We start from the raw sequence: 83,354 nt of genomic DNA, 5'->3' as shown, positions 1-83,354 counted from the left end.
CCTGGCGCGCGAGCAGGATGTGCTCGCGGGTCTGGGGCATCGGCCCTTCGGAGGCGGCGACCACCAGGATCGCCCCGTCCATCTGGGCGGTGCCGGTAATCATGTTCTTGATGTAGTCGGCGTGGCCGGGGCAGTCGACGTGTGCGTAGTGGCGCTTCTGGGTCTCGTACTCGACGTGGGCGATGTTGATGGTGATCCCCCGCTCCTTCTCCTCCGGCGCCTTATCGATCTGGTCGAACGGGATGAAGTCGACCTTCGGGTTTGCCGCGTGCAGGACCTTGGTGATCGCCGCGGTGAGCGTGGTCTTGCCGTGGTCGATGTGCCCGATGGTCCCGATGTTCATGTGCTCTTTCGTCCGCTCGAATTTTGCCTTGGCCATAGCATCTCCCGCCCGGAAGAGCGACGCATTGCTCTCCTCCGGCACTCATCCGCTGAAGGCGGATATCATCACCCCTGTCAGTCTCGCATCGAGAACACTATCTGGAGCCCACGACCAGGATTGAACTGGTGACCTCATCCTTACCAAGGATGTGCTCTGCCAACTGAGCTACGTGGGCCGGACTACGACCATCCCCATCCGCACGAACGACGATCTGGAGCGGGAAACGGGATTCGAACCCGCGACCCTCAGCTTGGAAGGCTGACGCTCTAGCCAACTGAGCTATTCCCGCCCAAGCGTATATCCGCTGCCTCAGGCGTTGCAGCGCCTTTCTCACAAAAGCAAAACAGGGCGAGCGACGATACCCTCGCCTCCGGACCGCCGTCTGCCCTGCGAGTCCGTTCCGATGGTGGGGAGAGGAGGATTCGAACCCCCGAAGGCAACGCCAGCAGATTTACAGTCTGCCCCCTTTGGCCGCTTGGGTATCTCCCCGTATCCCCCCATTCGGCGTCTTCCGAACGCCGGCTCGCCATGGAGCTGGCGAAGGGATTTGAACCCCTGACCGGCTGATTACAAATCAGCTGCTCTGCCAACTGAGCTACGCCAGCATGTAAACCCTTAGACTATTAGCAATTCGAGAGCGGTGCAAGCGGAATATAGCGAGATTCTCGGCAAAAAGCAAGCGGTAATTTTCTAATTTTCCGATTCTTGCGAGACAATCATAGCTTCTCGTCTGTTCGCTGAAACCTGCTCCATCACACGCTGTTGCCGACGGATTTCAAAGAGCAATACGGCGGTGGCGGCGGCGGCGTTCAGCGACGCGACGCGGCCGCGCGTCGGAATTCGGACAAGCAGATCGCACCGCCGGCGCACCAATGCGCCGAGTCCCCGATGCTCCCCTCCGATGACCACACCCAGCGGAGCGCGCGCATCGATCTCGTACAGCGACCGGACGGCGCCGACATCGGCGCCGACAATCCAGATACCCTGATCCTTCAGCCATGCAAGAAACGCCGGCAGACCTGCGACCCTCGCGACCGGCAGGTGCTCCGCAGCCCCGGCGGAGGCCTTGGCGACCGCGGGGGTCATCCCGACAGCGCGATGTTTCGAGATGAAGAGTCCGTCTACACCGGCAGCCTCCGCCGTACGCATCATCGCCCCAAGGTTTTGAGGATCCTGAACCCCGTCAAGCAGCAACAGTAACGGGAGCTGAGTCGCGGTCTTGATTCGCGCTACCAGCTCACACGGGTCATGATAGCCGACGGCGCCGACAATGGCCAGAACCCCCTGATGTGTCGTCCCCCTGGCCAACTCGCCAAGCCGCTGCCGCGTCTCCTGCTTGAACGGTATGCCCAATTCTTTGGCGCGTCTCACAATCTCAGTGATCGTAGAATCATATCGCTCCCTCGCCAGATAAATTCGATCGATTCGACGTCGCCCCGCCAGAAGCGCCTCCAGGACGGCATGAGGACCAACGAGGATCCCCTCGGTCATGATCGCGGTGCCTTAACGTGGGTCGCCTTGACGTACCAACGGACCCCATCGCCGGTATCGTCTACTACGATCCCCCGTTCGGCCAGCCAGGTTCGGATCGCGTCGGCGGTCGCCCAGTCCCTCTGATGACGGCAGTGAACTCGGTACGCCACGATAGCCTCAATCGTCTCCGCCGGCGGAGACTGGCCCGATTCAATTGCCATACGGACCCGTTCCTGCGCTGTGGCGAAGTCTTGGGCTGTGACCCGGAGGTCAGGTTTGGCTCGGGCAACCTCCACCGCGACCGTATCGGACATTCCAACACAACCGCTTACAGTGATCTCCCGCACCCTGCTGGTGTCCGCTTCGTCCTCAACCCCTTCGAACAAGCCGCCCAACACCGACCCCAATGTTCGTAATGTCTCTCCCCCCAGGCCCAACGCATACACAAGCGATTGCCTCGGTGTCTCATCGGCATCGGTCAGGGCGACATTGATATCCCTGGTCAGACCAAACAACGCGGCGAGCGCGCGAGGCGTATTGAAATCATCATCCATCGCACCCGTAAACTCCTGCTCGGCCGCGTGTATCCGGTCGACAAGGGGCAGAGAATCCATGCGTGCAGGGTCGGCTTTTGGACTCGGGATATTTCGGATACGTCGAACCTGATGAAGGACAATACGGAATCGTTCCTCTGCCGCCCTGGCGTTATTCAGCGCATCCTCCGAAAAATCTACGGGGGCCCGGTAGTGCGTTCCGAGTAAAAACAGCTTCAGCGCACACGGACTGATCTGTTCAAGGAGTTCGCCGACCGCCAGGACATTGCCGAGCGACTTGGACATCTTCTCGGCGCGGATGTTGACGAATCCGTTATGGACCCAGTACCGGGCAAACGGTTTGCCGGTTGCGCACTCCGACTGCGCAATCTCGTTCTCGTGGTGAGGAAAGATCAGATCGGCTCCGCCGCCATGAATGTCGAAACTTTCGCCCAGGTATTTCATCGACATGGCCGAGCACTCGATATGCCAGCCAGGCCGGCCGGGACCCCACGGACTGTCCCACGCCGGCTCTCCGGGACGCGATGCCTTCCATAACGCGAAATCGAGGGGATCACGTTTCCGCTGATCCACCTCAACCCGCGCCCCTGCCCGCAATTCGTCGAGACCCCGATGGGAAAGCTTCCCGTAATCGGGCGAGCGTCTGACCTCGAAATAGACGTCGCCATCGACCGTATAGGCGATCCCCTTCGCCATCAAGGCCTGTATGAGCGCGATCATTTCCGCGATATGGCGCGTCGCCCTCGGCTCTTCTGTGGGCGTTCGGAGACCAAGCGCCCTCATATCCCGGCGGTAGGCCTCGATCTGCTCCTCCACTAACGATTCGCGCGACCGTCCCAACTCCGCAGCCCGCCGGATGATCTTATCATCCACATCCGTATAGTTGCGTACGTACACCACACGATAGCCCCGGTACTCCAGGTAGCGCCAGACCACATCGAAGGTCAGCGCCGCGCGCGCGTGGCCGATATGGGCGCGGTCGTAGACGGTCGGACCACAGGCGTACATCCGTACGGTGCCGGGCATACACGGATCAAAGACCTCTTTTTTCTGCCGTAAGGTATTGTAGATCGTCAACGCCATGCGACTGTTTCGCGATCCTCCAAGCTATTCGAGGCGCTGCAGCGATGCCACGGCAAGCGCGGCAATACCCTCGCCTGCCCCGAGCGTCCCCACCCGATTGGCGGTCGTCGCCTTGACACTGACGCGCTCAACAGGGGCATCTACGCTGACCGCAAGGTTCACCCGCATCTGTGTGATGAATGAGGCAAGCCTTGGCGCCTCTGCGATGATGGTGGCATCGATGTGATTGACCAGATAGCCGAGCGCCTTCACCCGTTGGAAGGCCTCCCTGAGGAGCAACAGGCTGGATACATCCTTATATCGAGGGTCGTTCGTCCCGAAGCATGAACCGATATCGCCGGCGCACGCCGCGCCCAGCAGGGCGTCGATCACCGCATGGGCCAGCGCATCCGCGTCCGAATGGCCCTCGAGCCCTTTGTCGAAGGGGATCTCCACCCCGCCGAGGATCAGGCGCCGACCGGCTACCAGCGGGTGCGTATCAAACCCGAGGCCGACCGTCATTGGATCATCCGTCGTCTGAGAATCAGATCGGCCAGCGGCATATCCTCTTCACCGGTAATCTTGAGGTTCTCGTAACTTCCCCTGACAACTCTGACTCGCCCCCCGACCCGCTCCACCAGCGCGGCATCGTCGGTGGCTGCGGCACCCTGTTCTCGACCGGCTCGATGAGCCCGCATCAGGAGCTCGTATCGGAAGACCTGTGGGGTCTGGATCGACCAGAGCTGCCCCCTCGGCAGCGTCTCGATCACCACCCCGTCGAGATCGACCCGTTTGATCGTATCGACAACCGGCACAGCCGCTACCGCCGCACCCGTTTCCTTCGCAGCCTCGACGGCGGACAGCACGACCTCGCGCGAAACGAAAGGGCGAACGCCGTCGTGGACCAGTACCAGATCCGTCGTCGCCTTCGCCCGCTGTAGACCGTTATAGACCGAATCCTGCCGCGTCTGTCCTCCCTGCACGACCTCCGTCTCCAGGTCGATCCCGGCCAGCGCCAGCGCCTCCCGACCCCTCGACTCTTCTCCGGCCGGAACGACAACGATCATAGCCGCAAGCACATCGGATGCTGCCAGCGACCGCAATGTGTGGCTGAGTATGGGCAGGCCGTTCAGCGCAATGAACTGTTTCCTGACCGCCCCCCCGAATCGAAGTCCCGCCCCCCCGGCGGGCACAATGGCAGTGACATGCATAGAGGTTGGGGGTTGGGGGTTGGGGGTTGGGGGCAGATCCTAAGGTTGTTCCCTCTACCCTAACCCCTATCCCCTATACCCTGTCTTTACGCGGCTTCGGCCTCTTCCTTCAGACGTGAGAAGATCATGCGTCCGGCCGTCGTCGGCAGCACCGTGGTGACGCGCACATCGACCGTCTGGCCGATATATCGACGACCGCTGTCGACCACGACCATTGTGCCGTCATCAAGGTAGGCAATTCCCTGATTGTACTCCTTCCCCTCTTTCAGGACGTGGACCTGCATCTCTTCACCAGGCAGGACGACGGGTCGCAGCGCATTCGTGAGCTCATTGATGTTCAACACACCGATCCCGTGCAGACCGGCGACCTTATTCAGATTAAAATCGTTGGTGACCACCTTGGCGTTGAGCGCCTTGGCCAGTGCGACCAACTTCGCGTCCACCTCGCGGATATCCGGAAAATCCATATCACTGATCTCGACATGGACGTCCACCTTTTTCTGGATTTTCTGCAGAATATCCAATCCTCGACGACCGCGGTTACGTTTCAGCGGGTCGGATGAATCGGCGACCTGCTGCAACTCCCGCAAGACAAATTGGGGCACGACGAGCGTTCCCTCCACAAAACCGGTCTCACAGATATCGGCAATCCGGCCGTCGATGATGACCGAGGTGTCGAGGATCTTCGTGGCCTTACCGCGCGGCTTTTCTCTGAACGCCCGAACCACGCCCGATACGCTGAACCCCGGGCTTTTCTCGATGGCGATGACCGCCCCCAGGTACGCCGCCCCGATAGTAATGATAGTGTGCATCGTCTCAGCGATATACGGGGGAAGAAAGTGCAGAAATCCGGAAATAGCATTGAAGAAGAGTTCAGCCAGACCAAGACCCAGGGCAAATCCGATAATACCGCTGACGATGACCTGTAAAGACATTTGACGAAACTTGCGCTGCAGGACCATCACAATGATGCCGCAGGAGGCCCCTAATAGGAGGCCGGCTATACTGAGCAACCACTGATACGGCTCTACGGCAGCCCGCGAGGCGAGATAGAAGCCGATTGCCGCCCCTCCGACGATCATTGGAAGACCAACGCGATAGTTGTAATCGTTCAAATCGATCACCCCCTCTCATACGTGTCGATGACCATTTCTATGGTCGTTAGCTGTGGTTGGTTACCGCCTGTTCGACAAGCGCTCGTGCCGTCTCCTGATCGATCCCGGAGGCGTGCGAGATCTCGCTGACGATCAGCCTTCGGACATTCTCGAGCATCGTCTTCTCGCCGAACGACAGACTCCGGTCCCTCTGGAGCAGGATTAGCTTCCGCAAAACCAACGCAACCTCAAAGACCGATCCGGTCCTGATTCGTTCCAGATTATCCTTGAACCTTCGATTCCAGTTAGAGCTGATTTCCAGATCGTTCTTCTGCAAGATAGCCAGCACCTTCGGAATCTCCGACGGTTCGATGACCTCTCGAAGGCCGACACGTTTTGCGTTCTTTGTAGGAACCAGTATGGTCATACCGTTCCCAATGATCCGAACGATGTAGAAACGCTGCAGTCCGCCCCCGACCTCTTTCTTTTCGATGGCCTCGATCCATCCGACACCGTGGGTCGGATAGACCACTTTTGTCCCGGTACGGTACATTCTTAACACTGAATTTTAGCAGGGATATCCGGTCCAGTCAAAATATTCCCGCGAAAACAGTAATAGGTTCTTATAACTCGCTATCGTCTATCACGATCGACGATGGTAAACATATGTGTGACGTTGTGATACAACAGGCAGACTGATAGTGACAATGGCAATTTACCCGTTCTGTAGTTGATTGTGCTTCTATCCTGTGTGTCGTGTCGCCAAATGCTCGGTCAACTCCTCCAGCGTGCCCAGCCCGCTCACCCGTAACGTGGCGCAGTCGGGCATGGTCCGGCTCAGGTTGTGCCGGGGCATCAGGCAATACGACAATCCGAGCCGGGCGGCCTCATCGAGCCGTCGCTCGGCCATTGGTACAGCCCGAATCTCACCGGCCAGCCCGATCTCACCGAACACGCAGAGTCCCGGATCGAGCGGCAGGTTCCTCGCGCTTGAGAGGACGGCCGCGGCGATCCCGAGATCGGCGGCGGTCTCGCCGACCCTGACACCCCCCACTACGTTGACATAGACATCGCACGCGCTGAGTGCAAGACCCAGCCGCTTTTCCAGGACCGCCAGCAGCAGAATGCCCCGGTTGCCGTCGACGCCATTGAATACCCGTCTGGCGATCGGCGCGCCTGGAGCGGCCACCAGCGCCTGCAGTTCCACAAGCAACGGTCGGCTCCCCTCCAGGGTCGGAATCACAACCGAGCCGGGCGCCCCCGACGGGCGCTGCGCAAGAAAGAGCTCCGACGGATTGGCGAGTTCCCGTAGACCGGACGCCGTCATTTCGAGTACGCCGATCTCCGGCGTTGGGCCAAATCGGTTCTTGACCGTCCGCAACAGTCGGTGAATCTGGTGTCCCTCCCCTTCGATGAACACGACGGCATCGACCAGGTGCTCCATCGCCTTCGGGCCCGCAATGGCCCCCTCCTTCGTGATATGGCCGATGATCACGGTACTGATCCCCTTCTCCTTTGCCAGCGTCATCAGCCGAACGGCCGCTTCGCGAACCTGACTGAGACTGCCGGCAGGGGATTCCAGGTCATCAGAGACGATAGTCTGAATAGAATCGATAACCAGGATGGTCGGCCGAATACGGTCGGCCTGGTCGACAATCGTGTGGAGGGAGGTCTCAGCAAGAAGCAACAGCCGATCGGAAAGCGGACCCAATCGGCTCGCCCTGGACCGGGTTTGCTGAGGCGATTCCTCGCCGGAGACGTAGAGGACCACCCCATCCCGCTGAGCGATCTGCATCGACGCCTGAAGGAGCAGGGTCGACTTGCCGATCCCGGGATCGCCGCTCACGAGTACAAACGAGCCGGGAACGATTCCGCCCCCCAGCACACGATCCAGCTCGGTCAGGCCGGTGCTCATCCGGTCACGCGCCATGCCGTCTACGGCGGTAATCGGCGTCGCCCGATGCGGCGCCGATGAGGCCCCGTCACGAGAACCGCCGCGCCGCTCGACCGTGGTACGCTCCTCTAACAGGCTTGACCACTCCCCGCAATCGGGGCAACGGCCCATCCAGCGGGCCGTCTGGTACCCGCAGCTCTGACAGAGGTAATGGCTCTGGGTCTTGGCCATTGCGCCTCGCTACCCGCAGCCGCACGTCGAACACCGTTCACCGTTCAACATTGCATGTTGAACGCCGAACCATACGCGCGTCACATCTCCTCGGTCTCATCAGGCTCGTGGTGGATAAGGTCAAGCGAGCCGAACTTCACATATTCCCGCAGGAAGGCCAACTCAACCGTTCCGGTCGGGCCGTTGCGTTGCTTGGCGATGATGATCTCGGTCTTGGTATCCCGTTCCGGATCCGGGGCCCCGGCCTTCCTGGCCTGATAGTAGCCCGGCCGGTACAGGAAGACCACGACATCCGAATCCTGCTCGATGGCACCCGATTCTCGCAGGTCCGAAAGCTGGGGGCGCTCCCGCTCTTCGGTCCGCCGTGCGAGCTGCGACAGCGCCACCACCGGGACCTTCAGCTCCTTCGCCATCGCCTTCAGGGCCCGGCAGATCTCCGACACCTCCTGCTGACGATTCTCGGACCGTGAGCGACCCGAGATAAGCTGGAGATAGTCGATCACCACCATCCCGATATTCTGTTCGGCCTTCAGTCGCCGCGCCTTGGCGCGCAGCTCGATGACCGACAGGGCCGCCGAGTCGTCAATATAGATGGGCGCCTCTGACAGGTGGCCGGCCGCATTGGTCAGCTTCGGCCAGTCGCTCTCCCGCAGCCACCCTGTTCTGATCCGATTGGAATCGACCTCAGCCTCGGCGGAGAGCAGTCGCTGGACGACCTGCTCTTTCGACATCTCTAGACTGAAGATGCCGACCGGAATCTGTTCGTCGATGGCGGCGTTTCGCGCGATGTTGAGGGCGAAACTGGTCTTGCCCATCGAGGGGCGGCCGGCGATGATGATCAGTTCCGACGGCTGCAGGCCGGCGGTTTTCTGGTCAAGATCCTCAAACCCCGTAGGCACCCCGGTGACCTGCGTCCGGCGATCGAACAGCTTCTCCACCTGTTCAAAGGTGTCCTTCAAGATCGATTTGAGGGGCAGGAAGGCGCGCCGCACCCGATCCTCCGACAGCTCGAAGATCTGCTGCTCGGCCCGCTCGAGCACCTGATCCGCCTCCTCCTGATCGGCAAAACCGAGTCCCACAATGTCGGTGGCAACCGCGATCAACTGGCGCATGAGCGCCTTGTCGCGGACGATCCTCGCGTGGTAGGCCACGTTCGCGCCTGTGGGCACGGCATCCACTAATGAGGCGAGGAACGCCGACGAGCCCACCTCGTCGAGTTCGCCTCGACGACGCAACTCGTTCGTGATCGTGATCAGATCGACCGGTTCACCCCGCCCGAACAGTCCGGTGGCGGCGGCAAAGATCTTCCGATGCGCGTCCCGGTAGAACTGCTCCGGCCGCAGCAGCTCGAGGCACTTCAGAAAGGCCTCGTTGCTCTGCAGGACCGCCCCGAGGACCGACAATTCGGCCTCCAGATTCTGCGGCGGAACCCGCTCTGCGGCCGCCTCTCGCCGGTCCAGGGTCGACTCCCGCATCACGCGTTGAGCCACCGACTCAGCCCTCTTCGCGCTCGACTGTCAGCCGAAGCTCGCCGACAACCTCTGGGTGCAGGCGGATGGGAACGGTGTAGCTGCCAAGCGCCTTGATCGGCTCCTGCAGGACGATCTTTCTTCGATCCATCTCCAGTCCCTGCGCGGCCAGGGCGGCACAGATATCCTGGTTGGTGACGGCGCCGAACAGCCGGTCGTGCTCGCCGGCCCGGCGCGCGATGACGCAGTGCAATTCGGCGATTCGACCGGCCGTCGCCTCCGCCGCGCGGCGAAGCCGCGTCTCGCGCTCGGTATTCTGTCGCAGCAGGTGATGCAGCGACTTCAGATTGGCGGATGTGGCCTCCACGGCCTTACGCGTCGGGATAAGAAAATTCCGGGCATACCCGTTCGCCACCTCAACCTGATCACCGGCGGCGCCCACCTTTTCCACCTGTTCCAAGAGAACGATCTTCATCAGTCTCTGACCTCCTCGTCCTGTTTCACCCGCCGCGCGCTATGCGTCAGGGGATGTCGGAAGCGAATGCCGACGAAAGACAACCCAAATGTCAAACAGACCGACCAATGCCACGAGCAGCAACAGCAGGGGCTGAAGCAAGAGCAGCGCAACACCCAGAAGTCCAATAAACGGCGACAGCCTCAGCCGGCGTATCCAGAACACGGCAATCGCCAATCCCTGCAGAAAATAGACCGTCATCATGACCAGCAGCCCGTTGAACCCGATCTCCTTCGCGATCGGCAAACCGCTCAGCAGCAGGGCCGCCGACCCGATAAACGCCCACACCAGCCAATCGGGAACCCTCCAGGTAAAGCTTGGGATCGGACGTCCGGCGATCGCAACCTCGGCTGCACCCCTGCGCGCCAGAAAGAAATTGGCCGATGTGCTGAGCAACGCCGCCGCAATAAAAAGACCGGGCGCACTGGTCAGCAGAAACGTCCGCACCTCCTCGACCGATCCAAATAACGGCCCCACCTCGTCCGGCGCGATGCCCATCTTGCCGTACACCTCCATCGCGTCTCGTACGGCGATATCGAGACGATGGGTCAGGAAATCCAGCATCGATCCCCCTGTGCTCCATGCCGCGAGGAGCAGGCCGACCAGACCGCCCATCAGGACGGTCAGGCTGCCCAAGGCGACCGATGCCTCCGGCGCCCATCGACGGCGGATCGCCTCCGCCAGCACCAACGCCGGAAGACCGAACTGAACGTAGAAGAACCAAGCGTATCCCGGACCCACGAGCGCGGCAACACCGATCCCGACGGACACCATCCCGACGAGCGCGATAACCCGGCCGATTTTCAAGGAGAGGAGAATAAGCGGGAGGGGGGTCAGCAGGCTAAAGAAACTCCCGGCGACCGGGATCACCCCGCCGGCCAGCGCGAGGATCAGAGACGCGAGGCACAGGGCGACGCCCTGCACGAACGTCCCGATCGATCCCTCGTTCATCGAACGTTTATCGTCTCTCCCATCGCGGCGTTCCGTCAGCCCTTCCGGTTCAAAGCAGATCGGCCGCAAATGGGAGCAATGCGATGCTGCGGGCCCTCTTGATGGCCCCGCCCAACTGGCGCTGGTGACCCGCGCAGTTTCCGGAAATCCGTCGGGGGATAATCTTTCCCCGGTCCGTAATGAAGTTCCTCAGCCGCTTGGCGTCCTTAAAATCGACGACCTCGATCTTGTCGACACACCACTTGCAGACCTTTTGTCGTCGAAAGTTCCGTCGCTTTTTCAGCATCCGTCGTCACCTCCTTCAGTCTGATCGTGTGTCAGAACGGCACCTCGTCATCGCCGGATCGCGGCGGCTCCTCCTCGGCGACTGCCGCATCCTTCCGCCCGCCGACAAATTGGACCCGCTCCGCCACCACCTCATATTTGCTCCGTTTCTGACCGTCCGGCGTTTCCCATGATCGTTGCTGGAGTCGACCCTCAACCAGCGCTTGACGTCCCTTGCTCAGAAACTCCGCGCAGGTCTGCGCCTGCTTGTCCCAGACGACGACAGTGATGAAGCAGGTCTCCTCCCGCCGTTCCCCGCCCTTGGTCGTGAACGATCGGTTGACCGCCAGATCGAAATTGCAGACGGTCATCCCGCCCGGCGTATGCCGCAGTTCCGGATCCCGCGTCAGGTTCCCCAGCAAAATCACCTTATTGAAGCTCACCATTCTCCGCCTCCTGGGCAGCGGTTACGGGACTACCCTCGAGCGTCGCATGCGACTTCACCTTAAAGCGTCCTCTTCGAGGCTCCTCCGCCCTGACGACCGCCCCCTTCAGGATGGCCTCAGTGATTCGAAAGTGCCGCTCAAGGTCGGCTACTACGTCGCCGGGACCCTCCACCTTCATCAGGACGTACTGCCCCTCCCGCCGTTTCTTGACCTCGTAGGCGAGTCGCTTTTTCCCCCACTTCTGGATCTCCGGCACCTGTCCGCCCTTCTTGGCGACGACCTCTCGAACGGCTCCGATCTCCGTCTCGACGCCTTCCTCCGTAAGGGCCGGATCCACAATAACGATGACCTCATACCGGCTCACTCTCTTCACCTCCTTCAGATTTCGCCATGCGAGCCTGACGGATACCTCGAACATTGTATCGGTTCATCGCGGTCTCAAGCCCCTCGTGAACCAGCACCTCAACGGCATCAGCCGCCCGCTCTACCGCCCCCTGTATCCTCTCGCCTTCGTGCTTGTCAAAAGGCCCGAGGACATGGCTTACCGCATCCCGGCTCCCGTGAGGCCGTCCGATTCCCACCCGGACCCGAAGAAAGTCCGGGCTGCCCATCGCCTCGATCACGGAACGGACGCCACGATGTCCCCCATAACCGCCGCCGATCTTGACCCGAAGCAGGGACAACGGCAGATCCAGATCGTCATGGACGACGACAATCCGGCCGGGTTCGAGGCGTAAGCTCTGTTGCCATCGGGCAACACTGTCGCCGCTCTCGTTCATAAAGGTCAGCGGCTTCACCAGCAACACCTGACCTCCGTGCAGCAAACCCCTCCCATACAGCGAACGGTATCGACACCGTGTGAGGGGGACACCGATCCGATCGGCCAACGTATCTACAACCCAAAAGCCCGCATTGTGACGACTGAATTCATACTCCTGACCGGGATTGCCCAGGCCCACCACGATCCACAACACCGTCCCCCGCTAGGCCGTCGTACCGCCCTGCTACTTCCCTTCCTTGACCTCTTTGGCCTCCTTCTTACCGACCACCTCCGGCTCGGCCTGACCCTCCTCGGTAGCCGCCGCCCCTTCTGCCGCAACACGCTGAATCAATACCGACACCACGGGCCTGGCCGGGTCGTCAAGCACCCGGAGGTCTCCGGCTACGGTCAATTCGCGGACATGGATGGCGTGGCCCAGATCAAGCTGACTGATGTCTACCTGGATGTGACTCGGGATCGCCACGGGCAGACACTCGACGGTGACCTCACGCAGATGCTGCTCCAGGAGACCTCCCTTGATCTTGACCCCGACAGCCTCCCCCGACAGCCTGACGGGGACCTGCACCTTGATCTTCCGTTCCATGGAGACCTCGAGGAAGTCGGCGTGCAGCGGCCCGCCTCGTACTGGATCCCGCTGCAATTCCTTCAGCAGCACCGTCCTCGATGACTCGCCATTGCCGTCCAGCGCGAGGGTAATCAGGACGTTCTCGCCCGCCCCGGTCCCCAGCAACTTCATCATCTCCAGGGGATTGACGGCGACCGCCGTAGGCCCGGACAGACCTCCGTAGACGATAGCCGGAATCAGCCGTTGTCGTCGAAGCCTTTTCACGGCCCCCTTACCGACCTGCATTCGAACCTGCCCCTTCAGCACCGCGTGCTCCATCATACGCTCCTTCTTGTAACGCGCAGGCGGGACAATGTCTTGCGCCTGCGCCCCCATCGCTTCTCCCCCGTCAGACGAACAGGCTGCTGACCGATTCCTCCTTGTGAATGCGGCGGATGGCCTCGCCCAACAGGGGCGCCACCGAGAGGACCGTCAGCTTCTTGCATGTGCCGCTCTTCGGGAGGGGAATAGTATTCGTGACCACCACCTCTTCCAGCACCGATCCGTCGATCCGCTCTACCGCCGGGCCGGACAGCACCGGATGTGTGCACCCCGCGAAGATTCGCTTCGCCCCTTTTTCGAGAAGCGCCGGGACCGCCTGCGTCAGGGTGCCTGCGGTATCGATCATGTCGTCCACAATGATCACATCCCGCCCCTCGACATCGCCGACGATATGCATCACCTTTGCCTCGTTCGGACCGGTCCGCCGCTTGTCGATGAAGGCCAGCGGGCTGCCCAGACGCTTGGCGAACGCCCTCGCCCGCTCTACGCCCCCCGCATCCGGGGAGACGACCACCGCATCTTTTAGCCTCCGCTCCTCAAAAAACCGCAACAACACCGGGGTGGCGTACAGATGATCGACAGGGGTCGTAAAGAACCCCTGGATCTGTCCGGCATGAAGATCCATCGTCAAGACCCGATGGGCGCCGGCCGCCGTCAGCAGATCGGCCACCAGTTTCGCGGTGATCGGGACACGAGGCTGCACCTTTCGATCTTGCCGCCCATAGCCGTAGTACGGCATGACGGCGGTAATCCGCCAAGCCGACGCGCGCTTCAAGGCGTCGATGATCACCAACAGTTCCATGAGATTTTCGTTGACGGGTCGGCACGTCGGCTGAATGACGAAGACGTCGGCGCCCCTGACGTTTTCATAAATCTGGACCAGAATCTCGTCGTCGGCGAAGCGTGTGACCTCGGCATCGCCGAGCGGGATATCGAGGTAATCCGCGATCTCTTGCGACAAGGCCGGATTGGCGTTCCCGGAAAAAAGGATTAACCGATCAGACATCGGACACTCTCCGCATACCACATAGTTTCTCCTGCCCCTCTGCGCCCGACAGCCGCCTGCCGCCTACTGGCTGGGGGGCGAGGACTCGAACCTCGATGTGCAGATCCAAAGTCTGCCGGATTACCCTTATCCGACCCCCCATATGGACGCAATACATTGCGCCCCTACGTGGGCGCATCCTAGGGCGCAATCAATTGCGCCCCTACGTCATGAACAACGGATTCTTTTCCAAGGTGCGGCAGGCAACCGCGGCAATTCCGCTCTCGATCAAACTTGACGCGACCTGCCTGGCCGTCTCGGCCTCCCGCATGATGCCGAAGACCGTGGGTCCGCTGCCGCTGACCAGGACCGGGCTCGCACCCCGCAGCAACAGCCGCTGTTTAAGATCGGCGACCGGCGGGTAGGCCTCAAGCACGACATCTTCCAGGCGGTTGAAACAGTACGACAGCGCCGCCTCCTCCTGTCCGGACTCAACCAAACCACGCATTGTAAACCCGGCCTTCTCGGATGTCAACGGCAATCTCAGACGGCGGTAGACCGACGCCGTCGAGATTTCCATCCCCGGGTTGGCGATGACCAACCACCGGGGCGCCAGCGCGGCCAACTCTTCGACACGCTCCCCTCGACCCCGTACAAATGCCGCTCCACGACAAAAGAACAGAGGGACGTCGGAACCCAACTCGGCGCCGAGACACGTCAGCTCCTCATGAGGCCACCCCAAGTCGTAGAGAAGGTTCAGGCCCCATAGGGTCGCCGCCGCGTTGCTCGACCCCCCTCCCATCCCCCCGGCGACAGGGATGTGCTTCTCGATCCGGATGTCGACCCCGCCATGGACCCCGCTGTGGCGCAACAGCAGATCGGCCGCCCGATGGCACAGGTTCTCAGGCCCGACCGGGACCTTGGGATCCTTCACCCGAATGGTTATCCCGCTCGTACGACGCTCCAGGATGATGGTATCGCACAGCTCGGTCAACGCGACGATCGAGCAGATCTCATGATACCCATCGTCGCGCCGTCCAAGGACCTCGAGAAAGAGATTGATCTTGGAGGGAGAGGTCAGCGTAATCTGCTTCATCGCCTACGGCAACCCGAACAACGGCGCCATGCCCGCATCGAGATTCACCACCTGCGCGCCCTGAGCCGGCTCGGGGAGTTGAAACAGCTCGCGCGGCAACTCGGGATTCAGGGTATAGGATCGGTACGACACCTCCACTGCCGCTTGTTTCATGGGGTCCTCGAGTAGAAGCGCACGTAATCCGTGGGTCGCGGGAGCAAACTGAAATCGCAGGCGGAGTGTTGTCCCCTCATACAACTCCCCTCTCAGGAGGCTCAGGTCGTCGTCGGATACCCACAGACGCTGGGTAAAAGACAACTCCTGTCCTCGCAGCAGGTACGCGCCATTGTCATCCGGGCCGTACAGTTCCGTTGTCTCCATCTGAATCGCAAGGGGCGGCAGGCCGAGCAACAACCGGACCAACTGGGCCGGCGCCACGCGGAATCCTGTCACCCTGGCGACGTTGGCGGGGGTCGCACTCCCCTCGACAAAGACATTCTGCAACAGCGCGTGCGCGATCAGTCGACGGCCGTCGCTCACGATCACCAGCGACGTCAACCCGCCCCAGCCGATGCTCTCCAGTCGAATCCGACCGGACCGCTCGGCGACCACCGCCTCCTGCCGATACTCGCGCACCCCTGCGCGACGAACCGTCAGATCGAGGACGGCTTGCAGACTTGTGACCGTCGCCTCGCGCTCCCGCAAGGGTCGAAGGATCTCGCGGACAACCGGCGGCGAAGGGCGCAGCAGGTCCCCCTGTTCCGGAACCAGATTGACCGTATAGGCGGCGCATCCGCCCAGCGCGACCGCCGCGACGAGCACAACGAGGCGCCGGAACAGGCAACCCGTCACCGGCTCTCCCGAGACAGCACCTCCCTGGCCTTGCCCAGCTTCTGCCGCACCGCCTCGTTGGTGCCGTCGATGGCCAGCGATCGCTCCCACTCTCTGATCGCCTCGGAGACCATCTGCTTTCTGAAATAGACGTCGCCGAGGTGTTCGAAGATTGTGGGATCCTCCGTCTTGGTGAGATCCGCGGCGCGCTTGAGCTCCACAAGGGCCTCGTCAATCATCCCCTGCTTATAGTAAGCCCAGCCCAGGCTATCCACGAACGCCCCGTTGTCGGGTTGAAGCTCCAACGCCTTCCTGACCAGCGCCACCGACTCATCCAGCCTAATCCCCTCATCGGCAAACATGTATCCCAGGTAGTTGTACGCATCGGCATTCTTCGGATCGACAGCCAACAGCCTGCGAAAGGTTGTCTCGGCCTTATCGATCTGGCGACTTCGCTCAAAGGCCGAGCCGAGTTGATACAGATAGGCGGCATTGCCGGGATCCAGACCGAGCGCACGCTCAAGCTGCGCGATAGCCTGCGCATAATGTTTTTGCTGGAAATAGATCAGGCCCAACAGGTACGGAATGCTGCCCTCATTCGGCCTGAGGGCGCCCGCCATCGAGAGCAGGTCGCCGGCCTCGGCATACCGTTCCTTCCGACTCAGGATATAGCCGCGGTGGAACAGTGCATCCGGATACCGGGGATGATCCTTGGGGATCCGCGCCAGCTCTTCGAGGGCCTCATCGGGTCGCTTGCCGTCCTCGAGGGCCAGCCCCAGATAGTAGCGAACCTCGTGGTTGCCCGGTTCCTGCCGAAGAATGTCCTGGAAGGCGGTAATGGCCTCGTCATACGCCCGCTTTTCATAGTAGATAAATCCGATCCGTAGGCGAAGCGCGGTGTTGCTCGGTTCTTGTTCGAGCAGCCGTCGATACTCGATCAACGCGGCGTCGAGGTCCTTCTGTCGCAACAACAGGTGGGCCACACGCTCCCGAAGCGCGGTGTTGCTCGGGTCTTCACCCAGCGCGCGTTGGTATATCTCCCTGGCCTCGTCCAATCGCCCCTGGGCCTCAAGACTCATCCCGAGCGCCGCCAACGCCGCATCGAACTCCGAATCACGTTCCAGGACCTCCCGAAAGATCTGGGCGGCCTGCTCCGGCTGCCCCTCTTCCAGGTAGAGACGACCAAGGTTGTACCGCAGTACCAGCGAGTTTGGATCCATGTTCAGGGCTCTCCGGTAGACGGCAACCGCCTCCTCCGCTCTCTTGGCCTCTCTGTACAGGACCGCGAGCTGCATGTAGGTCTCGATGCGGTTGGGGTCCAGGTCGACCGCCTCGCGGAGGTATCGTTCGGCGACCGACAGGTTGTGCAGGCTCTGATAGACGGCGGCCAGCAGCAGGCGCGCGTGGAGGTTCTTCGCATCAAGGGCGAGCGCATCCTCGCCCGTATTGATCGCGCTTCGGACATCGCCCCGTTTTATATACAGGGCCGCCAAATGATTGTGCATGGCGACAGATCGAGGATCGACCTGGAGTGCCGCCTTCTGCCATGCGATAGCGGTCTGATAATCGCCGGTCTGCGCCGCGAGAAGGCTTCTCATGAACCGGTAGTACGCCTCGGGCTTGCCCTCTTCTTTCTCTGCTGCCGTGGACACAGACGTGGCGGCGACCCCAGATCTCGAACGTTTTGTCGCCGGTTCGGGCCCAGCCGTTTGTACGGCCGCGCACCCCTGGCCGAACAGCGCCAGGACCAGCCACACGGCGAGCCGGTGTCGGATTCGCCCTTCCTCTCTCATACTCATCCACACTCCTCATACATACCGCTGCGGACCGTCGAACGTCCCCGCCCCGCAGCGGCCGTTTCGAGCCTAGCAGGTCCGGCGGGCGGAGTCAACGCCGAATCCCTCACGCCGAATCCCTCAGACGACCGGCTGTGCGTCCGCCCGTCAAGGACCGCCAGCAATGCGTCCCGGCCCTCCTCGGACCGCGCAGAAAACGGGATGATGCGGGCGTCGACCACGCCCAAGGCCTGGGCCGCGGCAGCGATCTGCGCACCACGGGCGCTGCGCCGCAGCTTATCGATCTTGGTCAGCACGGGGATCCACTCCAGCGACAGCTCGTCCAACAGACGCCTCATCTGCAGATCCCGCTCCGTCACTCCCTGGCGCGCGTCGAGCAGCACCACCACGGCCCTGAGGCTGCGACGCGCGGCGAGATAGCCCTCGATCAGGGGTCCCCACGTCCGTCGAATGGCGTCGGGCGCCTTCGCGTAACCGTAGCCGGGCAGATCGACCAGGTAGAAGTCCCGGTTGATCAGAAAGAAATTGAGCAACTGTGTCCTTCCCGGCACGGCGCTGACGCGGGCTAATCCACGGCGCCGCAGCAGACAGTTGATCAGCGACGACTTCCCGACATTGGAACGGCCCACCACCGCGATCTCCGCTCGCGGTTCACGCGGGAGCTGAATAAGCGACGATACGCTTCTGACGAACTCGGCGGTCCTGATAATCACGATGCCAGTATAGCACAGCCTGTCCCCGCCGGTCCTTTGTTCTTGACCTCATCGGCCCGGCGTGCTAGTCATGGAGGCGCCTGGCAAACGGATGGCGGGTGAGGGGTATCCCAACAGGGAGGGTGCATGGCTCGAATTGCGGTACTGGCCGGCGACGGCGTAGGCCCGGAGATTATCCGGGAGGGGGTAAAGGTATTACGACACGTCGGCGCGCTGTTCGATCTCCCCCTGACGCTTGAAGAGGGAACAGTCGGGGGTGCGGCCATCAACCGGTGCGGGGTTCCACTTCCGCCGGATACCTTGAGTCTCTGTCGCGCCTCCGATGCGATTCTGTTCGGGGCGGTCGGCGGACCGCAGTGGGACGATCTGCCGGTCGATCATCGGCCGGAGCGCGGCCTGCTCGCATTACGGAAAGAGTTGGGGCTGTATGCCAATCTCCGGCCGGTCAAGCTGTTCGCCCCGCTCGTCGACGCCTCGCCGCTCAAGCGCGAGGTCATCGAGGGGGTTGATCTGCTGGTCCTCAGGGAGCTGACCGGTGGCCTGTACTTTGGCGAACCGAAGGGGATCGGTCCCGCCCACGACGGGAACGGCGAACGAGCCGTCGATACCCTCAGTTACACGACCTGCGAAATTGAGCGGATCGCCAGAATCGGGTTTCAGATTGCTGCGCGGCGTCGCAAGCGGCTGACCTCCGTCGATAAGGTGAATGTGCTGGCCAGCTCCCAGCTCTGGCGTCGCGTGGTCGTCGATACCGCCAAGGCGTTTCCGGACATCGAGCTGGACCACATGCTGGTGGATAACTGCTCCATGCAACTGATCCGTGACCCTCGGCGCTTTGACGTGGTGCTGACCGAGAACACCTTCGGCGACATCCTGAGCGATGAGGCCGCCATGCTTGCCGGCTCCATCGGGATGCTCCCCTCCGCCAGCCTGGGGGACGGACCGGGTCTGTATGAACCGATCCATGGCTCCGCCCCGGATATTGCCGGGCAGGATACGGTCAACCCCCTGGCCACGATCCTGTCGACCGCCATGCTCCTGCGGTATTCGCTCCACTGCGAGGCGGCGGCAACGGCTGTCGAAACGGCTGTCGGTCGGGTCCTCGATGACGGCTACCGAACCCTCGATATCCGGGAACCCAGTCCGACACGTCTTGTCGGTACGGCGCAGATGGGCGATCTCGTCGTCGAGCGTCTTGTCATTTGACCTGGCTCAGCCGCTCCTTCGCCCGTCTCGCCTCCTGCGACTTGGGGTACTGCTTCAGCAGGTTGTCGAGGACCGTCCGCGCCTTGGATTTGTCCCCGATCTCCAGATAGGCCAGCCCCTGCTTCAGCATGGCGCTCGCAACCTTCGGATTATCCGGATGTTGCTTGACGAGCAGCGCAAACTCCCTGATCGCCTGATCGTAGGCCTTCTGACTGTAATACGACTCGCCAAGCCAGTAGCGGGCATTCGGGGCGAGACTGGAGTTGGGGTAGATCTCGAGATGATTTCGAAAGCCGCTGATCGCCAGATCGTACTCGCCCTTCGCGTAATCGTTCAGGGCATTCCGATACAGCTCATCCGCGCTCCCAACCCTTGGCGCCGGTTTCGTCGTCTGGGCCGGAGGTAGAGCCGGTTCGGTCGTCCGTCCGGCAGACACAGCCGGTGCGGTCTCCGGAACCGGCGCCTGGGTCGCGGGCGTCGGCGAAATCGGGGGGGGCGTCGTGATCGAGGCCACCGCGGGGGCCACCGGCCGGGGCGCCGCGCGGGACGAACCAGGACCGGTGATCGGTTTGCCCTTTCCTGTTTTTCTGGCCTCGGTCAGGGCGAGCTGTGCGGTCGCATTGATCTGTTCGATCGCGGCGTTGGTCTGCTGGGCCATCTGCTGAAGCGCCGCCGTCACCTGTTGAGCGGTCTGCTGGGACGCGGCCGACGCCTGGCGGGCTACGGCCGCCGCCTCCTGCGCAGCCGCGACCGCCTGACCGGTCTGCTTATCCGATCCGGCCAGCCGTTGTCCGATCTGATCAAGACGACGCCCCAGCTCATCGACCCGTCGGTTGGCCTCCGTGATGCCATGACCGGTCCCTTCCGTCTGCCCCTGGGACAGGCGGACACTGGTAGCCAATTCATCCAACTTGACCGTGAGCGCGGCCTGAGACTGAAGGAACGCCTGTCGTTCCTGGACCGTCTTCGCTGATTGGCTCTTGAGCTCCGCCTCCGCCCTCCCCAGCTTTTCCTCCAGGACCGCCCTGGTCCGTTCGCTCTTCTCCAGACGGTCCTCGATCCTCCGCAGGCGGTCCTCCATGTGCTGCCGGGTTCCCGCGACAGCCGCCACCTCGCCCCGCATGGCGTCCACATCCTGCTGCACCATCCGCAGCGGCAGGTCGCCCTCACATCCTACCGTTAACATCCCGAGGGCTGCCGCCGCCGATAAGTAATACCGTCTCATGCGCGAGGCCCCGCAATCAGTCTATCGGATGATTCGTCATTTTACGCCGACGGTAAAGTGCGCCCGCCGATTCCACCTCCAGGCGGATTCGTCGTGCCCGAGCACAAAGGGTCGCTCCTTGCCATAGCTGATCGTATTGATCCGATTTGTCGCGATCCCGGCGGCAACCAGGTAGTCTCGCGTAGCCCTGGCGCGTCGTTCGCCCAGCGCAAGGTTATACTCGCTGGAGCCACGCTCGTCGCAGTGACCTTCGATGGTCAACTTGGCCGCAGGGTTGTTCCTGAGCCATTCGACATTCTCATTCATCAGCTTCCGCGAATCGTCTCGAATGGCGGACTGATCGTAGTCGAAATAGATGTCTTTCAGCGCCGTCGCCGCCGCCTCGGCGGCCGCATCCGGTCTGATCTCCGCCTCGGCGATTCTCGCCTCTGGCGCCGCACCGGTCTCGGAGGGCAGCTTGGCCTCCGGCGTCTGGACCGCAACCTCAGTGGGGGACTTCTCCTCTGGGGTAGCCACTTTTGGCGCCGGCGTACTCATCTCAGCCGGCGCTGCCGGCCTCGGAACCGTTTCGACCACTTCCGGCCGTTTCGGACAACCGGCCAGCAACGTTGCCATCAGCGCCAATGTTATGGTGGAACCGACCCCTATCCGCTGCGTCCATCTCATCTCCATATCCCTCCTCTTATTCTCGCCAACGATCAGTTCTGCACTGTTCTCCAAATTTCTTCGCCACATCGTTACGATATCTTCTGGAAGGGGCTCCCTCGGATATCGTCTGAGTTACACCCCCTACCCTCCAAGTGGGGGCGAGGGAGTCTTTAGCCTGGAACCACCCGGTAGGACGCTGTCCTCGCCTATGGCGACCAGTCGGCGAGGTAGTTTTCGCCTCCGCTCCTGGTCACCTGTCGCTGATTCGATCCGTCGGCCCGCATCATGTACAGGTGCCGAGACCCGTTCCGCGTCGAGGTGAAGAGAATGTGCCGACCGTCAGCCGACCACGACGGCTCCTCGTTGTGACGCGAGCTTGCAGTCAACTGTATGAGTCCAGTCCCATCGGGACTGATCAGAAAGATATCGAAGCTGCCGCGCGCCTTGCCTACAAAGGCGATCTTATCTCCGCGCGGAGACCATCGAGGCGACACGCTATAGTCTCCGGCCCCGAAGGTCAGACGCCGAATATTCGTCCCCTCAATATCCATGACATAGATCTGAGGCGTCCCACCCCGATCCGAGCTGAACACAATCTGCCGCCCGTTCGGCGCGAACGATGGAGAGATATCGATATGCGGCCCATGCGTCAGTTGACGAAGTCCGGTCCCGTCCGGCCTGATCATAACGAGATTGGTGCCGGTCCTGCTGCTCATGGAAAAGACCAGCCATTTACCGTCCGGAGACCACGCCGGGGCTACATTGAGTCCCGGATTCGATGAGATCTTCTGACGCCGTCCGGTCTCCAGGTCAATGACAAACAGGTCGGGATTCCGGTCACGATAAGAAGTGTAGGCGATCTTCTTGCCGTCCGGAGACCATCGCGGGGAGAGGTTGATGGAGTGATTACCGGTGATCAGGAGCGGGTTATACGCATCGTAGTCCATGACATAGATCTCTTTGGCGCCATTGACAGAGGAAACATAGGCAATTCGAGAGGAGGCGATCCCCTTTTCCCCCGTCAACCGAAAGACGATCTCGTCGGCCAGACGATGCACCATCGTCCGCAAGGTCCGCGTATCACCCGCATACCGCTTGCCGGACAGCATCTCACCCTTCGCGACCTCGAAAAGCTGACCTTCCAACACCAACCCGCCGTCTCGGGACGACAGCCTGCCCACCACCAGCGCCTGGACCTTCAAGGTGGACAATGCCGGCAGCAACCCCTTTTCCTGTCCCAACTCGACGCGGGCGGCCTCGACCGGAAGAAAGGACGGATCGACGACATCAAACATTCCCGTACTCTTCAGATCATCGGTCAAGATCGAGCCCGCCCGGGTGCCAGGATCCTCGTTCGTCAAACCGGACTTCAGCGGCGGAAAGCCGGCGATCGCAATGGTGATCTTCTGCGCCTCTTTCCGGACGATGTCTACGGTATATCTCTCCTCTGCGGAGACGACCGAAAGCGGAAGTGTCGTGACAGTTGCGAGGCCCAAGAGGCAGAGCGCGCGACGGATACGCAGGTAAGCGGACGATCGCATCAACTTTTCTCCCCCACAAACGTAAAGCGCAAATCGAGTGAAAGCGCCTCGGCCTTATACAGCGGCGGCAGCGGCGGCAGCGGGTTCGACAGGCCCACGGCACGGAGGGCGGAATCGTCAAGCAGCCGGTCTCCCGACGACAATCCGACCGCCAACCCACGAACCTGCCCGGAACGGAGAATCCTGAGCGACAGGCTCACACTGGCCGTCGCACCGGGGCTCATCTTGGGCGGCGTCCAGTTGCTGGTGATCTTGTCCTGTATCAGGACGAAGTAATAGGCCAACGCCGGATCGCCATTGCCCACCATCACCCCGGTTTCTGTACCCCCGACCGGACTCTGACCCGCTCCTGCCTGCTCCGTGTTCGTCGTCGGCACAGTGATCGCCGCCTGGGCAATGGTCGGCACAGCGGCGACCTGGGGGGCAACGATCCGTGGAGGCGCCTGCGGCATCGGGGCAGGTGCAACGGGCGAGCGTTCGGAGGTTCGGCGCCTGCTCGACAAGACCAGGTCTTCGCTCCGCAGACCAGCCTTCGGCGGTGAGGGCAGCGCCAGCAGATCCCGCGGCGGTGCGGCAGCCTTCGCGGTCGCGGTTGTAGCGGCCGCTCTCGGTCCCGCCCGCAACGACGCATCCGATCGCCGCGCGTTATCGGTCTGCCTGGGAGACACCAGCGTGACTTCATAGTTCAGCGGCACCTTGAACGGCTTGCCGTAAAACCATTGCGGGCCGTACACCACCGCAAGCGCCAGCAATGCGTGAAGCGCACACGACAGCCCGCACGAGGACGACATCACCGACAACGACAGGCGTCGCTCGGTCGTCCCCGCCGTCACGCTACTGCCCCTTCGCCGGAGGCTGAATCGGTTCGGTCACCATCCCCAACCGTTCAATCCCGGCCTTCTTCACCGTATCCATCACCTTGACGACCACGCCGTAAGGAACCCCCTCATCGGCCCGGAGGAAGACCGCCGCCTTCGTGTCACGCTGTCGAAGTCCGACAAGGACCTTCTCCAATCTGCCGAGGGTAATCGGCTGGCTATCCAGATAGATCGCCTTCTCCTTCGTCACCGTCAGCATCAGCCGCTCTTCGGGTCCGACGTTCTTGGTCTCGGTCTTCGGCACCTTGACGTCGATGCCTCTGAGCATCATCGGCGCCGTAATCAGGAAAATGACCAGGAGTACCAGGACCACATCGACAAACGGCGTGATATTGATCTCGGATAGCGCACCGCCGCCGGGCCGCTCAGTTGAACCCGGACCCGGTGAGACCATCGCCATCAGCGGCTCCTGGCCAGAATTCGTTCGGCCAAGGTGAGAAACTCCAGACCGAACAGTTCCATTTCCGTTGCCTGCCTTCTGACCCGATTCACGAAGTAATTGTACGCGATGACCGCCGGGATGGCCGCCCCAAGCCCGGCCGCCGTGGTGATCAGGGCCTCGGCGACCCCGGGCGCCACGGCGCCCAGATTCGCGGAGCCCGCCTGGCCGATGCTCGCAAAGGCGTCCATGATCCCCCAGACGGTGCCAAAGAGACCGACGAAGGGGGTCACGTTGCCCGTCGTCGCCAGGACGATCAGGTTTCGTTCCTGTTGCGCCACCTCCTTCATACTTGCATGTCGGAGGGTCCGGCTGATGAGTTCGATCGGTTCTTTGTGCAGTGGGAGGTCGACAGCCGTGGTCCTCGGCTCATTGGCGGCCGGCCATGGTGCAGCCGCGCTGCCCCCTTTCACTAACTGGCTGAGTTCGCGATACCCCTCTTGAAATACGTTGACGACAGGACTTCCGGTAAATCGCTTTGATTCCTCAAAGACAGTCGTCAGGTTTTTGGCAGAACGAAAGATCTGGATAAACTGCGCCGATTCTCGTTGGCTGCGTCGGAACATCCCGAGCTTCATGAAGATCAGCGTCCAGCTCAGCAAGGAAAACCCTACCAGAATGAGCAGTACCGCCTTGGCAACCAGTCCTGCCTGCGCAACGAGACTGACGACACTCATCTTATCATTGTCCCCAAATCGTGCTTATACCACCACCCTGTATCATGGTCAAGCCTATTTGCCCGATCGCGCTTTTCCGGCTGCGGCGCCCTGCTCCAGCGTCTCACCGGGTGTCTCGCTGAACCTCCTCCGGCAGGTTGGATGTATAGGAGTACGACTTCACGATCCCTCGCGCGCCGAATGTCACGTGCAGTTCCTTGGAGAGATTTTTGCCGAAACCGCCCGCCCTCACATACAGCCACGTCCAGGTCTGATTTCCATCCTCGATTCCGACCTGGGTCGGAGATCCGAACAGTTGAAGCAGTTCCGACCGCGTCGTCACCCCGTTCTTGATCATCTCAGCCGTCGGCGTCCGAAACTCCTCACCCAACGACACGCATCCGGCAAGCAGGAGCAGCAGACTGCCCAGACTCATCATGCGGCGATACAGATTGTGCATGGGTTTCTCTCCCGGCCCGATTACGGCGAACAGCGGACCACGGACGCGTTCGCACCGCGCGGTCTGTTGCTTAGACACGTCGGCTTTCGAAAGGTTCGATTATTCTTCACGGAAATTTCGGCTCGCCCGGCGAAGGCCGCGCCGGCCGTCTGCCGGACCCGTGGCGTTCCAAAAAGGATGAACGCTCGAAGAAAAGGCGCCGGCTGCGGAGGCGCATGGAATCGGTCAGAACACCTCCGCCCATTGATCGGCCGTCAGCCAATCTCGGACCTGCCTCGGGTGATGGTTGCTCCGGCAGGCGCTACGCACCGGACATCACGGCTGAGGACGGTTGAAGATGATGCAATAGACGCCGGAGTTGCCGCCCGACGCTTGACAGGGAAATACCTTGGTCCGCGCGATGAGATCGTCGCCGCCCAGCTTGGCGAACTCTTTGCGTATCTTTTCGTGGAGGTACGTATCATCATCGAAGCGTTCGGAGACTGCGGCCTTCGAGATCATGTTGACGGCAATGCGGTAGCCCTTGGATCGTTGCAGCGCCGTGATCTGTTCCAGTAATCCCCACGAATCGTTCAGATGGTGCCGGGTCAGAATCAACACCCCCTGTACCTGCGGTGTTCCGGTTGCCTCCGTCGACTCGTCCGAGGTGTCACCGCCCTGTTGATCTTCCTGCGTGTCTCCCATCTGTTGCTTGCTGAATATCTTTTTCAGAAACTTCATCGCTGCTTCTCCTTTAACAGTACCGGTTGTAAATATCCGACCCGCCGGAATCGCCGGGAGCGGGCTTATGTTCGTAAAGATCCGCCGTGCACCGGGATCGTCCTTGCTGTCTCGAATACATTCGAATGACCGCCCGGACTCCTCGAACCTCTCTCGGCCGATATGCGCCAGGTGCGATGCGGAACCGGGACACGGAAGATCCCATGTTGTCCGACCTATGCTAAGTTGACCGCGATGAGGATGTCAAGGGAAATGACGACGGCCTCGCGCACCTTGATCTACCGTTCATCCCGGGGTAAGATGAACAATGGCGCGAAGAAATCTACGCGAGACATTCGGGGGTCCGAGAGATCGTGAACCGCCTTTGCATGATGACCATGATCCTGGCCGGCGACATCGGGGGCACCAAGACCGTCATCGGCCTGTTTGAACAGGTCGGGAAGCGGCTACGCCTCGTCCGCGAAGAGACGTTCCCCAGTCGACAATACCGCACCTTCGACGAGATCCTCGGTCGATTCCTGGAACCCGGGTCCTGTCCGTCCATTCACGCCGCCTGTTTCGGCGTCGCCGGACCGGTGATCGACGGCACAAGTCACCCGACAAATCTCCCCTGGGAACTGGACGAACGCAGACTGGCCAGGGCCCTTCATATTCCGCGGGTGAAGCTGCTGAACGATCTGGAGACCATGGGCTATGGGATGCTCCATCTCGAGCCGACCGATCTCTCTCTGCTTCAGCCGGGCCTGCCGCGCAAAGGGAACCTTGCCGTCATCGCGGCCGGAACAGGTCTGGGAGAGGCGATCCTCTATTGGGATGGGACGCGTCATCACCCAATGGCCACCGAGGGAGGCCACGCCGACTTCGCCCCGCGCAACGATCTCGAAATGGGCCTGCTGCGCTATCTCCAGCAAGACTACGGCCACGTCAGTTACGAGCGTCTGCTGTCCGGACCAGGGCTCTTCAATATCTATCGGTTCCTGCGAGATAGCGGCGTCTCGTCGGAGCCCGAGTGGCTGCGTGAGCGGCTTACAACCGGCGATCCCAGCGCGGCGATCTCTGAGATCGGACTGGCAGGGAGCGACCCGCTCTGCACGAACGCGCTCGAACTGTTCGTCTCAATCTATGGCGCAGAGGCGGGCAATCTGGCCCTGAAGGCGTTCGCCGTCGGCGGGGTCTACATCGGAGGGGGAATCGCACCGAAGATCCTGGTAGGGGCGCGTGGCCACGCGCCCCTCCGCAACACGTTCGCACGCACGTTCACCGACAAGGGACGCTTCACCGATCTGCTTCGATCCATCGAAATCACGGTCGCGCTCAACCCCCGCGCGCCCGTGATCGGCGCCGCCCACTACGCCCTCCGGCTATTAGGAACGTGATAATTAGCACCCGGATAGGCTGGGCAACGCTCTCCAGCAGCGAACTCACCACTCTCCGCTTCCCCACTCGACGTCATGTTCCCACTTCATGCATTCACTCTCTTTCCGACTTGCCTACCTCCACCAATTGGCCGTTTGCCTTTACGGCAAAATAGACGATGGTATCTGTTATCCAGTTAAGTTGTCTGGTCGAGTTATATGCTCAGATATGCTATAGTGTACTGAACTACATGACGTATGGTTAGCATCTTAATTCTGATCTCGGTGTCGTAAGAATCGATATGGAACCGGATGTCTTCCTTGGCAAATGCCTTCTTCTGGACATTGAAACCAACGAACGCGGAGAAGTGTATGCGATCGGCGGCATCATTAGCGAAAGGTTGTTCAGACGTACCGAGCGGTTCGACATACAGCAGGCGCTTTTGGAACTGGACGCGCATGCCTATGAAGCCGACTACCTGCTGGGTCATAATCTCCTTGGCCATGACCTGCCGATCCTCAGGGCGCTGGCGCCATCCTTGCGGCTCTTCGAGAAACCGGTCGTCGATACCCTCTATCTTTCCCCCATCGCCTTTCCACAGAACCCCTACCATCGTCTGGTCAAAGACTACAAGCTCGTAAGGGATGCGCTGAACGATCCGGTTGCCGATGCGCGACTCGCCGCAGTCCTATTTCGCGATCAATGGGCCAGTCTCACCTCGATGCATCGGCGCGAACCGGGCATTCTGTCTCTTTGCAGCTATTGCTTTCAAGGCGATGGCTCTTTCGCCGGCTTGCAAGCCGCGCTGGCGTCGATGGGCGCCGACCAGATCACGCCTGCTCAAGCGTCCGAACGGTTCAGGGCCTTGATGTACGGAAGGGCCTGCAGCAGTGCGGTAGACTGGGTTGCTGATGAGTACCTGCCGGACCCTGAGATGGGCCCGACGCTCGCCTACTGTATCGCCTGGCTGCGCGTGGCGGGCGGTAACTCCGTTCTGCCGCCATGGGTGCGCGGCCGGTTCCCTAACGTCGCCGCACTCTTACATCGAATGAGGGATACCCCGTGCAGCCTCTCAATATGCGGCTATTGTCCGGAGGTCCACGACCCGACCGCACAACTACGGAGGTTTTTCGGATATCCGACTTTCCGTTCCACACCGGCGGCATCCGACGGGAGCAGCCTCCAGCGCGCTATTGTGCGACATGCGATGGCGGACAGGCCGATCCTCGCGATCTTACCCACGGGGGGTGGTAAGTCGCTCTGCTATCAGCTTCCTGCCCTCGCACGGTATGCCAGGCGCGGCGTCCTCACGGTGGTCATCTCTCCCCTACAAGCCCTGATGAAGGATCAAGTAGAGAATCTCCGCAACCGGACGGGAGTACCGAATGCGGCAACCCTGTGCGGCCTATTGACGGCGCCCGAACGCGGCGAGGTGCTGAACGGGATCCGTCTGGGGGACGTGGCCCTGTTGTACGTCTCGCCCGAGCAGTTGCGCAACCGCTCCTTTCGGGAGGCGATCAGCTACCGGGAGATCGGCGCTTGGGTCTTTGACGAAGCCCATTGTCTTTCGAAGTGGGGGCACGATTTCCGCCCTGATTATCTGTATGCGGCCCGTTTCATCAAGGAGTTCGCCTCAAAGCAGGGCACAGAAATCCCGCCGGTACAGTGTTTCACTGCTACCGCAAAACCGGACGTCAAGGCGGAGATCCTGAACCATTTTCGCAGAGAGCTGGGTCAGGAACTCACCGTTTTCGAGGGAGGGGTGGAGCGAAACAACCTGAGCTTCGAGGTGCAATTGGTCGGTCCCCATGAAAAGTTTCAGAGACTGCACGATATCCTTGCAGAGCATCTGCCTTCAGACGGTGCCGGTTGCGCCGTCATCTACTGCGCAACGCGGGCTCGCACTGAGATCGTCGCCGAATATCTGACCAGGCAGGGCCGCCAGGCCGAGGCGTTTCATGCCGGGCTGGAGCCGCCCCGCAAGAGGCACGTACAAGACAATTTCATTGCAGGGACAACGCAGGTGATCTGTGCCACTACCGCCTTCGGCATGGGGATCGACAAGGAAGATGTTCGCCTGGTGATCCACGCCGATATCCCGGGATCACTCGAAAATTACCTGCAGGAGGCGGGAAGGGCGGGGCGCGACTGCCCATACGCTTTTTGGTTTTGCAGATTAGAAATTAACTTCTATAATACACACTATGATTCGGCGATTGGTCAGAGACCAGCTACGAGAGAGACTGGCGCGCTATCCGGCCGTGGCGCTGATCGGACCGCGTCAGAGCGGGAAGACGACCTTGGCACGGTCGCTGGGCGGTGTCCATTTCGATCTGGAACAGGAACCCGAGCGTCTGCGTCTGGACCTCGAGTGGGACCGACTCGCGACCGGCAGGACGCTGATCGTCCTCGACGAGGCCCAATCGTGGCCCGACGTCTTTGCGCGCGTACGCGGGGCCATCGACCGGAATCGCGCGCGCATGGGCCGGTTTTTACTTCTGGGCTCCGTGTCCCCCGCGCTGATGATCCAGGTGTCGGAGTCGCTGGCGGGGCGCCTGTCGTTGGTCGAACTGACGCCGTTCCTCCTGTCCGAACTTCCGACAAAGGCATCGCGGGAGCGGCGGTGGTTGTACGGCGGTTACCCCGACGGCGGCGTGTTGGAACCCGAGCGATATCCGCAATGGCAGATGGACTACCTCTCGCTCCTGAGTCAGCGTGATCTGCCGACCTGGGGCCTGCCCGCCAAGCCGCAGACAACCGATCGGCTGCTGCGTATGCTGGCCGCGCTGCATGGCCAGACATGGAACGCCTCACAGGTCGGACAAAGTCTGGGCCTTTCGTATCATACCGTCGACGGGTACCTCGAGTATCTCACCGGCGCGTTCCTCATCCGGCAGTTACCGCCCTATCACACCAACATCCGTAAGCGATTGATCAAGCGCTCTAAGGTCTACTGGCGCGATTGCGGTCTGCTCCACGCGCTGCTGAACGTACCGGACCAGCGCGCATTGCTGGCCCAACCGTGGGTAGGCGCAAGCTGGGAAGGGTTCGTAATCGAACAGGTGCTGGGCGAACTGTCGTCACGGGGACGACACGTTAACGCCTACCACTTCCGCACGGCCGATCGATATGAACTGGACCTGGTACTGGACTTCGGAAACGAATTATGGGCTGTCGAGATCAAGCTGACCTCTGGACCCACGGTTGAGGATATGGCGCGGTTGGACAGCGCCGCCGACATGATCGCGGCGTCGCGCCGCTTTTTGATCTCACAGACGCGCCGGCCGACCGGCGATAAGCGCCGCGTCTCCTGCGATCTACCGAGCTTTCTCACCTATGTGCGAGGCGATGAATCGTGAGACGGAGAGGGGAACGACTGTAGACCGATCACCGGTTTTGCAATGTAGCAATGAACTTCTTTTTCGCAAATCGCCGGGTGCGGGGTACGGCATTCGGTTGACAAGCGGGCGGAGGTTCGGTAGGCTTCGCGCATGCGACGATACGCCATCGCAGTGATGGGCAGGGCGCCGGAACCCGGCCGGGTCAAGACACGCCTCGTCCCGCCGTTAAGCTATGAGCAGGCGGCAGCCCTATACCGATGCCTCCTCGCGGATAAGCTGCAGCAGGTGGCCGGGCTTCCCGATATCGATCCGTACCTGGCCTACACACCGCTTCAGGCGCGGCCGTCGATGATGACACTGGTACCCGCGGGCTTTACGCTGATCCCGCAGGCCGGTTCGACCCTCGGAGACCGGCTTCACCGGCTGTCGGCGATCCTGCTGGAACGGGGCCACCCGGCGGTCATCCTGATCGACAGCGACAGCCCAACGCTCCCCACCTCCTTCCTGTCGGATGCTGTTGCACGACTGCAGGATGGGAGTACGGACCTCGTACTCGGTCCGACCGACGACGGCGGCTACTACCTCATCGGTCTTAAGCGCCCCTACCGCACGCTCTTCGATGATATCCCGTGGAGCAGCCCGACCGTTCTTGCCGAGACGCTCCAGCGTGCGGCGGCGCATCGGCTCCAGGCGACCGTACTGCCGTCCTGGTTCGACGTGGACAGACCGAACGATTTGACCAGACTTCGGCGCGATCTGGCGACCACAGCGACCGACACCGCGCCCCATACGCGGCGCTTCCTGTTCGGGTAGGGACAGACTGATCCTGCCCTTGGGCGAAGCACCCCTGCCCTTCGGCGGGGTACACCCCGTCCCTACAGCGTCAAGATCAGGTCGGCGGCCTCCAGCAGGTCGCGCGCCCTGGGACAGTCGACGTGGCCCCACAGACCGGCGGGATCGAGCAGGATCGCGTGCATGCCGGCCGCCCTCGACCCAACGACATCGATGGAGTAGAGGTCGCCGATATACAGCGCTTCGCGCGGATCGATTCCGACCCGGTCCAGCGCAATCTGAAAGATCCGAGGATCGGGTTTCTCTATCCCAATCAACCGGGAATCCAGCACAAAGTCAAAATATGGGCGCAGCCCGCTTTCCGTCACCAGCCGTTCGACCCACCCATTCGAGTTTGAGATCATACCCACGATGAGCCCGCGTGTTCGCAGCAACTGCAGCACCGGACCGGCCTGCGGATGAGGCCGATTCCAGAGGTTCTGCTCCCGATGATAGGCGGCGAGTCGACCCAGCGCCCGCTCGGCGACCGACCCCCACGGCACCTCAATCCCCTCGCAGATCAGGCGCAGGTAGGTCTGAAAGATCTCCGGCGCCTCGGTGGAATGGCGCCGCGCCAGGATCCGATCGAGATCGACCCTGGCGCGATACTCCGCCTCCCGTAGGGCCGCCTCGCTCACCTTATACCCTTCAGCCGCCAACACCTCAACGACCACACCATAGTTGAGAAGCATCACTGTGTTGCCGGCGTCGAAGATCACCGCCCTCAGCGTCATCGTCTCTCTCTATTCATCGTTCGCCTTATCTGATGCGGCCCGATCCAGGTCGATCTCCCGCAGTCCCGGAATGACCTCGCGGGGCGTATATCGCGCCACCGATCGCATCTGCCGGATGATCCCGGTGATCGACCGGACGGCCGCCTCGATGTTGGCGACGGCCGTAGCCTTCACCTCGGCCGTGACCCCTTCGCGGGTCAGCCGCTCCACGCTCAGACTGATGACGTTCAGCGGATTCAGGATCCGGTCGCTGGCGGTCACCGCCAACTCCCGGATGGCGGCGACCTGATCCGCCTCGCGGGCCTTGACGCGCAGCGTCCTCACCTCCACGGCCCGCGCGACGGCGACCTCCAGCAGGCTCAGGTCCTCGAGCGGCTTGACCAGATAGTCAAAGAGGATCCCCTTGCGCATCGCCGCGATGGCGTTCTCGAACGATCCGTGCCCGGTCAGCACGATCACCGGGAGATCGTGCGCGAGATCCCGAAGCCGTTCGATCAGCTCCAGTCCGCCGAGCCGAGGCATCGCCATATCGGTGATGACGACGTCCGGACCCTCGCGCGGCACCAGCGCAAGCGCCTCTTCGCCATCCGCGGCCTCCCCCACAGTGTACCCCAGACGCCGCAGGTGGCGCGATAACAATCGGCGAATATCCGGCTCGTCATCGACCAGCAGGACGCGCGCGGCGCTCATACCTGATCCTCCACGCGATCAGCCTGGCCGGCGGACGGCAGGCGCATCGTAAAGCGGGCGCCCCGGCCGTCGGCGACCGGACTCTCCATAGTCAGCTCCCCGCCGTGCGCGTCGACGATCCCATAACAGATGCTCAGGCCGAGACCCGTCCCTTTCCCGACCTCTTTTGTGGTAAAAAATGGATCGAAGATCCTGGGTTGAATCTCGGCCGGGATACCCGGACCGGTATCGGTCACGCTCAGGGCGATCCGGCCGTCTGACGCGCGTTGGGTCCGGATGGCGATGGCCCCCGTCCCGGTCGCCTCGATGGCATCCCGGGCGTTGGTGATCAGGTTGAGCAGCACCTGCTCGATCTGCAGCGAATCGACCGACACCGGCGGCAGCGCGGGATCCACATCCTGCGTCACGACGATATTTCTGGTCTTGAGCTGCTGATGAAGGAAGGCCAGCGCGTCCGCGACGATCCGGTTCAGGTCGGTCGCCTCTCGCCTCCCCGTGGACTGGCGCGAGAAGTCGCGCAGGTGGGTGATGATGGCGGCCATCCGGGTCGTCTGCGCCTCGATCCGCCGCAGGTCGTCGCGGGTCTCTGCATCGGCGATCCGTCCGTCGCCGAGCAGTTCCTGGGCGTAGCCCCTGATGATCATCAGCGGCTGGTTCAGCTCGTGGGCCACCCCAGCAGCCAGCGTTCCCACGGCAGCCAGCTTTCCCGACTGGATGAGTTGCGCCTGGGTCTGTTTGAGTGTCCGGGTCCGCTCCTCCACCTTCTGCTCCATCTCGCGATGCAGTCTCGCGTTTTCGATGGCGATAGCCAACTGTTCCCCAAGCGGGACGAGCAGATCAAGATCGTGCTCGGTATAGCGGCCGGATGCGACATCATCCAAAAACAGGACGCCGATGACCTGCCCCCCGGCAATCAACGGCAGGCGAACGGTCGAGCGAATCCCCTCTTTCGTCAGCATCCCGTCTTCGACAAATCGGCCCGCCGTCGCGAGGTCCGACTCACAATGGGGGCGTCGATGGGACATGACCCACGCGACACCGGTCCCCTGCCCGTTCGGCCAGATCATCCCGAGCGGCACCTCGGCGAGCGGTGTACCGACAAGCTGGAAGAGCTTCAGTCGCGCGCCGGACTCTTCAGACAGCACAATCCCCATCCGCGTATAGGGGATAAACCGCTTCAATTCCGCGGCAAAGGTCTCATAGACGGCGCCGATATCGAGGGAGGCGCTGATGATCTTGGTCAGTCGGTTGACGGCCGCGATCCGATCGGCGCGCTCGCGCGCGGCGCCGTAGAGCGCGGCGTTCTCGACGGCCGACCGTTCCAACCGCTCGGCCATGGTGTTGAACGCCTGAGCCGCCTCCTCAAGCTCGCCGCCGCCCCCGATCTCGACCCGATGCGAGAGATCGCCTTCGGCCACCCGGCGACTGCCGTGCGCGATGGCCCGGATCGGCCCGCTCAGCCAGTCGGCCAACGGGACGCCGATACTCAACGCCCCCAACCCGCTCACGATCAGGGTCACAAACATGACCACGATGACCTGGCGGCCCACATCGGAGACCCGCCGTTTCGCGTCATCGATCTCGCGCACGTGGACCGTCATGAGCCGATGCAGTGTCGCATCGATGCGATTGTGCAATCGCGCCAGCGCGGCGGCCTTGTCGGCCCTCTCATGGTTGGCCGGGAATGGCGTCGGTGCGACGACCTCTCGTCCGAGCGCCTCCAGCCGGGAGACCGGCTCTCGCAGCGCATCGACGAACGCCCGCTCCTCGTCGCCCTTTAGCGGGGTGGTGTGCAGCATTCGGAATGCCTCACGGAGACGGGTCAGGTAGCCGCTCACCTGCTGCTGCGCTTGCTGATCGTCACTGGCCACATACGCCTCGACGGACAGCATCAGACCATCGGCGGCCGCCATGACATCAGACGTCCGCATGAGATCGACGCTTGCCTCCTCCTGGGTCCGGAGGTGGGTATGCATGAGGGTCCCGAAATGAAGGGCGGCGATGCCGGCGAACCCCACAAAGGGGGCCAGGATGGCGAGAAAGGCCAAGAGTACCCGCGCCCGGATGCTCCATTTCTTTATGTGTAACATCGCGTACAGGCCGATCTCCATAGTGTGGGGGCATTGCTCGAGGTGTGATGACATCGAATATGATATCAGAACAGGCGGAGGAGACGACAGCAGATCTTCGAGGCAATCATGAAACACAACCGGGCGTGATCAGGGCGCACGATCCTCCGATCCCCACGGGTTACTGTTGCTGTGCTCGACCATCTCAATGAACGGGCGCACGACATCCGGGTCGCGCCAGCCGCGCGCCGTCTCATCCCGGAGGATATCGCACGCGGCCTGTACCGACAGGGCCGGTTTATAGGGCCGGGCAATCCTCAGCGCGTCATAAATATCGACAACCTGCATGATACGCGCTGTGACCGGGATCGCCTGACCCGTCAGACGGTCCGGGTAGCCGCTCCCATCCCACCGCTCGTGATGATGGCGGATGATCGGCCGGACCCGGTCCAGCGACTTGAGCGACAGACAGATCCGTTCGCCAATCAGCGGATGCTCGCGCATGACCGTCCACTCCGAGTCGCTGAGCCCCCCAGGCTTCAGGAGGATCGCATCGGGGATGCCGATCTTTCCCAGATCGTGGAGCGACCCCCCTCGATCCAGCGCGGTCAGATCCTCCGACGGCAGGCCGAGCCATTTGCCCAGGGCAACCGAGCAGGCCGACAGCCGTTCGCAGTGGCCCCGGGTGTACGGATCCTTGGCCTCAACGGTCCGGCCCAACATCAGCAGCATCGCTTCGGCGTGCTCCAACTCGTCGGTAAAGGTCTTGAGCTGCAGCAACGACCGGACCCGGGCCTTCAGTTCGGTCCGGCTGAACGGCTTCGTGATAAAGTCGTCCGCCCCCGCCTCAATCCCTCGAATCCTCGCCTCCTCCGCCCCTAGCGCCGTCACCAGCACGATCGGCACCAGGCGGGTGGCCGCTTCCTTCTTCAGTCGTTGGCAGACGGCGTAGCCGTCCACCTTCGGCAGCATGACATCCAGCAGGATCAGGTCCGGAGGAGCGGTCACCACCTGACTCAAGGCCTCCTGCCCATCGGTGGCGACCTCAACCGTATACCCCTCGGCCTCCATGAGGGCCGTCAGCAGTTCGGCGTTCTGGGCGTTGTCGTCGACGACAAGCAGTCGCGACGATTTCGAGGATACCGAATCGAGTTGCTTATCCATGGCTCACTCGCGTATGAGAGGGTAACAGGGCTGAGTGTCAAGTATCAAGTGTTAAATATGGCATTTAGTATGTTATAGTAACTATAACAAAGTAGTTTCGATATCACAATACTTCTTATGATATATTGTGATCAGTGTTCATCCGGTGGCGGTCAGCGGAAGCTGGATCGTGAAGGTGCTCCCCTGTCCTTCGCCCTCTGAGCCAGCAGCGATGGTGCCGCCGTGCAATTCAACCAGTTTCTTGGTCAAGGCGAGGCCCAGTCCGGTCCCCGGGATGCGCCGGGTCGTCGCCGCGTCGAGACGGGTAAACTCCTGGAACAGGCGCGGCAGGTCGTCCCCCCTGATCCCGATCCCCGTGTCGATGACGGCGATTTCTACGAAATCGCCAGGGTGTAGGGTGTGGGGGGTAGGGGGTAGGGGCGCTGCATCCTGAAGCCTGCCTCCTGCCTCCTCCCCCTTTACGCCTTCCCCCTCACGCCTCCCGCCGCTCCGGGCGGTGACGGTGATCCGCCCCCCGTCGGGCGTAAACTTGACGGCGTTCGAGAGCAGGTTCAACATGATCTGCTTGAAGCGGAGAGGATCGGTCGTCAGGGTTGGCGGCGCCTCATCGATTTGAAGCCGCAGGTCAAGTCGTTTTCGGTCGGCCTGGGGCCGGATGTCCGCCACAGCGGCCTGCAACGCCTCCGGCAGCCCGAACGGCTCGATCTGCAGGTCGATCCGTCCCGCTTCGACCCGCGAAAGATCCAGCAGGTCGTTGACCAGCACCAAGAGATGCTCCCCCGCCGTCAGGATATTCCGGGCAAATCGGGCCTGCTTGTCGGTCAATGGGCCGAAGGCGGGATCCCGGATGATCTCGGAAAAGCCGATGATCGAGTTGAGCGGCGTCCGGAACTCATGCGACATGTTGGCCAGAAACTCCGACTTGTGGCGGGAGACCACCTCGAGCCGTCGGTTGGTCGCCATCAGCTCCTCCGTACGTTCCAGAACCATCTGTTCCAGCCCGACAGCATACCGCTTGACCTCCGCGAGCAGTTGCGCATTCTCGATCCCCACGGCGGCATGAGCAGCCAGGGCCGTCAGCAGCTTCTCCTCTACGTGGGTATAGGCGCGCGGCCCGGTGGCGGCGACCGTCAGTACGCCAAGGAGCCTGCCGCGGGCCAGCATCGGGGCGCCGAGCACACCCCCGATCCCATTGAGGACCGCCAGCTTCCGGCAGATAGTCACTTCTTGTCTGATGTCCCGGACGCTGACGGCCCGTTGCCATGCCGCGGCCTGACCGGGGGCGTCCTGACCTAACCTGAACCGCAGGCACGAGGCTACCTCAGTCGGAATGCCATGCCAGGCAGCGGGGAGCAGCTCTGCGCTGTCATCGCTCAAGCGGGAAACCAGCGAATGATCCACCCGGAGCAAGGTGGTTGCAGCAGTGGCCACTTGGGACAACAGTTCATTGAGATCCAGGGTTGACGCAACCTTCACCGCGAGGCCGTTCAGGGTAAGGAGGGCCGCTTTCTCGTCAGCGAGCGCCTGCTGGGCGATAGCGCTCTCGATGGTCGAGGGAAGCTGCCTCAGATACCCCTCCCGCTTGACGAGATAGTCCACCGCCCCCAGCTTGAGCGCCTGGGCGGCGGTCTCTTCGTCGCCGTGGCCGGTGACCATCACCACGGGGACGCGGATCCCCTGCTCGCGCATCTCCTGGAGAATCTCTACGCCATTCAGACCGGGCATCCGGTAGTCCAGGAGCAGGAGATCATATTTACCGGTCTGAAGTCGCTGCATGGCGGAGACGCCCGTTCCGACCGTTTCGACCTGCAAATGAAGCGCATGAGCTGCCAGATGGCGTAGGGTCAGATCTACATCCACGGGATCATGTTCGGCGTATAGGACGCGAAGGCCGGCCGCGCGACGACTCCGCTCATACCGAAACCGGCTCAGCGCCTCCCGAATCGCGCTCGGCAGGCGGTCCAGGTGGCCGGGCTTCTTGATAACGTAATCCATGGCCCCGGTTTTCAGCGCCGCGACCGCGACCTCATGGTCTCCGCTCCCTGTCACCATCAAGACCGGGACGTTCGGAGCGGCGGACAAGACATCTCGCAGAAGCTGCAGGCCATCGACGTCCGGCAGACGGTAGTCCAGGAGGACGACATCGAAGGCCTCGTCTCTCAAGGCCTCCAGCGTCTCTTGACCGGTGCCCGCCACCCGCACCTGTATGTCCGGAGCGGACCGACGCAGATGGTGCAGTGTCAATTCGCGATCCGCCGGATCGTCCTCGGCGTACAGTACCCGGATGTTGTCCATCAGGCATCCTCCTGTGACAATGGCTCCTGCAGCGCGTCGGACCCGGCCGTGGTCGAATCGAGCTCGCCCGGCGCGGACAGGTCTCGCAGGCGCGCAGCCGCTACCGGAGGTAGGTTCGTCAGCAGCCAGTAGAGGTCGATCTGTCGAACGACCTCCAGAAACTTGTCGAAGTCCACCGGCTTGACGATATATGAATTGGCGCCCAGCTCGTAACTGGTCCGGACGTCCGCCTCCTCCTGCGAAGTGGTCAGCATGACGACGGGAACCGTACGATAGACGGGGTGTCCCTTGATCTCCCGGAGGACCTCGATCCCGTCCCGCTTGGGAAGCCGTATGTCCAGCAGGATGAGCGATGGGATCGGGGCGTGGGCGGCGAACCGCCCCCGCCGATGGACGTAGTCGAGCGCCTCCTCGCCGTCCCGGGCCACCGTCATCGGGTTGGAGACCTTGTGCTTCCGCAGCGCCCGCAGCGTCAGCTCCACATCCATCGGGTTGTCTTCCACCATCAGGATCGCCAGCGACCGTCTGTTCATGCGTCAGAATCCTCCTTGCGAATCGGGATCGCCAGGTAAAACGTCGCTCCCTGTCCCGGGGCGCTGTCCGCCCAGGTGTGTCCGCCGTGGCGTTCCGCCACCTTGCGGACAATGGCCAGGCCGATCCCGGTCCCTTCATACTCGTCCTGGGGGTGCAACCGCTCAAAGATGGTGAATGCTTTTTCCCGGTACTGTGGGTCAAACCCCACGCCGTTATCGGCGACGGCGATTTCCACGAAATCGCCCCCTCCTGCCTCCTGCGTCCCGGCGCCTGTCTCCCGGTGCCTCTCGTCAGGCGTAAGGGGTAAGGCGTGAGGAGAGGTGTCCTGTCCCCTGACGCCTAACGCCTCACGTTTCACGCCGGCGGTGATCGTGATCACAGGCTGCGCCGTCTTCCGCGTAAACTTCAAGGCATTGTCCAGCAGATTGGTCAACGCCTCCTGAAGGCCCTCCCGCTCACCGGCGATCCGATAAACCGTCGGCTTGACCTCGATCCGAACGCCGCGGCTCTCGATCTCGGCCCGCCGGTCCCTCAGCAGCTCGTGCAGCAGCCGCTCCAGATCAACCGGCTCCCACCGCATCGCCCGCCGCTCGACACGGGAGTAGCGGAGCAGATCGTCGATCAGGGCGCCCATGCGCCGGGCCGACCCTTGGACCATGTCAAGATAGTGGCGGCCCGTCTCGTCCAGCCGGTCGGCGTAGTCTTCGTACAGGGCTTTGGCAAACCCCTCCATCCCCCGCAGCGGCGCCTTCAGGTCGTGGGAGACCGTGTAGGCGAAGGTCTCCAACTCGCGCGCCTTGGCCTCCAGGTCTCGCTCGCGCGCCTGCAGCAGCGCATTGACCCGCGCCAGATCCTCCAGGGTAAAGAGGAGCAGTTCCACGATCTGTGCCTTGCGCGCCGACACGACGAATCGGTGGCCGCCGATCTGTAGGGCCACCTCGGGCTCCGGCCCTTCGCACGCCTGTCGGTCCATCTGCTCGAAAATCCGCCGCACGCGCTCCAGCAGCGCATCGTCGTCGAATGGCTTGGGGATGAAATTATCGGCGCCGGCCTCGAATCCCTGGATGACATCCGGGGGCGCGCTCCGCTGGGTCAGCAGGACGAAGGGGATCCGACGCGTGGCCTCGGCCGACTTCACCGCCCGGCAGAGCGCAAAGCCGTCCATCTCCGGCATGACGACATCGGAAATGATGATATCCGGTGGCGACGCCTGAATCCGCCGGAGCCCCTCCCGACCATTCGCAGCCGTTTCAACGCGGTAGCCCTCGCACTCCAGTAGGAGGCGGACTCGTTCCGCCTGCGTCGGGCTATCCTCGACGACAAGAATCCTGCGTTGCGCCATGTCCACCTCCTCCAACCGGTCCCTTCAACGGGTCGCCAGGGAGCGGATCGTCGCTGCGATTTGTTCCGGGGAGAGCACGTACTCGGCCGCTCCAAGGCGGATGGCCTCCCCCGGCATCCCGAACACCGCACTGCTCGCCTCATCCTGGGCGATGGTCATCCCGCCCGCGTCCCGAAGCCGCTTGAGGCCGTCCGCGCCGTCCCGACCCATCCCGGTCAGGAGGATCCCGACAGCCGATCGCCCATAGCTGTCCGCCACCGACTGAAACAGGTACGAAACCGAGGGGCAAAAACTCCCCCCTTCCGACCCTTTCGTCAGCCGGATTCGGCCGTTCGGCGTCACCCCCATCTGCAAGCCGTCGGGGGCGAGATAGACGGTTCCGGACCGAATCGCCTCGCCCGTCTCGGCCGGCTTCACCGTCAGGCGAGTCTCCATGCCGAGCCAGTCGCATAATCCCCCGATGAATCCCGGTACGATATGTTGGACGACCAGAACGGCAACCATTAGGTCGCGCGGCAGTCCACGCAGAATCTCTGCCATCACCGGCGGACCGCCGGTGGACGCGCCGATTGCAATAAGCCGACACGGCCGGGCGGTTGCCCATTCGATCATCCCTCGTACCGCCGATAGCCGTTCCGCGCGTCGCCAACGCCGGACCACCTTCACCTCCGCCATCAGTTTGACCGCCTCGACCAGCCTCCGGGCACTCTCCACGTGGTTCGGATGATCGGGTCCGCCGGGCTTGTCCACCACCATGAGCGCTCCCGCCTTGAGGGCCTCAAATGTCATGGCCATCTCGTCGCGGCTGAAGCTGGCGCTTACCATTACGATGGGCGTAGGCACCCGCTCCATGATCCGTCGTGTCGCCTCGAAGCCGTTCAGTCGCGGCATGTTGACGTCCATGAGGATGATGTCCGGCTTCAGCCGCTCGGCCTGTTCCACAACCTCAAGACCCTCCTTGGCAGCGCCCACCACCTCAAGTGTGGGGTCCTGTCTGAGCAGGTAGACCAGATACTCCCGCACCGTCGCCGAATCGTCCGCCACAACTATCCGAATCACGAAGCCGCCTCCCGCCTCACCCCTTACCCCTCACGCCTGCCTTATATCAGTCGCCCAATGATCTCGAGGAGGTTCGACTGGTCAAAGCTCGACTTGATGATGTAGGCGTTGGCGCCCACTTCAACCCCCCGTTCCTTGTCTTGCCGCGACTCGAGCGCCGTCACCAGCACCACCGGCAGGTCGGCCAGCTTCCGGTCGGCCCGGATCCGGGCCGTCAGCTCAAAGCCGTCCAACCGGGGCATGTCCAGGTCTGACACCACCAGATCGACCTCCTCGCTCTTGAGCAGCGTCCAGGCCTCCATTCCGTCCACCGCCGTGCACACCCGGTAGCCTGCCGCCTCCAGGAGGTTCTTCTCCATCGTCCGCGTTGTAATGGAGTCGTCGACCACGAGAATGACCGCCTGGCCACGCTGCTCCCCCTTCTCTGCAGGGGGCGCAGGGGCGCGATAGAGTCGCCGGGCTGACTTCAAAAGATCGGCCGTGCGGAGGATCAACACGACCTCGCCGCCCCCCAGGAGACCCGTCCCTGCCACGTTCTTCACCCGGACAAGCGGTGGTCCGAACTCCTTAACCAGTACCTCCCGCTCCCCCAGGATCTCATCAACCAGGAGTCCCGCCCGTTCGTCGCCGGACTGCACGACGACGCCGAATGACGGGGGGTGGAGGTTAGGGGATGGGGGATGGGGAGGGTCTGAGTTCTGCTGCTGCGGGAGCCCCAACAGGTCGCAGAGCCGGGCGACAGGAAGGGGATGACCGCTCCAACGAATCGCTTCGCGGCCCTCCACACGCTCGATCGCATCCGCGCCCACCCGGATCGCCTGCTCGATCCCCTCCATCGGAAGGAGGAACGGCTGCTCGCCGACCCGAACCAGAAGGCCGCGGAAGGTCGCGATGCTGGCTGGGACGATAATCCGCACCGTTGTCCCCACCCCCGCCCGCGTCTCGACCCCGATCTCGCCGCCCAGCCGCTCGACCCGCTCCTTCACGATGGCCAGCCCCAAGCCGTGCCCGGAGAGATCGGTAATAATCGGGCTCGTACTGAGGCCGGAGCGATAGATCAGTTCCATTGCCTCGGCATCGGTCAGGGTCTCCGCCGCCTCGGCCGTCAGGACACGGATCCGGACGGCCGCTGCCCTGACCCCCGCGAAATCGATCCCGCGCCCGTCGTCCTCCACGCGGATCTCGACCCGCCCGCCCTCCAGTGAGGCGATGGTCACCGCGACGCGACCATGGCCGGTCTTGCCTGTCTGCGCCCGGGTCTCGGACGACTCGATACCGTGATCAACGGCGTTTCGCACCAGATGGATGAGCGGCTCTTTCATCGCCTCCAGGATCTTCCGATCCACCTCCAGATCGGCGCCTTGAGTCGCCCACTCTATCTCTTTACCGCGCTCGCTTGCCAGGTCGCGAATCATCCGCGGAAAGAGATCCAGGATCGTCGAAGCGGGCATCAGCCGTATCTGCCGCAACTCTTCCTGCAGACCATCCACCGCCCTGCCGATCGTTCGTTGGTCCACGGCGAGATGCCGGCACAGCGCCTCGGCCTGAGCCTCCAACGCCCGAAGAGCGGGGGATGGGGCATAAAGACCAGGGGATAGGGGATGGGGGTTGGGGGATGGTTTCCTAACCCCCAACCCCCATCCCCTATCCCCTGCTCTCAGCCGCTTCACCGCCTCGAGCAACCCTTGTGCTTCTCGCGCTCGCTCCCCGGCAGCGAGCTTTGGGACCAGGAGGTCCTCGGCCTGCAGCAGCAGCGCATCCAGCTTGGCCGTGGATAGCCGGACGGTGTCCCCGTAGGGGACAGGTGTTGGGGGTTGGAGATTGGGGGTTGGGGATTGGGGACCAACCCCTAACCCCCGACCCCTATCCCCCGTCTCTTCGAGGCGCCGGATCAGATCGGACGCCGTCGTCGAATCGGCGTGTCCGGACAGCAGGCGGGCCACGCCATCGACCGCCTCCTGCACGCCATCCACAAGCGAACGATTGAGTACTAGGCGACCCTGAACAACCTGACTCAGGACCGATTCACACGCCTGGCAGAGCGCCTCCACATCCATCAGGCTCACAGAGCGGGCGGCGCCTTTCAGGGTGTGCATCTCGCGGAACGTCGCCTCCACCAGCTCACGGGTCTGAGCAGGCGGCGGACCCCCTTCCAAGGCCAGGAGGTTCGTCGTGATCGCCTGCAAGTGCTCTTCGGCCTCCACCCGAAACGTGGCCAGCAGCCGCGCCTTGATTTCTTGGTTCCGACTCGCCGTCATGTGGTTATCACGAACTCAGTCCTCGGCATGGAGCCGACGGCTGACCGGCAGCCGCCCACCGGCGCCGTTCCCCGAAATCAGCGTGCTCAGCCGCTGGGCCAGCTCATTCAGGTTCTGGGCCGCCTGTTCTACTTGTCGGGTGGAAGCCATGTTCTGCGTGGAGGCCTGCCGGATGTTCTGCATCGCGATCGCCACCTGATCCATCCCCGCCGCCTGCTGTTGGGCGGAGGCCAGGATCTGTTGCGCCGCCTGCGCCGATTCGGTCAAGCCCTCGCTCAGCAACCGGATCGCCTCGCCGCTTCGACCGGCCATCCCGACCCCGGCATCCGAGGTCTTGACCCCCTGCTCCGCCGCCATGACCGCTGCCTGCGTCGCCCGCTGGATCTCGTTCAGGATGCCGCGCACCTGTGCGGTGGCCTGCTTGGACTGCTCGGCCAACGCCTTCACCTCGGCCGCCACCACCGCAAACCCCTTCCCCGCTTCGCCGGCCTTGGCCGCCTCAATCGCCGCGTTCACCGCCAGCAGGTTCGACTGCTCAGCCAGATCGTTGACGACGGCGATGATCTCACCGATGGCCTGACCCTGCTCGCTCAAGGCCAGAATCCGCTCCGCGATCGCCTCCATCCGCGCCTTCAGCTCCTGCATCCCCTTGATGCCTGCTTCCACCGCCCCCCGCCCCTCTTGAGAGGCCTGGGCCGTTTTCTGCACGGCGTCCGTCACCGCTCGCGCTTTCTGAGCCGACACCTGCGCGGTCTGCTTGACCTCGTCCACGGTCGTCGCGGTCTCCTGGACCGCAGTGGCCTCTTCGGCCGTGCCCGACGCCTGCTGGGTCGTCGAGGCAACAATCTCTGAGGATGCAGAACCCAACATCGCAATGGCGTCGCGCAAGGGACCGATGATGGAACGAGCGGACGCCCAGGCGATCACGACCCCGGCGGCCAGCGCGAACGCCGACACGAAGACGATGACCCAGAAGGCGCGAGAGGCCGCCGCGGCCGCCGACTGTGCGGCCTCTTTGGCACGAGCCCGGTCGGAAGCGACAAGGCGGTCAATCAAGGATGACAGCCGTTCACGTATCGGGTACACCCGTTCTGCACCGATACGGAGCGCCTCGGCCTCTCGACGGGCCGCCTTGGCTGCAATCGCCGCATTCTGCCCTTGGTCAAGCAACGTCACGAGACCCAGCACCTCCTCCCACTCGCTTTTCAATGCTGAAGTGGTGCTTGCGTCGCGGAGCGCTGTGAGGCTCCGGCGGCCGCTCGAAAGTCTGTCCTCCATCACCTTTAGGAACTTCTGGTCCCCGGTGAGGAGATAGCGGAGGAAGTTCGCATTCGCTGAGGTGAGCCGTTCGTCGGCACGCAGGGCCTCGAGGCTCTGCTCCTGCTGGCGCACCGCGCTGAAGAACGTATCAGCCGTACGCGGAAGCGCATAGATGCCGGCGCCCGCGATCACCGCCAGGAGCAGTAGAATCACCGCATATCCGACCGCAATCCGCTGACCGACTGTCCATCTCATCTTCCATCTCCTCCTGAAGAGGCCCCGTCATGTGACCTCTTCGTTGACTGTGATCCGCGGGTCTCGAGCCAGCGCCTCGAGATCCAGCACCGCCACCATCTCCTTCGTCACGCCTCTGACGATCTTGTGACGCTCGCCTGTGAGGGTGACCGGAGGCAGTGACACGTCTTGCAGCGCAACTTGGACCGTGCCCACCATGCTGTCGGCAGAGATTCCTAGTGTCATCCCCACGGCCTGGACCGCCACGATTTGGCCCGCCTCGGTGTCCTTTTGTCCCGGCAGCTCGAGCAACCTTCGGAGGTCTAAGACTGGAAGGATCCGGCCGCGGTGGTTGACTACACCGAGCAGAAACGGCGGTGCGCAGGGCACCGGTGTCAGCTCCCGGAAGGGGATCACCTCCAGGACGAACGCCATTTCAATTCCGTACTGCTCTCGCGCAATAGCGCAGACCAGCATGTCGAGGAGCTCTCGCGGGCTCTGGACCTCCGGCAACGGCTGCGCCAACACGAAAGCCCGATCCCTCAAAATCCGCTCGACCTCGTCAAGAGAACGACGTTCGCTGGTTTCGAGATGCCTCCGTGTCTGCGCCAGCCTGGAGTAGATCTCCTGCCAGTCGATCGCCTGTCGTGTCTCACTCATGCGGACAACTCCAGATACGCCCGGGCGGTCTCCAGAAGCCGACCCGCCGTCAGGCCGGCACTGCCCGCCACTGTCTCATGGCCGGGAACGGTCTGTAAGAGGCTCACCACCGTCTCCATGGATCGCCGTCCCTGGCCGCGCTTCCCCTGTCGCAGCAGCAGGCTCCCCATGAGGAAGTAGGCCGACGCCGAATCCGGCGTCAGGTAAATAACCCGACGGAGCGTTTCAAGCGCTTCGGAGATCTCCCCTCGTTCCTGACAGATCGCAGCCAAAAGAAGGTGGGCTTCGGGGTCAAGCTGATCCTTCGCCAGCGCGGTCTTACACAAATGGTAGGCTTCCTCCAGGTTGCCTTGATCGGCCAACGCTCGCGCGCGCTCGAGCAGGGGCTGGGGGTTGGGGGATAGGGGTTGGGGAGCAGAAGACGGGGGTTGGGAGTTGGGGGATAGGGGTTGGGGAAAAGCAAATGGGGGCGAGGGGACGAAAGCTGATGGCTGATGGCTGCTAGCCGATGGCTGCTCCTTCCGATACAAGATGGCGTTGGGGAAGGTCACGGGGGCCAGCGGGCTGAGCAGATCGGTAGAGGCTTCAGCCGGACCGACGACTAGCCATCCTCCGGGTACAAGCGCCCGTTGCAAACGCGTGACGCACGCCCGTTGGGCCTCGTCGGTAAAGTACATCAGGACGTTGCGACAAAGGATCAGATCCATAGCGGTGGTATTGGTGACGACGGCCGGATACCCATCCTCGGCCAGGTTAAGCGGGGCAAGACTGACCATTCGTTGAATCCTTGGGTCTACCTCATACGCCTCTGTTTCGTGGCGGTAGAAGTATCGATCCCGAACCCATGAAGGGGTTTCGCGGAGCGGCCACTGCCGATATACCCCTCGCCGGGCCACCTCCAGAGCCTCCGAATTGATGTCTGTCGCCAGAATCGTCAGCGACCAATCCGCGAGGTCTGGGAGCAAGCGATCCAGCAGGATGGCGAGAGAGTACGGCTCTTCGCCGGTGGCGCATCCGGCGCTCCAGAACCGGAGCCTGAGGTTACCCGCCGACCGGCGTTCGGCAATAAGGGAGGGAAGGACCTGCTGCTCCAGCGCCTCAAAGCAGCCCGGGTCGCGGAAGAAGTAGGTTTCGCCCACCGTAAGGTGGTCGGCCAGCCGCCTCCACTCCGGACTCTCATCCGGCAAGGTAGCCAGCCATGCCAGATACGCGTCCGGCGACCGAATCGATGCGCCTCGGAGCGCCCGCGCGAGCCCCCGCTCGAGGTCAGCCTGACGATTCTCAGGAAAGTCCAGCCCCAACCGCCTGGCGATCAATTCCTGCATCTCCCGGCATGCCTCGTCAGATAGCCTCATCCTGCTCGTTCCTCCAGGGCTTCGGCCAACGATTGCTCTTCGTCGAGGGACAGGAAGGTGCCCAGGTCATGGATGAAGATGAGGCCGTCTGCGAGCGCGACGATTCCCGCTACGTACCCGATCCCGGGAAGGACAGTGCCCGGAGGCATGACAGTATCTCCGGCCACCTCCGTCACCCCAACGACCTCATCCACCGGCAAGGCCAGGATTCGCCGATGCGTCCGAGCGACCAGGAGGCGTCCGGTAATGCCATAGTCGCAGGACGGCAAGCTGAAGCGGCTTCGGATGTCAAGAACCGGCACAACCTGCCCGTGCAGGTTGATCACGCCGAGCGCCACAGAGGGCGCCTTCGGCAGCGGCGAGACAGCCGCCATCGGCAGCACCCGCTCCACCGTATCGAGACGCAGGGCGTAACGCTGACCCTCGATACCGAACACAACTAACCGGAGCGGAGAACCTTGTACGGTCACCTTGTGACCTCCGTTGACGCAGAACGAATCGCTCCTCACTGCCTTCATGACTGGAATAGGTAGTTTCCCATAGCTATTTACGATAAGTCAAAATATTTCTCAATAGGGTATATTCCGGATATATGAACGTGATTTTCCCTGAGAACAGTAGTATGAGCTAACGCAGCAACAGACACACGACTGGTGAAACGGATCAACCATGAATCCTTAGAACCGGTCATCGGCACCCAGGATCAGGACGCGATAGCGGAACGACGCCGGCCGCTCGGCGGTTGGCGAGGCAACTACGGGGATGCGGCTGGAATGATTGTGAAGGCTTTCCCGCGCGGAAGTCGATAAATGTGGAAATCGTGGTCCAACGTAAAAATCACCGACAGGCCCCGGTCTTCAGCCAGCGCAACCAGCGAGGCGTCGGCCAGATCCATCGGGACGTTCTGATACTTCGCCATCAGGGTTGCAATATGCGGCACGTGCCGTGGCGTATCGATGACCAGGTCGCCCCGGTTGAGCAGACGCCAGAGCGCTTCCTGGGCTGTCCACCCCGCCGCTTCCCCAAGCAGATACATGGCTTCGGTAAATGCCGGCCAGGTGGTCAGTAGAGGACCCTGTAATTCGGTGAGCGCCTTGCGACACCGCACGTGATCAGACTCCCCGCGGTCGATGAGCGCTACCAGGGGACCGGCGTCGGTCAGGATCACCGGCGGCGGCGCAGACTCTTGCGAAAGGCCTCGCCGGTCCGGCGAGCCTGCCCGCCTGCCGAGTGTGCCGCGCCGATCACATCGGCAAGCCTCACATCCAAAGACGCGGCGGCGGCCTCGTCACAGTACCGCGCTGCCGCCCGCCGCAGCAGCGCCGATAGGGGAACCCCTTCGCGCTCAGCCAGCTTCCTCAGCCGTGTTTCCAGCGCCGAATTCAGACGTACGCTTGTGGGCATGGACCCTCCTTTGTATGACGATATATAATATAGTGTCCTACACACACGCTCACCTGTCAAGCGCCCGCTGTCCGCATGACTCAGAAGCGGTCGTCAGAACCCAGGATCAGGACGCGATAGCCGAACGACGCCAGCCGCTCGGCGGCGGTCCTCGCCTCGGCGTGCGAGGCAAACCGGCCGACACGGACCCGGAAATAGACGTCCCCGTTGACCTGGGCCTTCACCAGGTACACACCGGTCATCTTCTGCTCCAACTCCGCCTTCAGGGTACGCGCGTTCGACTCCGAGACAAATGAGGCCACCTGTACCGAATATCGGGTGGGTTCCGGCGCCTGCCGCTGCGGCGGCGCCTGGGTGAGTCGAACCCTGACCGGCGCCGTTCCGGGTCCCACGACGCCGAGCAACTGGGCCGAGGCATACGACAGGTCGATGATCCGACCGTCAATGAACGGCCCGCGGTCGTTGATCCGAACCGTCAGCGAACGACCGTTGCCGAGGTTGACCACCTCCACCCAGCTTCCGAGGGGAATCTCGCGGTGCGCGGCCGTGAGCTGATACATGTCGTAGACCTCGCCGCTGCTCGTGCGGCGCCCATGGTAGGGGTGGCCGTACCAGGACGCCAGCCCCTGCTCGCCCGACGGGTCTTCCCACGCGCGCGGCCCCTGACTGATCGACGCGCACGAGGTCAGAAACAACAGCAACAGCAGGGAAAGTGCAGGGATCGCGGATCTGTATGATTTGCGCACTGATTCACCTCCTGATCGGTCGCACAAATAGATCGTCGAGAGATGATGCCAGGATGCGGTGCAGCGACGGACTGCGCCATAGGGGATTTCCCCTGATATCCGATAGGTGAGGGATTTCACCGAATATTGGGATCGGTAAGAGGCGGCGGAGGGCCGATACGTTGGTCGTTCGAGCAAGCGACCGCTCGGCAGTCACGCGATTGACGATGGCCCCGACCACCGGGACACCGGCAGCACACGCCGCCTCGACCGTCAGCCTGGCGTGGTTCAGCGCCCCAAGCCTGGACCCGATGACGATAAGCAGGGGCAGTTGCAGCCGGACCGCGAGATCGAGGAACGACACCTTTTCTGTGACGGGTACCAACAGGCCGCCCGCGCCCTCCACCAGCATGACCGTATGTCGATCGGCCAGCCGGTCGAAGCGCTCCAGCAACCGGTCGACGTCAATAGTCCGTCGTAACCGCTCAGCCGCCACCATCGGCGCCAACGGCTCACGGAAGCGATAGGGGTTGATCAGGTCAAGGGCATCCCGCGTGCCGGCCGCCTCACGCAGCGCCAAGGCATCCGGCGGTCGCAATCGTCCGTCTCGAGTCGAACAGCCGGTCTCGACCGGCTTCATCACCCCGACATCGACCCCGCAGGCCCGCAACGCATACGCCAGCCCCGCCGTGACCAGCGTCTTCCCGACGCCGGTATCGGTCCCGATCACAAACAGACCGGAATGTTTCACGAGGTTCATTGCGTCACAAGTCCGCCCCTCACGCCTCCCGCCTCACGCCTTCCGTGGCCGCCCTGATCGACTCGCCGACGATGCGCACCATTCGAATGAGGTCCTTGGGCGAGATCGAGAGCGGCGGCATCAGGACGATGACATTACCCAGCGGCCGGATAATTAATCCTCGTCGTCTAGCCTCCAGGATCGTCCGGATCCCCATCTTCGCCTCATACGGGTACGGGGTCCCTTTGTCCCGATCCTGCATCAATTCGATGCCGACCATGAACCCCACCTGCCGGATATCGGCCACATGCAGAAGCGTTCGCGGCGTCTCAAGCTCGCGACGCAACAGGGCGATCTTCGGTTGCAGCCGCGTGAGCGTCTGCTCCCGCCGAAAGCACTCGAGGTTTGCAAGCGCCGCGGCGCAGGCCAGCGGGTTGGCGGTGTAGCTGTGGCCGTGAAAGAAGCTCTTCTTCTTCTCATACGGGGCGCAAAAACCGTCGAAGATCGCCTGTGTCGTCAGCGTCGCGGCGAGCGGCAGATACCCTCCCGTCAGCCCCTTTGCCAGACAGAGCAGGTCGGGCGTGACCCCCTCCCGCTCACAGGCAAACATCGTCCCGGTCCGCCCGAATCCGGTGGCCACCTCGTCCAGGATCAGGAGGACGTTGTACTGTGAGCAGAGCTTGCGGACGGCCTTCAAAAAACCGGGCGGCGATGGGAGCATCCCCGCCGCCCCCTGCATCAACGGCTCCAGCACGACCCCCGCCACCCGGTCGTGACGGCGCGCCAGGATCGACTCGAGCCGCGCGAGCGCATCCGCCCGGCGGCGGCGGTCCCATGGCGGCCGATACGGCGAGGGGATTCGCCAGATCGGGAACAGGAGCGGCCGGTACAACTGGTGGAACAGGTCGATCCCGCCGACGCTGACCGCGCCCAGGGTATCGCCGTGATACGCCTCTTTCAGCGCAATGAACCGGGTCTTGCGGGCACAGGCCCCGCCCCTCTGCTGCCAGTACTGAAACGCCATCTTCAGCGCGATCTCGACGGCGGTCGAGCCGTTATCGGAGTAAAAGACCTTTGCGAGTCCTTTTGGGGCAATCCGGACAAGCGCCCCGGCCAGCTCAATGGCCGGCGGATGCGACAGTCCCAGGAAGGTGGTGTGCGCGATCTTATCGAGTTGGGCGCGGACGGCCCGGTCGATCGTTTGCTTGCGGTGGCCGTGGACCGTCACCCAGAGGGAGGAGACGCCGTCCAGGTAGCGACGTCCGTCGACGTCGATCAGGTAGCTCCCCTCGCCCCGTTCGATGATCGGATAGCGCTCCAGCAGCCAGTCCTGCATCTGGGTGAAGGGATGCCAGACGTACCGTTTGTCGTCCTGCCGGAGCCGCCGACTGCGTGAGGCCATTGATTCGAAAGTCCCCTCACCCGCACCCTCTCCGCACCCAGAGGGTACCCGGGGCGAGGGGCAACAAGAAAACCTCCTCTCCCCTCACCTGGGGGAGAGGATGAAGGTGAAGGGGGTCAGATGAATTCCATGCAATCGCATAGGCATTAAAGGCGTCAACGCGAGGCGGCGGCGTGACGCTCGTGGGCGGACAACGGTTCGCCGAACTCGAACCCCAGGTCACGAAGCATCTTCAGGTCGTCGGCCACGCTCCGGTTTTTGGTGGTCAGGAAGTCGCCCACCATCACGCCGCTGGCGCCGGCAAAAAAGATCATCGGGTGCAACTCGCCCAGATGCTGCCGCCCGGCGCAGACAAAGATATTCTTGGTCGGGAGGATCCAGCGAAAGAGGGCGATGATCTTCAGTATCTCAATGGGTGAAATTGGGGTAACGTTCGCCAGTCTGGTTCCCTCAACCGGGATCAGAAAGTTCAGGGGGACCTCGTCCACATCCAGCGCTTTCAGGGCAAAGGCCAACTCGGCGCGATGTCTGGGCTCCTCCCCCATTCCGAACACTCCCCCACTGCACGCCCTGAGGCCCGCGGCCTTGGCTGCCCTGATAGTCGCAACCCGCTCGTCATAGCTGTGGGTCGTGCAGACGTTGGGAAAGTATGACCGGCCGGTTTCCAGGTTGTGATTGAAGGTCGTCAGGCCGGCCGCCTTAAGCTGACGACACTCCTCGTCGCCCATGATCCCAAGCGAGGCGTGCGCCTCAGCCGCGCCGTCCCGCGCAACAGCTCGGATCCCCTCGACCAGCCGACGGAAATCCTCGGATGCGGCGTCGTAGCCGCGTCCCGCGGTTACAACCCCAAGCGCCCAGGCGCCATACGTCCGCGCCTGCCTGGCAGCCAGCACCACGTCGCCTGCAGCGATCACACTGTATCGCGCAATATCGGTGGCCTGGCGGGACGACTGGCTGCAAAACCCACAATCTTCCGGACAACCGCCGCTCTTGGCGTTGACGATGCCGCACAAATGGATCCGATTGCCGAACCGATCCAGCCGGAGGCGATTGGCCGTCTGGAACAGCTCATGGACGTCGTAGTCGGATCGCTCGAAGAGCAGCGCGGCATCCTCGAACGTCGGCGCCCCCCCGGCCAGCACCCGTTCGCCGATCCGCCGCACCCGCGCCGTCATCCCATCTATCACATCACCCCCCGTAGGGGCGCGATTCATCGCGCCCATTGGGTTGTCGCCCGTCGTCGGGGCGCGATTCATCGCGCCCGTGCCGTGTGGTGGGCGCAATAAATTGCGCCCCTACAGCGATGATACCGTGGTAATCGGCCAGCACGCGGTTGATCTCTATGTTCGTCACGTGTCCCGCTTCAGGGTTTTCTTTGTCATATGTCCAAAGCGCCGGATTGGCCTGGATGTAACTGCGGATGCCGTTGAGCGATCGCTCATCTCGAATGATATGTTCGTAGTAGTTGCGTTGCCAGGCAAACGCTGGAGCCCATTGCTTCCGAATCTCATGGGTCGAAAGGGCCTTAAACGTGCGAACAATATCACCCACCGTAGGGGCGTGATTCATCGCGCCCGCCTGTTCGGTCACCGTCGTAGGGGCGCGATTCATCGCGCCCGTGCCGCGTGGTGGGCGCAATAAATTGCGCCCCTACAACGACAATAGGCATGTTCAGACAAATGGAGCCTAACGAAGCGATCCGGTGATGTCAAGCCGAAAGGGCTTTCCACGCCCGATTGGCCGTATCCCCGCGTGGCCGTCGTCGGGGCGCGATTCATCGCGCCCGTTGGGTTGTCGCCCGTCGTCGGGGCGTGATTCATCACGCCCTGTGGATGGGGCGGATGTTCGACGTATGCGATTGCGCCCGCGCCGGGTCGTGGGCGCAATAAATTGCGCCCCTACAATGACAATAGGCATGTTCAGACAAATGGAGCCTAACGAAGCGATCCGGTGATGTCAAGCCGAAAGGGCTTTCCACGCCCGATTGGCCGTATCCCCGCGTGGCCGTCGTCGGGGCGCGATTCATCGCGCCCGTTGGGTTGTCGCCCGTCGTCGGGGCGTGATTCATCACGCCCTGTGGATGGGGCGGATGTTCGACGTATGCGATTGCGCCCGCGCCGGGTCGTGGGCGCAATAAATTGCGCCCCTACGGAATTACCGAGGCGTGGGTTATTTGACTTGACAGGGTATCGTCGACTGATTATAGTCGCGTCATTCTTTCCAACGTTACGCGGATACGCTGCATGGAGAGTTCCTATGATGCGCAACGTCTTCTGGGCACGCCTGTTTCACCCCGTTTTGCCGGCTCTTCTGATACTGATAACGGCCGCCTCTCCGTCGTGGTCAAAGGAATACATCATCGGCGCCGGCGACATCCTCTTCATCTCCGTCGTGGACAATAAGGACCTGGACACCATCGTCACGGTCCGGCCCGACACCAAGATCACCTTCCCCCTGATCGGCGACCTTCAGGCCGCCGGACTGACCGCCCAGGAGTTAGCGGCGAATCTGACCAAGGAACTGGCAGCCAAGGTGAAGAACCCGTCGGTCACGGTCTCGTTGAGGGAGGTCGGCAGTTACCGTGTCTATGTCCTGGGTCAGGCGACCAAATCGGGCGTCTACTACAGCAGAAGTGAACTCACGCTGCTGCAGGCGCTGGCGATGGCGGGCGGTATCGCCGAGGGGACCGATCTCTCGTCCGCCTACATTGTGCGGGGAACCCAGCGGATCCCCGTCAATCTCATCAAGCTGTTGCGTGAGGTCGATACGGCCCATAACCCGCCGCTGATGCCAGAGGACATCATTGTCCTCCCCGATACGCCGAAACTGAAGAATCTTATCGTGGTGATGGGCGAGGTCAACAAGCCCGGCGTCTACCCCCTCAATAAGGACGAGGAGATGAGTACGGTCCAGGCGATCGCCCTGGCGGGGGGGTTCACGCCCTTCGCCTCCCAAAGCCGGGTCACGGTCATCCGGGATGAGGGCGCCAAGAAATCGACGATCCGGGTCGATGTGAAGGAGTTGCTGAAGTATCCGGAGTCGGCAAAGGGGGTCGTCCTCAAGCCGGGGGACACCGTCGTGGTCCCATAGAGAGTGAAAGACTCGTTATGAGTGTTGAGTGTGTAGTGCAGAGAATACCATAACGCTTCAGCGGTGCGTAAAGGCGCTCATAAGACATGACACCCGATGGTCCGCCGCTGCCTTGGCGGTTGTCGTCCTCATTGTTGGCGCACTCCTGCCCTCGACGGGGTGGGCGCAGCAGGAGGTGGGATGGACGGTTACCCCCTCGATGGCGGTCGCCGAGGTGTTCGATGACAATATCTTCTCTCGCGGAGAAGGCCGTGGGCGCAAATCCGACTTCATTACCCGCGTGACCCCCGGGCTCCAGGCCGGCTATTATTCCATCCCGTTTACGCTATTCGCAAAGTACGACTTCGACGCCGAGGTCTACGCCAGGCATACCGAGTTGAACGACGCCCAACTCAGGCGGCGTGCCACCGCGCAGGCCCGTTACCTCCCGATCCGGCCCTTGACCCTCTCTCTGAGCGGCGCCTACACAAGAACCGAAACCCCCCAGGACCTCAACCTGACTACCGGCATCGAGTCGGCCAGAAGGCGTGCCAGGAGCTACAACGCCAGCCCGTCATTCAGCTATGAGGTCGATCCGTTGACGTCGGTTAATGGGCTGTACAGCTTTACGAACGACAAACGGGCCGGCGGGACCCAGACCGACACGCACAACGCCTCCATCGACCTGAAGCGGCAGTTCGGACGGCAGGACACATGGGGTGTCGGCTACACCTATCGCCATTATAAGTTTAACGACCAAGAGCCCTCACCCGTATCCGATGAGGGCTCGACGACCACCAGCCATGTGGGCAGCCTTATCTGGAGCCATGAGTTTACCCCGCTGACCAGCGTCACACTCCACGGCGGCGCCCGTTTCAGCGAAGGGAGCACCAATCCCGAGGTGTCGGCTACCATTCAACACCGGCTCCAGAAAGGCCGACTCTCGTTCACCTATGCGCGCAGCCAGACCACCGCCATCGGGCAGGGCGGAACCATCGATACGGAGAGCTTCAGCGCCAGCGCTTCGTATCAGCCGATCCGGTTTCTCTCGTTCAGCGTAACACCGAGTTACTACCGGAACGACCGACAGAACGACCAGTCAGACGTCTACAGTTTTGGGCTCAACGCCACCTACCAGATGACCAGGTGGTTAAATCTGGTCGGTTCGTACCGATTCAGTTTCCAGGATGGGACACTCGACGATACAACAGGCGGAAGCACCAGCCGAGATATCCTCCGAAACGTCGGTTTCCTGCAGCTTGTCGTCAGCTACCCCTACCGCGTCGACTGAGAAGGCAGTGTTAAGTGTTGAGTGTGAAGTGTGAAGTGGTGAGTGGAACCTCGCTTTATTCTCCCCCCACGCCTGCTCCTTTTCCCAGACATCGGACTCCCCTCTCACCAACGGACGTCGTCACGTTCACCGGACATGGAAGACCACACCTCCTCAAGGAGTGGGTCAGGGATTAACTTGAGGACGAAGGTGAGTAGATCTTGATTTTGGGATGTCCATCGCCTATATTAAGAATGACAATCCTACTGTCTGATATTCAGATATTCTCGTCAACAAAGGGGTGAGGAATTATGATGGTCGAGGTCAGCAAAATAGGAAAGCGCGGAACGGTCGTGATTCCCTCCGCTCTTCGACACCGTTTTGGGATCGAAGAGGGATCGCTGGTGATCGCAGAGGAGCGAGAGGATGGGGTGTTAATTCGTCCAGCCGTCGTCATGCCCGTCGAAATCTACACGCCAGAGCGTCGAGCGGAATTCCTCCTCTCGAACGCAGTTGATGTAGACGATTACACCCGCGCACTCGAAGAGGTCCGCAAAATGGGCCTCGATCCGGCCGCCATTCGTCATCATAAGCCGGCCGGGGATTGAGGGTGGACCGTGTCTTCCTCGATGCCAATATTCTCTATTCCGCCGCGTGTCGACCGAACGCCGGTCTTCGTCGGCTCTGGAACCTACCCGACCTACAATTACTAACCTCGGCCTACGCCATCGAAGAGGCGCGGCGAAACCTCCACGGCTCCGAGCAACGTAAAGATCTCGAACAGCTACTCCAGGCCGTTCGTGTGATCGTGATCGCTCCACCGGATCGACCGATTGTCGGGTGTGGTCAGCTCCCTGAAAAAGATCGCCCGATCCTGTTGGCCGCGATAGCCTCGCGGGCAACCCATCTGTTGACCGGCGACTTTTCCCATTTTGGCAGTTTCTATGGACAGACCATAGAGGGCGTCCTGATCCTCTCGCCTGCGCAGTACCTCCGGCCACATCGCTCGGCATGACAGATCCGACTCACACAGGCTGGATAGGTCGGTTTAAGTCGATGCCCGCCACGACGGGTATCGACAGCCCTAAGCGCAGACGCATCGCGATCCAGTCGCTGAGCGCCTCTCGGAGTTCACGCCGGCAACCCTCCAGCGTGCGGTGCCGCGCCCACACACCTTGGGAATTTCCCCCCAGTACGTTCCTTCATCTTCAATGATGTCGTACACGGCTTGTTCCATAGCCTTGTCGATGAACTCTGCAAGCACAAGATAGCTCCTTCAGTCGTTTATATCAGAAAGGGGGAAAGGAAACAAGCGAAGTGACGCCACATGACCGGTTCCAGGGTACGGAAAAGTCGAAGGGCGGCACGACGTGTCGTCGCGCGCCATCGTCCGTCCGGACTCGTAGGGGCGTGATTCATCGCGCCCGCCGGTCGGGAACGGGTCCTCAGCCTGCAAGGATACGCAAACGGTGGGAGCCCTGAAGGATAAACGATAAGGGCCGGAGAGGAACTTCCTCTCCGGCCCTCTGACTTTGTCTAACGGAGCAGCTTTTAGTTTTTAGTGTCTTTCGCCTAACGCCTCACGCTCGGGGCGGTTTCTAGTTTTGAGTTCTTAGTCTCTTCCGCCTAACGCCTCACGCGCAGGGCAGTGTTTTAGTGTTTAGTGTTAAGTGTCAAGTACCCCACACTCAACACTTATCACTTAATACTGATCGGTCCCCACTCGTCCCTCCCCACTCAACACTTGACACTTCGCTTAACGCTCAACTCTGTTTTTCTTCCCCTCACGCCTTCCGCCTCACGCCTCACGATCGTCATCTTTGCCCTTCATCCGCTTCCGTCCGAACCAGCCCATCCCCATCAGGCCGGAACCAAGCAGCAGCAACGTCGCCGGCTCCGGAACCGGCGTAGGTCCAATCCATCCACTGCCAGCACCGCTGGTTCCGATGCCCTGGACGTGCGCCGCAGTTCTGAAGGCACCGGCACCACCGCCAGGGGCACTGTCAAAGTCGAACGCTGCAACACTAATCGCCGAGGTATAAACGAGATCATAAACTACTGTCTCCCCTGCCGTGAACTCCCCGGCAAAGCTGCCCGGCGGTGGGGGGAAATCGAAGAGAATATCGAAGTTGCCGTCTCCATCGGCTTGAAAAGCATTAACACCTGTGGAAATAGAATTCGGCACAGAAGCAGCATTGTTAACAGCAGTAAATGTCAGCAAGGTCGGGTTGAGACTCGGGTCAAAATTGAAAGACCACTCACTGATAAATTCAACATTCGTTAGATTAAGCGCAGTCATGGTTAGCCTGACGCCATTTGCCCCAGCACCGTCTAGGGTATCGTCAAATGTCGCCCTTAACCAAGGCGGCGTGCCTGCCGGTGGTGTTGCTCCGCTAAATTCGAAATTTAGATCAAAAGTTAAAGACGTCGCCCGCGCTGGACTCCCCCACAGCACCAGTCCCATCGCCATCATCGTAAAAAGTACCATCCTCAAAAACCGTCCCAAGTTCACATGACGTTCTAAGACGTTCATCGCTAGACGTTTCACCTTTTCTCTCCTTTCTCTCCTTTGCACCCGCGAAAGAAGCGAACTTACACTATATTTCATCTTCCTCTTTTATCTTTTCTTTGCTGAGCCTTCACTTAGAGAATCAAGCAAAATTCGCGCCACCATGCTGAGCGCAACTTAAGGATGTTAACATACCGAAAACAAGGCAGTTCAGGGCATCCAGTTTGCGAGGCTACCTGCCGTGACGCCATCATCTGTTCGGATTGCCGACACTTACCAAGCGCATTCAATCCGATGATCGATCGGTGTGATGCTGCTAACGCAATAAGTCTCGCTAGTTATACTGCTGATCACGCACCGGGTGTGATTGTAAGGCGTTCCGACGGTCGTCGATCAACTTTTTACGTTTTTCCAAAAACGGCCTGTCGTTGTCCGCCGCGTGAGAACGATTTTTTTAGAGAAATTTCGCGCCTCCATCTGGTTTACGGCTCTGCTGAAAGCACTATGCGCGATGTGCCGTCACCGTGGCGGTGATGACCGGCAGGCCGACCCCCACGATCTACCTCATCTTGTCGCCGCCCACCTCGCCGGCTCGGGGACAGCCGCTGGGATTGCCGTTGCCCGAACATCGTCGAGCGCGGCTCTCTCACTAAGGGAAAAGGTTCAGGAGTTCCCGCGCTCCCCTGCGAGTTTCAATACGGCGTCGCGCGTATGTGAAGCCAATCGGAATCCGAGGGTTCAACTGGTGGAGATACTGAATCGGGGAGATGTTGCAGATAATTTCAGGCAAGGCGAGTCTCGCGTGCAAGTTGCTCTTCGATCAGGCGAAACGTCTCCACCCCGTAGTCGGCAAGCTTGGCGAGGAACACCACTCGCGGCACATCAGCAAGCTTCGCTGCCACGCCGGAAGACAGGCGGCCCAACTCGTACAACTTGATCGCCGCCGCCAGTCGCAGTTCCGCGCCCAATTGCTCGGGACTCACCTTGAGCGCTGCCAACGCCTCATCCGGTATCGACAGTGTAATCCCGCACATTCGTCTCCCCTCCGCGAATTGTCACGCACGGTCATTGTGCCAGAATTCTCAGTGATTGTCATGCGGTCTGAGCGACACGCTCTTGCTGAGAGACTTGAAAGGGGATGGGAACCGGGGGACCGTTGAACCAAGTAAAGGGCCAAGGAGGAGGTCCCTCAACAGGTTTAAGGGCGATGCGCCGATATGGCGACTGTGATCCTTTTCACCTTGATCTGTCCGGCCTGTTTGACCGCCTGAGCAAGATCGTACTCCATCTGTATCCCAAGCCACACCTCTGGGCTGCTGCCGAAGGCCTTGGAAAGTCGAATGGCCATTTCTGGGGAAATTCCGGCCTTCCCATTGACCAGGTTATTCAGGGCCTGACGCGTGATGCCGAGCCGCGCCGCAGCGTCAGTAACTGTCAAGCCAAGCGGCTCAATGCACTCCTGGCGAACAATCCTGCCGGGATGCGGGGGGTTCTTCATACCCATAACGAGTTCCCCTTTCATCGTGCTGACTAATGATAGTCGATCAAATCGACATCATGGACGTCGCTTTCCTCGAAGCGAAAAATAATCCGCCAGTTTGCCCGAACGGTCACACCCCAAAAGGGTTTTAGGTTGCCTGTAAGACGGTGCGGCTTGAAGCCTGCAATCATAAGCATTCATAGCATGTCTAGTGACAAGCGTCAATTGTCTTGTCGGACGATGCGGCATGGCGAGGGTTACGCGATTGTGTGCCGATTGGGGCGCGACCGTAGGGGCGTGATTGATCACGCCCACCGTAGTGTCCCGCGTCGGGACGGGATTCCTCGCGCCCGTTTGCCGGGCAGGACGCCATGAATGGCGGCCCGACAATGCCGATGGCCCGCGGCCGACCCGGCAGGGCGCAATGAATTGCGCCCCTACACCCGGTGTGGCGATCGATTCGCCATGGGCTGGCGGCGTCGCCAGTCGTATTGTACTGCGTCGGGACGGGATTCCTCGCGCCCGTTTGCCGGGCAGGGCGCCATGAATGGCGCCCCTACAGGATCCGCGAGCGGCGGGAGGCCAGAAGGGTAAATAACAAGGGCCAAGGAGGAAGTCCCTCCCTGGCCCTGTGACTTTGTCTAACGGAGCAGTTTTCAGTTTCTAGTTTTGAGTGGTTAGTCTCTGCCGCCCAACGCCTTACCCCTCACGCCTCACGCGCAGGGCAGTGTTTTAGTGTTTAGTGTTAAGTGTCAAGTACCCCACACTCAACACTTATCACTTAATACTGATCGGTCCCCACTCGTCCCTCCCCACTCAACACTTGACACTTCGCTTAACGCTCAACTCTGTTTTTCTTCCCCTCACGCCTTCCGCCTTACTCCTCCCGATCATTTTTCTGGAGCCGCTTCCGCCCGAACCAGCCCATCCCAACCAAGCCTGAGCCAAGCAGCAGGAGCGTCGCCGGTTCTGGAACTGGAGCGGATGTTGCACCTTGGGCACGGTACTCGTCCCAGATCTGGAGATCGGAGAACATGACGCCGTACGGGGAGCTGGTGATCGAGGCGCGCTGATGGATCCCACCGAGGGCAAAGTTGTAGGCGCTGCCCAGCCCAAGATAGCTCGCTCCCCAAGGCAGCGACACGCCGGCGGGCAGGTTGTGCGACGCCATCAGCACGCCGTCCACCCAGACCTCGAACTGGTTGACAGGACCGCCCCATGCGAATCCGAGATGATGCCACTCGTCGAAGCCAACACGCACCGGCGTCACCTGGGCATGTGGATACCAGACATTGTTATGCCAGGTCGACCAGTTGATTGCCACCCGGTCATCGGCGGTCATAGCCGTCCCGTCCGCCCCCGCAAATCGGCTCAGCCCCGTACCGAATGCACCCTGGCCGGAAGCGAACTGGTTGAAGCCGAAGTTTTCGCCGAACGGCTCTCCACCGACAAAGGCCTGGAGATCCGCCCTGAAGAGCACCGATGCCGTCCCATGCGAGCGGAACGAGGTCTGTGTCGCGCTTCCATAATCCCGTCCGATGGAGTAGTTGATGACGGCGTTACTGGAGGTATAGTTTACACCACTGGGCGAGTTGGAAATACCGATATTACTGAGGTTACCGTCGCCACAACTCGACCCATCAGGGTCACTGCAGGATCCGAAGGTATCGACAATGAAACCGTCGCCGTATGAACCGTTTTTCAGGGATGCGCTATATAACAACGTAGCGTACGCGTCGTGCCCTTTGCCAAGCATACACACAACTCCGAGGATAATTGCGACCCGAACCACCAACGTATGGCGGGACTGCCAAGGCTCTCCCCCCTTACCCATTTCCCACCTCCAGTGACTCAGCGTGATGTCTCTCATCAGCAGGAAGAGGCTCACGACCCCCCCCCACTTTGGACTCGTAACCCTCTCCCCATGCGATCATCGGCGGGCGGAGCACCCGCCGTGCGCCCGCCCGTGGATATGACAGTCGGCGCCTTGCACCCCCTCCCTGTTAAGCAACCTGATGTTGTTCATCCTGCAGTCTCCCCCGATTGTAGGGGCGTGATTCATCACGCCCTCTTGACCGGCGCCGTTGTCATGATCGCCCCTGCAGGGCGCAATGAATTGCGCCCCTACATCCTGTCCGGCGCCTCTTTCCATGGTCGATGTGTAACGTAGCCGCATGGCCGCCGCTACCGCGCTTCAAAGAAACAGAGAAAGCCAAGGAGGAGGTCCCTCCCTGGCCCTCTGGCTTTTGTCTAACGGAGCAGCTTTTAGTTTTTAGTGTCTTCCGCCTAACGCCTAACGCCTCACGCCTCACGATCATTTTTCTTGAGCCGCTTCCGCCCGAACCAGCCCATACCAACCAGACCGGATCCGAGCAGCAACAGGGTAGCAGGCTCCGGTACGCTGGTCAGCTCATCATCAAAGCTGGTAGAGCCGCCACCTGCTCCATGCGATATGCTCGCTACTAGCGTCAGCGAGAAAGGACTGCCTGTAGCAGCCGAGCCGGTTGTGGTACCAGAGAACGCTCCAGGCCCAAATGGACCCAGCGCTCCAAGCAGACTGGTCGTCGTAAAAAGGGCGTTGCCGGGATCAAGGTAAGCGGCGAATGAAGCCGTGCCCACCGTCGTACCACCTACGTTGTGCGTAAAAGACGCCGAGCCACCTGAGATGGGACCAGTATAGCCGGTTTCACTAGCCATAATTGTAAGGCTTGCAGCCCCGGCACCAGAACTAGTAGCATTGACGCTATTCAGATCCAAGATCGCAAGGCCAGGAGTGCCGAGAGCGGGATAAGTTAGCGCTGTCGTGACATTAACAGTCCAGAACGTACCGGCTATAGAGCCCGCATAGGTTACGACCCCGGCAGCCGGGCTGACGTCACCAACGGCACCATCAGCAAGTATTACGTCCACGCCACCTGTTGCGGGATCATCCAAACTGATCGTGACGGCATGAGAAGGAGATTCAGACCCGACCAAGAGGGCCGCAGCAAACGCCGGTATGACGGCAACCAGCAATAGCCCTTTCGTTCTCCAACTACTCTTCGTCCTCATAGCGCTTCTCCCTTCCATAAACAGACTGCCAAAACTACCAATGTGTGATATGCATTCGAACCATAATTCGACTAATCTGTCGTAGCTTGAAGCAGAATCCGTGCCAAAGCGGAGTGGCGACAGTTTAGCGGCGTTAACGTATTGAAATTACGCGCTTGACAGGTACCAGTCGGGATGACTGGAATTGGCCGGAACAGGGTCACCTGTTCGGATTGCCGACACCTATCGACCAGAGCTTGGACGACTGAGAACTAGCGACGTTTCGTTAATCCCTTTAAACATCACTAGTTCTAATGGGACAGGTCAAAAAAGACACGGTTGTAAAGGATTCCGACGGTCGTCGATCAGATTTTACACTTTGGATCCAAGTCCCCCGTACCCTCCCTCACAGGCGGAAAACGCGAGCTATTTTATACGTGACGTAATACCATGGTCGCTATGGTTAGTGCGTCGTCCAGTCTTGATTGCACGTAGATTACGTGCTATACTGATTCGCGTGGAGAGGGTGAAATGCCAGGAAGGAGATTGCGATGGGACACAATATCACCTTACGTCTGGACAAAGAACTGATCCGCAAGGCCAAGGTTCTGGCCGCGCAGCAAGGGACCTCAGTGAGCGGCCTTTTAGCACGGCGCCTCGAACAGCTCATCAACGAAGAGGAGGCATACGAAACCGCCAGGCGGCATGCGCTTGACGTACTGGAGCGCGGGTTCCATCTCGGCGGGAAGATCCCCTGTCCCCGCGAGCAGTGGCATGACCGGTAAGGTCTTTGTCGATACCAATGTGCTGATCTATGCGCATGACCTCGATGCCGGCCCAAAACGCGCGGTCGCGGCAGCGATCCTCGAGGAGTTGTGGTCAACCCGCCTTGGGCTGCTCAGCGCCCAGGTGTTGCAAGAGTTCTATGTGAACGTGACCCGCAAGATTCCCTCGCCCCTCTCCCCGGTCGTCGCCAGGGAGATCGTTCGCAGCTATTGTGCGTGGCCGGTCCAGGTCCTGAAACCCGAGATGATCCTTCGCGCTTCGGAGATCGAGGAACGGCATCAGCTCTCCTTCTGGGATGCCCTCATCGTCACCGCGGCCCTGGCAGGCCATGCCGCAAAGATCCTATCCGAAGATCTCCAGTCCGGCAGAATGATTGAAGGCATCACGATCGAAGACCCGTTCGCCTCGATGGGCTCACGATCGGCGTGACAGGACTGCCACGGAGGGAATGGTCAGGGTTCTGGACAAGGTCATTGATTCCCGTGTGTTACACCTTGCGCTCGACGTCCTCCTTCGCGATCCCCAATCGCTCCATTAGTTCGTAGAGCGTCGGGCGGCTAATGCCCAAGGCGGCTGCGGTCTGCGTCATATTCCCCTGAGATCGCGTCAAGGCCTCGCGTACCAGTCGCCGATCGAGCACCTCTCTGGCCTCTTTCAGATTAAGGGTGTTGCCGGCAACCGATTCGGAGGTCTGGACCAACTCGAGGTCCTCCGCCGTCAACCTCGGCCCGTCCGTCATGACCACCGCCCGCTTGATGCGGTTCTCCAGCTCCCGAACATTGCCGGGCCACGGGTGGGCCTCGACGGCGTGAAGCGCCTGCGGGGTAAACCCGGAGACCGGCTTTCTGTACTCGGCCGCGTATCGGGCGAGTAGCGACGCGGCCAGTATCAGCAGATCCTCGCCGCGCTCGCGCAACGGTGGAAGCGACACGACGACGACGCCCAACCGATAGTAGAGATCCTCCCGAAAGTGGCCGCTCTCCATCGCCTGCTTCAGATCGCTATTGGTGGCCGCCAGTATTCGCGTATCGACGACAATCTCGTCTCGTCCCCCGACGCGGGCGAACCGCCGCTCCTGCAGGAAGCGGAGCAGCTTGACCTGCAGCGGCAGACTCAGCTCGCCGACCTCATCAAGAAAGAGTGTCCCGCCCTGCGCCTGCTCGATCTGCCCTTTACGCTGGATGTGGGCGCCGGTGAATGCGCCCTTCTCATGACCGAACAGCTCGGATTCAAGCAGCGTTTCCGGAATTGCGCCGCAGTTGATCGGCACGAACGGCCCGTGTTGTCTGACGCTTAATCGGTGAATGGCGCGGGCAACCAGCTCCTTCCCGGTTCCGCTCTCCCCGATAATCAATACCGGGAGGTCCGTATCGGCCACCTTTCGAACGACGGCAAATATCCGCTCCATCTGGGGGCATCGCCCCAGCATCTCGCTGAACGGCTCGCCATGAAGCTGTTGCTGAAGTCCCCTGATCTCCCGCTCGATCCCGGCCAGGTGAAACGCGCGCCGAAGCACCACCTTCAGTTCGTCGATCTGTACCGGCTTATAAAAGAAATCGTAGGCCCCCTGATCGATCGCCCGAATGGCATGGACCCGCGCCGCCTGGCCGGTGGCGATCACCACCTTGACCATCCGATCGATCTCGAGCAGTGCGCCGAGGGTGCGAAACCCCTCCTCCACGCCGTTCGGCGCCGGCGGAAGGCCCAGGTCCAACATGACCACCACAGGTCTGCCGCGCCGGCACTGCTCGATCGCCGCCGCCCCGTCGCCGGCCTCCAGGACGTCGTACTCCTGGGCCAAGGCCCAACGGAGCTGTCCGCGCAGCTCGGCGTCGTCGTCTACGATGAGAAGCGAAGGGCGAGTCATCAACCAGGGGGAAGTGTTAAGTGTTGAGTGGTAAGTGGTAACGAGGAAAGTGGGCGTTTTTTGCGCCGAATCGAAGCCATCAGGCTATTCAGCATCTTGCTGATCTCGATGAAGAGCGACTCCAGCTCCAGCAACTCAGCCTGCTGTATGAGCTGACGCCTGAACGCGAAACCTACAAGATACTGTGTTTCACTCAGCGACCTTCTAGCGATATTAAGAAACTGCAGGAATTCACTGGAATGAACACTTGCGCACCCCTCGGCAATGTTTGTCGGTATCGACAATGCCGCTCTTCGTAACTGACTCACTAAATCATAGAGATAGACTTTTGGAAATGCCTCAGTCATGTCGAAGATCTTATGAGCGAGTTGATCGGCTCGCTCCCACACCTTGAGATATTTAAAGCTCGTAATCATCTTCCTCTGAGTGTGAAAGGGTGTTGAGTGTGAAGTGGTTAAGTGGTGAGTGAGTGTTAAGTGTGAAGTGTTGAGTTGTCTCGACACTGCCTTGTCTTAACACTGCCTTGTCTCCACACTGCTCCTTTACTGCCCTACTGGCAGGATGATGCGGAAGGTGGTGCCTTTGCCCTCTTCGCTGTCCACCTCGATCCAGCCGTGATGCGCCTCAACAATCTGCTTGCTGTGGAACAGCCCGATCCCCAACCCGCGCCGTTTGGTGGTCCGGAACGGCTGAAAGAGCGACTGCGCCATAAATGTCGGCGATATGCCGCACCCGTTATCGCTCACCGACAGTACGACCGAGCCGTTTTGCATCCCCGTTTCAATCCTGATTTCCCCCCTCACGCCTCCCGCCTCACGCCTCTCGCCTCCCCTCTCGCCTTCCGCCTCACGCCTTCCGCCTACCGCCTCTTCGGCATTCAGCAGCAGGTTCACGAGCACCTTCTGAAACTGCCTTGCATCGAGGAGCAGCTTGTGGACGGGGCGCATATCGCAGACCAGCGTACTCTTCACCGATCCGTTCAGTTCGGCCAGCGTGGACCGCACAAGGTCATTCAGATCGGTCTCGGCCGTCTGCAGCGCCAGCGACTGGGAGATCTGCGACAGATTGCCCAGCATCCGGTCGATCCGCTCTACACCCTGAGACATCGCCCGGAGCGCCCCGGTGCGAAAGTCCGGATCGTCATAGTGATTCGGCAGGTTGTAGGCGAGCAGCGAGAGGGTCGACAGCAGATTCTTCAGATCGTGGACAAAGAAGGCCGAGACGGTCTGGAACGCCTCCAACTCCTTGGCCCGCACCAACCGCGCCGAAAGTTGAAGGTTCAGCAGCGTGCCGGCGACCTGATCGGCGAGTGTCTTCAGCAGATCGAAGTCCTCGACCGTCAACCGCTCGCCGGTTGACTTCGGACCGAGCAGCATGAGCCCCAACAACTCGTCGCGTCCGGCCACTAACGGCGCCGCATAGCGGCTATCGCCCCAGAATAGCGGACCCAGGCCCGCCGCGCGGAAGCGCTCGGGCCAGTCCACGTCTGCCTGCCCTGGGTGACCGATCTCGACAGGAGTAGGCCGGTCGAGGACCGAGCGAATCGGTTCCGCGTGGGACGCCGGGCTGAGGCGCCAACTGCCGGCCTGTGACAATGCGGTCGAGCCGCCGAGGGTCACGCAATCCTGAGCCTCATTCATCAACCAGATCGTCACCGACGGGGTCGCAAACGTCTCTGAGACCATCCGTGTCACGGCGCCACAGAGCCCAGGGATATCGAGGAGTGAGGTCGTGCATTCGGTAAAGCGCCGCCACTGCCGCCGATAGTCATGGGTGGGAGGATGCAGGTAACGGGCAATCTGACGTCGAGCATACTGGCGGAATCGGCCCGACAGCAGGACGACCAGCCCACCCATCATAGCAAGAAATACCAGAAGCGGGATCAGGGGCAGCAGTTGATCCCCTCCCCGCCGACTGAGGGCCAGGGCCACCACTCCGACAACTAACAGATAGAGCCCCACGATCGAGACCGCCAGGGAGTTGTACAGCAAGAACGGCGACACGTGCAAATAGAGATCGATGTCGAACAGGCGCATCCGACCCAGGGACAGCAGGACGAGGAGGCTCGCCAGCACGACGCTCCCAGCGGTGACGGGGTCAGGGGCGGCCTCGACAAAGCCGAACAGCAAGGCTTGGCTGTCGGTATAGATCCGCACCGCAAATACACCCGCTATACCGAGCACCACGAACTTGACCTGCCACCGTTTGGTTCCAACCGCCGCCCGAAGAATCTGTTCGAGGTTGATCAAGACGACGAGCGAGCCGAGCAAGGAGGCGAGACGGAAGAGATACCCGGGCCAGCCGAGCGGGATAAAAGCCCACGTAGATGGATCCGGATCCAACGGGACGGCGAAGAAATGAGTTGGGGAGGCGAGAGGCTGCGCGACGATCGCCAACGCGACGAGGGTGAGAAAGGTGAGTACGATCGCCCACCGCCAACGCCCGATCAGCACCCGGTAGTCAGCGCGGCCAAAACTTAGACTGAAGAGCAGCCAGATGCCGGGCAGGAGTGCCTCGACCAGGAGGGCCGAGCCGCTCCACCACAGAAGCTCATGGGTCGAGGCGGCGCTGGAAGCGATGGCGATCAGCGTCTCCCGCGCACCCAAGGCTGCCATGCCGGCCGCGAATGCCCAATGGACCGGGGAGCGCCTGTCACGATACAGGACAACCGTGCCCGCCACGATACTCAGAAGTGCGCCGGCATACGTCAGGAGGATGATACCGGTTGTCATCACGTTACGCCCCGCATCGGCTGCTCCGGTTTCCTGTGCGGCAACCGCGATACAAAAGCCGGTTGAGCTTCACGTCACTCAAACCGGCCATTCGCATCCTTCTCCGACAGGAGCGCGTTATCGATACTCCCGCCGATCAGTCGTGTCGCCCTTGCATTCGCCGCTTATCACCGATGACGTCCGCACCGATCAGAACCACAAAAACCGCACCTCGCTCTTTGTGAATTATTGTTGACAATCCCCAGCGGGACCTGACAATATGACGCTACCTGAACCTGTCGAGCCGCAGGCCTGGCGGCCGCGTGACCAGGTCATCTACACCCCATAAAGGAGATGCCAAATGGCAACCGTGCACCCGGCGCCCAAACAACCCTACGTCAAACCGACCCTAAGCAAGCATAAACCGCTTCGCGACATCACCGCCGGAGCAGGTGGTTCGCCACAAGGGCCTCAATAGAACCCACTACTCTTCCGTCTGACCCTTTGATCTTGACGGATTACTCACGCGATTCCGCGCCATAATCGCGAGTCCTGCCAGTCCGGATCCGAGCAGCAAGAGGGTACCGGGCTCGGGGGCTGGTGTGATCTCGGTCTGGAGTGTGGCGATCAGCGACTCCGGCGTATTGAACCACTTCTTGCGCTCGGTCGTTTTGCTGCCGAACTGGAGCTCGACGAAGAACGGATCCCCAGTAATCAGCGACGTAATATCCGGAAAATCGATCGTCTGGGTGCTGCTATCGCCTGATACGGTAAACGGCACGGGTGAGCCACCTGACTGTCCGATCACGGTGATTAACGGGGTCATCGGGCTCCAGCCGACATCGAAGAACCTGATCGATTCGGTGAAAGCGGGTGGATCATTACCGCTGTTAAGGTCCAAATCGCTAAACCCGAATGTCAGATGCGCGCTGTCCAGAGACAGCGATGCGATTGGTGAGAACCGGAGGTACATCGTCAGGACTGAGGAATTGTCAAATGTTCCGGCCTTAAAATCCGAGAACATACCCGACTTGAAGCCGCTTGGAGTAACGGTGACCCCATAGATCCCGGCATTGGCCGAACTTAAAGGGATGAAGTAGGTAATCTGACCGGTCGCGGGATTGTAACACGCCCCGGTCCCGCAGGTTGGAACCGCCTGCGTGTTTGATCCAGGTCCTGATAGCGCCGTCACCGGCTGGCCAAAGGCCGTCATGGGTACGGCGTCGGCTCTTCCTGCGGCGGCTGTCGCAACGACGCACGCAACACCTACAGTCAAGCCTCTCCACCACCCCCCCCTCATGATCGTACCCATGGTGTTCTCCTCTTATCCCTCACCGGTCATGCACCCCACTATACATGGATAGGTATTCCTGCATCATTGATAGGTAAAGTAAGGCGTTTTCACCTGATAGTCAATACGCCACATGGCCGATTCCTCAGAAAAAACGGCCTACACCCATGTCGAAATCATCGTAGCTGGGACAGGGTGCTTCGGGCCTCTTCAGCCCACGGAGCGTTACCCCCCTGCGTCAGCGCTTTGTCCAACGCCGTCTTGGCAGCCGCTTTGTTGCCGAGTTTGAGCTGGGTCATACCGAGGTGATACTGGATCTCGGGATGCTCCGGAAGCTTCGTCGCGCTGTCTTGCAGCAGGCCGAGCGCCCGTTGATGTACGCCACGTTTGTACAGGATCCAGCCGAGCGTGTCGGAGACACGCGGATCATCGGGCAGGCCCTCTTTTGCCAGTTGGGCCAGTTCCAGCGCCTTGTCCTTGTCGCCCCCATGCTCTGAGTACAGGTAGGCCAGATTGTTGGCGGCAGGCGCAAACCGCGAATTGACCGCGAGGACCTTCTGGTAGGTCTCTTTGGCCTTGGCGATATCCGGCTTCTGCTCATAGATGGCGCCCATCAGCATCATGGCGACCACATTCTTGGGATTGACCTTGAGCGCCTCATTCAGCTTCGCCAGGGCTTGATCGTACCGCTTCGAGCCCACATAGACCCTGGCCAGTTGTACATAGGCCGCCGTCAGGTTCGGCTCACGCTCTAATGCCTTCGTAAAGGCCGCCTCCGCCTGTTGCGGCTCGCCTCGAGCCAGTTGTACCTCCCCCAGCACATACTGCAGCCCTCCCGATTTCGGAGCAACCGCCAGTTGCCGCGTCACCCGATCGAGCGCCGCCTGGGGCTTGCGCTCGGCAAAGGCCATCGCCACAAGCTGCGCGATCGGATCGATGGCGGCAGGCGCCAGGGTGAGCGATGCCTCGAACTGTTTCTTTGCCTCTTCAGCCTTCCCCTGGCTTCGCAACGCCACCCCGAGCAGATACGGCGGGCGCGGATCCTTCGGCGCGAGCGTCACCAATTGTCGATAGGTCTGCACCGCCTTGCCGGGATCCTTGGCCGCGAGGTAGGCCGAACCGAGCAGGACATAGGCCTGGCCGATTGTTTTGTGCTTGGCCACCACCTGTTCAAGGGCCTCGATCGCCGGCTTGACGGCGCCGCCCTGGATATCCAACTCGGCCAGCAGCAGGATCGCATCGACATAGCTCGGATCGGCCTTGATCGCCTCGTTGAGTTCCGATCTTGCCTGCTGGGTGTTGCCGGCCTGGATCTGCGCCAGCGCCAATTGGTGTCGCGCCAGCACGAGGCGCGGCTCAAGCTTCAGTACCTGCTGAAACTCCTGGATCGCCTCGGTCGTCTCACGCTTGGCCAGGTGGATCCGACCGCGCAGCAGACGCCCCTCCAGATCCGACGGATTCTTCTTGAAGACAGGATCCAGCGCCTTCAGGCTCTCGTCGTACTTCCGCTCCAGAAAGGCGATCTCGGCCAGCCGACGCCAGGCCGGAAACGCCTCTGGCGCCTTCTCGGTCATCTGGCGGAGCACCTGCTTGGCCTCTTCCGGTCGTCTCAGCATCAGATACAGATCGGCCAGCTTCATCCTGGCGATCGAGTCGGCCGGCGCCAGTTCAGCCGCAATCTTGTACTCCTGCTCGGCGGCGGCGACGTCACGCCGCATCATGTGCAGATTGCCCAGGGCCGAGTGCGCCTCGACCGACTTCGGCTCCTTCGCCACCGCCTCGCGGAACGCCGCCTCCCCTTTGGCCGCATCCTGCCGCCGCAGATGGAGGGCGCCGATGGCGATATGGAATCGCGCACGGCCGCCGTATGTGGCGCGGGTCGCCTCAAGCCGATTGAGCGCCGCCGCGACCTCCGATTCCGACTCGGCCGCGCCCGCCAGCAACAACAGCGCCTCGAAATCATCCGGCTGCTTGCCAAGGACGAACTCCGCCTCCGCCCTCGCCTCCTCAGGCTTGCGCCGCAGGATATCGATGGCGCCCAGCTTGGCGCGGATAGTCACATTGTCGGGATCCAACTCCTTGGCCTTGACCAACAGCGGGAAGGCCTGACCCAGCTCGCCAAGCTCAAAATGCGCCAGCGCAAGCTGTTCGATCGCCTTGGCGTTCTTCGGGTCGACGCGTAACACATTCCGATACTCGATGATCGCCTCACGATATTGCTGCCCCTCGAAGTAACGCGCGCCCCGTTCCAGCGCCCGCGCCTTCTTGGCCTCCGGAGACCGGCTGCACCCGACTGCGACGATCCCGACGACAACCAGCATCGACACGCATCGATACAGATTCCGCATGACGATTATCCCCCTGTTTGAGCCGTCCTCACTTCACTAGTACTTACTTGCGAAAGTCAGCGCACATAAGCCGTCATACCCGCGAAAGCGGGTATCCAGTACAATCAATGGATTCCCGCTTAAGGACTGCGGGAATGACGTACGGGTATTAATGTAATTAAGGACTAGTCCGGAAGAAATTGACCCAGAATCGGATACATCGATTGCACGTACTGCGTCAACATATCGGATGTGGCCTCGACGCTGTCGTACACCGGACTCGACACCCGAATCAGCGCGCCGTCGGTCCGATTATGCAGCATGGCGTTGCGCACCATCTCGATCCTGGCCTCGATCTCGCCGGCGACCGGCTTGCCCTGCGCAACATACCAGTAGAACACCAGTTGTTGCGTCTGATCCTTCTGAATCAGATATCGATTCACCGTCACCGAGGCATGAGTCGTGGCAAGCGGGATCGTCACCTTTTTCGCCTCCAGCGGCTCCCACCCCCCGCCCGGCAGGCAGTTGCGCGGCGAATGCGGTGACGCGCCCTTCCGCTGCGTATCCCAGTACCCGATGTACAGCCACAGGCTTCGGTCGGCCGGATCGACAAACCGCCGCATCAGGTAGTCCTTCACCTTCAGGACGTTCAGGATCTCGACCTCAAAGATCGTGGCCTCACGCCCCTGCCAGGTCCCGATCGACAGCGGAAATTCATCCAGCGACCGGCGGATCGGTACCGCCTCTCCCGTCGAGCGAAGCTGCTGGAAGACGAAGGCGGCAGTCAGGAGCGCCACCGAGAGGACGACGCGCGAGGACGGCTTCATGCCGTTCTCCAAGGGCGCACAAGGCCGACCAGGCGGATCAGGCCATGGACCGCCAGCAGGGCGACGAAGGCTACCAGGAAGATCAGCCATCCGGAAAAGGAGTGAAAAAAGCCCTGGGCATAGCTTGCCCCGAACCACTGGCCGATCAGCCCGGTGCTGACGATGCGCGCCGCATTGGCCGCAATCGTGATCGGCAGGGCCGACGCGACCAGTACTGCCATCGCCCAGCGGCTGTCGAGAGTGATATAGGCCCAGGCCATCGCCAGGGCCAGGAGCGAGATCAGCGAACGAACGCCGCTGCACGCCTCGGTCACACCCAGGGTAATGCGGCTGAGATGCAGAACATTCCCATCCAGCAACACCGGAATCCCGAACAGATCAAGCGTCCACGCGGCATTGTGCGCCGCCAGATTCTGCAGCGGAAATGTTACGGCATAAAACAGGATGGCGGGCAGTGGAACCATGAAAAGGAGGAACACCAGCGGGAAGGAAAGTTGACGAAGAACCGAGGACCCCAGGTGGAACAGGACCAAGCCGGCCAGGATGACAATCAGCGAACTGCGCATCAGCCAGTTTTCGGCGCCGACATCGCCTAGGATCAGCATCCCAAGCCCGGCCAGCAGCACCAGCAGCCCCGCCCCACTTCCTCTATGTTCCCCTCGCCCCTTTGGGGGAAAGGGCGAGGGTGAGGGGGACCGGCTCAGCAATACCCGTAACCGGTCGCGCCCGGCCCAGACCAGATAGCCGCTGAAAAATGGGACCAGGAATCCGTGCGAGTAGTTGGGATCGTCCCACCACTGTCGGACCATATCAGGGACGATCCGCCAGTACAGCGCGGTCAGCAGCGCGCCGAACAGGAACAGGAGCACCGTCGTTCGGGCCGAAGCCCGGCTCGTGGCGCCTTCATACCCTTGACCGTTAACCATATCTATAGGAATGGTTGAACCCTTTCACGCGGTGTATGCCGCCACGAACCCCGAAGTTGTGCTCAGGTTATAATGAACCCCTTTCTCTGTCAATCAGCCATTAGGCGTATTTCCAAAACAGTTTTTAGTGTTAAGCTGGTAGTTTTTAGTGTCTAGTTGTCGGCTTTTCGACTCAACACTTCACACTCGTCCCTCCCCACCCCCTCCACCCTTCGCTCCCTCCCGCCTCACGCCCCCTACGCCTCACGCCTTATGCTCGCGCCTCGCGCGCAGTTCCTTCAACCGGCCGCACCCGGACTTTGACCTCCACACGCGAGCCGAGCCGATTGATGATCGACATAAGACGGTCCACGGTAAACCGTTCGAGATTCGCGTTGCGGATGCGCGAGAAATCAGCAGCCGCAATACCGGTGCGGTCATGGGCAGCGCGTACGCTTAGGTGTTCCCGCTCAAGCATCTTAATGATTTCGGCGGCCAGGATTGCCTTGAACTGCTCCACATCCGCGTTTTCGTGCCCCAGATCGCGAAATACGTTCCCGCTTCCCCGCGCCACTTCCAATTTGTCACTTTTCATTGCAACATCTCCCTCAGCCTCTTCACCCGGTCCTTGATCACGTCGAGCTCGCGCTTCGGCGTCTTGATCGCCCGCGTCGACTTCTTCTGGAACGCATGGACCACCCAGATCTCGTCTGCGAACTGCACCGCATAGACCACGCGGAAGGCATCACCCTTGAACGGCAGCACAATCTCAAAGACGCCGGATCCCATGCCATGCATCGGCTTCGCAATATCAGCCTTGCCGCCCTCGGCCGCGATCGTCAGTGCTGCGAGACAAATGGACCTGGCCCTTTTCGGGAAGGTCTCGAATTCCCTCAGCGCCGCCTTGATCCATGAAACAGGTCGTGTTTTCCGGGTCTCGGCCATCTGCTATTCCACACTACTCACATAGCGATGTTGTCATATGTGCTAACACCTGTCAAGCCATGCCGATGCACTGCTCCCTGCTCCCTCCCCACACCCCACACCCTCCACCCTTCGCTCCCCCACACTCGCCACTCAACACTTCCCTTCTTCTCCTCGGTCAAGGAAAGGGCATTGCAGTCGAGAGCCGCAGCGAGTAGACTAAATATCGCGGGTCTGGCCGGGTGTTGCGCCTGTCTGGGTCGCGATCGCAACAGGCAGGCGCAGACAGCGAGGCCAAACCATGTACGACTTTCAACTCGGCAAAAAGGCCGCGCAGGTCGCAGGGGTCAGTGTGTGAAGATTATCTGGACAGCACACGCATCAGATCGTCAGAGGGAATGGCAAAAGAAGCTGGGCATCACGCGGCCGGATGTTGAAGCACTTCTATGGAGTCCAGAGCAGGTTGTTCCGGGAGATCGAGGAATCCGGGTCGCGCAAGGCAGAAGGGATAACGGCTTGCTCCGAGTAGCGTTTATCGATGTGGAAGGGAATCGTAAGATTGTGACCGTGTACTGGACCACCAAGGTAGCGAAATATTGGCAGGAGGGATAACATGAAGATTCGATACGATCCTGAAGCCGATGTGCTTCTGCTCATACTTCGCGATGACCCCCCCGTGGATGCGCTTGAGGAGCCGGGAGGTGTGATCGTAAGCTATGGGGAGGACAAGGAGCCGGTGAGCGTAGAATTTCTTAACGCCTCCGCTCGCGCGCTCATCCGGCCTGGACAGGTGAGTGTGACGCTTCAGACCGGCAGCAGTCAAGATTAAGCAGCAGGCCTCCAGAGCTCTTCACGATCGCAACTCAGGGCGGTTATGAGTTTTGGGTCCTTAGTCTTCTCCCGCCTTCCGCCTCCCGCCTCCTCCCCCTACACCCTCCACCCTTCGTTCCCCTTCGCTCCCTCTCATTTCGTGTCAGAGGGCATATACGCGAGGTGATCCGGACTTGTGTCAGGGGAAGACGTACGGTATGCTATGTACAATCAATGTACATAAAGGAGAGACATCGATGCGAGAAGTCATGTTAAAACACAAACATCTACGGTTAGATCAAAGGAAGATCGACTTTGCAAAGCGGTTTTTCGGCGCCGCATCGGAACAAGAGGCCATTGACAGAGCATTGGCACTGCTTATGGAGGAACACCATATCGTCAAAGCGATGAAGCCATTGAAAGGAATCCTGAAGGCCGATCGGAAGCCATGGCCGTACCTGTAAACGGAAAAGTGCTGCTCGATACGAACATCTTTATCGGGTACCTGCGTGACGAACGCTACGCCGATTGGGTGTGTGGCCGGGTGGGCGGTATCGTCCGTTTTCTTTCCTCGATCGTCTTGATGGAACTCCGTCTCGGCGCGAACACACCTCGCCGTAAACGGGCTGTGGACCGGATCAAGTCGGCCTTCCCTGCCGGCCGGCTTATCGCGCCGACTCCGCCCCTATTTGATGATGCCGGACGATTATTTCGAGTGTTGTATGGGGACGGTTCCGGCCTAAGCGATCGACTGGCAGCCATCGATGATCTGTTGATCGCATTGACTGCGAGGCAGATCGGTGCCACCGTCGTGACCAATAATGTCGGCGAGTTCCAACGAATTTCCGGTTATCTGCCCGGAGTGACCATTACCCCTCCCGACTCCCCCACCCCTCACGCCTAACGCCCAGGGCAGTTTTTAGTTTTTAGTCTCTTCTCCTCCCGCCTTCCGCCTAACGCCTCACGCCTTATACCCGCGCCTCGCGCACAGCTCCTTCAACCGGCCGCACCCGGACTTTGACCTCCACACGCGAGCCGAGCCGATTGATAATCGACATAAGACGGTCCACGGTGAACCGCCCGAGATTTGCGTTGCGCAATCCCGCCTGCTCGGCTTTCATAAGTTCTCTGTGCACTGCTGCAGAAATAAGGATTTTCGGGAAGAGGCGCTGGAGGAGGTCCACTCTGCCGACCTTACCGAAGGAGCTGAGGATATCGGTATCGGCGATGGCAATCTTCATGGTAGGAGACTGTGTAATTTCTCATCCATGACTTTCGTGCTTTTGCCCTCGGTCTCACGAACGATTCCTCTGGCTGCCAGGACATCTTTGAACTCTGGTACGGTGAGTCCTACGACCTCTGCGGCCTTTGCCAGAGAGAGCCGCCCTTTTCGCCACAGCGCGATGGCCCCATCGAGCTTGAGTGTCGGATTCGTATTCAGATAAAGCAGCAACGCTTCTTCTACCACACCCTTTGATTTGATGCGCCGCTCGGCCGTGAGAGCGCCTACAAGTTCGTCCAGCAAATGTGCCTTCATGTCATGGCTCCCCCTTTTTACCCAGTGTAGTACAGAGCCCTTAACAAGGCAAGAGATCACGCGGCCTTCGCCCAGCGTAGTGTTTTAGTGTTTAGTGTCTAGTGTCAAGTATTGGTTCCTGCCTCACTCCACACTCAACACTTATCACTTAACACTCGTCCCTCCTCACTCAACACTCAACACTGCTTCTCTCCCCCTTCAGTCTTCAGCCTTCAGCCTTACCCCTCTCCAACTGGTCGAGCCAGGCCATAACAGTCTCGTATACCCTCCGCTGCGTGATAGCGCGCTCCTCCGGATCTTGCACGTCAAGAAAGTCTGCCACCCATTGCGGACCCGCATGGTCTACCGATAAGAACTGGTCCCGGATTTTCTCTAAGCCTTCGCGTACCAGCTTGTTACCAAGGTGAGGACGGAACGCGGTAGCCAAGCCAGGGGGACCACCCGGGTAGAAGCGGACACAGTAATAGATGTCGTAGGCATCCTTTTCCTTGAACCGATCTGATAGCGCCATCCCCTTCATCACGAGCCATGGAACAATTCCCGCAACCAGAAACCGTACGCGGTCTCGGCCTCCGCCGGGAAGTTCGCCTTCCAGCGACGCCGAGACCGGTTCGGTAAACACCAGGTCACACCCTCTGGCCTTCCGAGCCCGTACATCCTGGACCGGCTGTGTTCGGTGATCGGGGCCGGTTCCTCCGTATTCACCGGCAAGGAGGTCTACCTCGACGACGACAGGGTCCCGTCCGGACACCGTGACCTCACGAAAGAAGCGGAACGGCTGTGTTCGGTCCTGCCGATATCCGCGGGCGGCAAGGGCCTGGAGAATGGTTCGGTAGGAATCATCTGGGATCCGAGTAAAATCGAGTGCCAGGTCAATATCGAGGGTACCGGAGTGCGGTTCCGGAGCCTCAGGAAGCAGCAGAGCCGGCACCCACCCGCCGACCACCACCATATGATCCCGGAACTCGCCCATCAGATGGATCAGTTCGATTAAGACGGCCTTGCAGGCCTCCGCCGCCTCGGCGGTGTAGTCCCGGTGGGTTACCATCGCGGGCGAAGCCGCTGGTCCAGGATAAAGGCGGCGGCTTCCTCTCCTCGTCCCGCATACGATACTAAGTCGAGATAGAGCTGGATATCACTCACGACAATATCCCCATTGACCTGTCTGGCGCCGTACAAGAGCCCTTCGTCATAGGGTGCCAGAATCGTGAAGTTAGCTCCCGAGGGGACCGGCTTCCACACGAGTTCCTGAGCCAGGCTCGCCGCGTCACAGACCGCATACGCGAAACCTCGCGAATAGCGGGCAAAGGGGGCAACTCTGGCCGCGCCAGAGAAAAGCGCCAAGGCATACGTGATCCCCTGTTGACGACAATAGGCCGTCAGTGCCTGTTCCAGCGCAGGAGGGTCGCCGATGGCAAAGCAGTCGAGCGCATCGCTCTTCAGGTAGGAGTAGTTGGTTGCCCATTGCCGTAGGAGCTCTTCCGGCCTCGTGAGCCGGAGCCCTTTGTCCTCTTCCTGGGCGTACTCGAGGTCAAGGAGGCGCTGCTTGACTTTGAATGCCAGGCCGAGACTGACCCGCGCCTGTTTCGCCATCGCCTGCACCTGCCAGGTCTGCTTAGTGTCTTCCAGCAGGACACGGAGCACTCGACTCGCTTTAGGTGTAAAAAGATTCCGCAGAGGGCGCCGCTCTAGCTTTGGGTTTGGAAATCCTCGGCGTTCGATGAATATCGGTCCGAACACTAGTCGGCAATTACCTGCCAGGTCTACGAACCCATATCCGGCCTCTTTACAGATTTCGCGTGAGCGAGGGCCGATGTAGGGGGCTCCCACGATGCCATATGATTTCGGACGATCCGCAAGATAGGACTGAAGTTGTTGAATCACCCCTCGGATCAGCCGAGGCTCAGCGATCGTTGTGGTTTCCACGAGCAGTCGCCATCGCTCCCGTGCGACGGCCACATCCAGGACGAGGTCGAGTCTGGCGTCTCGAACCTCGACATCCTCCCGCGATTCCTTCAGGCGAACCGACGGCACCTCTTTCAGGACCACTTCCAGTCGCGACTGAATCTGCGATATCAACGCCGACTCACGCATCATGTGTTTCACCATGTATAGATATTTCACCGTTTGGTAAAAACTTACTATATAGTGAAATCACAGTCAAGAATATTGCATTCTCCCGCCTCCCGCCTTCCGCCTCACGCCTTCCTCCTCCCGCCTCACGTTTCACGCGTGCCGCGTTCGGCCTTGTCTTGCTCATACCTGTTCTGATATAATCACCGTGTGATCGATCAAGAAAAACCGCTCCTCACTCTACACCGTCCGGTTCGCCGAGGCGGTGTTCGTCCTGCACTGCTTCCAGAAGAAGAGCAAGAGCGGAATCGCCACGCCGAAGGAGGACATGGAGATCATTCGCACCCGGCTGAAGGTGGCCGAGGCGATCGCAAGGGAGATGAGAGATGACACGACGCATCGTTGAAGGCATTGACGTTGAACCCAGTTCCGGCAACGTCTTTGCCGATTTGGGCCTGCCCGATGCCGACAAGCTCAAGATCAAGTCCGGCCTGGTGATCGAAATCACCCGCGCCATTCGCAAGCTCGGCCTGACGCAAGAAGAGGCCGGCCGACGCATGGGCCTTCCGCAACCAAAGGTCTCGGCGCTCCTGCGCGGCGACTTCGCCAACCTGTCCGAGCGCAAGCTGATGGACTGCCTGAATCGACTCGGGTACGACATCGAGATCACGGTCAAGCCGGCAGCCAAGCCGGTCGGACACCTGACGCTCGCTATCGCTTGACGAGCGCGAACACCCGATCATGGGCACAGACAAGAATATCGGTGTCGCGTACCTTGACAATGCCTTTAGTCGGCGTAAAATGACATTACATCCCACCTATTTGTGGGAGCCCCATTGCGACCAAGAAAGGAGGAAGGAGCGTGGGTAGGACGATCCGTGCCCGGTTTGTGAAAGGTCGGCTTGAACCGGCCACTCGATTGAATCTGACAGAGGGAGAAGAGGTCACGGTCACCATCCTAGAGATTCCGAGGCGGAAGGGTAGAGACATCTCGCGCCGCGCTGCGGGCGCCTGGAAGGGGACCATCGCAGCGGACACTCTCATTCGCAATATCTATACCGATCGTCTTGTCAGTACCCGGTCGGTACCGAAACTATGAGGCCGACCTATTTGCTGGACACTGACTGGGTGATCCACTACCTCAACGGCCGGACCGACATTGTAGAGGAGATCGATAGGGCTCGTAATCTCGGTCTCGCGTTAAGCGTGGTTTCCCTGGCTGAGCTGTACGAAGGGGTTCACTATTCCCGTGACCCAGAAGGCAACGAGCAGTCGCTTCAGGACTTCCTGGCCGATGTGGAGGTCATCGGCGTAGATGAGGCCATCTGTAGAATCTTCGGATGGGAGCGAGGTAAGCTTCGCCAGCGGGGCAAGGCCATAGGCGACTTCGACTTACTCATTGCTGCGACCTGTTTGCACAACGGATTCACTCTGTTAACCAATAATCGCCGTCACTTTGACCAGGTTGAGAATCTCGCGATAGTTTCAATTTAGCTTGTACCGCGTCACGTCCCCCGCCCAGGGCAGTGTTTAGTTTTCAGTGTCCGCCCCTTCCGCCTCCCGCCTTCCGCCTTCTGCCTTCTGTCTCCGTCCCTTCAGCCTTCAGCCTACAGCCTTCAGTCTTCAGCCGGCCGCACCCGGACTTTGACCTCCACACGCGAGCCGAGCCGATTGATGATCGACATAAGACGGTGGACAGTGAACCGGCCGAGTTTCGCGTTGCGGATGCGCGAGAAATCAGCAGCCGCAACACCGGTGCGGTCATGTGCGGCGCGTTTATGGTCTGGACCGCAACGTACGTTCAGTCGCGGAGAATTTGATTCTTCGCTTTTATGCGGGTATGATCTCGATCCTCGATCTGTACGATCAGTTGTTCGAGGGCCTGCGAGGTCATGATTTCTTTAACCTTGAGGGCGCGCAGAATCTCTTCGAGGTCAAGAAACTGAAGGCCTAACGCGTGACAGACGCGTTTGGCTTGACGGTCGTTCGTTAAACAAAGCGCCCGATAGGCCTTCGCGAGCACAAAGGTTTCTACTTCGCCGATCCCGAGCTGCGGATACGCGATCACAAGATGACCAACTTCCTTGGTTTGTGCTTTCGTAAGGGCGAGGGACTCAACGGCGGCTTGTACCGATGCAATCCACCTCAATCCCGCCTGCTCGGCCTTCATAAGTTCTCTGTGCACTGCTGGAGAGATATGGATTTTCGGGAAGAGGCGCTGGAGGAGGCCCACTCTGCCGACCTTACCGAAGGAGCTGAGGATATCGGTATCGGCGATGGCAATCTTCATGGTAGGAGACTGTGTAATTTCTCATCCATGACTTTCGTGCTTTTGCCCTCGGTCTCACGAACGATTCCTCTGGCTGCCAGGACATCTTTGAACTCTGGTACGGTGAGTCCTACGACCTCTGCGGCCTTCGCCAGAGAGAGCCGCCCTTTTCGCCACAGCGCGATGGTCCCATCGAGCTTGAGTGTCGGATTCGTATTCAGATAAAGCAGCAACGCTTCTTCTACCACACCCTTTGATTTGATGCGCCGCTCGGCCGTGAGAGCGCCTACGAGTTCGTCCAGCAAATGCGCCTTCATGTCATGGCTCCCCCTTTTTACCCAGTGTAGTACAGAGCCCTTAACAAGGCAAGAGATCACGCGGCCTTCCGCCTTCCGCCTCCCGCCTCACGCCTTCCGCCTCCCGCCTTCCGCCTCCTCCCCCCACACCCTCCACCCTTCGCTCCCCCACGCCTCCGGCCCAGGGCAGTTTGAGTGTTTAGTGTCTGGTGTTAAGTGTTGGTTCCGGAGTCACTGAACACTTCACACTTCTCGCTTAACACTGAACACTTCACACTTATCACTCCCGCTCCCCGCTTAACACTTATCGCTTAACACTCAACACTGTCTCTCTTCCGCCTTCCGCCTTCCCCCTCCCGCCTTACGCCTCACGCCTCACGCCCCCATTGCCATTTTTCGTCACCCCTACTGACCTATTGTGTAAGAACTTCATGTCAATCACCCGTCATTGGCCGCTTCGCAACACATCCGCGACACCGCATGTACCGCCTAACTAACTGATTACACAGCACTCTTCACAAACTCCACAACGGCGCACTCATCTGGCACATCTTGTGCTAACGCACAGGTGTAACGGATAACGCGAAGGCCCCTTCCCGATAAGGGCAAACCCGTCGTGAGGCGGGGACGCAAAGCCGCGGATCAGGTAAACTCCTGATGGCCGGGTTACCGAAGGAAGGGAGGGACAGACCAACTCCCCGGGAACATGGTGGTCTTCGCAGAAAGGAGATCCACCATGTTTCGCCGTTCGTTTGCCACCCTGACAAGCCTGGCCCTGACAGGTCTCTTGCTCGTAACCTCGTATCCATCCGCTGACGCTGCCGTCCGACAGCGAACGACAAGAACCAGGACCACAAGGATTTCCCGCACCACCACAACATCGCCGATCATGCTTTCCGTCCCCTCACCCGCCTCCGGGACCGTCGCGATCACGACGACCGCGTCCGTCAGCAGACTTAAAAGCGTCACAATCAGCCGTGACGGGGTCCAACTCGGGAGTTGCGCAAGCAGTTCATGCACGGTAAACTGGCCCACCCGACAGGAAATCAATGGGTCCCACACGGTCTCGGCCCAGGCGCTCGATAGCCGCAAGCGAGTGCTGGCCTCGACCTCAACGACCGTACAGGTCAACAATGACTTGACCCCACCGTTTGTCTCGCTGAGCGCCCCCTCGACGGCCACCGGGTCCGTCACCCTCTCCGCATCCGCGAGTGATGCCGGCGGCGTGGCGTCGCTCACGATTGCGGTCGATGGCGTCGTCCAGAACGCTTCCGCAGTAAGTGCGACTTCTATAGCTGCCACAGCTTCTACCAGCGCCTCCACCAGCGTCACCTGGGATACCTCAACCGCAAGTTCCGGCACCCACACCGTCCAGGCCTTCGCCACCGACGCCAGCGGCAACGCCGGGTCATCACCGGTTGCATCAGTCACAGTTCAGAATGGTCCTTCCGATCCGGGAGTCGTCTCCCTCGACCTCTACGGCGGCTACACCGACCTCCTCGTACCTGGAGGGGGCACAGGCTTCTTCCGACTTGA

General features: G+C 61.0%; 89 protein-coding genes, 5 tRNA genes, 3 pseudogenes and 1 riboswitch. Of the genes and pseudogenes, 19 read left to right on the top strand and 78 right to left on the bottom strand.

What is annotated here, in order from left to right; translation table 11 throughout:
- The 26 genes from tuf to C3F12_06705 all read right to left on the bottom strand — a co-directional run.
- On the bottom strand, positions 1 to 379 hold a 379-nt coding region (gene tuf / locus C3F12_06830; GenBank protein PWB46637.1), incomplete at its 3' end, for an elongation factor Tu.
- Between the two features lie 102 nt (positions 380 to 481).
- Positions 482 to 557 (bottom strand) — tRNA-Thr (locus tag C3F12_06825).
- A gap of 37 nt (positions 558 to 594) precedes the next feature.
- Positions 595 to 671, bottom strand: a tRNA-Gly gene (locus tag C3F12_06820).
- Between the two features lie 115 nt (positions 672 to 786).
- Positions 787 to 871, bottom strand: a tRNA-Tyr gene (locus C3F12_06815).
- Positions 872 to 911: 40 nt separating this feature from the next.
- A tRNA-Thr gene (locus C3F12_06810) sits at positions 912 to 987 on the bottom strand.
- Positions 988 to 1,072: 85 nt separating this feature from the next.
- Positions 1,073 to 1,873 carry a 23S rRNA (guanosine(2251)-2'-O)-methyltransferase RlmB gene (locus C3F12_06805; GenBank protein ID PWB46636.1) on the bottom strand — a complete coding sequence of 267 codons (801 nt, stop codon included), beginning with the start codon at positions 1,871 to 1,873 and terminating at the stop codon, positions 1,073 to 1,075.
- Entirely contained in the window at positions 1,870 to 3,492 is a 1,623-nt protein-coding gene (locus tag C3F12_06800) for a cysteine--tRNA ligase (protein PWB46635.1), read from the bottom strand. Before C3F12_06800 ends, C3F12_06805 begins: the two co-directional genes overlap by 4 nt.
- A 24-nt stretch (positions 3,493 to 3,516) precedes the next feature.
- Entirely contained in the window at positions 3,517 to 3,993 is a 477-nt protein-coding gene (locus C3F12_06795; protein ID PWB46634.1) for a 2-C-methyl-D-erythritol 2,4-cyclodiphosphate synthase, read from the bottom strand.
- The gene (gene ispD, locus C3F12_06790) at positions 3,990 to 4,682 is read right to left on the bottom strand and encodes a 2-C-methyl-D-erythritol 4-phosphate cytidylyltransferase (GenBank protein ID PWB46633.1); all 693 of its coding nucleotides are present in this window, start codon (positions 4,680 to 4,682) and stop codon (positions 3,990 to 3,992) included. The genes C3F12_06795 and ispD overlap by 4 nt, the downstream gene beginning before the upstream one ends.
- 86 nt (positions 4,683 to 4,768) lie before the next feature.
- Positions 4,769 to 5,797 carry a PIN domain nuclease gene (locus C3F12_06785; GenBank protein PWB46643.1) on the bottom strand — a complete coding sequence of 343 codons (1,029 nt, stop codon included), beginning with the start codon at positions 5,795 to 5,797 and terminating at the stop codon, positions 4,769 to 4,771.
- Between the two features lie 46 nt (positions 5,798 to 5,843).
- A complete protein-coding gene (locus C3F12_06780) occupies positions 5,844 to 6,329 on the bottom strand; it encodes a CarD family transcriptional regulator (GenBank protein ID PWB46632.1) in 486 nt (161 codons plus the stop codon).
- A 189-nt stretch (positions 6,330 to 6,518) separates the two neighbouring features.
- Positions 6,519 to 7,901 carry a DNA repair protein RadA gene (locus tag C3F12_06775; GenBank protein ID PWB46631.1) on the bottom strand — a complete coding sequence of 461 codons (1,383 nt, stop codon included), beginning with the start codon at positions 7,899 to 7,901 and terminating at the stop codon, positions 6,519 to 6,521.
- Positions 7,902 to 7,981: 80 nt separating this feature from the next.
- A complete protein-coding gene (locus C3F12_06770) occupies positions 7,982 to 9,376 on the bottom strand; it encodes a replicative DNA helicase (GenBank protein ID PWB46630.1) in 1,395 nt (464 codons plus the stop codon).
- A gap of 19 nt (positions 9,377 to 9,395) precedes the next feature.
- Positions 9,396 to 9,845, bottom strand: coding sequence for a 50S ribosomal protein L9 (locus C3F12_06765; GenBank protein PWB46629.1), 450 nt, complete (start codon positions 9,843 to 9,845; stop codon positions 9,396 to 9,398).
- 39 nt (positions 9,846 to 9,884) lie between these two features.
- Entirely contained in the window at positions 9,885 to 10,835 is a 951-nt protein-coding gene (locus C3F12_06760) for a hypothetical protein (GenBank protein ID PWB46628.1), read from the bottom strand.
- A 49-nt stretch (positions 10,836 to 10,884) separates the two neighbouring features.
- A complete protein-coding gene (rpsR, locus tag C3F12_06755; GenBank protein PWB46627.1) occupies positions 10,885 to 11,121 on the bottom strand; it encodes a 30S ribosomal protein S18 in 237 nt (78 codons plus the stop codon).
- 31 nt (positions 11,122 to 11,152) lie between these two features.
- A complete protein-coding gene (locus tag C3F12_06750; GenBank protein PWB46642.1) occupies positions 11,153 to 11,527 on the bottom strand; it encodes a single-stranded DNA-binding protein in 375 nt (124 codons plus the stop codon).
- A 1-nt stretch (position 11,528) separates the two neighbouring features.
- Complete coding sequence (rpsF, locus tag C3F12_06745; protein PWB46626.1) at positions 11,529 to 11,963, bottom strand: 30S ribosomal protein S6; 435 nt, start codon at positions 11,961 to 11,963, stop codon at positions 11,529 to 11,531.
- Positions 11,896 to 12,504 carry an aminoacyl-tRNA hydrolase gene (locus tag C3F12_06740; protein PWB46641.1) on the bottom strand — a complete coding sequence of 203 codons (609 nt, stop codon included), beginning with the start codon at positions 12,502 to 12,504 and terminating at the stop codon, positions 11,896 to 11,898. Before C3F12_06740 ends, rpsF begins: the two co-directional genes overlap by 68 nt.
- Positions 12,505 to 12,549: 45 nt before the next feature.
- Entirely contained in the window at positions 12,550 to 13,266 is a 717-nt protein-coding gene (locus tag C3F12_06735) for a 50S ribosomal protein L25 (GenBank protein ID PWB46625.1), read from the bottom strand.
- A gap of 13 nt (positions 13,267 to 13,279) precedes the next feature.
- Positions 13,280 to 14,218 (bottom strand): phosphoribosylpyrophosphate synthetase, encoded by a 939-nt coding sequence (locus C3F12_06730; protein PWB46624.1) that lies wholly within the window; start codon positions 14,216 to 14,218, stop codon positions 13,280 to 13,282.
- A gap of 67 nt (positions 14,219 to 14,285) precedes the next feature.
- Positions 14,286 to 14,359, bottom strand: a tRNA-Gln gene (locus tag C3F12_06725).
- A gap of 61 nt (positions 14,360 to 14,420) precedes the next feature.
- Entirely contained in the window at positions 14,421 to 15,293 is an 873-nt protein-coding gene (ispE, locus tag C3F12_06720; protein PWB46623.1) for a 4-(cytidine 5'-diphospho)-2-C-methyl-D-erythritol kinase, read from the bottom strand.
- A gap of 3 nt (positions 15,294 to 15,296) precedes the next feature.
- Positions 15,297 to 16,124 (bottom strand): hypothetical protein, encoded by an 828-nt coding sequence (locus tag C3F12_06715; GenBank protein ID PWB46622.1) that lies wholly within the window; start codon positions 16,122 to 16,124, stop codon positions 15,297 to 15,299.
- On the bottom strand, positions 16,121 to 17,902 hold the full coding sequence (locus C3F12_06710; GenBank protein ID PWB46621.1) for a hypothetical protein: 1,782 nt from the start codon (positions 17,900 to 17,902) through the stop codon (positions 16,121 to 16,123). The genes C3F12_06715 and C3F12_06710 overlap by 4 nt, the downstream gene beginning before the upstream one ends.
- Positions 17,899 to 18,612, bottom strand: coding sequence for a YihA family ribosome biogenesis GTP-binding protein (locus tag C3F12_06705; protein ID PWB46620.1), 714 nt, complete (start codon positions 18,610 to 18,612; stop codon positions 17,899 to 17,901). The genes C3F12_06710 and C3F12_06705 overlap by 4 nt, the downstream gene beginning before the upstream one ends.
- Before the next feature lie 126 nt (positions 18,613 to 18,738).
- Between C3F12_06705 and leuB the strand changes: the two genes are divergently transcribed.
- The gene (gene leuB, locus C3F12_06700) at positions 18,739 to 19,818 is read left to right on the top strand and encodes a 3-isopropylmalate dehydrogenase (protein ID PWB46619.1); all 1,080 of its coding nucleotides are present in this window, start codon (positions 18,739 to 18,741) and stop codon (positions 19,816 to 19,818) included.
- Here leuB and ygbF read toward each other — a convergent pair.
- From ygbF to C3F12_06660, 8 genes are all read right to left on the bottom strand, one after another.
- A complete protein-coding gene (gene ygbF / locus C3F12_06695; GenBank protein ID PWB46618.1) occupies positions 19,811 to 21,043 on the bottom strand; it encodes a tol-pal system protein YbgF in 1,233 nt (410 codons plus the stop codon). The genes leuB and ygbF overlap by 8 nt on opposite strands.
- 36 nt (positions 21,044 to 21,079) lie before the next feature.
- Complete coding sequence (pal, locus tag C3F12_06690) at positions 21,080 to 21,715, bottom strand: peptidoglycan-associated lipoprotein Pal (GenBank protein PWB46617.1); 636 nt, start codon at positions 21,713 to 21,715, stop codon at positions 21,080 to 21,082.
- 182 nt (positions 21,716 to 21,897) lie between these two features.
- Positions 21,898 to 23,232: a Tol-Pal system beta propeller repeat protein TolB gene (gene tolB / locus C3F12_06685; protein ID PWB46616.1), complete on the bottom strand. Its 1,335-nt coding sequence runs from the start codon at positions 23,230 to 23,232 to the stop codon at positions 21,898 to 21,900.
- Entirely contained in the window at positions 23,232 to 24,065 is an 834-nt protein-coding gene (locus C3F12_06680) for a hypothetical protein (GenBank protein ID PWB46615.1), read from the bottom strand. The genes tolB and C3F12_06680 overlap by 1 nt, the downstream gene beginning before the upstream one ends.
- 1 nt (position 24,066) lies before the next feature.
- Positions 24,067 to 24,504: a protein TolR gene (locus tag C3F12_06675; GenBank protein ID PWB46640.1), complete on the bottom strand. Its 438-nt coding sequence runs from the start codon at positions 24,502 to 24,504 to the stop codon at positions 24,067 to 24,069.
- A gap of 5 nt (positions 24,505 to 24,509) precedes the next feature.
- Positions 24,510 to 25,226 carry a protein TolQ gene (locus C3F12_06670; protein ID PWB46614.1) on the bottom strand — a complete coding sequence of 239 codons (717 nt, stop codon included), beginning with the start codon at positions 25,224 to 25,226 and terminating at the stop codon, positions 24,510 to 24,512.
- Between the two features lie 103 nt (positions 25,227 to 25,329).
- Positions 25,330 to 25,665: a hypothetical protein gene (locus tag C3F12_06665; GenBank protein ID PWB46613.1), complete on the bottom strand. Its 336-nt coding sequence runs from the start codon at positions 25,663 to 25,665 to the stop codon at positions 25,330 to 25,332.
- 315 nt (positions 25,666 to 25,980) lie between these two features.
- Positions 25,981 to 26,385 carry a hypothetical protein gene (locus tag C3F12_06660; GenBank protein ID PWB46612.1) on the bottom strand — a complete coding sequence of 135 codons (405 nt, stop codon included), beginning with the start codon at positions 26,383 to 26,385 and terminating at the stop codon, positions 25,981 to 25,983.
- Between the two features lie 377 nt (positions 26,386 to 26,762).
- Here C3F12_06660 and glk point away from each other — a divergent pair, with 377 nt between their 5' ends.
- The 4 genes and pseudogenes from glk to C3F12_06640 all read left to right on the top strand — a co-directional run bounded on the left by glk (position 26,763) and on the right by C3F12_06640 (position 31,895).
- The gene (gene glk, locus C3F12_06655) at positions 26,763 to 27,761 is read left to right on the top strand and encodes a glucokinase (protein ID PWB46611.1); all 999 of its coding nucleotides are present in this window, start codon (positions 26,763 to 26,765) and stop codon (positions 27,759 to 27,761) included.
- A 281-nt stretch (positions 27,762 to 28,042) separates the two neighbouring features.
- Positions 28,043 to 29,890, top strand: a pseudogene (locus C3F12_06650) (RecQ family ATP-dependent DNA helicase).
- A 55-nt stretch (positions 29,891 to 29,945) separates the two neighbouring features.
- Positions 29,946 to 31,100, top strand: coding sequence for an ATPase (locus C3F12_06645; protein PWB46610.1), 1,155 nt, complete (start codon positions 29,946 to 29,948; stop codon positions 31,098 to 31,100).
- Between the two features lie 132 nt (positions 31,101 to 31,232).
- Positions 31,233 to 31,895 carry a glycosyltransferase gene (locus C3F12_06640; protein PWB46609.1) on the top strand — a complete coding sequence of 221 codons (663 nt, stop codon included), beginning with the start codon at positions 31,233 to 31,235 and terminating at the stop codon, positions 31,893 to 31,895.
- 62 nt (positions 31,896 to 31,957) lie between these two features.
- Here C3F12_06640 and C3F12_06635 read toward each other — a convergent pair whose 3' ends face one another.
- The 20 genes and pseudogenes from C3F12_06635 to C3F12_06540 form a co-directional block, all read right to left on the bottom strand.
- Positions 31,958 to 32,647 (bottom strand): hypothetical protein, encoded by a 690-nt coding sequence (locus tag C3F12_06635; protein PWB46608.1) that lies wholly within the window; start codon positions 32,645 to 32,647, stop codon positions 31,958 to 31,960.
- 9 nt (positions 32,648 to 32,656) lie between these two features.
- Positions 32,657 to 33,337, bottom strand: a complete 681-nt coding sequence (locus C3F12_06630; protein PWB46607.1) for a hypothetical protein — start codon at positions 33,335 to 33,337, stop codon at positions 32,657 to 32,659.
- The gene (locus C3F12_06625) at positions 33,334 to 35,544 is read right to left on the bottom strand and encodes a hypothetical protein (protein PWB46606.1); all 2,211 of its coding nucleotides are present in this window, start codon (positions 35,542 to 35,544) and stop codon (positions 33,334 to 33,336) included. The genes C3F12_06630 and C3F12_06625 overlap by 4 nt, the downstream gene beginning before the upstream one ends.
- 12 nt (positions 35,545 to 35,556) lie before the next feature.
- Positions 35,557 to 36,570, bottom strand: coding sequence for a metal-dependent phosphohydrolase (locus C3F12_06620; GenBank protein PWB46605.1), 1,014 nt, complete (start codon positions 36,568 to 36,570; stop codon positions 35,557 to 35,559).
- A gap of 138 nt (positions 36,571 to 36,708) precedes the next feature.
- Positions 36,709 to 38,865, bottom strand: a complete 2,157-nt coding sequence (locus C3F12_06615; GenBank protein ID PWB46604.1) for a hypothetical protein — start codon at positions 38,863 to 38,865, stop codon at positions 36,709 to 36,711.
- Positions 38,865 to 39,398 (bottom strand): two-component system response regulator, encoded by a 534-nt coding sequence (locus C3F12_06610; GenBank protein PWB46603.1) that lies wholly within the window; start codon positions 39,396 to 39,398, stop codon positions 38,865 to 38,867. The genes C3F12_06615 and C3F12_06610 overlap by 1 nt, the downstream gene beginning before the upstream one ends.
- A complete protein-coding gene (locus tag C3F12_06605) occupies positions 39,395 to 40,741 on the bottom strand; it encodes a hypothetical protein (GenBank protein PWB46602.1) in 1,347 nt (448 codons plus the stop codon). Before C3F12_06605 ends, C3F12_06610 begins: the two co-directional genes overlap by 4 nt.
- A gap of 24 nt (positions 40,742 to 40,765) precedes the next feature.
- Complete coding sequence (locus C3F12_06600; protein ID PWB46601.1) at positions 40,766 to 41,800, bottom strand: chemotaxis response regulator protein-glutamate methylesterase; 1,035 nt, start codon at positions 41,798 to 41,800, stop codon at positions 40,766 to 40,768.
- Positions 41,801 to 41,841: 41 nt separating this feature from the next.
- Entirely contained in the window at positions 41,842 to 44,058 is a 2,217-nt protein-coding gene (locus C3F12_06595; protein ID PWB46600.1) for a hybrid sensor histidine kinase/response regulator, read from the bottom strand.
- 15 nt (positions 44,059 to 44,073) lie between these two features.
- Entirely contained in the window at positions 44,074 to 45,573 is a 1,500-nt protein-coding gene (locus C3F12_06590) for a chemotaxis protein (GenBank protein PWB46599.1), read from the bottom strand.
- A gap of 27 nt (positions 45,574 to 45,600) precedes the next feature.
- Complete coding sequence (locus tag C3F12_06585; protein ID PWB46598.1) at positions 45,601 to 46,212, bottom strand: chemotaxis protein CheW; 612 nt, start codon at positions 46,210 to 46,212, stop codon at positions 45,601 to 45,603.
- Entirely contained in the window at positions 46,209 to 47,567 is a 1,359-nt protein-coding gene (locus tag C3F12_06580; protein PWB46597.1) for a protein-glutamate O-methyltransferase, read from the bottom strand. The genes C3F12_06585 and C3F12_06580 overlap by 4 nt, the downstream gene beginning before the upstream one ends.
- Positions 47,564 to 48,085: a chemotaxis protein CheW gene (locus C3F12_06575; GenBank protein PWB46596.1), complete on the bottom strand. Its 522-nt coding sequence runs from the start codon at positions 48,083 to 48,085 to the stop codon at positions 47,564 to 47,566. Before C3F12_06575 ends, C3F12_06580 begins: the two co-directional genes overlap by 4 nt.
- A gap of 236 nt (positions 48,086 to 48,321) precedes the next feature.
- Positions 48,322 to 48,735, bottom strand: a complete 414-nt coding sequence (locus tag C3F12_06570; protein ID PWB46595.1) for a PIN domain nuclease — start codon at positions 48,733 to 48,735, stop codon at positions 48,322 to 48,324.
- Positions 48,732 to 48,971 carry a hypothetical protein gene (locus C3F12_06565; GenBank protein PWB46594.1) on the bottom strand — a complete coding sequence of 80 codons (240 nt, stop codon included), beginning with the start codon at positions 48,969 to 48,971 and terminating at the stop codon, positions 48,732 to 48,734. The genes C3F12_06570 and C3F12_06565 overlap by 4 nt, the downstream gene beginning before the upstream one ends.
- An 80-nt stretch (positions 48,972 to 49,051) precedes the next feature.
- Complete coding sequence (locus C3F12_06560; GenBank protein ID PWB46593.1) at positions 49,052 to 49,837, bottom strand: septal ring lytic transglycosylase RlpA family protein; 786 nt, start codon at positions 49,835 to 49,837, stop codon at positions 49,052 to 49,054.
- Complete coding sequence (gene bioD, locus C3F12_06555) at positions 49,722 to 50,456, bottom strand: dethiobiotin synthase (GenBank protein ID PWB46592.1); 735 nt, start codon at positions 50,454 to 50,456, stop codon at positions 49,722 to 49,724. The genes C3F12_06560 and bioD overlap by 116 nt, the downstream gene beginning before the upstream one ends.
- 19 nt (positions 50,457 to 50,475) lie before the next feature.
- Positions 50,476 to 51,837: an adenosylmethionine--8-amino-7-oxononanoate transaminase gene (gene bioA / locus C3F12_06550; protein PWB46591.1), complete on the bottom strand. Its 1,362-nt coding sequence runs from the start codon at positions 51,835 to 51,837 to the stop codon at positions 50,476 to 50,478.
- Positions 51,838 to 51,992: 155 nt separating this feature from the next.
- Positions 51,993 to 53,093 carry a biotin synthase BioB gene (gene bioB / locus C3F12_06545; protein ID PWB46590.1) on the bottom strand — a complete coding sequence of 367 codons (1,101 nt, stop codon included), beginning with the start codon at positions 53,091 to 53,093 and terminating at the stop codon, positions 51,993 to 51,995.
- Between the two features lie 109 nt (positions 53,094 to 53,202).
- Positions 53,203 to 53,313 (bottom strand): annotated as a pseudogene (locus tag C3F12_06540) (transposase).
- Between the two features lie 477 nt (positions 53,314 to 53,790).
- On the opposite strand from C3F12_06540, the gene C3F12_06535 reads away from it, so the two are divergent.
- From C3F12_06535 to C3F12_06520, 4 genes are all read left to right on the top strand, one after another.
- Entirely contained in the window at positions 53,791 to 54,927 is a 1,137-nt protein-coding gene (locus C3F12_06535) for a hypothetical protein (GenBank protein PWB46589.1), read from the top strand.
- A 199-nt stretch (positions 54,928 to 55,126) separates the two neighbouring features.
- A complete protein-coding gene (locus C3F12_06530; GenBank protein PWB46588.1) occupies positions 55,127 to 56,197 on the top strand; it encodes a hypothetical protein in 1,071 nt (356 codons plus the stop codon).
- A 290-nt stretch (positions 56,198 to 56,487) separates the two neighbouring features.
- Positions 56,488 to 56,784: an AbrB family transcriptional regulator gene (locus C3F12_06525; GenBank protein PWB46587.1), complete on the top strand. Its 297-nt coding sequence runs from the start codon at positions 56,488 to 56,490 to the stop codon at positions 56,782 to 56,784.
- Positions 56,781 to 57,191, top strand: a complete 411-nt coding sequence (locus tag C3F12_06520) for a DNA-binding protein (protein PWB46586.1) — start codon at positions 56,781 to 56,783, stop codon at positions 57,189 to 57,191. The genes C3F12_06525 and C3F12_06520 overlap by 4 nt, the downstream gene beginning before the upstream one ends.
- Before the next feature lie 10 nt (positions 57,192 to 57,201).
- On the opposite strand, the pseudogene C3F12_06515 reads toward C3F12_06520, so the two are convergent.
- The 7 genes and pseudogenes from C3F12_06515 to C3F12_06485 all read right to left on the bottom strand — a co-directional run bounded on the left by C3F12_06515 (position 57,202) and on the right by C3F12_06485 (position 63,234).
- Positions 57,202 to 57,440, bottom strand: a pseudogene (locus tag C3F12_06515) (hypothetical protein).
- Between the two features lie 534 nt (positions 57,441 to 57,974).
- Positions 57,975 to 58,784: a hypothetical protein gene (locus tag C3F12_06510; protein ID PWB46585.1), complete on the bottom strand. Its 810-nt coding sequence runs from the start codon at positions 58,782 to 58,784 to the stop codon at positions 57,975 to 57,977.
- Positions 58,785 to 59,467: 683 nt separating this feature from the next.
- Positions 59,468 to 59,719 (bottom strand): hypothetical protein, encoded by a 252-nt coding sequence (locus tag C3F12_06505; protein PWB46584.1) that lies wholly within the window; start codon positions 59,717 to 59,719, stop codon positions 59,468 to 59,470.
- Positions 59,720 to 59,883: 164 nt separating this feature from the next.
- Positions 59,884 to 60,189, bottom strand: a complete 306-nt coding sequence (higA, locus tag C3F12_06500; protein PWB46583.1) for an addiction module antidote protein, HigA family — start codon at positions 60,187 to 60,189, stop codon at positions 59,884 to 59,886.
- A 26-nt stretch (positions 60,190 to 60,215) separates the two neighbouring features.
- Positions 60,216 to 60,362 carry a hypothetical protein gene (locus C3F12_06495; protein PWB46582.1) on the bottom strand — a complete coding sequence of 49 codons (147 nt, stop codon included), beginning with the start codon at positions 60,360 to 60,362 and terminating at the stop codon, positions 60,216 to 60,218.
- Positions 60,363 to 61,042: 680 nt separating this feature from the next.
- Complete coding sequence (locus C3F12_06490; protein PWB46639.1) at positions 61,043 to 61,336, bottom strand: hypothetical protein; 294 nt, start codon at positions 61,334 to 61,336, stop codon at positions 61,043 to 61,045.
- A gap of 1,130 nt (positions 61,337 to 62,466) precedes the next feature.
- On the bottom strand, positions 62,467 to 63,234 hold the full coding sequence (locus C3F12_06485) for a hypothetical protein (protein PWB46581.1): 768 nt from the start codon (positions 63,232 to 63,234) through the stop codon (positions 62,467 to 62,469).
- A gap of 512 nt (positions 63,235 to 63,746) precedes the next feature.
- Here C3F12_06485 and C3F12_06480 point away from each other — a divergent pair.
- Positions 63,747 to 63,980, top strand: a complete 234-nt coding sequence (locus C3F12_06480; GenBank protein PWB46580.1) for a hypothetical protein — start codon at positions 63,747 to 63,749, stop codon at positions 63,978 to 63,980.
- Positions 63,970 to 64,410: a PIN domain nuclease gene (locus tag C3F12_06475; protein ID PWB46579.1), complete on the top strand. Its 441-nt coding sequence runs from the start codon at positions 63,970 to 63,972 to the stop codon at positions 64,408 to 64,410. The genes C3F12_06480 and C3F12_06475 overlap by 11 nt, the downstream gene beginning before the upstream one ends.
- Before the next feature lie 58 nt (positions 64,411 to 64,468).
- Here C3F12_06475 and prsR read toward each other — a convergent pair whose 3' ends face one another.
- From prsR to C3F12_06430, 9 genes are all read right to left on the bottom strand, one after another.
- Positions 64,469 to 65,848 (bottom strand): PEP-CTERM-box response regulator transcription factor, encoded by a 1,380-nt coding sequence (prsR, locus tag C3F12_06470; GenBank protein PWB46578.1) that lies wholly within the window; start codon positions 65,846 to 65,848, stop codon positions 64,469 to 64,471.
- On the bottom strand, positions 65,848 to 66,264 hold the full coding sequence (locus tag C3F12_06465; GenBank protein ID PWB46577.1) for a four helix bundle protein: 417 nt from the start codon (positions 66,262 to 66,264) through the stop codon (positions 65,848 to 65,850). Before C3F12_06465 ends, prsR begins: the two co-directional genes overlap by 1 nt.
- Before the next feature lie 126 nt (positions 66,265 to 66,390).
- Positions 66,391 to 68,580 (bottom strand): PEP-CTERM system histidine kinase PrsK, encoded by a 2,190-nt coding sequence (gene prsK, locus C3F12_06460; GenBank protein ID PWB46576.1) that lies wholly within the window; start codon positions 68,578 to 68,580, stop codon positions 66,391 to 66,393.
- 463 nt (positions 68,581 to 69,043) lie between these two features.
- On the bottom strand, positions 69,044 to 69,871 hold the full coding sequence (locus C3F12_06455; GenBank protein ID PWB46575.1) for a hypothetical protein: 828 nt from the start codon (positions 69,869 to 69,871) through the stop codon (positions 69,044 to 69,046).
- A gap of 155 nt (positions 69,872 to 70,026) precedes the next feature.
- Positions 70,027 to 72,198 carry a hypothetical protein gene (locus tag C3F12_06450; GenBank protein ID PWB46574.1) on the bottom strand — a complete coding sequence of 724 codons (2,172 nt, stop codon included), beginning with the start codon at positions 72,196 to 72,198 and terminating at the stop codon, positions 70,027 to 70,029.
- Positions 72,199 to 72,362: 164 nt separating this feature from the next.
- Complete coding sequence (gene epsI / locus C3F12_06445) at positions 72,363 to 73,094, bottom strand: EpsI family protein (protein PWB46573.1); 732 nt, start codon at positions 73,092 to 73,094, stop codon at positions 72,363 to 72,365.
- Positions 73,001 to 73,930, bottom strand: coding sequence for an exosortase (locus C3F12_06440; protein PWB46572.1), 930 nt, complete (start codon positions 73,928 to 73,930; stop codon positions 73,001 to 73,003). The genes epsI and C3F12_06440 overlap by 94 nt, the downstream gene beginning before the upstream one ends.
- Before the next feature lie 250 nt (positions 73,931 to 74,180).
- A complete protein-coding gene (locus C3F12_06435) occupies positions 74,181 to 74,504 on the bottom strand; it encodes an XRE family transcriptional regulator (protein ID PWB46571.1) in 324 nt (107 codons plus the stop codon).
- Positions 74,501 to 74,854, bottom strand: a complete 354-nt coding sequence (locus C3F12_06430; GenBank protein PWB46570.1) for a hypothetical protein — start codon at positions 74,852 to 74,854, stop codon at positions 74,501 to 74,503. Before C3F12_06430 ends, C3F12_06435 begins: the two co-directional genes overlap by 4 nt.
- A gap of 333 nt (positions 74,855 to 75,187) precedes the next feature.
- Here C3F12_06430 and C3F12_06425 point away from each other — a divergent pair, with 333 nt between their 5' ends.
- The 4 genes from C3F12_06425 (at position 75,188) to C3F12_06410 (ending at position 76,547) form a co-directional block, all read left to right on the top strand.
- On the top strand, positions 75,188 to 75,445 hold the full coding sequence (locus tag C3F12_06425) for a hypothetical protein (GenBank protein PWB46569.1): 258 nt from the start codon (positions 75,188 to 75,190) through the stop codon (positions 75,443 to 75,445).
- Between the two features lies 1 nt (position 75,446).
- Positions 75,447 to 75,662 carry a hypothetical protein gene (locus tag C3F12_06420; protein PWB46568.1) on the top strand — a complete coding sequence of 72 codons (216 nt, stop codon included), beginning with the start codon at positions 75,447 to 75,449 and terminating at the stop codon, positions 75,660 to 75,662.
- A gap of 238 nt (positions 75,663 to 75,900) precedes the next feature.
- Positions 75,901 to 76,107: a hypothetical protein gene (locus C3F12_06415; protein ID PWB46567.1), complete on the top strand. Its 207-nt coding sequence runs from the start codon at positions 75,901 to 75,903 to the stop codon at positions 76,105 to 76,107.
- Positions 76,092 to 76,547 carry a hypothetical protein gene (locus tag C3F12_06410; GenBank protein ID PWB46566.1) on the top strand — a complete coding sequence of 152 codons (456 nt, stop codon included), beginning with the start codon at positions 76,092 to 76,094 and terminating at the stop codon, positions 76,545 to 76,547. Before C3F12_06415 ends, C3F12_06410 begins: the two co-directional genes overlap by 16 nt.
- A 64-nt stretch (positions 76,548 to 76,611) precedes the next feature.
- Here C3F12_06410 and C3F12_06405 read toward each other — a convergent pair whose 3' ends face one another.
- The 4 genes from C3F12_06405 to C3F12_06390 form a co-directional block, all read right to left on the bottom strand.
- Entirely contained in the window at positions 76,612 to 76,884 is a 273-nt protein-coding gene (locus C3F12_06405; protein PWB46565.1) for an XRE family transcriptional regulator, read from the bottom strand.
- Positions 76,881 to 77,180 (bottom strand): hypothetical protein, encoded by a 300-nt coding sequence (locus C3F12_06400; protein ID PWB46564.1) that lies wholly within the window; start codon positions 77,178 to 77,180, stop codon positions 76,881 to 76,883. Before C3F12_06400 ends, C3F12_06405 begins: the two co-directional genes overlap by 4 nt.
- A 205-nt stretch (positions 77,181 to 77,385) precedes the next feature.
- The gene (locus C3F12_06395; GenBank protein ID PWB46563.1) at positions 77,386 to 78,228 is read right to left on the bottom strand and encodes a hypothetical protein; all 843 of its coding nucleotides are present in this window, start codon (positions 78,226 to 78,228) and stop codon (positions 77,386 to 77,388) included.
- Positions 78,222 to 79,289 (bottom strand): hypothetical protein, encoded by a 1,068-nt coding sequence (locus C3F12_06390; GenBank protein ID PWB46562.1) that lies wholly within the window; start codon positions 79,287 to 79,289, stop codon positions 78,222 to 78,224. The genes C3F12_06395 and C3F12_06390 overlap by 7 nt, the downstream gene beginning before the upstream one ends.
- Before the next feature lie 181 nt (positions 79,290 to 79,470).
- Between C3F12_06390 and C3F12_06385 the strand changes: the two genes are divergently transcribed.
- From C3F12_06385 to C3F12_06370, 4 genes are all read left to right on the top strand, one after another.
- Complete coding sequence (locus C3F12_06385; protein ID PWB46561.1) at positions 79,471 to 79,659, top strand: hypothetical protein; 189 nt, start codon at positions 79,471 to 79,473, stop codon at positions 79,657 to 79,659.
- Complete coding sequence (locus tag C3F12_06380) at positions 79,640 to 79,975, top strand: XRE family transcriptional regulator (protein ID PWB46560.1); 336 nt, start codon at positions 79,640 to 79,642, stop codon at positions 79,973 to 79,975. Before C3F12_06385 ends, C3F12_06380 begins: the two co-directional genes overlap by 20 nt.
- An 89-nt stretch (positions 79,976 to 80,064) precedes the next feature.
- Positions 80,065 to 80,352, top strand: a complete 288-nt coding sequence (locus tag C3F12_06375; protein PWB46559.1) for a hypothetical protein — start codon at positions 80,065 to 80,067, stop codon at positions 80,350 to 80,352.
- Positions 80,349 to 80,747: a VapC toxin family PIN domain ribonuclease gene (locus tag C3F12_06370; protein ID PWB46558.1), complete on the top strand. Its 399-nt coding sequence runs from the start codon at positions 80,349 to 80,351 to the stop codon at positions 80,745 to 80,747. Before C3F12_06375 ends, C3F12_06370 begins: the two co-directional genes overlap by 4 nt.
- A 122-nt stretch (positions 80,748 to 80,869) precedes the next feature.
- On the opposite strand, the gene C3F12_06365 is transcribed toward C3F12_06370, so the two are convergent.
- From C3F12_06365 to C3F12_06350, 4 genes are all read right to left on the bottom strand, one after another.
- The gene (locus C3F12_06365) at positions 80,870 to 81,058 is read right to left on the bottom strand and encodes a hypothetical protein (GenBank protein PWB46638.1); all 189 of its coding nucleotides are present in this window, start codon (positions 81,056 to 81,058) and stop codon (positions 80,870 to 80,872) included.
- Entirely contained in the window at positions 81,055 to 81,543 is a 489-nt protein-coding gene (locus C3F12_06360) for a hypothetical protein (protein PWB46557.1), read from the bottom strand. Before C3F12_06360 ends, C3F12_06365 begins: the two co-directional genes overlap by 4 nt.
- Entirely contained in the window at positions 81,540 to 81,839 is a 300-nt protein-coding gene (locus C3F12_06355) for a hypothetical protein (GenBank protein PWB46556.1), read from the bottom strand. Before C3F12_06355 ends, C3F12_06360 begins: the two co-directional genes overlap by 4 nt.
- Positions 81,840 to 82,412: 573 nt before the next feature.
- Positions 82,413 to 82,492: riboswitch (cyclic di-GMP riboswitch) on the top strand.
- On the bottom strand, positions 82,485 to 83,249 hold the full coding sequence (locus C3F12_06350) for a hypothetical protein (GenBank protein ID PWB46555.1): 765 nt from the start codon (positions 83,247 to 83,249) through the stop codon (positions 82,485 to 82,487). (Overlaps the previous riboswitch by 8 nt.)
- Positions 83,250 to 83,354 lie beyond the last annotated feature (105 nt).

It is taken from the genome of Candidatus Methylomirabilota bacterium (assembly GCA_003104975.1).
In the GTDB taxonomy this organism is placed as follows: domain Bacteria; phylum Methylomirabilota; class Methylomirabilia; order Methylomirabilales; family Methylomirabilaceae; genus Methylomirabilis.
This window is presented reverse-complemented; position numbering and strand designations above follow the sequence as displayed.

Bases quoted from the DNA above. Each gene is read 5' to 3' on its own strand.
- C3F12_06805 (PWB46636.1), bottom strand. From the start codon at position 1,873: ATGACCGAGGGGATCCTCGTTGGTCCTCATGCCGTCCTGGAGGCGCTT.
- C3F12_06800 (PWB46635.1), bottom strand. From the start codon at position 3,492: ATGGCGTTGACGATCTACAATACCTTACGGCAGAAAAAAGAGGTCTTT.
- C3F12_06795 (PWB46634.1), bottom strand. From the start codon at position 3,993: ATGACGGTCGGCCTCGGGTTTGATACGCACCCGCTGGTAGCCGGTCGG.
- ispD (PWB46633.1), bottom strand. From the start codon at position 4,682: ATGCATGTCACTGCCATTGTGCCCGCCGGGGGGGCGGGACTTCGATTC.
- C3F12_06780 (PWB46632.1), bottom strand. From the start codon at position 6,329: ATGTACCGTACCGGGACAAAAGTGGTCTATCCGACCCACGGTGTCGGA.
- C3F12_06775 (PWB46631.1), bottom strand. From the start codon at position 7,901: ATGGCCAAGACCCAGAGCCATTACCTCTGTCAGAGCTGCGGGTACCAG.
- C3F12_06770 (PWB46630.1), bottom strand. From the start codon at position 9,376: ATGCGGGAGTCGACCCTGGACCGGCGAGAGGCGGCCGCAGAGCGGGTT.
- C3F12_06765 (PWB46629.1), bottom strand. From the start codon at position 9,845: ATGAAGATCGTTCTCTTGGAACAGGTGGAAAAGGTGGGCGCCGCCGGT.
- C3F12_06760 (PWB46628.1), bottom strand. From the start codon at position 10,835: ATGAACGAGGGATCGATCGGGACGTTCGTGCAGGGCGTCGCCCTGTGC.
- rpsR (PWB46627.1), bottom strand. From the start codon at position 11,121: ATGCTGAAAAAGCGACGGAACTTTCGACGACAAAAGGTCTGCAAGTGG.
- rpsF (PWB46626.1), bottom strand. From the start codon at position 11,963: ATGTTCGAGGTATCCGTCAGGCTCGCATGGCGAAATCTGAAGGAGGTG.
- C3F12_06735 (PWB46625.1), bottom strand. From the start codon at position 13,266: ATGGGGGCGCAGGCGCAAGACATTGTCCCGCCTGCGCGTTACAAGAAG.
- C3F12_06730 (PWB46624.1), bottom strand. From the start codon at position 14,218: ATGTCTGATCGGTTAATCCTTTTTTCCGGGAACGCCAATCCGGCCTTG.
- ispE (PWB46623.1), bottom strand. From the start codon at position 15,293: ATGAAGCAGATTACGCTGACCTCTCCCTCCAAGATCAATCTCTTTCTC.
- C3F12_06710 (PWB46621.1), bottom strand. From the start codon at position 17,902: ATGAGTATGAGAGAGGAAGGGCGAATCCGACACCGGCTCGCCGTGTGG.
- leuB (PWB46619.1), top strand. From the start codon at position 18,739: ATGGCTCGAATTGCGGTACTGGCCGGCGACGGCGTAGGCCCGGAGATT.
- ygbF (PWB46618.1), bottom strand. From the start codon at position 21,043: ATGAGACGGTATTACTTATCGGCGGCGGCAGCCCTCGGGATGTTAACG.
- pal (PWB46617.1), bottom strand. From the start codon at position 21,715: ATGGAGATGAGATGGACGCAGCGGATAGGGGTCGGTTCCACCATAACA.
- tolB (PWB46616.1), bottom strand. From the start codon at position 23,232: ATGCGATCGTCCGCTTACCTGCGTATCCGTCGCGCGCTCTGCCTCTTG.
- C3F12_06675 (PWB46640.1), bottom strand. From the start codon at position 24,504: ATGGTCTCACCGGGTCCGGGTTCAACTGAGCGGCCCGGCGGCGGTGCG.
- C3F12_06670 (PWB46614.1), bottom strand. From the start codon at position 25,226: ATGAGTGTCGTCAGTCTCGTTGCGCAGGCAGGACTGGTTGCCAAGGCG.
- C3F12_06665 (PWB46613.1), bottom strand. From the start codon at position 25,665: ATGCACAATCTGTATCGCCGCATGATGAGTCTGGGCAGTCTGCTGCTC.
- C3F12_06660 (PWB46612.1), bottom strand. From the start codon at position 26,385: ATGAAGTTTCTGAAAAAGATATTCAGCAAGCAACAGATGGGAGACACG.
- glk (PWB46611.1), top strand. From the start codon at position 26,763: ATGATCCTGGCCGGCGACATCGGGGGCACCAAGACCGTCATCGGCCTG.
- C3F12_06645 (PWB46610.1), top strand. From the start codon at position 29,946: ATGATTCGGCGATTGGTCAGAGACCAGCTACGAGAGAGACTGGCGCGC.
- C3F12_06640 (PWB46609.1), top strand. From the start codon at position 31,233: ATGCGACGATACGCCATCGCAGTGATGGGCAGGGCGCCGGAACCCGGC.
- C3F12_06635 (PWB46608.1), bottom strand. From the start codon at position 32,647: ATGACGCTGAGGGCGGTGATCTTCGACGCCGGCAACACAGTGATGCTT.
- C3F12_06630 (PWB46607.1), bottom strand. From the start codon at position 33,337: ATGAGCGCCGCGCGCGTCCTGCTGGTCGATGACGAGCCGGATATTCGC.
- C3F12_06620 (PWB46605.1), bottom strand. From the start codon at position 36,570: ATGGATAAGCAACTCGATTCGGTATCCTCGAAATCGTCGCGACTGCTT.
- C3F12_06615 (PWB46604.1), bottom strand. From the start codon at position 38,865: ATGGACAACATCCGGGTACTGTACGCCGAGGACGATCCGGCGGATCGC.
- C3F12_06610 (PWB46603.1), bottom strand. From the start codon at position 39,398: ATGAACAGACGGTCGCTGGCGATCCTGATGGTGGAAGACAACCCGATG.
- C3F12_06605 (PWB46602.1), bottom strand. From the start codon at position 40,741: ATGGCGCAACGCAGGATTCTTGTCGTCGAGGATAGCCCGACGCAGGCG.
- C3F12_06595 (PWB46600.1), bottom strand. From the start codon at position 44,058: ATGACGGCGAGTCGGAACCAAGAAATCAAGGCGCGGCTGCTGGCCACG.
- C3F12_06590 (PWB46599.1), bottom strand. From the start codon at position 45,573: ATGAGATGGACAGTCGGTCAGCGGATTGCGGTCGGATATGCGGTGATT.
- C3F12_06585 (PWB46598.1), bottom strand. From the start codon at position 46,212: ATGAGTGAGACACGACAGGCGATCGACTGGCAGGAGATCTACTCCAGG.
- C3F12_06580 (PWB46597.1), bottom strand. From the start codon at position 47,567: ATGAGGCTATCTGACGAGGCATGCCGGGAGATGCAGGAATTGATCGCC.
- C3F12_06575 (PWB46596.1), bottom strand. From the start codon at position 48,085: ATGAAGGCAGTGAGGAGCGATTCGTTCTGCGTCAACGGAGGTCACAAG.
- C3F12_06565 (PWB46594.1), bottom strand. From the start codon at position 48,971: ATGCCCACAAGCGTACGTCTGAATTCGGCGCTGGAAACACGGCTGAGG.
- bioD (PWB46592.1), bottom strand. From the start codon at position 50,456: ATGAACCTCGTGAAACATTCCGGTCTGTTTGTGATCGGGACCGATACC.
- bioA (PWB46591.1), bottom strand. From the start codon at position 51,837: ATGGCCTCACGCAGTCGGCGGCTCCGGCAGGACGACAAACGGTACGTC.
- bioB (PWB46590.1), bottom strand. From the start codon at position 53,093: ATGAATCGCGCCCCGACGACGGGCGACAACCCAATGGGCGCGATGAAT.
- C3F12_06535 (PWB46589.1), top strand. From the start codon at position 53,791: ATGTCAAGCCGAAAGGGCTTTCCACGCCCGATTGGCCGTATCCCCGCG.
- C3F12_06530 (PWB46588.1), top strand. From the start codon at position 55,127: ATGGCGGTCGCCGAGGTGTTCGATGACAATATCTTCTCTCGCGGAGAA.
- C3F12_06525 (PWB46587.1), top strand. From the start codon at position 56,488: ATGATGGTCGAGGTCAGCAAAATAGGAAAGCGCGGAACGGTCGTGATT.
- C3F12_06510 (PWB46585.1), bottom strand. From the start codon at position 58,784: ATGAAATATAGTGTAAGTTCGCTTCTTTCGCGGGTGCAAAGGAGAGAA.
- C3F12_06505 (PWB46584.1), bottom strand. From the start codon at position 59,719: ATGTGCGGGATTACACTGTCGATACCGGATGAGGCGTTGGCAGCGCTC.
- higA (PWB46583.1), bottom strand. From the start codon at position 60,189: ATGGGTATGAAGAACCCCCCGCATCCCGGCAGGATTGTTCGCCAGGAG.
- C3F12_06495 (PWB46582.1), bottom strand. From the start codon at position 60,362: ATGCTTATGATTGCAGGCTTCAAGCCGCACCGTCTTACAGGCAACCTA.
- C3F12_06490 (PWB46639.1), bottom strand. From the start codon at position 61,336: ATGGCGTCGCACAACCTGCCCGCCGGCGTGTCGCTGCCTTGGGGAGCG.
- C3F12_06485 (PWB46581.1), bottom strand. From the start codon at position 63,234: ATGGAAGGGAGAAGCGCTATGAGGACGAAGAGTAGTTGGAGAACGAAA.
- C3F12_06480 (PWB46580.1), top strand. From the start codon at position 63,747: ATGGGACACAATATCACCTTACGTCTGGACAAAGAACTGATCCGCAAG.
- C3F12_06475 (PWB46579.1), top strand. From the start codon at position 63,970: ATGACCGGTAAGGTCTTTGTCGATACCAATGTGCTGATCTATGCGCAT.
- prsR (PWB46578.1), bottom strand. From the start codon at position 65,848: ATGACTCGCCCTTCGCTTCTCATCGTAGACGACGACGCCGAGCTGCGC.
- C3F12_06465 (PWB46577.1), bottom strand. From the start codon at position 66,264: ATGATTACGAGCTTTAAATATCTCAAGGTGTGGGAGCGAGCCGATCAA.
- prsK (PWB46576.1), bottom strand. From the start codon at position 68,580: ATGACAACCGGTATCATCCTCCTGACGTATGCCGGCGCACTTCTGAGT.
- C3F12_06455 (PWB46575.1), bottom strand. From the start codon at position 69,871: ATGGGTACGATCATGAGGGGGGGGTGGTGGAGAGGCTTGACTGTAGGT.
- C3F12_06450 (PWB46574.1), bottom strand. From the start codon at position 72,198: ATGCGGAATCTGTATCGATGCGTGTCGATGCTGGTTGTCGTCGGGATC.
- epsI (PWB46573.1), bottom strand. From the start codon at position 73,094: ATGGCTGATCTTCCTGGTAGCCTTCGTCGCCCTGCTGGCGGTCCATGG.
- C3F12_06440 (PWB46572.1), bottom strand. From the start codon at position 73,930: ATGGTTAACGGTCAAGGGTATGAAGGCGCCACGAGCCGGGCTTCGGCC.
- C3F12_06435 (PWB46571.1), bottom strand. From the start codon at position 74,504: ATGAAAAGTGACAAATTGGAAGTGGCGCGGGGAAGCGGGAACGTATTT.
- C3F12_06430 (PWB46570.1), bottom strand. From the start codon at position 74,854: ATGGCCGAGACCCGGAAAACACGACCTGTTTCATGGATCAAGGCGGCG.
- C3F12_06420 (PWB46568.1), top strand. From the start codon at position 75,447: ATGAAGATTCGATACGATCCTGAAGCCGATGTGCTTCTGCTCATACTT.
- C3F12_06415 (PWB46567.1), top strand. From the start codon at position 75,901: ATGCGAGAAGTCATGTTAAAACACAAACATCTACGGTTAGATCAAAGG.
- C3F12_06410 (PWB46566.1), top strand. From the start codon at position 76,092: ATGGCCGTACCTGTAAACGGAAAAGTGCTGCTCGATACGAACATCTTT.
- C3F12_06405 (PWB46565.1), bottom strand. From the start codon at position 76,884: ATGAAGATTGCCATCGCCGATACCGATATCCTCAGCTCCTTCGGTAAG.
- C3F12_06400 (PWB46564.1), bottom strand. From the start codon at position 77,180: ATGAAGGCACATTTGCTGGACGAACTTGTAGGCGCTCTCACGGCCGAG.
- C3F12_06395 (PWB46563.1), bottom strand. From the start codon at position 78,228: ATGGTAACCCACCGGGACTACACCGCCGAGGCGGCGGAGGCCTGCAAG.
- C3F12_06390 (PWB46562.1), bottom strand. From the start codon at position 79,289: ATGGTGAAACACATGATGCGTGAGTCGGCGTTGATATCGCAGATTCAG.
- C3F12_06380 (PWB46560.1), top strand. From the start codon at position 79,640: ATGACACGACGCATCGTTGAAGGCATTGACGTTGAACCCAGTTCCGGC.
- C3F12_06370 (PWB46558.1), top strand. From the start codon at position 80,349: ATGAGGCCGACCTATTTGCTGGACACTGACTGGGTGATCCACTACCTC.
- C3F12_06360 (PWB46557.1), bottom strand. From the start codon at position 81,543: ATGAAGATTGCCATCGCCGATACCGATATCCTCAGCTCCTTCGGTAAG.
- C3F12_06355 (PWB46556.1), bottom strand. From the start codon at position 81,839: ATGAAGGCGCATTTGCTGGACGAACTCGTAGGCGCTCTCACGGCCGAG.